The sequence below is a fragment of the Arthrobacter sp. Soil_N43 genome, assembly GCF_057655195.1.
In genome coordinates this window covers 1-88,408 of sequence record NZ_JBDGML010000109.1, presented here as the reverse complement: position 1 = coordinate 88,408, position 88,408 = coordinate 1, and the positions used below count along the sequence as shown (strand labels likewise).

Annotated in this window: 73 protein-coding genes, 5 tRNA genes and 1 riboswitch; of the genes, 55 read left to right on the top strand and 23 right to left on the bottom strand. The window is 65.2% G+C overall.

The genetic code is table 11. The annotated features are described in order from the left end of the window. A partial coding sequence (locus tag AC3A3W_RS16460) for a LacI family DNA-binding transcriptional regulator (protein ID WP_487444078.1) occupies positions 1-393 on the bottom strand: 393 nt, incomplete at its 3' end. A gap of 178 nt (positions 394-571) precedes the next feature. Between AC3A3W_RS16460 and AC3A3W_RS16455 the strand changes: the two genes are divergently transcribed. The 4 genes from AC3A3W_RS16455 to AC3A3W_RS16440 all read left to right on the top strand — a co-directional run bounded on the left by AC3A3W_RS16455 (position 572) and on the right by AC3A3W_RS16440 (position 4,371). Continuing rightward, positions 572-1,741 carry a Gfo/Idh/MocA family protein gene (locus AC3A3W_RS16455; RefSeq protein ID WP_487444077.1) on the top strand — a complete coding sequence of 390 codons (1,170 nt, stop codon included), beginning with the start codon at positions 572-574 and terminating at the stop codon, positions 1,739-1,741. Next, positions 1,741-2,955, top strand: a complete 1,215-nt coding sequence (locus tag AC3A3W_RS16450; protein WP_487444076.1) for a dihydrodipicolinate synthase family protein — start codon at positions 1,741-1,743, stop codon at positions 2,953-2,955. The genes AC3A3W_RS16455 and AC3A3W_RS16450 overlap by 1 nt, the downstream gene beginning before the upstream one ends. 14 nt (positions 2,956-2,969) lie before the next feature. After that, entirely contained in the window at positions 2,970-3,809 is an 840-nt protein-coding gene (locus AC3A3W_RS16445) for a sugar phosphate isomerase/epimerase family protein (protein WP_487444082.1), read from the top strand. 130 nt (positions 3,810-3,939) lie between these two features. Continuing rightward, positions 3,940-4,371: an SRPBCC family protein gene (locus AC3A3W_RS16440; RefSeq protein WP_487444075.1), complete on the top strand. Its 432-nt coding sequence runs from the start codon at positions 3,940-3,942 to the stop codon at positions 4,369-4,371. A gap of 56 nt (positions 4,372-4,427) precedes the next feature. Here the strand turns inward: AC3A3W_RS16440 and AC3A3W_RS16435 are convergent, their stop codons facing one another. Both AC3A3W_RS16435 and AC3A3W_RS16430 read right to left on the bottom strand, forming a co-directional pair. Continuing rightward, positions 4,428-4,913 (bottom strand): LapA family protein, encoded by a 486-nt coding sequence (locus AC3A3W_RS16435; RefSeq protein ID WP_487444074.1) that lies wholly within the window; start codon positions 4,911-4,913, stop codon positions 4,428-4,430. Between the two features lie 248 nt (positions 4,914-5,161). Beyond that, a tRNA-Arg gene (locus AC3A3W_RS16430) sits at positions 5,162-5,237 on the bottom strand. Positions 5,238-5,474: 237 nt separating this feature from the next. Between AC3A3W_RS16430 and AC3A3W_RS16425 the strand changes: the two genes are divergently transcribed. From AC3A3W_RS16425 to ettA, 3 genes are read left to right on the top strand one after another with little or no spacing between them, the layout of a single operon-like run. Further along, entirely contained in the window at positions 5,475-6,044 is a 570-nt protein-coding gene (locus AC3A3W_RS16425) for a single-stranded DNA-binding protein (RefSeq protein ID WP_487444073.1), read from the top strand. A gap of 55 nt (positions 6,045-6,099) precedes the next feature. Continuing rightward, on the top strand, positions 6,100-6,633 hold the full coding sequence (locus AC3A3W_RS16420; protein WP_487444072.1) for a DUF6993 domain-containing protein: 534 nt from the start codon (positions 6,100-6,102) through the stop codon (positions 6,631-6,633). 46 nt (positions 6,634-6,679) lie between these two features. Further along, the gene (ettA, locus tag AC3A3W_RS16415; RefSeq protein WP_205654057.1) at positions 6,680-8,362 is read left to right on the top strand and encodes an energy-dependent translational throttle protein EttA; all 1,683 of its coding nucleotides are present in this window, start codon (positions 6,680-6,682) and stop codon (positions 8,360-8,362) included. A 91-nt stretch (positions 8,363-8,453) separates the two neighbouring features. Here ettA and AC3A3W_RS16410 read toward each other — a convergent pair whose 3' ends face one another. Next, a complete protein-coding gene (locus AC3A3W_RS16410) occupies positions 8,454-9,434 on the bottom strand; it encodes an acyl-CoA thioesterase (protein ID WP_487444071.1) in 981 nt (326 codons plus the stop codon). A 63-nt stretch (positions 9,435-9,497) separates the two neighbouring features. Between AC3A3W_RS16410 and AC3A3W_RS16405 the strand changes: the two genes are divergently transcribed. Continuing rightward, entirely contained in the window at positions 9,498-10,160 is a 663-nt protein-coding gene (locus AC3A3W_RS16405; protein WP_487444070.1) for a DUF8185 domain-containing protein, read from the top strand. 29 nt (positions 10,161-10,189) lie between these two features. Here the strand turns inward: AC3A3W_RS16405 and AC3A3W_RS16400 are convergent, their stop codons facing one another. From AC3A3W_RS16400 to pepN, 4 genes are all read right to left on the bottom strand, one after another. Beyond that, on the bottom strand, positions 10,190-10,648 hold the full coding sequence (locus AC3A3W_RS16400) for a globin (RefSeq protein WP_276208588.1): 459 nt from the start codon (positions 10,646-10,648) through the stop codon (positions 10,190-10,192). A gap of 2 nt (positions 10,649-10,650) precedes the next feature. Continuing rightward, the gene (locus AC3A3W_RS16395) at positions 10,651-11,322 is read right to left on the bottom strand and encodes a mechanosensitive ion channel family protein (protein WP_487444069.1); all 672 of its coding nucleotides are present in this window, start codon (positions 11,320-11,322) and stop codon (positions 10,651-10,653) included. Between the two features lie 99 nt (positions 11,323-11,421). Beyond that, positions 11,422-11,913 (bottom strand): OsmC family protein, encoded by a 492-nt coding sequence (locus tag AC3A3W_RS16390; RefSeq protein ID WP_487444068.1) that lies wholly within the window; start codon positions 11,911-11,913, stop codon positions 11,422-11,424. A gap of 60 nt (positions 11,914-11,973) precedes the next feature. Then, positions 11,974-14,526 (bottom strand): aminopeptidase N, encoded by a 2,553-nt coding sequence (gene pepN / locus AC3A3W_RS16385; protein ID WP_487444067.1) that lies wholly within the window; start codon positions 14,524-14,526, stop codon positions 11,974-11,976. A 134-nt stretch (positions 14,527-14,660) separates the two neighbouring features. Between pepN and AC3A3W_RS16380 the strand changes: the two genes are divergently transcribed. The 3 genes from AC3A3W_RS16380 (at position 14,661) to AC3A3W_RS16370 (ending at position 17,187) form a co-directional block, all read left to right on the top strand. Beyond that, positions 14,661-15,677: a hypothetical protein gene (locus AC3A3W_RS16380; RefSeq protein ID WP_487444066.1), complete on the top strand. Its 1,017-nt coding sequence runs from the start codon at positions 14,661-14,663 to the stop codon at positions 15,675-15,677. Between the two features lie 104 nt (positions 15,678-15,781). Then, positions 15,782-16,276, top strand: a complete 495-nt coding sequence (locus AC3A3W_RS16375) for a ribose-5-phosphate isomerase (protein ID WP_205654049.1) — start codon at positions 15,782-15,784, stop codon at positions 16,274-16,276. Beyond that, on the top strand, positions 16,276-17,187 hold the full coding sequence (locus AC3A3W_RS16370; protein ID WP_487444065.1) for an Fpg/Nei family DNA glycosylase: 912 nt from the start codon (positions 16,276-16,278) through the stop codon (positions 17,185-17,187). The genes AC3A3W_RS16375 and AC3A3W_RS16370 overlap by 1 nt, the downstream gene beginning before the upstream one ends. A gap of 69 nt (positions 17,188-17,256) precedes the next feature. Here AC3A3W_RS16370 and AC3A3W_RS16365 read toward each other — a convergent pair. Continuing rightward, positions 17,257-17,327, bottom strand: a tRNA-Gly gene (locus AC3A3W_RS16365). A gap of 132 nt (positions 17,328-17,459) precedes the next feature. On the opposite strand from AC3A3W_RS16365, the gene AC3A3W_RS16360 reads away from it, so the two are divergent. From AC3A3W_RS16360 to AC3A3W_RS16335, 6 genes are all read left to right on the top strand, one after another. Continuing rightward, positions 17,460-17,534: transfer RNA gene (locus tag AC3A3W_RS16360), tRNA-Pro, on the top strand. A gap of 82 nt (positions 17,535-17,616) precedes the next feature. Continuing rightward, a complete protein-coding gene (tig, locus tag AC3A3W_RS16355) occupies positions 17,617-18,999 on the top strand; it encodes a trigger factor (RefSeq protein ID WP_205654047.1) in 1,383 nt (460 codons plus the stop codon). A gap of 254 nt (positions 19,000-19,253) precedes the next feature. Further along, positions 19,254-19,850: an ATP-dependent Clp protease proteolytic subunit gene (locus AC3A3W_RS16350; RefSeq protein WP_205654111.1), complete on the top strand. Its 597-nt coding sequence runs from the start codon at positions 19,254-19,256 to the stop codon at positions 19,848-19,850. Between the two features lie 39 nt (positions 19,851-19,889). Beyond that, a complete protein-coding gene (locus tag AC3A3W_RS16345; protein ID WP_205654046.1) occupies positions 19,890-20,549 on the top strand; it encodes an ATP-dependent Clp protease proteolytic subunit in 660 nt (219 codons plus the stop codon). A 183-nt stretch (positions 20,550-20,732) separates the two neighbouring features. After that, complete coding sequence (gene clpX / locus AC3A3W_RS16340) at positions 20,733-22,022, top strand: ATP-dependent Clp protease ATP-binding subunit ClpX (RefSeq protein WP_205654045.1); 1,290 nt, start codon at positions 20,733-20,735, stop codon at positions 22,020-22,022. Between the two features lie 132 nt (positions 22,023-22,154). Beyond that, complete coding sequence (locus AC3A3W_RS16335) at positions 22,155-22,769, top strand: mycothiol-dependent nitroreductase Rv2466c family protein (RefSeq protein ID WP_487444064.1); 615 nt, start codon at positions 22,155-22,157, stop codon at positions 22,767-22,769. Positions 22,770-23,148: 379 nt separating this feature from the next. On the opposite strand, the gene valS is transcribed toward AC3A3W_RS16335, so the two are convergent. After that, the gene (valS, locus tag AC3A3W_RS16330) at positions 23,149-25,770 is read right to left on the bottom strand and encodes a valine--tRNA ligase (protein ID WP_487444063.1); all 2,622 of its coding nucleotides are present in this window, start codon (positions 25,768-25,770) and stop codon (positions 23,149-23,151) included. A gap of 75 nt (positions 25,771-25,845) precedes the next feature. On the opposite strand from valS, the gene AC3A3W_RS16325 reads away from it, so the two are divergent. Further along, positions 25,846-26,214 (top strand): DUF488 domain-containing protein, encoded by a 369-nt coding sequence (locus tag AC3A3W_RS16325; RefSeq protein ID WP_487444062.1) that lies wholly within the window; start codon positions 25,846-25,848, stop codon positions 26,212-26,214. A 31-nt stretch (positions 26,215-26,245) separates the two neighbouring features. Next, complete coding sequence (locus AC3A3W_RS16320) at positions 26,246-27,007, top strand: SDR family oxidoreductase (protein WP_487444061.1); 762 nt, start codon at positions 26,246-26,248, stop codon at positions 27,005-27,007. A 16-nt stretch (positions 27,008-27,023) separates the two neighbouring features. Here the strand turns inward: AC3A3W_RS16320 and AC3A3W_RS16315 are convergent, their stop codons facing one another. Next, on the bottom strand, positions 27,024-28,070 hold the full coding sequence (locus tag AC3A3W_RS16315) for an endonuclease/exonuclease/phosphatase family protein (protein WP_487444081.1): 1,047 nt from the start codon (positions 28,068-28,070) through the stop codon (positions 27,024-27,026). Between the two features lie 473 nt (positions 28,071-28,543). Here AC3A3W_RS16315 and ileS point away from each other — a divergent pair, with 473 nt between their 5' ends. The 4 genes from ileS to ndk are packed head-to-tail and all read left to right on the top strand — an operon-like array spanning position 28,544 to position 34,156. Beyond that, positions 28,544-31,861 carry an isoleucine--tRNA ligase gene (gene ileS / locus AC3A3W_RS16310; protein ID WP_487444060.1) on the top strand — a complete coding sequence of 1,106 codons (3,318 nt, stop codon included), beginning with the start codon at positions 28,544-28,546 and terminating at the stop codon, positions 31,859-31,861. A 5-nt stretch (positions 31,862-31,866) separates the two neighbouring features. Then, positions 31,867-33,228, top strand: coding sequence for a bifunctional folylpolyglutamate synthase/dihydrofolate synthase (locus AC3A3W_RS16305; protein ID WP_487444059.1), 1,362 nt, complete (start codon positions 31,867-31,869; stop codon positions 33,226-33,228). 3 nt (positions 33,229-33,231) lie between these two features. After that, positions 33,232-33,696 (top strand): DUF4233 domain-containing protein, encoded by a 465-nt coding sequence (locus AC3A3W_RS16300; protein WP_487444058.1) that lies wholly within the window; start codon positions 33,232-33,234, stop codon positions 33,694-33,696. A gap of 40 nt (positions 33,697-33,736) precedes the next feature. Next, the gene (ndk, locus tag AC3A3W_RS16295) at positions 33,737-34,156 is read left to right on the top strand and encodes a nucleoside-diphosphate kinase (protein WP_487444057.1); all 420 of its coding nucleotides are present in this window, start codon (positions 33,737-33,739) and stop codon (positions 34,154-34,156) included. A gap of 110 nt (positions 34,157-34,266) precedes the next feature. On the opposite strand, the gene AC3A3W_RS16290 is transcribed toward ndk, so the two are convergent. Next, on the bottom strand, positions 34,267-34,950 hold the full coding sequence (locus AC3A3W_RS16290) for a vitamin K epoxide reductase family protein (RefSeq protein WP_487444056.1): 684 nt from the start codon (positions 34,948-34,950) through the stop codon (positions 34,267-34,269). A gap of 464 nt (positions 34,951-35,414) precedes the next feature. Here AC3A3W_RS16290 and AC3A3W_RS16285 point away from each other — a divergent pair, with 464 nt between their 5' ends. From AC3A3W_RS16285 to AC3A3W_RS16230, 12 genes are all read left to right on the top strand, one after another. After that, a complete protein-coding gene (locus AC3A3W_RS16285; RefSeq protein ID WP_487444055.1) occupies positions 35,415-38,801 on the top strand; it encodes an Rne/Rng family ribonuclease in 3,387 nt (1,128 codons plus the stop codon). A gap of 178 nt (positions 38,802-38,979) precedes the next feature. Next, positions 38,980-39,077: riboswitch (TPP riboswitch) on the top strand. Beyond that, positions 39,060-40,610, top strand: coding sequence for a bifunctional hydroxymethylpyrimidine kinase/phosphomethylpyrimidine kinase (locus AC3A3W_RS16280; protein ID WP_487444054.1), 1,551 nt, complete (start codon positions 39,060-39,062; stop codon positions 40,608-40,610). Its footprint overlaps the riboswitch before it by 18 nt. Positions 40,611-40,954: 344 nt before the next feature. Then, positions 40,955-41,263, top strand: a complete 309-nt coding sequence (rplU, locus tag AC3A3W_RS16275; RefSeq protein ID WP_003803420.1) for a 50S ribosomal protein L21 — start codon at positions 40,955-40,957, stop codon at positions 41,261-41,263. Between the two features lie 60 nt (positions 41,264-41,323). Then, the gene (gene rpmA / locus AC3A3W_RS16270) at positions 41,324-41,587 is read left to right on the top strand and encodes a 50S ribosomal protein L27 (protein WP_003803426.1); all 264 of its coding nucleotides are present in this window, start codon (positions 41,324-41,326) and stop codon (positions 41,585-41,587) included. Positions 41,588-41,705: 118 nt separating this feature from the next. Beyond that, complete coding sequence (obgE, locus tag AC3A3W_RS16265) at positions 41,706-43,295, top strand: GTPase ObgE (protein ID WP_487444053.1); 1,590 nt, start codon at positions 41,706-41,708, stop codon at positions 43,293-43,295. Positions 43,296-43,359: 64 nt separating this feature from the next. Beyond that, the gene (proB, locus tag AC3A3W_RS16260; protein ID WP_487444080.1) at positions 43,360-44,457 is read left to right on the top strand and encodes a glutamate 5-kinase; all 1,098 of its coding nucleotides are present in this window, start codon (positions 43,360-43,362) and stop codon (positions 44,455-44,457) included. A 26-nt stretch (positions 44,458-44,483) separates the two neighbouring features. Continuing rightward, positions 44,484-45,833, top strand: coding sequence for a glutamate-5-semialdehyde dehydrogenase (locus tag AC3A3W_RS16255; protein ID WP_487444052.1), 1,350 nt, complete (start codon positions 44,484-44,486; stop codon positions 45,831-45,833). 99 nt (positions 45,834-45,932) lie between these two features. Continuing rightward, complete coding sequence (locus AC3A3W_RS16250) at positions 45,933-46,157, top strand: hypothetical protein (RefSeq protein WP_487444051.1); 225 nt, start codon at positions 45,933-45,935, stop codon at positions 46,155-46,157. Continuing rightward, positions 46,102-46,830, top strand: coding sequence for a nicotinate-nucleotide adenylyltransferase (gene nadD / locus AC3A3W_RS16245; protein ID WP_372433869.1), 729 nt, complete (start codon positions 46,102-46,104; stop codon positions 46,828-46,830). Before AC3A3W_RS16250 ends, nadD begins: the two co-directional genes overlap by 56 nt. 7 nt (positions 46,831-46,837) lie before the next feature. After that, on the top strand, positions 46,838-48,211 hold the full coding sequence (locus tag AC3A3W_RS16240) for a hypothetical protein (RefSeq protein ID WP_487444050.1): 1,374 nt from the start codon (positions 46,838-46,840) through the stop codon (positions 48,209-48,211). A 44-nt stretch (positions 48,212-48,255) separates the two neighbouring features. Next, on the top strand, positions 48,256-48,657 hold the full coding sequence (rsfS, locus tag AC3A3W_RS16235; protein ID WP_205654029.1) for a ribosome silencing factor: 402 nt from the start codon (positions 48,256-48,258) through the stop codon (positions 48,655-48,657). 140 nt (positions 48,658-48,797) lie between these two features. Continuing rightward, positions 48,798-48,873 (top strand) — tRNA-Ala (locus tag AC3A3W_RS16230). 88 nt (positions 48,874-48,961) lie between these two features. Here the strand turns inward: AC3A3W_RS16230 and AC3A3W_RS16225 are convergent. Then, positions 48,962-49,348, bottom strand: a complete 387-nt coding sequence (locus AC3A3W_RS16225; RefSeq protein WP_487444049.1) for an Hpt domain-containing protein — start codon at positions 49,346-49,348, stop codon at positions 48,962-48,964. Between the two features lie 247 nt (positions 49,349-49,595). On the opposite strand from AC3A3W_RS16225, the gene AC3A3W_RS16220 reads away from it, so the two are divergent. From AC3A3W_RS16220 to AC3A3W_RS16210, 3 genes are all read left to right on the top strand, one after another. Continuing rightward, positions 49,596-49,671: transfer RNA gene (locus tag AC3A3W_RS16220), tRNA-Ala, on the top strand. Between the two features lie 93 nt (positions 49,672-49,764). Further along, positions 49,765-50,913 carry a class I SAM-dependent methyltransferase gene (locus tag AC3A3W_RS16215; protein WP_487444048.1) on the top strand — a complete coding sequence of 383 codons (1,149 nt, stop codon included), beginning with the start codon at positions 49,765-49,767 and terminating at the stop codon, positions 50,911-50,913. Positions 50,914-51,087: 174 nt separating this feature from the next. Next, positions 51,088-52,290, top strand: a complete 1,203-nt coding sequence (locus tag AC3A3W_RS16210; RefSeq protein ID WP_487444047.1) for an ROK family transcriptional regulator — start codon at positions 51,088-51,090, stop codon at positions 52,288-52,290. A gap of 46 nt (positions 52,291-52,336) precedes the next feature. Here the strand turns inward: AC3A3W_RS16210 and AC3A3W_RS16205 are convergent, their stop codons facing one another. Continuing rightward, complete coding sequence (locus AC3A3W_RS16205; RefSeq protein WP_487444046.1) at positions 52,337-52,540, bottom strand: hypothetical protein; 204 nt, start codon at positions 52,538-52,540, stop codon at positions 52,337-52,339. Between the two features lie 405 nt (positions 52,541-52,945). Here AC3A3W_RS16205 and AC3A3W_RS16200 point away from each other — a divergent pair, with 405 nt between their 5' ends. After that, positions 52,946-53,911 carry a methylenetetrahydrofolate reductase gene (locus AC3A3W_RS16200; RefSeq protein ID WP_487444045.1) on the top strand — a complete coding sequence of 322 codons (966 nt, stop codon included), beginning with the start codon at positions 52,946-52,948 and terminating at the stop codon, positions 53,909-53,911. A 122-nt stretch (positions 53,912-54,033) separates the two neighbouring features. Further along, a complete protein-coding gene (gene metE / locus AC3A3W_RS16195) occupies positions 54,034-56,364 on the top strand; it encodes a 5-methyltetrahydropteroyltriglutamate--homocysteine S-methyltransferase (protein WP_487444044.1) in 2,331 nt (776 codons plus the stop codon). Positions 56,365-56,485: 121 nt separating this feature from the next. Here metE and AC3A3W_RS16190 read toward each other — a convergent pair whose 3' ends face one another. Beyond that, a complete protein-coding gene (locus AC3A3W_RS16190) occupies positions 56,486-56,992 on the bottom strand; it encodes a DUF2004 domain-containing protein (RefSeq protein ID WP_205654023.1) in 507 nt (168 codons plus the stop codon). Positions 56,993-57,037: 45 nt separating this feature from the next. Then, on the bottom strand, positions 57,038-57,955 hold the full coding sequence (locus AC3A3W_RS16185; RefSeq protein ID WP_205654022.1) for a LysR family transcriptional regulator: 918 nt from the start codon (positions 57,953-57,955) through the stop codon (positions 57,038-57,040). A 115-nt stretch (positions 57,956-58,070) separates the two neighbouring features. Here AC3A3W_RS16185 and AC3A3W_RS16180 point away from each other — a divergent pair, with 115 nt between their 5' ends. The 7 genes from AC3A3W_RS16180 to nrdF all read left to right on the top strand — a co-directional run bounded on the left by AC3A3W_RS16180 (position 58,071) and on the right by nrdF (position 66,031). Further along, positions 58,071-59,423, top strand: a complete 1,353-nt coding sequence (locus AC3A3W_RS16180; protein WP_487444043.1) for an NAD(P)/FAD-dependent oxidoreductase — start codon at positions 58,071-58,073, stop codon at positions 59,421-59,423. Beyond that, complete coding sequence (locus AC3A3W_RS16175; protein WP_487444042.1) at positions 59,420-60,145, top strand: DUF1365 domain-containing protein; 726 nt, start codon at positions 59,420-59,422, stop codon at positions 60,143-60,145. Before AC3A3W_RS16180 ends, AC3A3W_RS16175 begins: the two co-directional genes overlap by 4 nt. Next, entirely contained in the window at positions 60,142-61,467 is a 1,326-nt protein-coding gene (locus AC3A3W_RS16170; RefSeq protein ID WP_487444041.1) for a class I SAM-dependent methyltransferase, read from the top strand. The genes AC3A3W_RS16175 and AC3A3W_RS16170 overlap by 4 nt, the downstream gene beginning before the upstream one ends. Before the next feature lie 463 nt (positions 61,468-61,930). After that, a complete protein-coding gene (gene nrdH, locus AC3A3W_RS16165) occupies positions 61,931-62,176 on the top strand; it encodes a glutaredoxin-like protein NrdH (RefSeq protein WP_056625338.1) in 246 nt (81 codons plus the stop codon). 141 nt (positions 62,177-62,317) lie between these two features. Further along, the gene (gene nrdI, locus AC3A3W_RS16160) at positions 62,318-62,776 is read left to right on the top strand and encodes a class Ib ribonucleoside-diphosphate reductase assembly flavoprotein NrdI (protein WP_205654106.1); all 459 of its coding nucleotides are present in this window, start codon (positions 62,318-62,320) and stop codon (positions 62,774-62,776) included. A 26-nt stretch (positions 62,777-62,802) separates the two neighbouring features. Beyond that, complete coding sequence (nrdE, locus tag AC3A3W_RS16155; protein ID WP_487444040.1) at positions 62,803-64,959, top strand: class 1b ribonucleoside-diphosphate reductase subunit alpha; 2,157 nt, start codon at positions 62,803-62,805, stop codon at positions 64,957-64,959. A 97-nt stretch (positions 64,960-65,056) separates the two neighbouring features. Then, positions 65,057-66,031 (top strand): class 1b ribonucleoside-diphosphate reductase subunit beta, encoded by a 975-nt coding sequence (gene nrdF, locus AC3A3W_RS16150; protein ID WP_487444039.1) that lies wholly within the window; start codon positions 65,057-65,059, stop codon positions 66,029-66,031. Positions 66,032-66,145: 114 nt separating this feature from the next. Here nrdF and AC3A3W_RS16145 read toward each other — a convergent pair whose 3' ends face one another. Next, on the bottom strand, positions 66,146-67,039 hold the full coding sequence (locus tag AC3A3W_RS16145; protein WP_487444038.1) for a helix-turn-helix transcriptional regulator: 894 nt from the start codon (positions 67,037-67,039) through the stop codon (positions 66,146-66,148). A 227-nt stretch (positions 67,040-67,266) separates the two neighbouring features. Between AC3A3W_RS16145 and AC3A3W_RS16140 the strand changes: the two genes are divergently transcribed. Continuing rightward, positions 67,267-68,733, top strand: coding sequence for an MFS transporter (locus tag AC3A3W_RS16140; protein ID WP_487444079.1), 1,467 nt, complete (start codon positions 67,267-67,269; stop codon positions 68,731-68,733). A 5-nt stretch (positions 68,734-68,738) separates the two neighbouring features. Here the strand turns inward: AC3A3W_RS16140 and AC3A3W_RS16135 are convergent, their stop codons facing one another. Further along, complete coding sequence (locus AC3A3W_RS16135; RefSeq protein WP_487444037.1) at positions 68,739-69,128, bottom strand: hypothetical protein; 390 nt, start codon at positions 69,126-69,128, stop codon at positions 68,739-68,741. A 15-nt stretch (positions 69,129-69,143) separates the two neighbouring features. Further along, positions 69,144-70,313 carry a patatin-like phospholipase family protein gene (locus AC3A3W_RS16130; RefSeq protein ID WP_487444036.1) on the bottom strand — a complete coding sequence of 390 codons (1,170 nt, stop codon included), beginning with the start codon at positions 70,311-70,313 and terminating at the stop codon, positions 69,144-69,146. Positions 70,314-70,658: 345 nt separating this feature from the next. On the opposite strand from AC3A3W_RS16130, the gene AC3A3W_RS16125 reads away from it, so the two are divergent. The 3 genes from AC3A3W_RS16125 to AC3A3W_RS16115 all read left to right on the top strand — a co-directional run bounded on the left by AC3A3W_RS16125 (position 70,659) and on the right by AC3A3W_RS16115 (position 77,577). After that, on the top strand, positions 70,659-74,894 hold the full coding sequence (locus AC3A3W_RS16125; RefSeq protein WP_487444035.1) for an nSTAND1 domain-containing NTPase: 4,236 nt from the start codon (positions 70,659-70,661) through the stop codon (positions 74,892-74,894). Between the two features lie 743 nt (positions 74,895-75,637). After that, positions 75,638-76,903, top strand: coding sequence for a sensor histidine kinase (locus AC3A3W_RS16120; RefSeq protein WP_487444034.1), 1,266 nt, complete (start codon positions 75,638-75,640; stop codon positions 76,901-76,903). After that, positions 76,900-77,577, top strand: a complete 678-nt coding sequence (locus tag AC3A3W_RS16115) for a response regulator transcription factor (protein WP_487444033.1) — start codon at positions 76,900-76,902, stop codon at positions 77,575-77,577. The genes AC3A3W_RS16120 and AC3A3W_RS16115 overlap by 4 nt, the downstream gene beginning before the upstream one ends. Before the next feature lie 37 nt (positions 77,578-77,614). Here AC3A3W_RS16115 and AC3A3W_RS16110 read toward each other — a convergent pair whose 3' ends face one another. Next, complete coding sequence (locus tag AC3A3W_RS16110; protein ID WP_487444032.1) at positions 77,615-78,007, bottom strand: hypothetical protein; 393 nt, start codon at positions 78,005-78,007, stop codon at positions 77,615-77,617. A 415-nt stretch (positions 78,008-78,422) separates the two neighbouring features. Here AC3A3W_RS16110 and AC3A3W_RS16105 point away from each other — a divergent pair, with 415 nt between their 5' ends. The 3 genes from AC3A3W_RS16105 (at position 78,423) to AC3A3W_RS16095 (ending at position 84,226) form a co-directional block, all read left to right on the top strand. Beyond that, a complete protein-coding gene (locus tag AC3A3W_RS16105; protein WP_487444031.1) occupies positions 78,423-78,929 on the top strand; it encodes a hypothetical protein in 507 nt (168 codons plus the stop codon). A gap of 290 nt (positions 78,930-79,219) precedes the next feature. Then, positions 79,220-83,287 (top strand): nSTAND1 domain-containing NTPase, encoded by a 4,068-nt coding sequence (locus AC3A3W_RS16100; RefSeq protein ID WP_487444030.1) that lies wholly within the window; start codon positions 79,220-79,222, stop codon positions 83,285-83,287. A 399-nt stretch (positions 83,288-83,686) separates the two neighbouring features. Then, a complete protein-coding gene (locus tag AC3A3W_RS16095; RefSeq protein WP_487444029.1) occupies positions 83,687-84,226 on the top strand; it encodes a hypothetical protein in 540 nt (179 codons plus the stop codon). Between the two features lie 136 nt (positions 84,227-84,362). Here AC3A3W_RS16095 and AC3A3W_RS16090 read toward each other — a convergent pair whose 3' ends face one another. Next, positions 84,363-86,165: a glycoside hydrolase family 15 protein gene (locus AC3A3W_RS16090; protein ID WP_487444028.1), complete on the bottom strand. Its 1,803-nt coding sequence runs from the start codon at positions 86,163-86,165 to the stop codon at positions 84,363-84,365. A 327-nt stretch (positions 86,166-86,492) separates the two neighbouring features. Continuing rightward, positions 86,493-86,795, bottom strand: a complete 303-nt coding sequence (locus AC3A3W_RS16085; RefSeq protein ID WP_487444027.1) for an SRPBCC family protein — start codon at positions 86,793-86,795, stop codon at positions 86,493-86,495. A gap of 178 nt (positions 86,796-86,973) precedes the next feature. On the opposite strand from AC3A3W_RS16085, the gene AC3A3W_RS16080 reads away from it, so the two are divergent. Beyond that, positions 86,974-87,714, top strand: a complete 741-nt coding sequence (locus AC3A3W_RS16080; protein WP_487444026.1) for an SDR family NAD(P)-dependent oxidoreductase — start codon at positions 86,974-86,976, stop codon at positions 87,712-87,714. Positions 87,715-88,099: 385 nt separating this feature from the next. Here the strand turns inward: AC3A3W_RS16080 and AC3A3W_RS16075 are convergent. Continuing rightward, positions 88,100-88,408: YidC/Oxa1 family membrane protein insertase (locus tag AC3A3W_RS16075; protein WP_487444025.1), on the bottom strand; the 309-nt coding region annotated here is incomplete at its 5' end.

Sequence of the window (88,408 nt, the reverse complement as noted above, 5' to 3'; positions counted from 1 at the left end):
CCGGGTGGAGCGGGATCCGGCTATCACGATCGAGTCCGCCCGGCGCGCGGCGAAGGCGGCGGCGGCCGCCTGCTCGTCCTCGGGCGTTCCGCCTGTGGTGGCGAGCAGGAGCATCTTCCGCTGCTCCCGCGCGGCGGCCTGCACGCCGCGCGCGATGGCCGAAAAGTAGGGATCGGCGATGTCGTGGACAATCAGCCCGATGAGGCCCGAGCTCGACTTGGCCAGGCCCTGCGCCTGGGCATTCGGAACATAGCCCAGTGACTCGGCGGCCTTCCGGACCCGCTCCGCGATCTCGGGACCCGGGGTCCTGGCGGACCCGTTGAGGACGCGGGACGCCGTGGCGGGGGAGACCCCGGCCAGCCGAGCCACTTCGGTCAGCGTGCTTGCAGCCACAAAGAACTCCTGTTCAACAGCCTCAGTTACGGGCAACTTCGGCGATGCTCACATTATTGCAGTTCGAAGTAACCGGGGAAAGCGCTTGCCAAGCGTGTGGTGCGTATGCATGATGAGACCAGCGGGAATGCGCTTTCCCGACTGATACACGCTTCGCCGACTACCTTGAAGAGGACACATGGGCTTCGAAACAAAGACGATCCGCATAGCCATGAACGGCATTACCGGCCGCATGGGCTACCGCCAGCACCTGCTGCGGTCCATCCTGCCCCTCCGCGACGCCGGGGGGCTGACCCTCGAGGACGGCACAAGAGTCCAGGTCGAGCCGATCCTGGTGGGCCGGAATGAGGCCAAGATCCGCGAACTCGCAGAGCTCCACAAGGTGTCCGAGTGGAGCACCGACCTGGACGCGGTCATCAACGACCCCACAATCGACGTCGTCTTCGATGCGTCCATGACCAGCCTGCGCGCTGCCACCTTGAAGAAGGCCATGTCTGCCGGCAAGCACATCTTCACCGAGAAGCCGACGGCCGAAACGCTGGAAGAGGCGATCGAGCTGGCCCGCATCGGCAAGGAAGCCGGGGTTACGGCCGGGGTGGTCCACGACAAGCTGTACCTGCCCGGCCTGGTCAAGCTGCGCCGCCTCGTGGACGAGGGCTTCTTTGGCCGCATCCTCTCCATCCGCGGCGAGTTCGGTTACTGGGTCTTCGAAGGCGACGTCCAGGCTGCCCAGCGGCCGTCCTGGAACTACCGCAAGGAAGACGGCGGCGGCATGACCACGGACATGTTCTGCCACTGGAACTACGTACTGGAAGGCATCATCGGCCAGGTCAAGAGCGTCAACGCCAAGACCGCCACCCACATCCCGGCCCGCTGGGACGAGGCCGGCAGGGAGTACGCGGCCACCGCCGACGACGCGTCCTACGGAATTTTCGAACTCGAAACCCCGGCGGGCGATCCCGTCATTGGCCAGATCAACTCCTCGTGGGCGGTCCGGGTCTACCGCGACGAACTGGTGGAGTTCCAGATTGACGGAACGCATGGATCCGCCGTCGCCGGCCTCAACAAGTGCGTCGCACAGCAGCGTGCCCACACTCCCAAGCCAGTCTGGAACCCCGACCTTCCCGTCACCGAGTCCTTCCGCAGCCAGTGGCAGGAAGTTCCGGCCAACGCGGAGCTCGACAACGGCTTCAAACTGCAGTGGGAGGAATTCCTGCGCGACGTCGTCGCCGGCCGGGAGCACCGCTTTGGCCTGCTGTCCGCAGCCCGCGGCGTCCAGCTCGCCGAACTCGGACTGCAGTCCAACGACGAGCGCCGCACCGTCGACATCCCGGAGATCACGCTCTGATGACATCGCTGATCCTCCCCACCTCTGACGGCGGCACGCGCCAGTACCGCCTCAAGGCCGCCCCCTCCTGGTCCAAGCCCGTACGCCCGCTGACGTCGCGGCGGGCGTACGCCGCGGCCCACGTCATCCCGGAAGTCGCCGCCGACAACACACCGGGCGCCCCGGCGCATCTGGACTGGCACGCAACCCTCGCCTACCGCCATGAGCTCTGGTCCTACGGGCTTGGCGTTGCCGACGCCATGGACACGGCGCAGCGCGGCATGGGCCTGGACTGGGATGCCACGCAGCAGCTCATCAAGCGCACGGGGGCCGAGGCCGCCTCCGTTGTCTCCGCCGGCGGGCCGGCCACGGCCGGCAAGAGCGTCCGGGACCTCGTCGCGTGCGGTGCCGGGACGGACCAGCTGGATCCCGCGGCGCTGCCGGCGGGCGCCGCAGGAATCGAGGCCGTCCTGAACGCCTACCGCGAGCAGGCCGCCGTCGTCAGTGAAGCGGGGCCGAAGGTCATCCTGATGGCGTCCCGCGCGCTGGCCAAGGTGGCCACCGGTCCGGATGATTACCTGCACGTCTACTCGACGCTCCTGCGCGAAGTGGACAAGCCCGTCATCCTGCACTGGCTCGGCACCATGTTCGATCCCGCGCTGGTGGGCTACTGGGGCTCCTCCGATGTTTCTGTTGCCACCGAAACCTTCCTGTCCCTGATCCGGGAGCACGCCGACAAGGTTGACGGCGTGAAGGTGTCCCTGCTGGACGCCGGCCACGAAGTGGCCCTGCGGGCGGCACTCCCTGAGGGCGTCCGGCTGTACACGGGCGACGACTTCAACTACCCGGAGCTGATCGACGGCGACGGCGCCCGCCACTCGGATGCCCTGCTGGGCATCTTCGCCGCCATCTATCCGGCAGCGTCGGCGGCACTGCAGAGGTATGACGCCGGCGACGGCGCCAGGGGCCGCGCGATCCTGGACTCCACCCGGGAGCTGGGCAAGCACCTTTTCAGCGCCCCCACCTTCTACTACAAGACCGGCATCGCGTTCCTGTCCTGGCTCAACGGCAAGCAGCCGGGCTTCCAGATGGTCGGCGGGCTGCACTCCGGCCGTTCCGTGGTGCACCTTGCCCGAACATTCGAACTGGCGGACAAGGCGGGGCTGCTGAAGGATCCCGCCCTCGCCGCGTTCCGGATGTCCGACTACCTGCGCATCAACGGAGTGGGAGTATGAGCGGCTTTGGTTCCCTGCCCGACTTTTCACGGTTGTCCCTGAACAGCGCCACCACGAAGAAATGGACCCTGGCCGAGGCGGTTGACGGCTGTGCCCGAGCCGGCGTCCCGGCGATCGGGCCATGGCGGGACATCGTTGCCGAGGCGGGCCTGGATAAAGCGGCCAAACTGATCAAGGATGCCGGACTCCGCGTGTCCTCGCTGTGCCGGGGCGGTTTCCTCACGGCCACTGACGCTGCCGGGCAGGCTGCTGCGCTCGCCGACAACAGGGCCGCAGTCCTGGAGGCTGTGGCGCTGGACACCCGGGACCTGTTCCTCGTCGTCGGCGGGCTGGCGCCGGGGGAGAAGGACGTGGTGGCCGCCCGTCGGCGCGTGGCCGACCGCCTCGAGGACCTGGTGCCGTTTGCGGTGGAGCAGGGGATCCGGTTGGTGCTCGAACCCCTGCACCCGATGTACGCCGCGGACCGTGCGCTGATCTCCACGCTCGGGCAGGCGCTAGATCTTGCGGCCCCGTACGACGCGGAGGCGGTGGGGGTCGCCGTCGACACGTTCCACGTGTGGTGGGATCCGGAGCTGGAGGCGCAGATTGAACGGGCGGGACGGGAAAACCGGATCGCCTCCTACCAGGTGTGCGATTTCAACCTTCCCATCGCCGCCGACGCGCTGCTGTCCCGGGGCATGATGGGCGACGGCGTCATCGACTTCGCCACGATCGGCACCTGGGTCAGGGACGCCGGCTACACCGGCGACATCGAGGTGGAAATCTTCAATCAGGGCATCTGGGACGCCGACGGCGACGACGTTCTCGCGACCATGAAGGAACGGTACGCGGAACTCGTGCTGCCCTTCGCCTAAAGGGAGGTCACCGGCACCGGCACCTGCACCGGCCCCGGATAGGCCGGTGCCGGTGCCATTCCCCGCGCTCTCCGCGGCGCGTAGGGTGATGCACACGCATGAATGGTCACTCAGGTCAGGAGGCAGGCTGATGAATCGCAGGGGCAAGGACGCCGTCGCGTCCGTTGTTGTGGCGGTGTCGCCGAAAAGGGTCTGGAAGGCACTCACCGACCCCGCCGAAGTCAAAGAGTATTTCCTCGGCACCAATGTCGCCTCGACGTGGCGTGAGGGCGATCCGGTGACGTTCACGGGGGAGTGGAAGGGGAGGGCCTACGAGGACAAGGGCATTGTTCTGGAGAGCAGGCCCAATGTACTCCTTCGCATCAGCCACTACAGCCCGCTCAGCGGTCTCCCGGACGTCCCCGAGAACTATCACACGGTGGAGTACCGCCTCTCCCCGAGGATTGAGGGAACCGGAGTCACCATCGTTCAGGGCAATAACCGGGACGACGCCGAGGCGGAGGAATCCTTCAAGCTGTGGGACATGGTGCTCGGCAACCTTAAGGAGTATCTGGAACGCTGAACGGGGAGCAGAGCCGGAACGCGGGCAGCCGCGTTTTGGGACGTCGGTTTGAGTTCTTACCGGCGGCGTGCGGCCGATACCCGTCGGCGGTGCTCAGCTGCCCGGAGCTGGATGATCCGCGCAGCGCCGGCCATGGCCACCAGGACGCCGCCGCCCACTGCGGCGATGAACAGCGCGATGCCAAGGGCCACAGCACCTTCAAGCCCGAAGAACTTCACCTGGACCAGCTCCTGGTTCTGCAGGATGAAGGCGATCAGCAGCACAAGGACCACCAGTGCCGATGCAACCGCGGCCCAGATCATGCCGGCCCGGGTGACCTGGCGCTTTGGTTCCCCGTTGCCCGCAGATCTGCCCGCAGGCGGGGTGGAGGTTCCGTCATAGCCAGGGAGGGCGTCCGTGCCGGGCCGGGGCTGCCGCACCTCGGCGGCAGGCGGCTGTCCTTCGGGCGGCGCTTCCGGCGGCGGAGTCGCGGCAGGTTCCGGCGCCGGAGGGCGTGATGCCTGCTCCTCGAACGGGTCGCGATCAGAACGGTTCTGCGGCATGCCAGTGAATCCTTCCGGTGTCCGCCCCAACAGGGCGGGGTGCGTGGGCGCCGGCGCCACAACACTGTCCCGGCGCCCACTTCGATCATAGGCACGTTTCGCGCCTATAGTAAGCATGCTTGGCATACTGTGCTGCCGCGTGTCGGCGCGGGGCGGCAGCGGGGCGGGGAGCGGCTTGCCGAGAGGAAAGTGGGCTGCAATGAATAAGAGGCTCTGATCTGCAGTGTGCAGGCCAGAGCCTCTTTGGCTGGTGCCCCAGGAGGGAATCGAACCCCCGACCGGCGGATTAGAAGGCCGCTGCTCTATCCCCTGAGCTACTGGGGCAGGTGGGTGCCCGGCAAGTTCCCGGGTGCCTCAAAAAGTCTACATTGCCTTCCGGCTCGACGGTGGCAGGGCCCGGGAACGTTTCGCCCGGGCGCTTTCCCTGGACGCCTTCGCCCGGGGCGGTGCTGGTCCGCCGGCTTTATCCACATACGGGACTTCGGCTCTCCCGGGGGCGCCGCGGACGGTTGATGCTGGGAATGCCTGCTAGGGCAAGACACATCGAGACAGGACACCAAGATGACCGACAACATTACGGTCCGGGGCTTCGTTGCCTCGGAGATCAGGACATCCACCACCCCGGGCGGCGTGGCAACGGCCTCCTTCCGCCTCGGGTCGACCGACCGCCGGTACGACCGTGCCAGCAGCACCTGGGTGGATGGCAACACGAACTGGTTCACAGTCCAGGGCTACCGGCAGCTGGCCGGAAACATGGGGTGCAGCATCAGGAAGGGCCAGCGGGTCATCATCGTCGGCCGGCTGAAGATGCGCAGCTGGGAAAAGGAAGGCCGGATCTACCACGTCGCGGAGATAGATGCGGAGTCCGTGGGTCACGACCTCATGTGGGGTTCGGCCAACTTCACCCGGACTGCCGCCAACAACCCCCAGTCTGCCGGGCCGGCCGCCGCTGGTGAGGGCGCCGGCGGGCGGGCTGCTGACTCCGACGACCGGGACGATCTTGCCGGCGACGCGGAGGAAGACGACGGGGACCACGACGCCGCCGCGACCGGCGTGTTCATCGACGACGATTCAGGAGAAACCCTTCAGCTCGACTCCGAAACGAGCGAGCTGACCGGAGCGGCGGCCTGACCGCCGGGGTCATGCGGCACCGTTCCCCCGCGGTGCCGCATGGCAGAATGGCACCGTGACAAGACCCAAGGCACCCCAATCGACTACGGCGTTACTGCAGTCCCTGACCAGGATGCCGGCCAGGATCGCGGTCGCCGGGCTGCTGCTCTCGTCGCTGGCTGCGTGCACCTCCGCAGCAGGCCCCCAATCTCCTGCAGTCAGCACTCCTGGACCGGGTTCCGCAGCGTCGGGTTCTGCAGGGTCCGCTTCGGCGCCGCCAGGGTCTGTGGCGGCCGCGGGTGCGGGCCCCGGAACGGCCACGGCCCAGCTGCAGAAAACCATGACAGACACGCTGGGAGCCGTGGCCGCGGCTGCCCCGAAGCCCGGCACTGAGCAGGTCAGGCATGCCCTTACCGCCGCGGGCGTTCCTGCCGCCACCTTGGAAGTTTCAGCCGGCCGGACGCCCACCGGGCTGGACGTGGATTCCATCGAGGCGGCGTCGGTGCAGGGCAGGGAATGCGTCATAGGCCAGATCCGTGACGGCAAAGTGACTGTGACCGTACTGCCTGTGCTGGCGAGCGGGAAGTGCTTCGTCGGAGCTGCCGCCTGACGCTCCGAATGTGAGTTATGCCCGTCAACCCACTAGATTTGGAACCATGGCGGAATTTATCTACACAATGACCAAGGCCCGTAAGGCTGTTGGCGAAAAACTTATCCTCGACGACGTCAGCATGTCGTTCTTCCCGGGCGCCAAGATCGGTGTTGTTGGTCCCAACGGTGCCGGTAAGTCCACCATCCTGAAGATCATGGCAGGCCTGGACACCCCCTCCAACGGCGAGGCGCGGCTGAGCCCGGGATATACCGTGGGCATCCTGCTCCAGGAGCCGCCGCTGAACGAGGAAAAGACCGTCCTGGGCAACGTCCAGGAAGGTGTCGGCGAGATCTACGGCAAGATCCAGCGCTTCAACGAAATCTCCGAGGAGATGGCCAGCCCCGACGCCGACTACGACGCGCTGCTGGAAGAAATGGGCCACCTGCAGGAAGCCATTGACGCCGCCGATGCCTGGGACCTCGATTCCCAGCTCGAGCAGGCCATGGACGCCCTCCGCTGCCCGCCCGCCGACGCCGACGTCACCCTGCTCTCCGGCGGTGAGCGCCGGCGAGTGGCGCTTTGCAAGCTGCTGCTGCAGAAGCCGGACCTCCTGCTCCTGGACGAGCCCACCAACCACCTCGACGCCGAGAGCGTGCTGTGGCTGGAACAGCACCTCTCCAGCTACGCCGGCGCCGTCCTGGCCGTCACTCACGACAGGTACTTCCTGGACCACGTTGCTGAGTGGATCGCCGAAGTGGACCGCGGCCACCTTTACCCGTATGAGGGCAACTACTCCACGTACCTGGAGAAGAAGCGTGCCCGCCTGGAAATCCAGGGCAAGAAGGACGCCAAGCAGGCCAAGCGCCTTACCGAAGAACTGGAATGGGTGCGCTCCAACGCCAAGGGCCGGCAGACCAAGTCCAAGGCCCGTCTTGCACGCTACGAGGAAATGGCGGCCGAGGCCGACAGGACCCGCAAGCTGGACTTCGAGGAAATCCAGATCCCGCCGGGCCCCCGCCTCGGCGGACTGGTTCTGGAGGCGAAGAACCTGCAGAAGGGCTTCGAGGACCGCACCCTGATCGATGGTCTCTCCTTCTCGCTGCCGCGCAACGGCATTGTCGGCGTCATCGGCCCTAACGGCGTCGGCAAGACCACGCTTTTCAAAACCATCGTCGGGCTCGAACCGCTTGACGGCGGCGACCTGAAGATCGGCGACTCCGTCAAGATCTCCTACGCGGACCAGAGCCGCGGCGGCATCGACCCCAACAAGACGCTGTGGGAGGTCGTGTCCGATGGACTGGACTTCATCCAGGTGGGCAATGTTGAGATGCCGTCCCGCGCCTACGTGGCCGCCTTCGGGTTTAAGGGCCCGGACCAGCAGAAAAAGGCCGGTGTGCTGTCCGGTGGTGAGCGCAACCGCCTGAACCTCGCGCTGACCCTCAAGCAGGGCGGCAACCTGCTGCTCCTCGACGAGCCCACCAACGACCTCGACGTCGAAACCCTGAGCAGCCTCGAAAACGCCCTGCTCGAATTCCCGGGCTGCGCCGTGGTGGTCTCGCACGACCGCTGGTTCCTGGACCGGGTGGCCACCCACATCCTGGCGTACGAAGGCGACGACGAGAACCCCTCGAAGTGGTACTGGTTTGAGGGCAACTTCGAATCCTACGAGGAAAACAAGGTGCAGCGGCTCGGCCCCGACGCCGCGAAGCCGCACCGCGTCACCCACCGCCGCCTCACCCGCGACTAGCCGCCCCACCGCGACTAGGTGCCACTGCGAAAGGCCGGTTCCCAGCGGGAACCGGCCTTTCGCATACATGCCCGCGCGCAGAAGGGCGGGACTAGTCCCGGTCGGCCTTGCGCATCTGGTGCTGCAGGACTTTGGACTGGAATGCGCCAGCAACCTTGCTCTTCAGGTCTGTCGGCACGCGGACCATGCCTTCCTGGGCCACGGACGCCACGTGCAGGCCGTCGCGGTTGAAGATCTTGCCCGTGGCCAGCCCGCGGGCACCCTGGGCGCTGGGCGATTCCTGGACGTAGAGCAGCCACTCGTCAACCCGCACCGGCCGGTGCCACCACATGGCATGGTCGAGGCTGGCCACGCTCATTCCCGGGGTGATCCAGCTCAGTCCGTGCTTGCGGAGAATCGATTCCAGCAGGGTGTAGTCGCTGGCGTAGGCCAAAGCCGCCCGGTGCGTATTGGCATTGTCCGGCATGCGGCTGAAGGTCTTCATCCAGACGGCATTGCGGGCTTCCTTCTTGCCGGTGGCCGCCACATAGAGGGCAGGGTCCACGTGGCGGATGTCGAACGGCCGCTCATAGGCCCAGTGCCGCGCCACGGGATGGTCGTACTTCCCCAGCAGGTCGGCGGTGCTGGGGAGGGACTCCGGATCCGGGATTCCGGCCGGCATCTCCGACTGGTGCTCGATGCCCTCGTCCCCGGCCTGGAAGGAGGCAATCATGGAGAGGATCGGCTTCCCCTCCTGGTACGCATGGACCCGGCGTGCCGAGAACGAGCGCCCGTCCCGCAGCCGCTGCACCCCGAACGTGATGGGTTTGTCTGCGTCGCCGGGCCGGAGGAAGTATCCATGCATGGAATGCACCGTCCGGTCGTCCTCCACGGTGCGCATTCCCGCGATGAGGGACTGGGCCAGCACCTGGCCGCCAAAGACCCGCTGGTGCGGCTGGCGCTGGGACGGGCCCATGAAGATATCCTCATCCGTGCGGGCACCTTCAAGTTCACCGAGGTCCAGCAGTTCGATCAGTGAAGTGGTGGGGTCATTGATGGGTAGTTCCTGCAATCCGGCGTCCGCTTCAGTCATGGTTTGACTCTAGACGTCGCCCCGGCAGCGCTCAACCGAGCCCAGCCCGGTAGTGTTTTAGATGTGTCTGATCTCCTCACCCAGTCCTTCCGCTTCGCGGACCCCCGCGATCTTGCCGATCTGCGCACCTACGCGACCCGCGCCAAGGCCGTCGACGACGGCGCCATCCGCCTCCAGGCCGCAGGTCCGGTACTGGCCGCGTACGTCTGCGTGCTCCGGCCCCGGATCCTAGGGGAGTCCACGCCCACCATCCTTGGGCTCCGCACCATGGGCCTGGCGGAACCGTCCACCGTGGACGTCACCGTGCCGCTGGCGGCCGTCCTTGACCGGCTGGCCAGGGCGGGGGAGAACGACGCCGAACTGCCGGTCCCGCCGTCGACCGTCACAGAATCCTGGGCCGGCGTCGGAGCGCCGCGGGGAGGCTGGGAGCTGGTCGGTTCCATTCCGGACTCCGAACTGCGGGAAGCCGCGGAGGCCGGTATCACAGAGGTCGCAGGGATCATGCCGGACAACCCGGGCGCCCACATCGTTAACAACGCCCGCGCCGCGGTCTGGGGACGCGAACTCGAGGGGCACTCCGGGCTTCCGGCCGGAGCGGCGTTCGCCGCCCTCGCGCTCGGCTTCCTGGGCACCGACGAACAGAGGCTCTACCGGGCCGGGCGCTGGTTCCGCCTCAGCGGCAGCCGCGGACACGTCCTGGCCCGGACAGGTGCAGGCCTGCTCTAGCACGGACCCGCCAGCGAACCCTGGCGTGCCTAGGCCCCGGACGGGCTGTTGACCATGGAGAGCGCCGCCCGCTCCATGTAGTCCCACAGGGTGCCCTCGTACAGCGGCGGCAGCTCCAGCGAGTCCACGGCCGCGCGCATGTGGTGCAGCCAGCGGTCCTTCGCCTCCGGCGTCACCTTGAACGGCATGTGGCGCATGCGCAGCCGGGGATGGCCGCGTTCCTCGCCATAGGTGGTGGGTCCGCCCCAATACTGTTCGAGGAACATCAGGAACCGCCGCTTGGCCGGTTCCAGGTCCTCTTCCGGATACATTGCCCGCAGCAGCGGGTCTGCAGCCACGCCGTCGTAGAACACGTCGATCAGCTTCACGAAGGTCTCGTGGCCGCCAACAGCGTCATAGAAGTTGTCTGTGTAGCCCGGCTGGCTGAACGGGTCGTTGCGCATCAGCTGCCGGGGCGCGTTGGGTTCCGAAGGAGTCGGGATGGTCATGGTTACTCTGCGGCTTTCTGCTGCGGTCCGTGCTGGGCTTCGGCCTCAAGCGGCCCGGCGTCTGGCTCCTCTGCGGGGGCCACATAATTGCCCTGCGAGCGGTTTCCCACGCGAAGGATTTCGCCGTTCCGCAGGTACCAGATGGCCCCGTTGTCGTCCCGGACCCGGGTGATCCTCAGCCCGATCGACTCCACCACGCCAACCACTTCGCTGGTCTCAATGATGTCCCCGATGCCGTACTGGTCCTCGATGGTGATGAAGATGCCGGCCAGGAAGTCGCGGATGAGTTGCTGGGCGCCGAAACCGATGGCGATACCGAGGATCCCGACGCTGGTCAGCAGCGGCGCGACGTCGACGTCGAGGTTCTTCAGCACGTAGATGCTGGTGATGACGGCGAGGACCACGCCGATCACGCTGTTCAGCAGCGACCCGATGGTCCGGGCACGCTGGACACGGCGTTCGTGATCCAGTGCGCGCAGAGCGGGAGCGACCCACCGGAAATGGGGCTTCTTGAATAGAGTTGTTCCGCTGGCGACCCGTTTGGTGATCCGGGAGATCACGTAGGTTGCCACCAGCCACAGGAGGATGCCCGCACCGAGGCTGATCGCTATTCCGGCGACGTTGAACCCTGCTGGCTCAAGCGAGGCCGAAGGCGTTGTAAACATGCTGTACATCTTGTAGGGATGCTCCTAGTTGCTGTCCGGCGCCAGCCGGAATTTCCTGCCCGCGTATGCGCGGCGGGTTGGTTCCGTTTCCTTTTAAGGGTAGCGGGGTTATTCCGGTGGCCGGCTTCCGGCCGCTGTGGTAATGGGAACATGCAACACAGGGAAATTTACGCTGCGGGCGATGAAACACACCGCGTTGGCCTCCTGGTGCATCTCCTCGGCAAACGCGACGTGCGCCGGGTCGGCCACCGTCACGTGGGGGCGGAGGGTCACCGTTTCGAACTGGCCGCTGCCGTCACGGTTGAGCCGCATCAGTCCGGTGGCGTGGTCCTCATAGGACAGAACGGCCACGCCGTGCCGCACCGCCACGTGCAGGAAGGACAGCATGTGGCACTGCGCCAGGGCCGTGAGCAGCAGCTGCTCCGGGTTGTACCGGGAACGGTCGCCGTGGAAGGTGGGGTCGGCCGAGCCTTTGAGGACCGGCAGCCCGGGAATCTCGACGTCGTGGTCCCGGGAGTAGTCCCGGTACGACGACGTTCCGCTCCCGCGGTTGCCGGTCCAGCGAACAGTCAGCGAATAATTGTGCTCGTCAAGGGCCATGCCGCCAGTTTAGACGCCGGCCGGCGCGCCGCCGGGGCCCGCCGGCGTCAGCCGCCGTTCCTAGACGTCGGCCGCGCGTGCCCGCAGGGCCCGGGCGACGCCGTCGCGGTTTTCCAGCATCATGCGGCGCAGCGCCGCGCTCTCCTCCGGGAGGGACGCCAGGAACTCGTCCGTGCGGTCCACGGTGGCCTGCGTGGTCAGCTGCGCCGGGTAAAGTCCGACGACGATCTGCTGCGCCAGCGCATTGGTCCGCTCCGCGACGATTCCGGGAACCGCCTCGAAGTACTTCTCCGAGTACGGCTCCAGCAGGCGGGTGTCCAGCACGCGCGTGAACCCGGCGGCGGCCGACGCCTGAATGGCGTTGGACAGCTCGCCCTTGACCACGATCGACTCCCAGGCTGCGGCCTTCGCCTCGGGCGTGGGGATGGCCGCCTTCGCCAGAGCGGCCGCGTTCTGCCCGCTGGAGGTGTTGTCCCGTGCCAGTTCGGCGTCGATCTGCTCCTGGCCCAGCCGTCCGCCCACCACGAGGGAGGCCACAAGCTCCCAGCGCAGGTCCTGGTCCACCGCCAGCCCGGGCAGTGTGAGGGAGCCGTCCAGCAGCCCGGCCACGTTATCCAGCTGCTGCCCGCTCCGGGCCAGCAGGGCGTAGGACTTGACGAACTGCAGCTGCGCATCCGAGCCGCCCGGCACTCCTGAGGCGAGGTCCCACAGCCGGTCGGCCGCAGCCACGATGGTGGCTTCGCGGCGTTCCTCGGCAACGTAGAACGTCAGCGTGGTGGCCAGCTGCCGCAGCTGCACCAGGATCACCGAGGAGTCGCTTTCGGCGGCGATGTTGGAAAGGATCAGGTCCACGTAGCCACGGGCCGGGGTCTCGCCGTCGCGCGCGGCGTCCCAGGCCGAGCCCCACACGAGCGTGCGGGGCAGGCTCTCCCTGAAGTCCTTCAAATGCGCCGTGGCCGTGGCCAGCGACTTCTCATCCAGCCGGACCTTGGCGTAGGCGAGATCGTCATCGTTGAGGAGGATGAGGTCCGGCTGACGCAGTCCGGCCAGCGCCGGCACGTCGGTGCGTTCCCCCTCGACGTCGAGCTCCTCGCGGTGGGTGCGCTCCAGCTTTCCCTCTGCGGTGACGTCGTAGAACCCCACGGCAAGGCGGTGCGGGCGGAGCGTCGGCTGGTCGGCGACCGCCGACTGCCGGATGGCGAAGCCGGTGATCACGCCGTCCGCATCCACGGTCAGCTCGGGCTGAAGCGTGTTCACCCCGGCGGTCTCCAGCCAGAGGCGCCCCCACCGGTCCAGGTCGCGTCCGCTGGCCTTTTCCAGCTCGATCATGAGATCGCCGAGCTCGGTGTTGCCCCACGCGTGCTTGGCGAAGTACTCACGGACGCCGGCCATGAACTGCTCCGGGCCCACCCAGGCCACGAGCTGGCGCAGCACGGAGGCGCCCTTGGCGTAGGTGATGCCGTCAAAGTTGACCTCCACATCCCGGAGATCGTTGATCTCCGCGAAGATGGGATGGGTAGTGGGGAGCTGGTCCTGGCGGTAGGCCCAGGACTTCTCCACGGAGGCGAAGGTGGTCCAGGCGCTCTGGAACTTCGTGTTCTCCACGGCGGCGAGGTGGGACATGTACTCGGCAAAGGACTCGTTGAGCCAGAGGTCGTTCCACCAGCGCATGGTCACGAGGTCCCCGAACCACATGTGGGCCAGTTCGTGCAGCACGGTGATGGCGCGCCGTTCCACCTGGGCCTCCGGAACCTTGCCGCGGAAGACGTAGCCTTCGAGGATGGTCACGGCGCCGGCGTTTTCCATGGCACCGGCATTGAATTCGGGGACGAACAGCTGGTCGTACTTTTCGAAGGGGTAGGGGCAGCCGAACTGTGCCTCGAAGAACTCGAACCCCTGGCGGGTGAGTTCAAAGATGTTGTCGGCGTCCAGGTACTGCATGAGCGACTTCCGGGCGAACACGCCGAGCGGAATGAGGCGGCCGTCCGATCCCGTGACCTCGCTGCGCACGGACTGGTAGGGGCCCGCGATCAAGGCGGTGACGTAGGAGGAAAGCCGCGGGGTCGGCGCAAACTCCCAGACGGAGCGGGCGCCGCCGTCAGCTCCGGAGGACGTTTCCGCGGGCAGAGGCGTGGGGGAGTTGGAGACGACGTCCCAGTGGGACGGGGCCGTCACGGTGAACTTGAACGTGGCCTTGAGGTCCGGCTGCTCGAAGACGGCGAACATGCGGCGGGAGTCCGGCACCTCGAACTGGGTGTACAGGTACACCTCGCCGTCCACCGGGTCAACGAAGCGGTGCAGTCCCTCGCCCGTGTTCATGTACGGCGTGTCCGCCACGACGGTGAGCTCGTTGTGCGCTGCCAGGTCCGGCAACTGGATGCGGATGCCGTCGGAGACCTCTGCAGGGTCCAACGGCCGCCCGTTGAGGGTCACGCTGTGCACCGACTCGGTCACGGCGTCGATGAAGCTGGAGGAGCCGGGCGCAGCACTGAACTTTACGGTGGTGGTGGCGCCGAACACTTTCTCGCCCCTGGTCAGGTCCAGGCTTATGTCGTAGGAATCGACGGAGATCAGTTCGGCGCGTTCGCGGGCTTCGGCGCGCGTCAGGTTCATACCTGGCAAGATTGTGCCTCCAGAGAGTGGTGGGTATTACTGTGACGCCATTCTTTCATTGGCCGGGTCTTTGGCAAGTTGCGCGGATCACGTTTCCGGTCCCGCCGGCCGCGCCGCGGGAGTAGCGTTAAGGCATGGGAAAGTTCCTCGATTCGGTGGACACCAAGGCGCTGCGTTTCGCAATCGGGTTTCCCGTACTGCTTGCTGCGGCCTTCGCCGTTAGCGCCATGCTGTTGCAGCCTGACCTTCCGGCTCCCCTGGCGGTTCGCTGGGACGACGCCGGCGGTGCCGGCTTTGCGCCGTTTGCAGCCTACGTGGGCGGCGGGGCTGCGCTGATCGTCGCCGCCGGCTGGCTGGTGCTGCTGCAGGCCGTGCCCCTTTCCCGGCCCACAGTGATGCGGCGCATCATGATGGGTGCCGGCCTCACCGTGAGCCTGTTCGTGACGGCCGTGCTGGCAGCAGGCCTTGTGGGGCAGGCCGGGGTGCCCGATGCCCGGGACTCCCATGTGGACCTGATTGTGCTGGCCACGGGGAGCGGCGCCGCCCTCTCGCTGGGGGTCATCATGGGATTCGTCTTCAAAGCGGACCAGCAGTGGACACCCGAGGACGACCAGGCGCTGCAGCGCGCCCTGGAGCTGGAGCTTGACCCCGAGCTGGCCAAAGATTCGATCAGGATGTGGGTCCACGCCCGCAGCTCGGTCTTCGTCATGATCGGCATCGCCAGCCTGTTTCCGGCCTCGCTCATTTCGATCGCAGTTCCCTGGCTGGGAATCCTGCTGGTCGCCGCGGCCATCGTCGGTGCGGCCTTTCTCTTCGCCCGCGTCACGGCAGACCGGAGCGGGCTGCGGGTTTTCGTCGCCGGGATACTGCGGGTGGTGGATGTGCCGGCCGAGGCCATCTCCGCTGCCGCTCCGGCGGACGTCCGCGCGGCCGACTATGGTGGCTGGGGTTACCGCAACCACGGCGAAACCGCAGCCGTGCTGGTGAGCAGCGGACCCGCCGTCGTCGTCCGGAAAACCGACGGCCACCGGCTTGCGGTGAGCGGCGGGAACCCCGACGCCGCAGCGCGCCTCGCCGACCTACTCACCCGCGTGGCCGCGCGTGCCCGGGGGGAAGGCCGTTCGCCGTTGCAGGGAGAGGCTGACGCGTAACTGGCGAGTCATGACCTGGGTGCCACCTAGTACTCTGGGAGCTGTTGATTTTGACCTGAACAGCCCGGCTGCGCCCCGGCGCCCATGACTGAACGGAACCCACCGTGACCACAACTCCTGCATTTCCGCGCGTCCACATCGCCACCGACCACGCCGGCATGGAACTGAGCGCCCACCTGGTCAGCCACCTGGCGGCCAAGGGCTACGACGTGGTGGACCACGGGCCCAAGGAATATGACGCACTGGATGACTACCCGTCCTTCTGCATCAACGCGGCACTTGCCGTGGTGGCGGACCAGCAGGCCGGCGTGCACGCCCTGGGCATCGTGCTCGGGGGCTCGGGGAACGGCGAGCAGATTGCCGCGAACAAGGTCAAGGGCGTCCGTGCAGCCCTCGCCTGGAACCACTCCACGGCAACCCTGGCCCGGCAGCACAACGACGCCAATGTGGTGGCTGTGGGCGGCCGGCAGCACAGCGTCGACGAGGCCACCGCCCTCATTGAGGCATTCCTGCAGGAGCCCTTCAGCAACGACGAACGCCACATCCGCCGGATCGGGAAAATCGCGACCTACGAAACCACCGGCGAGGTCGTCGAGTAGTGCCCGAGGGGCATTCCATCCACCGGCTGGCCCGGCAGTTCCGCGACGTCTTTGCCGGCCGGCGGCTTGCGGTCTCGAGTCCGCAGGGCCGCTTCGCCGCCGGTGCGGCCGTGCTGGACGGCCGCACACTGGTGCGCTCGGAGGCGCACGGCAAGCACCTGTTCCTGCATTTTGAACACGGGCTCGTGCTGCACGTCCATCTGGGCCTGTACGGCGCCTGGGACTTCGGTGGCGACCGCGCGTTCCGCGGCGCGTCAAGCATCGGAGCCCCGCGCAGGGTGGGGGAGCGTGAAGAGCCGGCTGGCGCCGCGGCCGACGGCGGCGCAGCGGACTACGCCGGTCCGCCGGAACCGGTCGGTGCCGTGCGGGTGCGGCTGGCCAGCGACCACGGCTGGGCCGACTTACGCGGTGCCACGACCTGCGCAGCCATCACCGACGCCGAAGCGGAAGCGGTCCTCCGGCGCCTCGGGCCCGACCCGCTGCATGACGTGAACGGCGGCCGTGACGCCTTTATTAAGCGGCTTACGGCACGCAGTACCCCGCTGGCGACGCTGCTGATGGACCAAAAGGTGATCGCCGGCGTCGGGAATGTCTACCGGGCTGAGGTGCTCTTCCGCCAGCGCATCGATCCGCTGCTTCCGGGCCGGTCGCTCACCGCCTCCGCTGCAGGGCGGGTCTGGGACGACACGGCGGCGGTCATGGCCGACGGTGTCCGCGACGGCCGGATCATCACCACGACGGCCGGCTACTGGAGCGACCCGGATTCGCTGCCGCCCAGCGAGGAGGCCCACTTTGTCTACCGGCGGCACGGCCAACCATGCCGGGTGTGCGGCACAGCGGTGGCGCTGGCCGAGCATGCTGCCCGGAAACTGTACTGGTGCCCCACCTGCCAGCGCACGGACCAGGCCTAGGAGGCCCGGGACGCCGGAAACAGACGCCGGAAACAGGAAAGGGCCCCTCGTGCGAGGGGCCCTTCGCGGAGGGGACGACGGGAATCGAACCCGCGTAATCAGTTTGGAAGACTGAGGCTTTACCATTAAGCTACGTCCCCGGAAGAAGACAGTGTTTTCACTGCTGCTCTTCGGGCTGGCTGTTCAAGCCGGATATAACTAAACCTAATTCATGCCCCCGGTGTCAAATGTGCAAAGCCGGCGGGTATGAACGTAGACTGTCCTGTGCATTACGGGGTGTAGCTCAGCTTGGCTAGAGCACCTGCTTTGGGAGCAGGAAGTCGCAGGTTCAAATCCTGTCACCCCGACTCTGCGGCCCGGGCCGATGGCCTGGGCCGAGAATCGCGTTTGCAAGAACCCCCATCCAACAAAACCAGGAGTACTTAGACCGTGAAGAGCGCTGTCGAGAACCTCACCCCCACGCGGGTCAAGCTCAATGTTGAGGTCCCCTTTGAGGAATTGAAGCCCAGCATCGACGAGGCATACAAGACTGTTGCTTCGCAGATCTCGGTCCCTGGCTTCCGTAAGGGCAAGGTCCCCTCCAAGCTGATCGATCAGCGCGTCGGCCGCGGCTACGTGCTGGAGACGGCCATCAACGAGGGCCTCAACGGCTGGTACCAGGCTGCCGTCCAGGAATCAGGCATCCACCCGCTGAGCCGTCCCGAGGTTGAGATCACCGAGGTTCCGGACCCCTCCGCAACCGACGGCGAGCTCAAGTTCCACGCCGAGGTCGACGTCCGTCCGGAGATCGAACTCCCGGACTACGCCGGAATCAAGGTTGAGGTCGCCGCTGCCGAGTCCTCCGAGGCCGACGTCGACAAGGCCCTCGATGAGCTGCGCGGACGCTTCGGCACGCTGAAGTCCGTGGACCGCCCGGCGGCCGACGGGGACTTCCTCACCATCGACATCACGGCGACCATCGACGGCGCCGAGGTGGACTCTGCTTCCGGCCTGTCCTACCAGGTTGGTGCCGGGACCATGCTCGAAGGCATGGACGAGGCAGTGACCGGCCTCAGCGCCGACGAAGACGCCATCTTCGACACCACCCTCGTCGGCGGCGACCACGCCGGTGAAGCCGCCCAGGTCAAGGTAGTGGTCAAGTCCGTCAAGGAACGTGAGCTTCCCGAAGCGAACGACGACTTCGCCCAGCTGGCATCCGAGTTCGACACCCTCGCCGAACTGCGCGAGGACCTCGCCAAGCAGGCCGCCGACTCCAAGATCGTGGAGCAGGGCGTTGAGGCCCGCGACAAGGTCCTGGACAAGCTCGTCGAGCTCGTCGAGGTTCCGGTTCCGGACTCCGTCGTCGAAGAGCAGATCGAACAGCACTTCAAGGCCGAGAACTCCCACGGTGAGGGTGAGCACGACACCGAGGAGCACCGCGCCGAGGTCAAGGCCAACACCGAGCGCGCCTTCCAGAACGAAATCATCCTTGACGCCATTGCCGAGAAGGAAGAAGTGGGCGTCAGCCAGAACGAGCTGATCGACTACATCGTCACCACCGCCAGCCAGTACGGCATGGACCCGAACCAGTTCGCCCAGATCATCGATCAGAGCGGCCAGGTCCCGATGATGGTTTCCGAGGTCCGCCGCCGCAAGGCGCTGGCAGTCGTTCTCGGCCAGGCCGAGGTCACGGACTCCGAGGGCAACAAGGTTGACCTGAGCGATTTCGTTCGCCCCGCAGGCCAGGACGAGGCCCAGGCCGCCGAAGGCGAAGCTTCCGAAGAGGCAGCCGAGGTCGCCCCCAGCGACGATCCCGCAGCCGCGAAGTTCTAACAGCTGCGAAGTTCTGACAGCATGACGGCAGCCCCCGGATCCGATGATCCGGGGGCTGCTTCGTTTAACCCTGCCGTGCCGTCGAAGGGGCCGCGGCGCCAGCTGCCGGGGATCGTGCGCCGTCAGCGAACAGCGCGATTTCGGCGAACAAAACCGCTGCGAAAGCGGTTAGTGTCCAAGTAGTGAAGTTCAGTGATGTCACCGTCACCAGCGAGAGGTAAGTAAATATGTCACAGCAAGCAGGGGCGCCCCGCATGGCAACTGTCGATCCGGCAGCCCAGGACAACTACATCTACAACCGACTGCTGAAAGAGCGCATCATCTGGCTTGGCTCCGAGGTCCGCGATGAAAACGCGAACGCCATCTGCTCTCAGCTGCTGCTCCTGTCCGCCGAGGACCCGAGCAAGGACATCTACCTCTACATCAACTCTCCCGGCGGCTCCGTGACGGCCGGCATGGCGATCTACGACACCATGCAGTTCATCCCCAACGACGTCGTCACCGTCGCCACCGGGCTTGCCGCTTCCATGGGCCAGTTCCTGCTGTCTTCCGGCACCAAGGGGAAGCGGTACGCCACCCCGAACGCCCGCATCCTGATGCACCAGCCCTCGGGCGGTATCGGCGGTACCGCCTCCGATATCAAGATCCAGGCTGAGCTCATCCTGCACATGAAGAAGGTCATGGCTGAGCTGACAGCCGAACAGACCGGCCAGACGGTGGACACGATTCTGAAAGACAACGACCGCGACAAGTGGTTCACCGCAACCGAAGCACTCGAATACGGCTTCTTCGATAAGATCTCCGCGCACGCCGGCTCGGTAGCCGGCGGCGGCGGAACGGCCCAGAACTAAACCGGCACGCAGAGCGAACTGAATCCAGGAGTAAAGAACATGAACTACAATTTCGGCTCGACTGCCGGCAACCTGCCGACCAGCCGCTATGTGCTGCCCCAGTTCGAAGAGCGCACGCCGTATGGCTTCAAGCGCCAGGATCCGTACACCAAGCTGTTCGAGGACCGCATCATCTTCCTCGGTGTCCAGGTTGATGACGCCTCGGCCGACGACGTGATGGCACAGCTTCTGGTGCTGGAGTCCACCGATCCGGACCGCGACATCACCCTCTACATCAACTCCCCGGGCGGTTCCTTCACCGCCATGACCGCGATCTACGACACCATGACGTACATCCGCCCGGAAATCCAGACCGTCTGCCTTGGCCAGGCGGCCAGCGCCGCGGCCGTGCTGCTGGCGGCGGGAACGCCCGGAAAGCGGCTGGCCCTGCCGAACGCCCGCGTGCTGATCCACCAGCCCTCGCTGTCCGGCGGCCAGGGCGGCCAGGCCTCCGACCTGGAGATCCAGGCGGCCGAGGTCATGCGGATGCGCTCCTGGCTGGAAGACACCCTGGCCAAGCATTCCGGCCGGACCCCGGAGCAGGTCAACAATGACATCGAGCGGGACAAGATCCTCACCGCCGCCGAGGCCCAGAGCTACGGCCTGATCGACCAGGTGCTGGATTCGCGCAAGATCAAGCCGCAGGCGATTGCCAGATAGCAGCGGCTGACCCAGACGCCGGTGCGGTTCAGATTTTTGGACCGCACCGGCGTCTGGTTTCCACCTCTCGGGCAGAATGTGACCTAGAGTGGATGTAATCATGGCCAGTCTGCGAGAAGATGGCCGGGATGCAAACAACCGGTGCAGGGCTGCACTCGCAGCAAGATACTAAGGGGTTCACATATGGCTCGGATTGGCGAGAGCACGGATCTGCTCAAGTGCTCTTTCTGCGGAAAGAGCCAGAAGCAGGTGCGGAAGCTCATTGCCGGGCCCGGCGTCTATATCTGCGACGAGTGCATTGAACTCTGCAACGAGATCATTGAAGAAGAGCTCGCCGAAGTGGCCGATCTGGGCAGTTTTGAACTTCCCAAGCCCCGCGAAATCTTCGACTTCCTGCAGGAATACGTCATCGGCCAGGAACCTGCCAAACGCTCCCTCGCCGTCGCGGTCTACAACCACTACAAACGGATCCAGGCCGGCCACGCCCCCAAGAGCGGCAGCCTGGCGGACGGTGTCCACCACGACGACGTCGAGATCGCCAAGTCCAACATCCTCCTGATCGGCCCCACCGGCTGCGGCAAGACCTACCTGGCACAGACCCTCGCCCGCCGGCTCAACGTCCCCTTCGCGGTCGCCGACGCGACGGCGCTGACCGAAGCCGGCTACGTCGGCGAGGACGTCGAAAACATCCTGCTGAAGCTCATCCAGGCAGCCGACTACGACGTCAAAAAGGCCGAGCAGGGCATCATCTACATCGACGAGATCGACAAGATCTCGCGCAAGAGCGAGAACCCGTCCATCACCCGCGACGTCTCGGGTGAAGGTGTGCAGCAGGCGCTGCTGAAGATCCTCGAGGGCACGGTGGCTTCGGTTCCGCCGCAGGGCGGCCGCAAGCACCCCCACCAGGAGTTCATCCAGATCGACACCACCAACGTGTTGTTCATCGTGGCCGGCGCGTTTGCCGGACTCGAGGAAATCATTGGGTCCAGGTCCGGGCGCAAAGGCATCGGGTTCGGTGCGCCGCTGAACGAGGTCAAGAACAACACCGACTCATACGGCGAGGTGATGCCGGAGGACCTGCTGAAATTCGGCCTCATCCCCGAATTCATCGGACGCCTCCCGGTGATCACCACGGTCTCGAACCTGGACCGGCCGGCGCTGATCCAGATTCTCTCCACCCCCAAGAACGCGCTGGTGAAGCAGTACCAGAAAATGTTCCAGCTGGACGGCGTCGAGCTCGTGTTCGACGACGCCGCGCTGGACCTGATCGCGGACCAGGCGCTCGAGCGCGGCACCGGCGCCCGCGGGCTTCGCGCCATCATGGAGGAAGTCCTCCTGCCGGTGATGTTCGATCTACCCAGCCGCGACGACATCGCCAGCGTGGTCATCACGGCGGACGTCGTGGCGAAGAAGGCACAGCCCACCATGATCGCGCACGACGTCGTGGCCAAGCGGCGGAATAAATCCGCATAGTTCCCGGCTGTGCTTAACGGCGTGCCTGTGGTGCGCCGTCCCCGCTGATCTTCCACGTGATGCACTCGCGCGCGCCGATGCGAGACCACTGCGAACAGCCATGCCCGCCACGAACAGTGAAGGAATTCACCCATGACTGAGACCCTCTCCAACAAGGCAGACTTCTGGTTCGATCCCCTGTGCCCGTTCGCCTGGATCACCTCGCGCTGGATCGGCGAGGTGGAAAGTGTCCGCGACATTACCACCGACTGGCGCGTGATGAGCCTGTCCGTGCTCAACGAAGGCCGCGAGCTGGACCCCACGTACCGCGAAGCCATGGACAAGGGGTGGGGCCCGGTCCGCGTGATAATCGCCGCCCAGGAACAGCACGGCGACCAGATGGTCAAGCCGCTCTACGACTCCATGGGCTCGCAGATCCACGACGGCGGACAGAAGGACTTTTCGATCGTCATCAGCAAGGCCCTCGCGGATTGCGGGCTTCCCGCCGAACTGGCGCAGGCTGCGGAGTCCGACGCCTTCGACCCCCAGCTCCGTGCCAGCCACGAACAGGGGATTTCGCTGGTGGGCCAGGACGTTGGGACCCCGGTGGTTGCCTTCAACGGCACGGCATTCTTTGGTCCCGTGCTCACGCGCATTCCGCGGGGCGAGGAGGCCGGCCGTCTGTGGGACGCCACTGTCACGCTGGCGTCCTACCCGCACTTCTTTGAGATCAAGCGCAGCCGGACGGAAAGCCCGGCGTTCAACTAGCCGTCCGCCCCGTTTGGGGACCGCCAAGGGCCCTGGGAGAACTACACGAGAGTAGTTCTCCCGGGGCTCTTGCGCATCCAAAAGCAGGGGACCAGAATAGTTCTTACCCACTTCGAAAGAAGAGGGACGCAAGAACCAAAGATTCAGTGACATGCATCTAACGCAGCCTTTGGCAAAGTTAGAAGCAGGCTACCAGTGACAAGGTAGGAAGACCTGAAATTTCTAAGGATCTTGCCAGACTGTCAAAGATGTCACCAGACAGCCGAAAAGTCGAAGCCCCACCAACCGCAAAAAGCTGATGGGGCTTCCCCTTTGCCCAAAAACAGAAGCCCCACCAGCGCCGGACGCTGATGGGGCTTTTCTGCTCTCCGGATGGTGATCAGGCCGGCGCGTTCTCCTCGGCAGGAACCAGCACCACGTCGCCGACGGTCAGTTCGCCGTCGCCGGTCTCCAGCACGATGTCCTGGGCGTTCGCCGCAGCCTTCAGGTCATTGAGGCCGGCCCGCAGCTGGGCCACGAGCGGGCCGCTGGCCGTAATCGTCGCCGTGAGCACCTCGGTGCGCTGCTTGACCTTGGCCTCGGACTTGGCCTTGCGGATGCCGCTGAGCGCAATGCCCACGGTGCCCAGCATGGCGGTGTCGCCGTCGGTGATCTCCAGCGGCGCCGGCCAGGCGGCACGGTGCACGGAGCCCGTCCGCCACCAGCTCCAGACCTCTTCGGTGGCGAAGGGCAGGAACGGGGCGAAGAGGCGGAGCAGGGAATCCAAGGCTGTGGCCAAGGCAGCGAGCACGGAGGCCTGCTCGGTTTCGCCGGCGGCCCCGTAGGCGCGGTCCTTGATGAGCTCCACATAATCGTCCGTGAACTGCCAGAAAAAGCTTTCGGTGATCTGCAACGCACGGGCGTAGTCGTAGTTCTCGAACGCCTTGGTGGACTGTGCCACCACGTCCGAGAGCTGAGCCAGAAGCGCACGGTCCAGTGGATTGGTCAGTACGGACAGGTCCGTCGAAACCACCGAGTTCTCAGTCGCCCCAAGGTTCAGCACGAACTTGGACGCGTTCAGGAGCTTGATGGCCAGGCGGCGGCCAATCTTCATCTGTGCGATCTCGTAGGCCGTATCGGCACCCAGCTTGGCGGAGGCCGCCCAGTACCGCACGGCGTCGGAGCCGTACTCGTTCAGGACATCGGTCGGCACTACAACGTTGCCCTTGGACTTGGACATCTTCTTGCGGTCAGGGTCCAGGATCCAGCCGGAAATGGCGGCGTGCTTCCACGGGGCGCAGTCCTGCAGGGCATCCGCCCGCACTGCGGAGGAGAACAGCCACGTCCGGATGATGTCGTGGCCCTGCGGGCGGAGATCGAACGGGTAGACCTTGGCGAACAGCTCCTCGTCCCGGCTCCAGCCGCCCACGATCTGCGGGGTCAGGGAGGACGTGGCCCACGTGTCCAGGACGTCGGCGTCGCCCGTGAAGCCGTTGGGCTGGTCGCGCTGGGCCTCGTCGAAGCCGGGCGCCGCGTCCGCGGCCGGGTCCACCGGCAACTGCTCGTCGGCGGGCAGGATGGGGGCGTCATAGTCAGGGTTGCCCTGGGCATCCAGCGGGTACCAGACCGGGATGGGAACGCCGAAGAACCGCTGGCGGGACACGAGCCAGTCACCGTTCAGGCCGGCGATCCAATTCTCGTACCGGGAGCGCATGAACGCCGGGTGGAACTCGATCTCGTGGCCGCGGGCAATCAGGCGCTCGCGGCGGTCCTCGTCGCGGCCTCCGTTGCGGATGTACCACTGGCGGGAGGTGACAACCTCAAGAGGCTTGTCGCCCTTTTCAAAAAAGTTCACCGGGTGGGTGATCTTCTTGGGCTCGCCATCCATCAGGCCGGCCTCGGTGAGCAGCTCCACCACGGCCTCCTTCGCGGAGAAGACCGTTTTTCCGGCGATGGCTGCATACGCCTCGCGGCCGGCGTCGGTGGTGATCCAGTCCGGCGTGTCGGCGAGGATGCGGCCGTCGCGGCCCACGATGGCACGCGTGGGGAGCTGGAGTTCCCGCCACCAGGTGACATCCGTCAGGTCGCCGAAGGTGCAGACCATGGCAATACCCGAGCCCTTGTCCGCCTTGGCGAGGGGGTGGGCCTTGACCTCCAGCTCGACGTCGAAGAGCGGGGACTTCACGGTCTTGCCGAACAGCGGCTGGTAGCGCTCGTCGTCGGGGTTTGCCACGAGCGCGGCGCACGCGGCGAGCAGTTCGGGACGCGTGGTCTCGATGAAGATCTTCTCGCCGTCGGCGGTGAAGAACGGGTACCGGTAGTACGCGCCCGGCACTTCGCGGTCCTCGAGCTCGGCCTGCGCGACGGCGGTGCGGAACGTGACGTCCCACAGGGTGGGGGCTTCGGCCATGTAGGCGTCGCCGGCCGCCAGGTTCGCGAGGAAGGCACGCTGGGACACCGCGCGGGAGGTGTCATCGATGGTGCGGTAGGTGAGGTTCCAGTCGACGGACAGGCCGAGGGTCTGGAACAGGTTCTCGAAGACCTTTTCGTCCTCGACGGCGAGCTCCTCGCACAGATCGATGAAGTTCTGCCGGGAAACGACGTCGAAATCCCGCTGGTTCTTCGCGGGCTGCGCCGGCGGCCGGTAGTCGGCGTTGTAGGGGATGGCCGGATCGCAGCGGACGCCGTAGTAGTTCTGGACGCGGCGCTCGGTGGGCAGGCCGTTGTCATCCCAGCCCATCGGGTAGAAGACGTTCTTGCCGGTCATGCGCATGAAACGGGCCTGGACGTCCGTCTGCGTGAAGGAGAACATGTGGCCCACGTGCAGTGAACCCGATGCAGTCGGTGGGGGAGTGTCAATCGAGTAGACCTGCTCCCGGGTGGTGTCCGGGTTGAACTTGTAAGTCCCTTCCTCGAGCCAGCGCTGCGTCAGGGCAGCTTCGAGCCCTTCGAGGGCGGGCTTGTCCGGAACGTTGATAGGGGCGGTGGTGGGCGTGTCTGTACCCTGATTTGCTTCAGCCATGGAGCAATTGTTTCATGGCCGCTGCCGGGTTCTTGCAGCGGCGGTGTCCGTGACACCTGCAGTAGCATGCCCGGTATGGAGAACGCGCACGGCCGTTTCGTGACCAAGCGGATCTATGATGAGCCCGCGGACGACGACGGCTGCCGGGTATTGGTGGACAGGCTGTGGCCGCGCGGGGTCAGCAAGGAGCGCGCCGGTTTGGAGCTGTGGCTCAAGGACATCGCGCCGTCGCCGCCCCTCAGGCAGGAATTCGCCCACATGAAGGAGCGGTTCGACGACTTCCGCGAGCAGTATGAATCGGAGCTTGAACAGAACCCGGCGGTGGGGCAGTTGCTGGAACTCGCGGCGCGGGAGGGCAAGGTGACCCTGCTGTACGGCGCCAAGGATCCGGAGGTGAACCATGCCCGGGTGCTGCTGGAGTTCCTGCAGTCGCGGCACGGCTGAGACGTTCGCCGGATGCCGTTAGGGTGGTGCCATGACTGAGGCATCGAGCAATAAAGCAGCTGTAGTTACCGGTGCGAGCACCGGCATTGGCGAAGCGACCGTCCGCGCGCTGAGGGCCGAGGGATGGACGGTCTACGCCGTTGCCCGGCGCCAAGAGCGGCTGGACGCCCTGGCGGCAGAAACGGGTGCCGTCGCCATTCCCGCCGACATCGCCGAGGACGCGGACGTCGCCAGGCTCCTGGCCGCTGTGACCGCCGGCGGCGGGATCGACACCCTGGTGAACATCGCCGGCGGCGCCCGCGGGGCAGATCCCGTGGGACGGGCGCAGACGGACGACTGGGAGTGGATGTTCCGGGTCAACGTCCTTGGCACCATGAAACTTACCCGCGCATTCCTGCCCATGCTGCGCGAGCACGGCGAGGGAACCGTCCTGAACCTGACCTCCACGGCCGGACTCGTGGCCTACGAGGGCGGCGCCGGCTACAACGCGGCCAAGTTCGCCCAGCACGCCGTGACCAATGCCCTGCGGCTGGAGGAGGCCGAAAACAACGTCCGCGTGATTGAAGTGGCGCCGGGGCTGGTGCGCACCGAGGAATTCGCGCTTATGCGGCTGGGCGATGAACAGGCGGCGCAGAAGGTCTACGAGGGCGTGGAAAAGCCGCTGACGGCGGAGGACGTGGCGGATGTGGTGCGCTACGCCGTCTGCGCACCGCACCACGTGAACCTGGACCAGATCGTGATCCGGCCCGTCGCGCAGGCAGCCAACCACAAGATCATCCGCAAAAAGGCCTGACGGCCGGCCCCTGGTCCTAATCTGCCGCCGGGACGGCCAGGGTGGCCAGGATCGCGGCATGGTCGGTTCCCGGGACCCGGTGCACCGCATAGCCGGAGCTCGCGATCTGTGGACTCGTGACGAGATGGTCGATGGCAATGCCTGGCAGCGGCACGCCTTCCATCGGCCAGGTGGGGGTCAGCCGCCGGCCGGCCGCTGTCCCCACGTCCACCAACTTCGGACCCGGGCCGCCGTCGAGCACCGCCCTGAACTCGGAGTGGTCGTAGGTGGCGTTGAAGTCGCCAATCAGCAGGCGGTTGGCAGGCTGTGCACCTGAATTGTCCTGGGCTGCGGATCCGCCCTGCGCGGCTGAACCGCCCTGGGCTACGGGACCGTCCTGCGCAGCCGACCCGCCGGGCGCGGCCAGGCGACCCAGCGCCGCGAGGTCGCTGCGCCACTGCGCGACGCGGACGTCCACCGGGGGCAGCGCATGCACGTTCGTGACCTCCAGGACAGCGGTGCGGCCCGCCTCCTTCACCGTGAGGCGGACGGTCGGCATCTGGAAGGGCGTATCCGGCAGCAGTCCGACGGGCTCCATCGGGTGGGCCGCATAGATTGCGCTGCCGGCGCCGTTGTCAGTGGGGCTGCTGATCCTGTGCGGCAGCAGGCGTCCCAAGCCCTCCGCGGCCAGCCGGTCCTCAAAGGCCTGCGTGTGTTCCTGGACCGCGAGCAGTTCCACGCCGTTTTCCCGGACCAGGCGGACGATCTCCGCGGCATCCGCTTCACCGAACTGTGAATTGATGTTCATGGCCGTGAGCCCCGTGCTGGAACGGGAGGCATCGGCAATGCTGCGGCCGGCGTCCAGCGGAAAGAGCCAGAACAGCTGGGCGGCCAGCAGAATCATGGCCACAGCGGTGATCCACGCGCGGCGGCCAGCCACCGCCAGCCCCAGCGCCAGGACTGCCGGGACCACCAGCCATGGGGTGAACGACAGCAGCTGTACCACCGGCGTCGGCCACTGGGCCGGAACAGCCCGAAAGATCGACAAGGAAACCACCGGCACAAGGACTGCCACCGCCAGCATTCGGCACGCGAAGGCGGCACCGTGAGGCGGTGCGGCCGGTTGTGGGAGAGCGGGGTCCCGTCGGGCGGGCCCGGGGGCGGAGGCGGTCATGCCCTCGAGTCTAGGCAGGATCGGGTCGCGGCAGGAATCGGCGCAGGAAGCCTGTTCTGCCGGCCCTGACCGGTTATGGAGTCCGCAAGCACAGCCGCTAGACTTGTGGCAACAGCTTTGACCCGGCCATCACCGGTGAGCTTCCGGAAGAACACCCGGCGCGCCTTCGGCGTGCAGGGCCAGTAGAACCGGACGGGTAAGCCCGTCACAGCAGTAATGAGCGGCCGGTGCCGGAGCAGCCCCCTGGGGCGGTCCCGGTCCCGGTAAGTGAGGTGGTACCGCGGTACCGGTGCGTTGGACGGCGAAAGCCGGCCAGCAGTGCACGGGCCGTCCTCGCATCCTGAATGATCCACTTGTTCACCAGCTCAACCCAGGATGTCGAGATGACCTATTACCCCAAGGCCTCTGCCGCAGCGCCAGGCGCCAACACCTCCGGCGTATCCACCTCCGTGAAGTTTCCGGAGATTGAGGAGCGGATCCTCAAGTACTGGGACGAGGACGGCACTTTCCAGGCGAGCATTGACCAGCGCAGCGCTGACCTGCCCGGCGGCGCCCCGGGCAGCAACGAGTTCGTCTTCTACGACGGCCCTCCCTTCGCCAACGGCCTGCCGCACTACGGACACCTGCTGACCGGCTACGCCAAGGATTTGGTGGGCCGCTACCAGACCCAGCGCGGCAAGCGCGTCGAGCGCCGCTTCGGCTGGGACACCCATGGGCTGCCTGCCGAGCTGGAGGCAATGAAGCAGCTGGGCATGACGGACAAGACCCAGATCGAGGCCATGGGCATCGACAAGTTCAACGACGCCTGCCGGGCATCGGTCATGAAGTACGCCAACGAATGGCGGGCCTACGTCACCCGCCAGGCCCGCTGGGTGGACTTCGACAACGACTACAAAACACTCAACGTCGAGTACATGGAGTCGGTGCTGTGGGCCTTCAAGCAGCTGCACGAGAAGGGCCTGACGTACAACGGCTACCGCGTGCTGCCCTACTGCTGGAAGGACGAGACGCCGCTGTCCAACCATGAGTTGCGTATGGACGACGACGTCTACAAGAACCGCCAGGACCAGACCGTTACGGTGACGTTCCCCATCACGCCGGGGAAGTCGGAACTCTCCCGGCAGCTGGCCGGCGTGCAGGCACTCGCCTGGACCACCACTCCCTGGACCCTGCCCACCAACCTGGCGCTCGCCGTCGGGCCTGACATCACTTACGCGGTGCTGCCCGCCGGGCCGAACGGCGTCAAGGCCGCCTCGGCGGACGCACCCGTCACCGGCAGCTTCCTGCTGGCCGAAGACCTGCTGGGCACCTACGCGAAGGACCTGGGGTACGACGACGGCGCTGCCGCGGCCGCCACCGTCACCTCCACCCACACCGGCGCCGAGCTCGCAGGGCTCCGCTACGAGCCGCTGTGGCACGACTTCAGCGACACCGAGAAGTTCGGCACCGAAAACGCGTGGCAGTTCCTCGTGGCCGACTATGTCACCACCACCGACGGAACAGGCATCGTCCACCAGGCACCCGCCTACGGTGAGGACGACCAGAAGGTCTGCGAGGAGGCCGGCATCCCGGTCATCCTGTCCGTGGACGAAGGCGCCAAGTTCCTGCACCTGTTCGCCCACGGCGACCTGCACGACATCGTCGGGCTGCAGGTGTTCGAGGCCAACAAGCCCATCACCCAGGTGCTGCGCGCCCAGGGGCGCCTGGTCCGCCAGGCCAGCTACGAGCACAGCTACCCGCACTGCTGGCGCTGCCGCAACCCGCTGATCTACCGCGCCGTCTCCTCCTGGTACGTTGAGGTCACCAAGTTCCGGGACCGCATGTCCGAGCTGAACCAGGAGATCAACTGGATCCCCGGGAACGTCAAGGACGGCCAGTTCGGCAAGTGGCTCGCCAACGCCCGCGACTGGTCCATCAGCCGCAACCGCTACTGGGGCAGCCCCATCCCTGTCTGGCAGTCCACGGACCCCGAGTACCCGCGGACCGACGTCTACGGCTCGCTCGCCGAGATCGAGGCGGACTTCGGCCGCCTGCCGCTGAACAACGACGGCCAGATCGACCTGCACCGGCCCTTCATCGACGAACTGACCCGCCCCAACCCGGACGACCCCCGCACTCCGGAAGAGGGCCAGTCCGTCATGCGCCGCGTGGAGGACGTCCTGGACGTCTGGTTCGACTCCGGCTCCATGCCCTACGGCCAGGTCCACTACCCGTTCCAGAACGAGGCGTGGTTCGACACCCACAACCCGGCGGACTTCATCGTGGAGTACATCGGGCAGACCCGCGGCTGGTTCTACATGCTGCACATCCTGTCCACGGCACTGTTCGACCGTCCGGCCTTCCGCAACGTGATCAGCCACGGCATCGTGCTGGGTTCGGACGGGCAGAAGATGTCCAAGAGCCTGCGCAACTACCCCGACGTCTCCGAGGTCCTGGACCGCGACGGTTCCGACGCCATGCGCTGGTTCCTCATGGCCAGCCCCATCCTGCGCGGCGGCAACCTTGTGGTCACCGAACAGGGCATCCGCGACGGCGTCCGCCAGGTCATCCTGCCGCTGTGGAATGTGTACAGCTTCTTCACGCTGTACACGAACGCCGCTGCCGGCGGCGCCGGCTACGACGCCAAGCTGCGCTACGACGGCTACTCCGACACCCTGGACCAGTACCTGCTGGCCAACACCGGGGACCTGGTCCGCAATGTGACCGCCCAGCTGGACAGCTACGACATCTCCGGCGCCTGCGATGAACTCCGCAGCTACCTGGACATGCTCACCAACTGGTACGTGCGCCGCAGCCGCCAGCGCTTCTTCGACGAGAGCGTGGACGCTTTCGACGCGCTCTACACCGCGCTCGAGGCCGTCTGCCGCGTGTCCGCCTCGCTGCTGCCGCTGGTGTCCGAGGAGATCTGGCGCGGCCTCACCGGCGGACGCTCCGTGCACCTGGCCGACTGGCCGGACGCCGAGCTGTTCCCGGCCAACCCTGCGCTGGTCGAGGCAATGGACCGCGTGCAGCAGATCTGCTCCACCGGGTCGTCCCTGCGCAAGGCCGCGAACCTGCGCGTGCGCCTGCCGCTGCAGGAACTCACCGTCGTGGCACCCGGCGCGGATGCCCTGGAAGGGTTCGCTGCCGTCGTCGCCGATGAACTGAACCTGCGCTCCGTCCGCCTCCTTGACGCCGCCAGTGCCTCCCCGGAGGAGTTCGGCATCGAGCAGAAGCTCGTGGTCAACGCCCGCGCCGCCGGCCCGCGGCTGGGCAAGAACGTCCAGCTCGCCATCAAGGGCTCCAAGTCAGGTGACTGGTCAGTTTCTGACGCCGGAGTGGTGACCGCCGGCGGGCTCGAGCTGGAGCCGCAGGAATACACACTCGAGACCGTGGTGGCAGAGTCCGAGGGCGGTTCAGCCTCTGTCGCAGTATTGCCGGGCGGCGGTTTTGTGGTCCTGAACACCGAGGTCACGCCCGAGCTCGAGGCCGAAGGGCTGGCGCGGGACATGGTCCGCTCCATCCAGCAGGCGCGCAAGGACGCCGGACTCAACGTGAGCGACCGGATTCGGACCACGATCTCGGCGCCTCTGAACCTTGTCGACGCCCTGAAGGCGCACGAACACCTCGTGGTGACCGAGACACTCACGGTGGAACTGGGCTTGCACTCCAACGGAGATGACACAGAGCTGCAGATCGCCGTCGAAAAAGTAGAGGCCTGAATCATATGACTGACGAATTTTCCGTCGAGAGCGTCTACGCCGAGCTGCTGGGCCGGGCGCCGGAAAACAAGATGGAGCCTCGGCTGGCGCCGCTGTTCCGCGCCATGGATGTGCTGGGGGAGCCGAACAAGGCCTTCCCGATCATCCACATCACCGGCACCAACGGAAAAACCTCCACGGCCCGGATGATCGAGGCCGGCCTGCGCGCCCACGGCCTCAGCACCGGCCGCTACACGAGCCCGCACCTGTCCAAGGTCACGGAACGGATCAGCCTGGACGGGGCCCCGGTGTCCGACGAGACGTTCGTGCGCATCTGGGACGAGATCCGGCCCTACCTGCAGATCGTGGACGACGAACTCACTGCCGAGGGCCAGCCCCGGCTCACGTACTTCGAATGCCTGACCATCCTTGCCTTCGCCGTCTTCGCCGACCAGCCGGTGAACGTGGCCATCATGGAGGTGGGGCTCGGCGGCATCACGGATGCCACCAATGTGGGTGACGGCCAGGTGTCAGTGGTGACCCCCATCTCGCTTGACCACACGGACCTGCTGGGCGACACCACAGAGGACATCGCCTACGAGAAGGCCGGCATCATCAAACCCGGCGGCTTCCTCATCAGTGCGGCCCAGCCGGTGGACGCCGCCCAGGTGTTGCTGGAGAAAGCCCGCGAAGTCCAGGTGCCCTTCAAGTTCGAAGGCGTGGAATTCGGCGTCGAATCCCGGCAGGTGGCCGTCGGCGGACAGGTGGTGACCGTCCAGGGCATCGCCGGGCGCTACCAGGACCTCATGGTTCCGCTGCACGGATCCCACCAGGCCGAGAACGCGGCCGTTGCCGTGGCCGCTCTTGAAGCATTCCTTGGGGGCGGCGAAAAGGAGCTGTCCGCGGAGGTGCTGCAGGAGGCCTTTGCCACGGTCACCTCACCGGGCCGCCTCGAGGTGCTCCGCACCGCGCCCACCATCATCGTGGACGCTGCGCACAACCCGGAGGGCATCCGCGTCTCGGCCGAAGCCATCGAGGAGGCCTTCAGCTTCAGCAAGATCGTCGTGGTGGTCGGTGTCCTCAGGGAAAAGGACGCCGAGGAGATTCTCCGCCAGCTCAAGGAGTCCCTCGGCGGCCTTGCCGAGGAATTCTGCTTCACCCAGTCGAACTCGCCGCGGGCGGTCCCCGCCGCGGAACTGGCGGAGCTCGCCGTCGACCTCGGTTTTGGCGAGGAGAACATCCACATCGCCGAGAAACTGGACGACGCCCTCGAGTGGGCCGTGGAACGGGCGGAGGCCAACGAGGACCTGGCCGGTGGCGTGCTGGTGACCGGTTCCATCACCCTGGTGGCGGATGCCCGCATCCTGCTTGGAAAAACGGAGGCCTGACCCGTGGCGAAGCTGACGAAAGCCCAGCGGGAATGGCGGCCGGGCATGCCGAAGAAGCGCCGGTCCACCAAGGTCATGTTCGCGTCCACCGTGCTGCTGCTGGAAGGCTTCGTGGCCTTCTTCGCCACGCTGGCCGTGTTCGGACTGCGCCGCAGCGAGCTGTCCCCGGTGCTGATTCTGTCCGTGGGCATCGGGCTGAGCGTGGTGTTGGTGCTGGCCTGCGCCGTCCTGTCCAAACCGTGGGGCGTTGGCCTCGGCTGGCTCCTGCAGCTGGTGCTCATCCTCGGCGGTTTCGTGGAACCGATGATGTTCCTCGTGGGCGCGCTGTTTGCCCTGGCCTGGTGGTACGGGATCCGGACCGGCATCCGGCTCGACAGGGAAGCCGCGCAAAGAGCCCGGGAACAGGCCGAATGGGAAGCCGCGCACTCGGACGGAGCCTCCGATGAAGGCGCCGGCCAAAACCCGTAGACTTACCCGGAAACCCACAACCAACCGCATTGGAGCAGCTGTGAGCATTGAGCGCACCCTCGTCCTGATCAAGCCCGACGGCGTCACCCGGAACCTGACCGGCGAAATCCTTGGCCGCATCGAGGCGAAGGGCTACACCCTGGCCGAGCTCAAGAAGGTCAACGCCACCCGGGAACTGCTCGAGCAGCACTACGAAGAGCACGTGGGCAAGCCGTTCTACGAGCCGCTGGTCGACTTCATGCTCAGCGGCCCTGTGGTCGCCGCGATCTTCGAAGGCCACCGCGTCGTCGAGGGTTTCCGCTCGCTGGCCGGCACCACGGACCCCACGACGGCGGCTCCGGGCACCATCCGCGGTGACTTTGGCCGCGACTGGGGCCTGAAGGTCCAGCAGAACCTGGTCCACGGCTCGGATTCCGTCGACTCGGCCGAGCGCGAGATCAAGATCTGGTTCCAGCCCTAGCCAGTCAAGCCCGAACGTACACTTGTGGCCCCTGTCTCTTCGGAAGCAGGGGCCACAAGTGTACGTTCGCGCTGGGTGTGGGGGCTTAAGTGTACGTTCGCGCTGGGCGATCAGAAGCCGGAGGTGCCGATGAACACCTGGATGAAGGCGAAGAAGATGGTGGCGATGACGGCCACGTAGAGCAGTGCGGTGATGATCCATCCGGAATCGCCGAGAACCCTGGCCACGGCGGCGGGCGCCGGGATGGCCCCGCGGACAATGTTGCGGACCGTGACCCAGACGAAAAGGGGAATCATGGCTGCCCACACCACCATGCAGAACGGGCACAGGATGCGGATCTCGTAGAGTGCCTGGAACCAGAGCCACACGACGAAAGCGAAGCCGAGCGTCACGCCGGTCTGCAGTCCCAGCCAGTACCACCGGCTGAACCGGGCGCCGGACAGCAGCGCCATTCCGACCGTGATGATCACGGCGAAGGCCACAATGCCGATGAACATGTTGGGAAAGCCGAAAACTGAACTTTGCGGAGTCTGCATCACCTGGCCGCAGGAGATCCACGGGTTCACATCGCACACGGTGGTGTGGTTGGGGTCCTTGAGAACCTCAAGCTTTTCCAGCACGAGGATGCCCGAAGCGAGCCATCCCACGATGCCGGTGATGACCAGCAGCCACCCGAAGGGGCGGTCGCGGGTCATGGCTGGCTGGGCAGCCTCGGCAGATGCCGAAGGTCTGAGGGCTTCGCCGGCGTACTCGTGCTCGGAATCCGTGCCGGTGGAAGACGAAATGCTGGGCATGGGGCTGGCGTCCTTTATCTGGTGTGCTCCTGCCCAGATTGTATCGCCGTACTCTGGGTAAAAGCTTGGCGCAGTGGGACGCCCCCGGCGCACTTGACTGCCTTTGTCACGCAATGACGGCGATTTTGAACTGCTGTGTGAGAGAATGAACGTGGCTGGATCGCGAACCACATTCGGGTTCCAGTCCGGTGGCTTGTTCCCAAGACCGCCAATGAGAAGCAGCGGAGGCCCGGATAACGGAAATCCTGCCTCCCGCATTCCATTGGACGGCACCTGGTTGTGGATTGCAGAAACAACGGGTTCCAGTAACATTTCCGCCGGCCTTTCAGGGCTGCCGCACCCCACTGCCGGTGCGAACCTGAGGGTATCCAATTGACTTCTGTCAACGCCTGCGGGTTTTGACAATATGTGCCCCAACGGGTGCCGGATGTGGCGGCATGTCAGGGGCAGGAGTGTCGCCACATATGGATAATGACCAGTTAAACGCCGTTAATGAAGATCCGGCAGCCAGCGGGGAAGCGGAAGCTCCCAAGAAGGCCACCCGCACGAGGCGCAAGGCAGCGCCCAAGGTAAAGGAAGCCGAGGCCCAGGCCTCGCTGCCGGAGCCGGCGCTGCAGGAGCCTGTCCTCGGTGAGCCCGCGTTGTCGGCCGAGTCCGTTGTGTCGGAACCGGTGGAGGCAGCGCATTCCGAAGTGACCGCAGTGGAAGCTTCCGTTGCCGAGGCCAAAGCCCCCGTGCGGCGCACGCGTTCCCGCAAGAAGGTTGCCGACGAGCCGCTCCCCGCATTCGCCGAAGCAGCCAGCGAACCGGCTGCCGCTGAACCGGCCCCCGTCGAAAGTGCCCCCGAGACCGCTCCCGAACCTGAAGCGAAGCCGGTGCGCCGGCGTCGCGTTGCCAAGCCGAAAACGGCAGAGCCCGCAGCCGAAGAGCCGGCACAGCCGGCGGCCCTGGAATCCGCGGCCCCGGAATCCGCAGCCGCGGAAGCCACCGAAGCCGCAGCACCAGTGACCACTGCTGAATCCTCTGCCGTGGAAACACGGGTCGAAGAGACGCCGGTTGAGAAGATCCAGGCGGAGACAGCCGCCGCGCAGGCCGCTGAAGCGGAAACCGCCGAGGATGTGGCCGAGACCGAGGAGGAGCCGTCCGCTCCGGCAGGTTCGCTCTTCCTTGAGCCGGCATCGGTCACGTCGATCATTTTCCAGGCGCCTGACCTCAATACGGTGATCCGTCCGGCTGCCGCTCCCGCCACGGAGGACAGCGACGCCGAAGGCGGCGAGGACGAGCAGGACGACGACGGCGGACGCCGCCGGCGCCGCAGCCGCGGCCGCCGCGGGCGGAACCGCGCCGACCGTGAGGTCACCGACCGCGACGACTCCGAGGCAGACGCCGAGGTCTCCGACGTGTCCGAGGACGCCGACGAGGAAACTGCCGGCCAGGCCGACGACGGCGTGACGTCCCGCCGCCGGCGCCGCCGCCGCCGCGGCGACCAGGACCTTGAGCTCACCGGCGGGGGAGACGACGATCCCCCCAACACCGTGACCCGCGTCCGTGCCCCCCGCGCCATCAGCGAGGCACCGGTCAACAACCGCGTCACGTCCGTCAAGGGCTCCACCCGGCTCGAAGCGAAGAAGCAGCGCCGCCGCGAATCCCGCGACACCGGCCGCCGCCGCACCGTCATCACCGAGGCCGAATTCCTGGCCCGCCGCGAATCCGTGGACCGGCAGATGATCGTGCGCCAGCGCGACGACAGAATCCAGATCGGTGTCCTCGAGGACGGCGTGCTGGCCGAGCACTTCGTGTCCAAGACGCAGCAGGACTCGCTGATCGGCAACGTCTACCTGGGCAAGGTCCAGAATGTCCTGCCGTCGATGGAAGCGGCTTTTGTTGACATCGGCCGCGGCCGCAACGCCGTGCTCTACGCCGGCGAAGTGAACTGGGAGGCCGTCAACCTCGAAGGCAAGCAGCGCCGCATCGAGAACGCCCTGAAGTCCGGCGATTCCGTTCTGGTCCAGGTCACCAAGGACCCTGTCGGCCACAAGGGCGCGCGTCTGACCAGCCAGATTTCCCTGCCCGGACGCTACCTGGTGTACGTGCCCGGCGGCTCCATGACGGGCATCTCCCGCAAGCTGCCCGACGTCGAACGCAACCGTCTGAAGCGGATCCTCAAGGACCGCCTGCCGGAGGACGCCGGCGTCATCGTGCGCACCGCGGCCGAAGGCGCGTCGGAGGAGGAACTCACCCACGACATCAACCGCCTCCGTGCGCAGTGGGAGGGCATCGACAGCCAGGCGAAGTCCACCAAGGTCCTTGCTCCGGAGCTGCTGTACGGCGAACCGGACCTGACCATCAAGGTGGTCCGCGACGTCTTCAACGAGGACTTCTCCAAGCTGATCGTTTCCGGAGATGAAGCCTGGGACACCATCGAGGCCTACGTCACCTACGTGGCCCCGGACCTCGTGGGCCGGCTCGAGAAGTGGACCAAGGACCAGGACATCTTCTCGGCCTGGCGCATCGACGAGCAGATCCACAAGGCCCTGGACCGCAAGGTGTTCCTGCCGTCCGGCGGTTCGCTCGTCATCGACCGCACCGAAGCCATGACCGTGGTGGACGTCAACACCGGAAAGTTCACCGGCAGCGGCGGCAACCTCGAGGAAACCGTCACCAAGAACAACCTGGAGGCGGCTGAGGAAGTTGTCCGCCAGCTGCGCCTGCGGGACATCGGCGGCATCATCGTGATCGACTTCATCGACATGGTGCTCGAGTCGAACCGCGACCTCGTGCTGCGCCGCATGGTGGAGTGCCTGGGCCGCGACCGGACCAAGCACCAGGTGGCCGAGGTCACCTCGCTGGGCCTCGTCCAGATGACCCGCAAGCGCATGGGCACCGGCCTGCTGGAAGTCTTCGGCGAACAGTGCGAGGCATGTGCCGGCCGCGGCGTGGTCACCCACGACGAGCCCGTGGAACACCGGCGGGCGAACGTTGTTGCCGCCGAGCACCACGTTCCGCGGACGGAGCACCAGCCCCCCGTTCGGACCGAACGCAAGAGCCGCCGGCGCGGCAAGGGCGGTCAGGTTCCGGAAACGGCACCCGCAGCACCTGCCGCCGTCCACCATGAGCCCACGGAGGCCGAGCGGCACGCCAAGGCAGAGGCGACGCGTGCCGCACTGGCCAACATCGCGGCCGCGGCGCACGCAGCGCACCTTCATGAGGACGCCGCCCACCAGGCAGCCTCAGCCGGCGCACAGCGTCCTGCCGCTGCCGCCGCCGCACCGGCGCAGTCCGGCCCGGAAAGTCCCGTGGTGCACCGCACCCCGGACACGGAGAGCGTCCCAGGCCGTCCCGGTGCCGTGCTGACCTTCGGCGGCGAGAAAGTGGTGCTTCCCTTCGTCGAGCACGCCGGCGCGCCGGCATCGGAAACTCCTGCCCTGACACTGGACCGGCTGGAGGAAGCCTTCGCGCACCTCGGCGCGCCGGCTGCTCCCGCTGAGCAGAAGCCGACGGCGGACCAGACACCTGCTGCCGGCGAGGCGCCTGCTGCCCAGCCGGCTCCGGAGCCTGCTGCCGCACGGGCCGGGACGCGCCCTGCCGCGGCCGCCGAAAGCGACGCCGAGCGCTTCGCTGACCACTCGGCAGTGCAGCCCCGCACCCGCCGGCCGCGCCGCAACCGCAGTGCCAGCCGGGCGCAGGGCGCAGCCAACGAGACGTCGGTGGAACACCACGAGACGGCGCCGGCACCGGCAGCCGGGCACTCGCACGAAGCCAAGGCTCCGGATGCAGGTAGGACCATTGCCCCGAAGCCGGCCAGCGAGCCGATCATTCTCGGCGTCGGCGTGCCGGCGTCCGAGCTCTGAGCTGACGGCTTTCCGTCTGGGCTGACCTGATTCACCGGGCCGGTGCCGCAATCGCGGCACCGGCCCGTTGTGCTTTAACGCCAGGACCGGCTGCGGGGCCAGGAACGGGCTGCGGGGTGCATCAGGCCGGTCGCAAACTGCAACGCAGTGCCTAAAGCGGAGCGAGCAACTAGGCTGGGGGACTGACACGGGGTGCCGCGCACGGAGCCGGCTGAGATCCAAACCCGTTGAACCTGACCGGTTAGCACCGGCGAAGGGATGTCTTCTTTGTCTTCACTACCTGCCCTGCACCATGTCCGGCCCGCGCCTGGCGAGGCTGTTCGCGCCACCCGCAGCATTCCCCGTGTCCTGGCCATAGCCGGCTCGGATCCGTCCGGCGGGGCCGGCATCCAGGCCGACCTGAAAAGCATCGCTGCCACCGGAGGCTACGGCATGGCAGCCATCACGGCGCTGACCGCGCAGAACACCCGGGGCGTCAGCGCCGTGCACGTTCCGCCGGCCGAGTTCCTGGCGGCACAGCTGGCCGCTGTCAGCGACGACATCGCCGTGGACGCCGTGAAGATTGGCATGCTGGGCGACGCACAGGTGATCGCCGCGGTTCGGACCTGGCTGGAGAAGGTGCGCCCCGGCGTCGTCGTCCTTGATCCGGTGATGGTGGCGACGAGCGGGGACCGGCTGCTGCAGGAGTCCGCCGAGGCCGCCCTGCGGGAGCTCCTGCCGCTGGCTGACCTGATCACTCCCAACCTCGCCGAGCTTGCGATGCTGCTGGGGGAGCCGGAGGCCCCCACCTGGCCGGACGCGCTGGAGCAGGGCAAACGGCTGGCCGCCGAGACGGGGGCCACCGTCCTCGTCAAAGGCGGGCACCTGGATGGTGAGGACTGCCCGGACGCCCTTGTGAATACGGGCGGCGCTCTTTCCGCGGACGTCGTGGTGGTGGACGGCGCGCGGGTACCCACGCGCAACAGCCACGGGACCGGGTGTTCCCTGTCCTCGGCGATGGCCACCGCACAGGCCCGGCTCGGGGACTGGGAACTGTCCCTGCGCACCGTGAAGCCGTGGCTGGAGGAGGCCCTCCGCACGTCCGGGCAGCTTGAGGTGGGACACGGCAACGGGCCCGTCCACCACTTCCACCACCTGGTGTCCGCAGGCGATGCCCCGGAGGGCAGTTTTGCGGACCTGCTCCATGCGGAGGCGGCCGCGGACCTCGACGCGATCTACGGGCTGGGATTCATCCGCGGGCTGGCTGAAGGCACGCTTCCCGAAAACGAGTTCGCCTACTACCTTGCACAGGACGCCATCTACCTCAACGGATATTCGCGCGTCCTGGCACGGGCCAGCGCGCTCGCTCCCACCGAGGCCGAGCAGCTGTTCTGGGCCCGTTCCGCGCAGCAGTGCCTCGAGGTCGAGTCCGAGCTGCACCGCAGCTGGCTCAGCACCCGCAGCGTGCTGCCGGATCTCGGACCGGTCACCAAAGCTTATGTGGACCACCTGCTGGCGGCGTCGGCCTCGGGGAGCTACGCCGTACTGGTGGCGGCGGTACTCCCGTGCTTCTGGCTTTACGCCGAAGTAGGGGAGACCCTGCATGGCGAATTCCTGGCCGCCGGAGCCCCTGATGGACACCCCTACGCCGAGTGGTTGCGCACGTACGCCGACGAGGGCTTCGCGGAGGCCACCAGGCAGGCCATTGGGATCGCGGACGCAGCGGGGCGCGCGGCCTCCGACGCGGAACGCAGCCGGATGCTGACGGCCTTCAGGCAGTCCTCCCGGTACGAGGTGGAATTCTTCGACGCGCCGCGACTCCACAGCTGAACGGGTTCCGGCGCAGGAGCCGGTAAGATAAACGCGCACGGTGACGGCAGGTCGGTGCAACAGCCCTGTGGTGCTTATCACGGACAACCCGCCGAAACCAGCCTCATTTGCGGCCGAAGGCAAAATTAGCGTATTCTAGATCTTCGGTGCTTACGCCAACACTTGGGTTATGACCCCGGGAACAGTCCTTTTGGAATTCCAATCGGCATTGTTCCGGGGATAGCTCACGGATTCCCCCGCGGATCCACGGCGTTGAGGCACAGCGAGAGCCGGACCAAACAACTTTGGACCCCAGGTTCCGCACGCAAATTTAGTAATAAACGTCGAGAGAAGTGAGTTCCCAAGTGGTGTACGCGATTGTCCGCGCAGGCGGCCGCCAAGAGAAGGTTTCCGTTGGAGACTTCGTTACCCTGAACCGCGTCGCCGGTGGAGCCGGCAGCACCATTGAGCTGCCCGCACTGCTCCTGGTAGACGGTGACAAGGTCACATCCGCAGCTGCGGACCTGGCCAAGGTAACTGTTACGGCTGAGATCCTTCAGGACCTTCGCGGTCCGAAGATCGTCATCCAGAAGTTCAAGAACAAGACCGGTTACAAGAAGCGCCAGGGTCACCGTCAGGAACTGACCAAGGTCAAGATCACCGGTATCAAGTAACCTCTGGTTACTGTTCAGGTTTTCAGCAGATTCCCCAGAATTTAAAGGCAGGCATTCCAAATGGCACATAAAAAAGGCGCGAGCTCCACTCGCAACGGTCGTGACTCCAACGCCCAGTACCTCGGCGTCAAGCGCTTCGGCGGCCAGGTAGTTTCCGCAGGCGAGATCATCGTCCGCCAGCGTGGCACCCACTTCCACCCCGGTGCAGGCGTTGGCCGCGGTGGCGACGACACGCTGTTCGCACTGCAGGCAGGCGCCGTTGAATTCGGCACCCGCCGCGGCCGTCGGGTCGTGAACATCGTTGCTGCTGCAGCTGCAGAGTAACAACAGGATCTGAACCGGTGGAGCGGGCCATGATGGCCCGCTCCACTGTTCTTTTAACCGCATTACAATCAATTTGGACGTCCAGCACGGCCGAGTTAAGCAATAGAGGAGATTCACCGTGGCGAGCTTTGTAGACCGGGTAGTACTGCACGTATCCGGCGGTACCGGCGGCCACGGCTGCGTCTCCGTGCACCGTGAGAAATTCAAGCCCCTTGGCGGGCCCGACGGCGGCAACGGCGGCAACGGCGGAGACGTCATCCTCCGCGTGGACTCACAGACCACCACGCTGCTGGACTACCACCATGCGCCTCACCGGCACGCCACCAACGGCGGCCCCGGCATGGGGGACTGGCGCGGCGGCAAGAACGGCGAAACGCTGATCCTTCCCGTCCCGGACGGCACGGTGGTCAAGACCAAGGGCGGCGACGTCCTCGCCGACCTCGTCGGTGAAGGCACGGAGTTCATTGCGGCGGCAGGCGGCCTGGGTGGACTGGGCAACGCTGCGCTGTCATCCCAGAAGCGCCGGGCACCGGGCTTCGCTTTGCTCGGCATCGAGGGCGAGTCCAGCGATATCGTGCTGGAACTGAAGTCCATCGCCGACATCGCCCTGGTCGGATTCCCATCCGCCGGCAAGTCAAGCCTGATCGCCGCGATGTCCGCCGCGAGGCCCAAGATCGCCGATTACCCGTTTACGACGCTCATCCCCAACCTCGGCGTCGTGCAGGCCGGCGACGTGCGGTTCACCATCGCCGACGTCCCCGGGCTCATCGAAGGCGCGAGCGAAGGCAAGGGCCTGGGACACAACTTCCTGCGGCACGTCGAGCGGTGCGCCGCTTTGGTTCACGTTTTGGACTGCGGTACGCTGGAATCTGACAGAGATCCACTCTCCGACCTCGCCATCATCGAAGCTGAACTCGAGAAGTACGCCGTTGATATGAGCTATGCCGGCAACGACGGCGAGGTTGTTCCGCTGAACCACCGGCCCCGGTTGGTGGCTTTGAACAAGGTTGACCTGCCTGACGGCAAGGACATGGCCGAGTTCGTCCGCCCGGAGCTGGAGTCGAGGGGCTACCGCGTGTTCGAGGTTTCGGCCACGAGCCACGAAGGCCTCCGGCAACTCGGATTTGCCATGGCGGAGATCGTCAAGGCCGCCCGTGAATCGGTGGCCGCCACACCGCCGAAGGTGCACGCGCCTGTGCTGCGCCCCCGTGCAGTCAACGAGGCCGGCTTCAAGATCCGCCGCGAGGAGAAGAACCTGGAGCCGCTGTTCCGTGTTCTGGGTGAGAAGCCCGTGCGCTGGGTCAAGCAGACCGACTTCACGAACGAAGAGGCCATCGGCTACCTCGCCGACCGGCTTGCCAAGCTGGGTGTGGAAACCGAGCTGTTCAAGCAGGGTGCCAAGCCCGGCGACACCGTAGTGATCGGTGAAGACGACGGCGTGGTGTTCGACTGGGAGCCGACGATGATGGCAGGCGCCGAACTGCTGGCGTCGCCGCGCGGCACCGATGTCCGCTTTGCAGACATCGGGGACCGGCCCACCCGTGGCCAGAAGCGCGACGAACAGATTGAACGCCGCGAGGCCAAGGCAGCGGCACGTGCCGAGCTGGAGGCCGAGCGCAAGGCGGGCATCTGGACCGAATCAGTCAGTGGGCGCCGTGCCGCACGGCCGCTCAAGGAGAGTGGACTGAACACCCAACATGAGGAGTGAACCCGCACACGTGACTGATAATTCCGCAATTGTCATCGAGGAACCAAGAACCGACGACCGCAGCATGCTCGCCAGGGCCCGCCGCATTGTCGTCAAGGTCGGATCGTCGTCGCTCACGAGCATCAAGGGCGGAATCTCCGAAGAGGCGCTGATCGAACTCTCGAACGCGCTGGCCGCCAAGAGCAACGAGGGCACCGAAATCATTCTGGTTTCCTCCGGCGCCATCTCTGCGGGGCTGGCACCCTTGGGCCTCGTCAAGCGCCCCCGCGACCTCGCCACGCAACAGGCCGCAGCCAGCGTTGGGCAGGGGCTGCTCATGGCCCGCTACACCCACGCCTTCGCGGCGCACGGCGTGACCGTGAGCCAGGTGCTGCTGACCGCGGATGACCTGATGCGGCGCAGCCACCACCAGAACGCGTTCCGGGCCTTGAACCGCCTGCTGAACCTGGGCGTGGTTCCGGTGGTCAACGAGAATGACACCGTCGCCACCCACAAGATCCGCTTCGGCGACAACGACCGGCTCTCAGCCCTCGTGGCCCACTTGGTCCGTGCCGATGCGCTGATCCTGCTGTCCGACGTCGACTCCCTGTATGACGGCCCGCCCTCCAAGGGAGCCAAGCGGATCCCGCAGGTGGACGGCCCCCAGGATTTGGAAGGCGTCACCATCGGCAGCCCCGGCAAGGCCGGCGTCGGCACCGGCGGCATGCAGACCAAGGTCGAGGCCGCCACGATGGCCGCCGATTCGGGTATTCCCGCCCTCGTCACCTCGACGGCCAACGCGGCCGCCGCGCTGGCCGGCGAAGACGTGGGAACCTGGTTCTCCGTCAACAGCGGCCGCAAGTCCGTGCGCATGATGTGGCTCGCCCACCTGGCGCACGTGCAGGGACGACTGCTTCTCGACGACGGCGCCGTGACCGCCGTGCGGGACAACGGCGCCTCGCTGCTGCCGGCGGGTATTACGTCAGTTGAAGGCCACTTTGAATCGGGCGACGCCGTCGAAATGGTTTCGCCGGACGGCACCGTCATTGCCCGCGGCCTGGTCAACTATTCGGCCGACGAGCTGCCGCAAATGCTGGGACGTTCCACCGTGGAGCTGGGGGAGTCCCTGGGCCGCGGCTTCGACCGTGAGGTTGTTCACGTTGACGACCTGGTTCTGGTCTAACGGCCGGACTCACCTAGACTTGAATGATGACTGAGGCACTGATGAACCAAGCAGCAGAGACATCCACCGACGCTACGCAGGTCCCTTCCAGGCCGGAAAACAGCCAGCCCTCACCCGCTGAGGTCGAGGCGGCCGTATACGAGATCGCCGACCGTTCCCGCGAGGCGGCCCGCAGCATGTCCCGCGCCAACCGCGCCCTGAAGGACAAGGGCCTCCGGGCCATCGGCAGCGCCCTCCTGGAGCGCAAGGACGACATTCTCACGGCGAACGCCAAGGACGTGGCGGCGGGCCGCGCCAATGGGACATCGGCCGCCCTGCTCGACCGGCTGACCCTCGACGACGCCCGGATCGAGGCGCTTGCCGGCGCGCTGGAAAACCTCGCCGGCCTTCCCGACCCCGTCGGCAACGTTGTCCGCGGCCAGACCCTGCCGAACGGCCTGCGCCTGCGCCAGGTCAACGTTCCCATGGGCGTGGTGGCCGCCATCTATGAAGCGCGTCCCAACGTCACCGTCGATATCGCAGGCCTGGCGCTTAAGAGCGGCAACGCCGTCATCCTGCGCGGCGGAACCGCGGCTGCGGCCACCAACGAGGCCCTCATCCGCGTACTTCGCGAGGCTCTCGCCGCCGTCGGCCTTCCCGCCGATGCGGTCCAGACCGTGGACCAGTACGGCCGTGAGGGGGCAAACGTGCTCATGCGCGCCCGCGGCCGCGTTGACGTGCTGATACCCCGCGGCGGGCGTGAACTGATCCAGACCGTGGTCAACAACTCCTCCGTGCCGGTGATCGAGACCGGTGAGGGCAACGTCCACATCTTCGTTGACGAGTCAGCCAGCGAGGACATGGCCGTGGAGATCCTCCTGAACGCCAAGACCCAACGGCCCAGCGTCTGCAACACGGTGGAAACGCTTCTGGTCCACTCCGGCTCCACGGTCCTCCCGGCGGTGGCCGCGGCGCTGAGCAAGGCGGGCGTCAGGCTGCATGCCGATGAGAGGATCCGGGCGGCGCTCCCCGCGACTGTCGAGACCGTGCCGGCCACCGATGAGGACTGGGCCACCGAATACATGGACCTGGACCTGGCCGTGGCCATGGTGGACAGCCTCGATGATGCTGTGAAGCACATCCGCACGTGGACGTCGGGGCACACCGAGGCCATTCTCACCAATGACCTGGCGAACGCCGAACGCTTCATCGCGGAGATCGACTCTGCCGCAGTGATCGTCAACGCGTCAACGCGCTTCACCGACGGCGGCGAGCTGGGTCTGGGGGCCGAAGTCGGCATCTCCACGCAGAAGCTTCACGCGCGCGGCCCGATGGGCCTCACCGAACTCACGACCACGAAGTGGATCGTGCAGGGCGAAGGCCAGGTCCGCGGCTAGCGCCGCCGTTACCGCGGCAAACAACGCGGTAACATAGTACAGAACTCCGGAACGGCGGGACATGCCGCCGTCGTCATCCTTTCAGCCCTAGGGGAAAAAATGCTGCTCCAGCAGGTCGCCTTGTCCGCCGCCCAACACGAAGAACGGGCCCCGCTGTGGGCGGAGCCGTGGGTCTTTGGCATTGCGATCTTTGCCATCCTTCTGGTCATGATGTTCGTTACCCTGTCCTACACGAACCTGGGCAACCGCCACGCTCCGGTGGACGAGCATGCAGATCCGCACCGCCAGCACCCCAACAAGCACGACCACGGCCAGGGCCACTAACATTTCTGCCGCATTGCACCACGGCGGCCGGCAAGGCCGGCTGAGGCTGGGCGTGATGGGTGGGACGTTTGACCCCATCCATCACGGCCACCTCGTAGCGGCAAGCGAAGTGGCCGCCAAGTTTGGACTGGACGAAGTCGTGTTCGTCCCGACCGGCCAGCCGTGGCAGAAGTCGAGCAAGAAAGTCAGTGAGCCGGAGCACCGCTATCTGATGACCGTGATTGCCACGGCATCGAATCCGCGGTTCACGGTCAGCAGGGTTGATGTGGACCGTCCCGGTCCTACCTACACCATCGACACCCTCCGCGATCTGCGGCGCCAGCGCCCCGACGCTGATCTGTTCTTCATTACCGGTGCGGACGCCCTGGCGCAGATTCTGTCGTGGAAAGACATTGACGAGCTCTGGTCGTTGGCCCACTTTGTGGGAGTCACGCGCCCCGGGCACGAACTGGACGGCATGGGCCGCAAGGATGTCAGCCTGCTGACCGTGCCGGCCATGGCGATTTCCTCGACGGACTGCCGTGCACGCGTGGCGGCCCACAATCCTGTCTGGTACCTCGTGCCGGACGGGGTGGTCCAGTACATCGCCAAATACGGACTTTATGCCGCACCGCCGGCTGAACAAACCAGCTCTGCGCTTACCGAGACAGACGATCCCGCCAGCACTGAATGAGTTTTAGATGAGTCAGGAACAGCCTCCCATCCGCAGCCGCCGTGAACTACGGAAGGCCCGAGATGAAGCCCAGGGTAAGATCCGGGACGCCAGCACCGCCGGTGCCGGTGAGGTAGCCCCTGCAACAAAACAGCCTGCGACGAAAAAACCAGCCGCGAACCAGCCTGCCACGAACAAGGCTGAGCCGGCCCGGCCTGCCGCGAAGCAGCCTGGCCCCCAGATGCCGGCGGACCGACGGAAGTCGGACACCGCCCGGGGCGCGGAGGCAACGCGTCCCGGCTCAGCAACCGGACGTGTCCGCCGGGTCGCGCCGGGTCCGGTGGATTCCGTTCCGGCCGTGTCGGCTGCCGAGCGTTCATCGCAGATCAGGGCGAGGGATCGGGCCGCGCTGCGCACCATCAAGGAACTCGCGGAAAAGGAAGGGCAGCTGTCAGCCGGCGGGCCTCCCACGCGGCGCCAGCTCAGGTTGATGCAGCTGGAACAGGCCGTCACCTCTGCCATTCCGGTGGTTCCGCCCGCCGCCGGCGAAGGCCCGGCCCAGCCGCAGACGACTGCCCAGCCGCAGACGCCGGCCGAGCCGCAGACGCCGGCCCAAACGCCCGCTCCGGCCCGGCCACAGGTGGCCCCAAAGTCAGCCACCCCGGAGTCGCCGTCCGACGCTTCCCAGGAACTGCCCGAGGGCATGACCGTTGAGCAGGCCCTTGAGGCGCGCGCCCTCCTCGCCGAACAGGCCAAGAACCAGATCGCCAAGATGGAGCACATTGCGGCGACGGATCCCGAAGCTGTGGATCCTGAAATCCTGGCCCAGCAGATCGCCTTGGCCGAGCGCGCCGCCGTGCTCAACAAGCGGGCCCTGGCCAAGCAGAAACTGGCTGAACAGGCCACTCCGGCGCAGCCCCAGAACGGTCCGTCGACCGCCAGCAACCTGGCCATGGTGACGCCGCTGGAGTTCGTCCAGGTGCCTGGCGTGGACCGTCCCGTCATGAAGCGCCCGGCCACATCGTATGTTCCGGTAGTGACCAATCCCGGACCACGCATACCCGCGAAGGGTTCCCGCCCTTCCAAGGGGCCAGGCGGCAATTCGCCGTCGACTGGACGTGCACGGGTGATCGCCCGTGCTGAAGCCGCCGCCAAGGCGGCCGCCGCGCCGGTCACCCCTCCCCACGTGAACGCCGGCCGGGATGCGGAAGCGGCCGAGGAGTTCGCAGGGCTGCCGCCGGTATCGGCGAAGTCCGCCTATGGCCTGGAGCCCTTGGATGCGGCCACGGCAGGCCTCGGCAGGGCCAACCGGCTCCGCATTCTCCAGCTGGGTGTGCTGGCCCTCGGAGTCCTGGCCCTCATTGCCGGCGTCATCATGATCATCAGCGGCCTCTCACGCTGACTTCCACAATCAACACCAGGTTTTACACCACTACAAGGAGTCCCGTGACTGCATCTGATTCATCCATCGCCACAGCCCGACACGCAGCGAGGGCTGCGGCGGACAAGATTGCCCAGGACATTGTGGCCCTCGACGTCAGCGAACGGCTTGCCTTGGCCGACGTCTTCCTGATCGCGTCAGCCCCCAGCGAACGCCAGGTCAACGCCATCGTTGACGGGATCGAAGAGGAACTCATCAAGCAGGACCTCCGCCCGGTCCGTCGCGAGGGACGCTCCGCCGGACGCTGGGTGCTGCTGGATTACTCGGACGTCGTGATCCACGTCCAGCATGAGGAAGACCGCGTCTTCTACGCCCTCGAGCGGCTCTGGAAGGACTGCCCTGTGGTGGATTTGCAGCTGGGTGATGACACCTCGGCCAAGGCTGCCGCAGGCTCGGATTCCGAGTAGCAGGTGCTGGACAGCGCCGAATATGCCCGATTTGGAATTTTCGGAAACGCTGTTCTAAGATATTTGAGTTGCTTCGGAGCGATCCGGACAGTAGGACGGGCCCGCAGGCGGAAGCCGAAGGCGCCGAAGTGGCGAAAATTGGGGCTGTGGCGCAGCTGGTAGCGCACCTGCATGGCATGCAGGGGGTCAGGGGTTCGAGTCCCCTCAGCTCCACCACCACCGCTGGAACCAAGGCAGATGCTTGGTTCCAGCGGTTTTTTGTTGTCTCCCACCTTGCAGCGTGCATGCCCGGCTGGAGTGCCGGCTACTCCGGAGTTTCGGGGCGCTGGCTCGGCAGGTAGCCCTGGCGGGTGGCCTCACGCACGAGCAGCCGGATGTTTGCGAACAGCACCGCCTTCACGGCAACCGGGTCCGGCCTGTGTCCGCGCTTCAGGGCATGCTCAAGTTTCTGGCAGTACTCTTCGAGCCGCAGGCCCCCGGCCATGGCCGACGTAACTTTCAGGCTCATCAGCGGCTCGACTGCTGATTTGGGGTCTTCGCTGGCCAGTCCGCGCAGGATGGACGCCGCGCGAACCGGCAGCAGCTGCAGGTATTCCTCGATAAACGCTTGGGCCACTGATGGTCCAGCCTCGTCTGCCAAGGACCGCAGCACGCCGCTGTCCAGCGGGGGTAGGTCCTGTTCATCAGCCACCGCAGTCCTCCTGGTTCTGTTGGTGCCGCAACGCTGCTGTGCGGCTCCTTGAATGCTCGCGCATGGACCTCAAGGCCGCGGAAGAGTTCCCGCATGTTCGGATCAAGACTGTATTTTCAGAGGCAGGTGAACCCCACCCGTGCGTCGTGCCGGCACCAGGGTTTCTCGATTTCGCTTCCGGGGGATTGTGCATTACGCTATTCAGGTTGCTTCCGGGAAACACGAAGACCGGCAGCAGCGACAGTTCGGGGCTGTGGCGCAGCTGGTAGCGCACCTGCATGGCATGCAGGGGGTCAGGGGTTCGAGTCCCCTCAGCTCCACCAAGAACAAGCGAAGGACCGTCCCGCGGGGCGGTCCTTTTGCGTTATGCATCTGGCGGGCAGAGGCAAGAGGCGACGAACAGGCGGCAGCGGTACGTGACTGAGAACGGTTTTGGGCAGGTCCTGGGCATGCTCCGGAGATACCCGGATGTCGAGGCGGCGAACCTGCAGGCATGGGATGCCACTGACACGCTGCTGCTGGACACGGCCGCGGAACTTCTGACACCGGAGAGCGACGTTGCCGTCATCGGCGACCGCTACGGGGCGATAACGCTCGCCCTGCTCGCGGGTGTACCGTCCCGGGTGCCCGCCCGGATCCGGGTGCACCAGGATCTCATCACGGGGGAGCGTGCCCTGCGGAACAACGCGAGAGCCCTCGGCGTTGCCGCCGGCTTCGAGCAGCTCCCCCTGGGCGAAGACCTTCTGGGCGGCGCGGACCTCGTGCTGCTGCAGCTTCCCAAGACCCTTGCCGAACTCGAGGAAATCAGCGCCGCCGTGGCGCGGTACGCGTCCGCCGGGACGGTGGTGCTGGCCGGTGGCCGCGTGAAGCATATGTCCCTGGGCATGAACGCCGTACTGGGCCGCTACTTTGAATCCGTCCAGCCGCAGCTGGCGCGGCAGAAATCCCGGGTCCTCGTTGCCTCGCGGGCCCGGCCCGTGCAGCCGCAGCCGCCCTATCCCGTGACGCAGCACAACACCGAACTTGATCTCGACATCTGCGCCCACGGCGCCGTCTTCTCCGGTACCAACCTGGACATCGGAACACGCTTCCTGCTGCGGTTCCTCCCTGAGATGCCCGAGGCCGCCACGGCCGTGGACCTGGGCTGCGGCACCGGGATCCTGGCCGCCATGTACGCCCGCGCCCATCCCGCGTCGGCAGTCATCGCCACGGACCAGTCAGCGGCCGCCGCGGCCTCCGCGGCGGCCACGGCCAAGGCCAACGGCCTGGACGGTCAGGTTTCGGTGCTGCAGGACGACGCCATGGCTTCCCTCCAGCCCGGCAGCGCCGACCTCATCCTGCTGAACCCGCCCTTCCACCTTGGAGCGAGCGTGCACGCAGGCGCCGGCATCAAAATGTTCGAGGCCGCAGCCCGCGTCTTGGCCCCGGGCGGTGAGCTCTGGACGGTCTTCAACAGCCATTTGCGCTATGTTCCGTCGCTCGAAAGGCACGTCGGCCCCACTCGCGTCAAGGGCCGTAACCCGAAATTCACGGTGGCTGTGAGCGTCAAGCGGCGGGCCGGTTAGGCCCCCGCCGGCGGCGCCTGCCGCCGCGCTCCCGCATTCGCGCGTGGGACATACCCGTATACCGGCAGGTAACGTACGATTCAGACATCGATAGTGGCCCACCGACGATGCTTAGGGGATTCATTGACCGAGATCCGCCAGCCCTCACCTAGGCGCGGAACAAACCTGCCCCGCATGGGTGACTTCAACCTGACCGTCATCCTGGACGCGATCCGGCGTTCGTCCGGAGGCCTGAGCCGCGTTGAGCTCGCGCAGATTGTTGGCCTGTCCCCGCAGACCATCTCAAACATCTCCCGCCGCCTGCTGGACCAGAACCTCATCGTCGAAGCGGGAAAGGAGGGGAGCGGGCCGGGAAAACCGCGAACCATTCTCCGCCTCAACCCGTCGGGCATGTACGCCGTGGGCGTGCACCTGGACCCCGCCGTCGCAACGTTTGTGCTGCTGGACCTCGTAGGTGCCGTGGTCCAGCACTCGCAAATCAAAACCCCGGCCGACGGCGACCCGGACGCCGTGATAGCCGCCATCGCCGGAGAGATTGAGCAGCTGATCCAGGCATCCGGCGTGGAACAGGGCAAGATAGCCGGGCTGGGCGTGGCCGCGCCGGGACCGATCGACCATGACCAGGGAACGGTGGTGGAGCCGCCGCTCCTGACCGGCTGGGACCGTGTTCCGCTCCGGGACGCCTTGGCCGACGCCACGGGCATGTCAGTCCTCATGGACAAGGACGTCACCAGTGCCGCCGTCGCGGAAACCTGGGCCGGCGGCCCCAGCGGCACCGGCAGCTTCGTCTTCATGTACATGGGCACCGGCATTGGCTGCGGCATCGTGCTCAACGACGAAGTGGTGCGCGGCGCGTCCGGCAATGCCGGTGAAATCGGCCATATCATCGTTGACCCCGACGGCCCGCCCTGTGACTGTGGCCTCCGGGGCTGCGTCAAGTCGTCGTGCATCCCGCAGGTCCTCGTGGCGGAAGCCCAGGCCGCCGGAGTCCTGGACGCTGCAGGTCCGCTGTCCAGCGGACCGGCCGTGCAGGACGGGTTTGCCCGGCTGTGCGAAGCTGCCGACGCCGGTAACAGCGCAGCGGCCGCGATCATCGACAAATCTGCGGTGCTGGTGGCGCGCGCGGCGGCCGTGGTGGCCAACACGCTCGACGTCGACCGTGTTGTATTCGGCGGACCGTTCTGGGCTCCGCTGTCTAAGCGCTACCTGGACCGGGTCCCCGAACTGATCAGGCAAAACAGCGACGCCGGAAACATTCACGCCATCGAAGTGGTGGGAACCGGCGTGGGCGAAGACGTGGGTGCCGTGGGTGCTGCCTGCCTCGTCCTGGAGCACACGCTGGCGCCCCGCGCGCAGCGCCTGTTGCTCGAGGGATGAGCCTTCTGGCGTGATCAGGCCCGACGGCTGTTGCCAGATGGATCAGTCAGTCGATGTCCTCGATGATCGTTCCGTACGGAATGGTGTCATCAAGGTGTGCCTGGTGGCCGGTAGAGCCGGCGTTGTAGACAACCCGGACGCCATGCAGCTGGTCAGCTGCTGACTGCATCAGCACGGGCCGCACGGTGTCAATAACGTGCTGGTCCTGCTTGGCAAGATATTCCTGGTAGCTGGCGGGTAGCTGGATCATGGCAAAAGAATAGACCCCTTCCTGCGCCAAAGGGAGGGCTGCGGAGGGGCGGTCGGCGAAGAAAATTCTGTGTCGGGCTGTCAAGGGGCCGTAAGAATGCGTCTTAATTCGATTCCCAACTTGAACGGGCTCCGCGCGACTCCTAGAGTTCTATACAAGTTACCGAGGTAACGTGTCAGCGATCCTCCGCTGCGGATGTGCCGCCATGCGGCCGCCAAGGAGGGTGTGGGTGCCCCCATGTGGGCCTGACATTTGCTCACGGACTGCTTCTATTCAGGCGTAACAGTCGCGGCTGCGCCCTGCCGAAGTCGGTTTCGTGTTCCCCAAACTCAATTCATTGACCGCAAACTGCACGGGCCACGCCACGGCAGTCCAGCCTTCAATGGCCCATAGCCAAGGACGCAAATGTCACCACCAAGCCTTATAGACACACATCCAAATCTCTCCGACACCGCACCGGTGGCGCTCTCCTATGAGCTGTTTCCGCCGCGTTCGCCTGCTGCGGCTGAAACCCTGTGGACCACCATCCGGGAATTGGAAGCCACCGATCCTGACTACGTGTCGGTCACCTACGGTGCCAGCGGCTCCAACCGGAACACCGCCGTCGAACTCATCAACCGCCTGGTGCTGGAGACCACCCTCCGCCCGCTGGCCCACCTGACGTGCGTTGGCAACACACCGACAGAGCTCGCGGAAATCATCGGCGAACTGCTCGACGCCGGCGTCCGCGGCATCCTCGCTCTCCGCGGCGACCTGCCCAAGGACAGCGGCGAACCGGTCAGCGGGTCTCTGCGCTACGCCCAGGACCTCATTGAGCTCATCCGCCGGGTGGAGCAGCGGCGCTCGGCCCTGCTGTGCGCCGGAAAGGTTGCCGTTGGTGTGGCGGCCTATCCGACGCGGCACCCGGAATCGCCCAGCGAAGCCCACGACGTCGAAGTGCTGCTCGCTAAGCAGCGGTCAGGCGCCGACTTCGCGATCACCCAGGTGTTCTTCCACACGGACCAGTATGCTGACCTCCTCACCAGGGCGCGCCGCGCCGGCGTGACCATCCCGATCATCCCCGGCGTCATGCCGCTCACCAGCCTGCGGAGGCTCAAGCGCCTCGGCGAGCTGACCGGCGTCGAACCCGCACCCGAGCTCATCGAGCGGCTGGCGGCGGCGGAGACCGACGTCGAACGGCTCCAAATCGGCGTCAGCGCAACGGTGGACCTGGCCAACTCGGCCCTGGACGCCGGAGCGCCTGGACTCCACATTTACACGTTCAACGAGCACCAGAGCGCGCTGGAGGTGCTGGACAAGCTGTCACTTGCCCGGCCGGCCCGTTCGTCCAGCCGCCTGAACGCGCTCGCCCGTCGCCAGCTGGCCAGCTGACAACAGCGTCAGCTGACAACAGCGCCAGCTGACAACAGCGCCAGCTGACAACACTGTCGGCTGGCCTGCGCGGGCATTTATCCAAGACTTTTCACACTTTCCCAACCTTCAAGGAAACTCACATGACTGAACAGAACACCGCGTTCCCGTCCGCCTCCATCCTGGGCTACCCCCGCATCGGCCGCCGCCGCGAACTGAAGAAGGCCATCGAAGCCTACTGGGCCGGCAAAATCGACGCCGCCGCCCTCGACGCGTCCGCCAAGGAAATCCAGCTGGGCACCGCGAAGCGCCTGCAGAGCCTGGGCCTGACCGAGGCCGCAGCCGTTCCGGGCACGTTCTCCTACTACGACCAGGTGCTCGACGCCGCCGCCCACCTCGGCGCCGTACCGCCCCGTTTCGGCAACCTCCTCAACGCCGAGGGACAGCTGGACATCGACGGCTACTTCACCCTGGCCCGCGGCAACAAGGAACAGCAGCCGCTGGAAATGACCAAGTGGTTCGACACCAACTACCACTACCTCGTGCCGGAGATCGGCCCGGAGACCAACTTCGCGCTGACCTCCAACCGCATCGTTGAAGAATTCGAATACGCACTCGCCAACGGTGTGGAGACCCGCCCGTACATCGTTGGCCCGGTCACCTTCCTGCTGCTGAGCAAGGCTTCCGACGACGCCCCCGCTGGCTTCAGCCCGCTGTCCCGCCTCGAGGACGTCCTCCCGGTCTACACCGCACTGCTTGAGAAGCTGGCCGCCGCCGGCGCCAGCTGGGTCCAGCTCGACGAGCCGGCCCTGGTGGTTGACCAGGACACCCCGGAACAGGAGATCCAGGCAGCCGTTGCCCGCTCCTACGAGGTGCTCTCGGCTGCTGCCCAGCGCCCGCAGCTGTTCGTCTCCACGCCTTATGGCGCGCTGAACGGCCAGCTCGGCACCCTCGCCGCCACCAACATCGACGCCCTGCACATCGACGTCTTCAAGGGCGCCGTTCCCTCCGCCGCCGCGCTGGCCGCGCTGGGCAACAAGACCCTCGTTGCCGGCGTCGTTGACGGCCACAACATCTGGCGCAACGATCTTGCCGCCTCGGCGGACAAGATCGCCGAACTGAAGAAGTCCGTCGCCAAGCTGGCCGTCAGCACCTCCACCTCGACCCAGCACGTCCCGCACGACGTCGAGGAAGAGACGCAGCTGTCCGAGCAGTTGCGCAGCTGGCTGGCATTCGCCGACCAGAAGGCCGTTGAGGTTGTCACGCTTGCCGGCCTGCTGACCGACGCCGCTGCAGTGCAGCCGGCCATCGATGAAGCCACCCGCATCATCGCCTCCCGCGCCGCCGCCGAGGGTGTCCAGCGCGCCGACGTCCGGGCCCGCACCGCGGCCCTGACCTCCGCCGACTTCAACCGCTCCGAGTACGGCGTGCGTGAAGCAGCACAGGAGAAGGCACTGGCCCTGCCGCCGCTGCCCACCACCACCATCGGCTCCTTCCCGCAGACCTCCGAAATCCGGTCGGCCCGTGCACGCAACAACAAGGGCGATCTCACCAACGAGCAGTACGAACAGCTCATGAAGGACGAGATCAAGCGCGTTGTGGAGCTGCAGGAAGAGCTCGGCTACGACGTCCTGGTGCACGGCGAGCCCGAGCGCAACGACATGGTCCAGTACTTCGCCGAGAACCTGGAAGGCTTCGACGTCACGGTCCACGGCTGGGTCCAGTCCTACGGCTCACGTTGCACCCGCCCGTCCATCCTGTGGGGCGACGTCACCCGCAGCGCCCCGATCACGGTGGCCTGGGCCGAGTACGCCCAGTCCCTCACCAGCAAGCCGATGAAGGGCATGCTCACCGGTCCGGTCACCATCCTGGCCTGGTCCTTCGTCCGCGATGACCAGCCGCTGGGCGAGACCGCCAACCAGGTCGGCCTGGCCCTGCGCGACGAAATCGCCGACCTCGAAGCCGCCGGCATCAAGGTCATCCAGGTGGATGAGCCCGCACTGCGCGAGCTCCTTCCGCTGCGGAAGGCTGACCAGGCCGCTTACCTGGAGTGGTCCGTGAACTCCTTCCGCCTGGCCACCGCCGGTGCAGCTGACGCCACCCAGATCCACACCCACCTGTGCTACTCCGAGTTCGGCGTGATTATCGACGCCATCGACGGACTGGACGCCGACGTGACCTCCATTGAGGCCGCCCGCTCCCGCATGGAGGTTGTCCACGACCTCGAGTCCCACGGCTTCGGCCGCGGCGTGGGCCCGGGCGTCTACGACATCCACTCGCCGCGCGTTCCGGGCGAGCAGGAAGTCACCGAGCTGCTCAGCACGGCCGTCAAGCACGTCCCGTCCCGCCAGCTCTGGGTCAACCCGGACTGCGGACTGAAGACCCGCGGCTACGCCGAGACCGAAGAGTCCCTGCGCAACCTCGTCGCGGCCACCAAGACGGTTCGCGCCGAGCTGCTCGAAGGCGCAAAATAAGAATGTAGCCGCAGATCGAGCTTGAGACGCCGACGGCGGGCGGTCACCTTGGGTGACCGCCCGCCGTCGGCGTTTAACTACTCCGCGTTTAACTGCTCGGCGTTTATTTGCTTAGGGGAGTTCAGGACTCCCAGAGGATCTCGTCGTCCACGACGCCGTCCTCATCCGCGGAGGCAACGAGCACTTCGTCGGTGAAATGCGAACCCAGGGTGAAATCGAGGACGAAGTAGCGCTCGGGCTGGCCGGGGAAAATGCCGACATGACCTAGCTTCAGGGCCTTGAGGAACACCGCATTGGTGAGCTGGCTCTTGTCCGTGACGCCGAAGACCTTCTGCAGGTGCTCGTCCTTGATGGCGTTGCAGTGGAAGCGGAGATACTCCTGCGGGCTGGTGCCTTCCTGCTCCAGCTCCTCAGCGATCATCTCGCGGACCTCGTCCACGAGCTCCGGAAGGTAGCGCAAGCGGTAGTCCACCTTGTGCATGGCCGCCTCATCGAAATGGTCATGCGCGCTGATGACCAGGTCCAGCTCAAGGCGCTGGCCAGCGAGCTCATGCTCGGTGGCGATGTTACGGTCCCGGCCGTGGTTGAGCTCGATTACTCCGAAGTGCTGGCTCGCTACCTTGGTCATATCTTCAACATAGACCCGAAAAGCGGCTCATTCCAGCATCGGCGATTATTTATCTGAAGACCCCAGGCTGCCGAGTGTGTCCGCCAGCAGGTCAACAAAGAGCTGTACGCGGGCGGTCTTCTTCTCGTTGATCAGCAGCGCAAAGACGTTCCGGGCCAGCCTGATCTCCGGAACGTCCAGCACCACGACGCCGGCCGGACGGTGCCGCAGAGCGAGCTCGGGCACCAATGCGGCGCCCAGCCCCGCAGCGGCCATCTCCAAACTGGCATGAAAGTCGTCGCTGTAGGCCACCACACGGGGATGCAGGTTGCAGCTGGCAAAGAGCCGCTCGATGACCGTGGCGTCGGACGTGCCGGGGTGGTGCATGATCCACGGCATGTCCGACAGGTGGTCCGCAGCCACCTTCGCCTCGGTACGGAAGCCCCAGCCGCTGGGCAGGACCACGCGGAAATTGTCGTCCCCGATCCACTGCCGGTTGATCGTGTGCGGCCAGGCGAGTCCTGACTGGCCCACCTGGTACACCAGGGCAACATCCACATCCCCGCCGGAGCGAAGACCCTGGATGGTCTGCGCCGGCTCGGCCACCGAAACCCGCAGGTCAATGCCCAGGCCCTTCCAGGCCGGGTTCTTCAGAATCCGCGGCAGGACATACGTGGCGAGGCTGGGGAAGATGCCGAGCCTCAGCTCCTGGCTCGTGGCGTCCTGGGTCTTCGACGCGGCGGCCATCAGTGCCTCAATGTCCGTCAGCACTTTGGCCGCATGGCGGGCCATCACCACCGCGGCGTCTGTGGGCACCACACTCCGCGCCGACCGCTGGAACAGGTGGACACCCGTGTCACGCTCCAGCGCCGACATCTGCTGGGACACGGCGGAGGCGGTGTAGCCGAGCCGGCTCGCCGCGGCAGCAAACGACCCCAGCCTGGTCACTTCCAGCAGGGTCCTGAGATGTACGGGATTGACCACCAGCCCACAGTACTCCGGCTGCTCACCGGCAGGAAAAACAACTGCACCCATCCGGGTATCCCCGCGGTTCCGAATAGCCCGTGAGTATTCAGCCAGTGGAGTAGAGGAGCCAAGAATGTCACCGAGCCCAGCGGGTACTGGAGACGGAAAGCGGCGCGTCGCCGTCGTCGGCAGCGGAGTGGCGGGCCTGACCGCCGCCCATATTCTCAGCCGGCGCGACCACGTGACCCTGTTCGAGGCGGACGCCAGGCCCGGAGGCCATGCCCACACGCACGACGTCCCGCAGGCGAACGGGTCGCTGGCCGTCGACACCGGGTTCATCGTGCACAACGACCGCACGTATCCCAACCTCATCAGGCTGTTCGGCGAACTGGGCGTCGAAACCCAGGACTCGGACATGACCATGAGCATCCGGTGCGACGGCTGCGGGCTGGAATACGCCGGGGCAAAGGGTGCCGCCGGCGTCTTTGCCCGCCCGGCCAACCTCCTGCGGCCGCGGTACCTGGGGATGCTGGCCGAAATCCTGCGGTTCTGGCGCAGGGCACGGGCGCTGCTGGCGGCCGGACCGGAGGCGGGCGGGGAAGAAACCCTGGGGGCATTCCTGGGGCGGGAAAAGTTCAGCGACTACTTCACGGCACATTTCATGGCTCCGGTAGTGAGCGCCGTATGGTCCTGCGACCCCACCACCGCACTGTCATATCCCGCGCGCTACCTCTTTGCCTTCCTGGACCACCACGGCATGCTCGGCATCAAAGGCTCCCCGCAGTGGAGGACGGTGAAAGGAGGATCCCGGAGCTACGTGGACCGCGTGGTCGGCGGCCTGCAGGAGGTCCGTCTCAGCAGTCCCGTGTTAGCCGTGCGGCGCACGGCCCTCGGCGTCAAAATCACGACGGCGGCCGGCACCGAGGAGTTCGACGCCGCCGTCATTGCCGCCCACCCGCGCGAGGCGCTGGCCATGATCGCCGATCCCACGCCGGACGAAACCCGGGTGCTGGGCGCGATGCCGTACACCGTGAACCACATCAAATTCCACCGCGATCCCGCCGTGCTGCCGCGGACCGCGGCGGCCGGGGCCTCCTGGAACTACCGGCTGCCGTCCTGCGCGGCCCGCCCGGACCACGTGCTGGTCAGCTACGACCTCACGCGTCTGCAGCGCCTCCGTCCCGAAGACGGCGGCAGTTACATTGTCAGCCTCGGCGAATCGGAGCTCATCGACGCCGGAACCGTGCTCCAGGACCTCGTCTACGAGCACCCCCGGTACACGCCGGAGTCCGTCGCAGCCCAGGCGCGGTTGGGGGAGCTCGGAGATTCCCGGCTCGCGTTCGCCGGCGCCTACCACGGCTGGGGTTTTCACGAGGACGGAGCAGCATCGGGTGTCCGGGCGGCGGCACGGTTGGGCCGTGAGTGGGAAGCTCCGGTCGGCACGCACCGGTCGGAAGCGGAGCAGCCGGCGGAGCTTGTGCCATGACGGCGGCGATCTACCGCACCAGCATCCGCCACGTGCGGCGGGATCCGCTGGCGAACGCCTTCACCTACCGCAGCTACAGCTGGTACGTGGACCTCGACGATCTGCCCCGGCTGCCGTGGTGGCTGAGGCCCCTCGCCGCCTTTCACGCGAAGGACCACCTGGGCGATCCCACAGCCAGCATCCGGGCAAACGTGGACCGCTTCCTCGCCGTCAACGGGCTGGAGCCCGACGGCGGGAAGGTCACCATGCTGGCGAACGCGAGGGTGCTTGGCCAGGTCTTCAACCCCATCAGCCTGTTTTGGTGCCGCGGCGCAGACGGCGGCCTGCGCGCGGTCATTGCCGAAGTGCACAACACGTACGGTGAACGGCACTGCTACCTGCTGCCCACCGATGACGCCGGACGGGCCCGCACCGACAAGGAATTCTATGTGTCCCCCTTCAACGAGGTGGACGGCAGCTACCGGATGACGCTGCCTGAACCCGGCGGCCGGCTGGCGCTCGCGGTGGTGCTCGAGCGGGCGGGGCGGAAACCCTTTACGGCCACCATGACCGGGGTCCGCAGCTCCGTGACGCCGCGCAGCATCCTTGCCGCAGCGCTCGCCGTTCCGCTGGCGCCGCTGCGCGTCGTGGTGCAGATCCACTGGCAGGGCATCAGGCTTTGGGCCCGCGGCCTTCCCGTCATCAAACGCCCTCACCACCCTTCACAGGAGGCAGTCTCATGACTCTCACAGACCCGACCTACCAGGGAAGCCCGGCCGGTCCGCTCCGGATCCCGGCGGCTCCCGCAGCCATTGACGCCGAGGTGTGGCCCGGCGTCGCACGTCCTCCTGCCGGAGCGAAGGCCGCACTGGCCGGCAGGGCCGCCGGCGCGCTGTTCAGGGGTGCCGCCCGGCGGCTGCCGCTGCGCGTTGAGTACCCTGACGGGTCCGTGCTGGGTGCCGGGGGCGCGGGTTCGCCGGTGATGACCATGGTCAGGCCGGAGGATTTCGAGGCGCGCATCGGCGACAACGGCCTGATCGGCCTGGGGGAGTCGTTCATGGCGGGGGACTGGGAGGCGTCCGACCTGGCCGGCCTGCTTGAGGTCTTCGCTTCCTCGGTGGACACGCTGATCCCCGTGCCGCTGCAGAAGCTGCGCGGCCTGTACCTGCCCCGGGCGCCGCGGCAGGAGCGCAACACGGAGCAGAACACGCGCGGCAACATCTCGCGGCACTACGACCTGTCCAACGAGCTTTTCGCCACCTTTCTGGACAGCACCATGAGCTACTCCTCGGGACTGTTCGCGCCGGACGCCGGACCGCTGGCGGACGTCGGCTGGGAGGCCCTGGCGGCGGCGCAGCAGGCAAAGATCGACAGGCTGCTGGACAAGGCCGGCGTGGGGGAGGGGACCCGGTTGCTGGAGATCGGCACAGGCTGGGGCGAGCTGGCTTTGCGTGCGGCTGCCCGCGGCGCCACCGTCTACACGGTCACGCTGTCCAGCGAGCAGCAGGCGCTGGCACGGCAGCGCATCGAGCAAGCCGGCTACTCGGGCCAGGTCACGGTGGCCCTGCAGGACTACCGTGCGGTGGAAGGCGAGTACGACGCCGTCGTGTCCGTCGAAATGATCGAGGCGGTGGGCTACGAATACTGGCCGGTCTACTTCCAGACGATCGACAGGGTGCTGGCGCCCGGCGGCAAGGTGGCCATCCAGGCCATCACCATGCCGCATGGGCGGATGCTCGCCACGCGGAATGCCTACACCTGGGTGCACAAGTACATCTTCCCCGGAGGTTTCCTCCCTTCAGTGCGGGCCATCGAAAATGTCACCGAGCAGCACACCACGCTCCGCGTCCGGGAACGGCGGGGCATGGGCGATCACTACGCGGCGACGCTGCGGCTTTGGGAGGAACGGTTCCTTCAGCGGGCCGGCGAGGTGCGGGCGCTCGGATTCGACGAGGTCTTCCAGCGGATGTGGCTGTTCTACCTCTGCTACTCCCGGGCCGGTTTCCAGTCCGGCTACCTCGATGTGCAGCAGATCGTGCTGGACCGCCGGGAGGCGCAGCTCTAGCCGCGTTTCCTTAATCACAAATGGGGTTCCGAGGCATGCTTCGGGACCCCATTTTCGTGTCCAGGGACACGTCGGCCGGGCCGCCGGAGGGGCTGCGACACGCCGTCTTCCGCACGACACGCTGGGGTTTAAATGTGGCTAACTACTCCACAGGGTGTGGATTTCGTCCGTGAAAAAGCCGGAAATCCGGACATTTTGGGGACCCTCGCCTGTGGATTAAAAGTGCATTAAATGACATACTTGTAATACATCATCTAGGGGTTCCACAGAGTCCCCTGCACTACATGTAGTATCGACATACAGATTGAGCGGGAGACCGGCGAAGCCAGTACCGGGCAGTAAGGTTCTGGGCGGACAGCAGTTCCAGGCCGGGTCTCCACCGCATCGGTGAAATTTTAGACGTAGAGACTTCAGAGTCTTCAGGAGTACAGAAGCAGTGACTTCAACAAAGGGGACAGGGACCATGACCGTTACGGTTTACACGAAGCCGGCCTGTGTTCAGTGCAACGCAACCTACCGCGCACTGGACAAGAAAGGCATCACCTACCAGAGCGTCGACATCTCCCAGGACGCTGACGCCCTTGAGCGCCTGAAGTCACTGGGGTACATGCAGGCTCCGGTTGTCGTCACGGACCAGGACCACTGGTCCGGTTTCCGTCCGGACAAGATCGAAGAGCTGGCGCTGAGCGCCGCTGCTTCAGTGGCCTAGGCTTCGTCAGCCCGGGGGCCCGCAACCAAGGCCCGAATGCCGTTTCCGGCAGATGAATCCCAACTAGGTGAGGTGACTCCCATGGCCGCGCCGGCTCTTGCCGATGCGCCGGTTGCAGCACAGGCTGACAACACGACGCCGATGGACCGGGCACCCGAGGACAGGGCGCCGGAGAACCGGACGCACAGTCACCTCATCTATTTTTCTTCGACCTCGGAGAACACCAGGCGCTTTATTGACAAGCTGGGCGCGGATGCCGCGCGGATACCGCTGTATCCGAAGGATCAGCCGCTCACTGCCTCCGAGCCGTACGTGCTGGTGGTGCCGACGTACGGCGGAACAGGCGGCGAGGGCTCCGTGCCCAAGCAGGTCATCCGGTTCCTGAACAACCCGCAGAACCGTCGGCTGCTGAGAGGCGTCATCGGGGCCGGGAACACGAACTTCGGGGACAACTACTGCATGGCGGGGGACATCATCGCCGCCAAGTGCGGGGTTCCCCATCTATACCGTTTCGAACTCATGGGGACGCCGGAAGACGTCGACCGTGTACAAAAAGGATTGGAAGAGTTTTGGACACGACTGTCGCAGACACAGAAGTAACCAGGCCCGAAGGAAGGGACAAGCCCATGGAAACGGCTGTTGAGAAGCAGGAGAAGCCGGTGCTGCCTGCCGCGTACAAGGGCCTGGGCTACCACGAGCTGAACGCCATGCTGAACCTGTACGGTCCCAACGGCGAGATCCAGTTCGAGGCCGACCGCGAGGCGGCGCACCAGTACTTCCTGCAGCACGTGAACAACAACACGGTCTTCTTCCATGACCTCGAGGAGAAGCTCGACTACCTGGTGAAGAACCAGTACTACGAGCGCGAGACCCTCGACCAGTACACGATGAACTTCATCCGTGAGCTCTTCAACCGCGCGTACAAGAAGAAGTTCCGCTTCGAGACCTTCCTGGGCGCCTTCAAGTTCTACACGTCCTACACGCTGAAGACGTTTGACGGCAAGCGCTTCCTGGAGCGCTACGAGGACCGCGTCTGCATGGTCGCCCTGCACCTGGCCCGCGGCAACGAGCAGCTGGCGCTGCAGATGGTGGACGAGATCATCGAGGGCCGCTTCCAGCCGGCCACCCCCACGTTCCTGAACGCCGGCAAGAAGCAGCGCGGCGAGCTGGTCTCCTGCTTCCTGCTCCGCATCGAAGACAACATGGAGTCGATCGGCCGTTCCATCAACTCCGCGCTGCAGCTGTCCAAACGCGGCGGCGGCGTGGCGTTCGCGCTGACCAACATCCGCGAGGTCGGCGCGCCGATCAAGCAGATCGAGAACCAGTCCTCCGGCGTCATCCCCGTGATGAAGCTCCTCGAGGACAGCTTCTCCTACGCCAACCAGCTCGGTGCCCGCCAGGGTGCCGGTGCCGTGTACCTCCACGCCCACCACCCGGACATCTACCGGTTCCTGGACACCAAGCGGGAGAACGCGGACGAGAAGGTCCGCATCAAGACCCTCTCCCTCGGCGTCGTGATCCCGGATATCACCTTCGAGCTGGCCAAGAAGGACGAGGACATGTACCTGTTCTCGCCGTACGACGTCGAACGCGTCTACGGGATGCCGTTCTCCGACGTCTCGGTCACCGAGAAGTACTACGAGATGGTGGACGATTCCCGGATCAAGAAGACCAAGATCAAGGCGCGCGAGTTCTTCCAGACCCTCGCCGAGATCCAGTTCGAATCCGGCTACCCGTACATCATGTTCGAGGACACCGTGAACCGGGCCAACCCGATTGACGGCAAGATCATCATGTCCAACCTGTGCTCCGAGATCCTCCAGGTTTCGCAGCCCACCACGTACCATGACGACCTGTCCTACGACGAGACCGGCAAGGACATTTCCTGCAACCTGGGTTCGCTGAACATCGCGAAGACCATGGACTCGCCGGACTTCGGCCTGACCATCGAGACGGCCATCCGCTCGCTCTCGGCTGTTTCGGATATGTCCAACATCACCTCGGTGCCGTCCATCGCCCGCGGCAACGACCAGTCGCACGCGATCGGCCTCGGCCAGATGAACCTGCACGGATACCTGGCCCGCGAGCGGGTCCACTACGGGTCCGAAGAGGGCTTGGACTTCACCAACATCTACTTCTACTCGGTGGTGTACCACGCGGTCCGTGCCTCCAACCTGCTGGCCATCGAGACGGGCCAGACGTTCGGCGGCTTCGAGAAGTCCAAGTATGCCTCGGGCGAGTTTTTCGACAAGTACACGGAGCAGGAGTGGGTGCCGGAGACCGAGAAGGTCAGGGAGCTGTTCAAGAACGTCCACATCCCCACGCAGGATGACTGGCGCGAGCTGAAGGCTTCCGTCATGGAGCACGGCATCTACAACCAGAACCTGCAGGCTGTTCCGCCGACCGGCTCGATCTCCTACATCAACAACTCCACCTCCTCGATCCACCCGGTGGCGTCCAAGATCGAGATCCGCAAGGAAGGCAAGATCGGCCGCGTCTACTACCCGGCGCCGTACCTGACCAACGACAACCTGGAGTACTACCAGGACGCGTACGAGATCGGCTACGAGAAGATCATCGACACCTACGCCGCTGCCACCCAGCACGTGGACCAGGGCCTGTCGCTGACGCTGTTCTTCAAGGACACCGCCACCACCCGCGACATCAACAAGGCGCAGATCTACGCCTGGCGCAAGGGCATCAAGACCATCTACTACATCCGTCTCCGCCAGCTCGCGCTGGAAGGGACGGAGGTGGAGGGCTGCGTCAGCTGCATGCTTTAGTTGCATCTTCAACTAAATTGAACCACTACGACGGCGGGCAACCGCCCGCCGTCGTACGCTTTAACCAAGAACCAACCCAAACTTTTTAGGGGAAGACATGACCGAGAGGGTCAAGCTGCTGACGCACGTCGAGGCAATCAACTGGAACCGCATCCAGGACGACAAAGACGTGGAGGTCTGGAACCGCCTGGTCAACAACTTCTGGTTGCCGGAGAAGGTGCCGCTGTCCAATGACGTCCAGTCGTGGGCGACGCTGACGCCGGCCGAGCAGCAGCTGACCATGCGCGTGTTCACCGGCCTGACGCTGCTGGACACCATCCAGGGCACCGTTGGCGCCGTCTCGCTGATTCCGGACGCGCTTACGCCGCACGAAGAAGCCGTGTACACGAACATCGCCTTCATGGAGGCTGTGCACGCCAAGAGCTACTCATCGATCTTCTCCACGCTGTGCTCCACCAAGGAGATCGACGACGCCTTCCGCTGGTCCACCGAGAACGAGAACCTTCAGAAGAAGGCCCAGATCGTCATGGACTACTACCAGGGCGATGACCCCCTGAAGCGCAAGGTGGCCTCCACGCTGCTGGAGAGCTTCCTGTTCTACTCGGGCTTCTACCTGCCGATGTACTGGTCCTCGCGGGCCAAGCTGACGAACACCGCCGACCTCATCCGCCTGATCATCCGCGACGAGGCCGTGCACGGTTACTACATTGGCTACAAGTTCCAGAAGGGTCTGGAAGGCCTGTCGGAGGAACGCAAGCAGGAGATCAAGGACTACACGTTCGAGTTGCTCTTCGAGCTGTACGAGAATGAAGTCCAGTACACGCACGACCTGTACGACGGCGTCGGCCTGGCCGAGGACGTCAAGAAGTTCCTGCACTACAACGCCAACAAGGCCCTGATGAACCTGGGCTACGAGGCGATGTTCCCGGCCTCTGTCACCGACGTGAACCCGGCGATCCTGTCGGCCCTGTCGCCGAACGCTGACGAGAACCACGACTTCTTCTCGGGGTCGGGCTCGTCGTATGTGATTGGCAAGGCTGTGAATACTGAGGATGAGGACTGGGACTTCTAGGTCTCGTTGTCTCCTTCTGTAATGCGTTGAAGGCCGCCACCCTGTGAACTTAGGGTGGCGGCCTTCGTTCGTCGTCGGGGGAAACCGTTCGATCAGTGCAGGACTGGTTGAAGGTCAGGCGCTGGAGGCTTCCGCGGGCTTCGTCGTGATGGCTGCTGTGGGCACATCGGTTTCGGCACGCAGCAGCTGCAGGGCTTCCGCTGCAGGGGTGCCGGGGTCAGCGGTATACATCAGGATCCGGTGGCCTGACTCATCAGGCTGGGTCAGGACTTCGAAATTCAGCTCCAGGTCACCGACTTCAGGGTGGTGCATGTACTTCATGCCGGACATGCAGTTCTCCACCGGGTGCTTGGCCCACAACGTCGCGAAGTCGGGGCTCTTCATAGTCAATTCGCCCACGAGGGCCGCCAGCTCAAGGTCATCGGAAGTCATGCCGGCCAGGCGTCGAAGCGACGCAACGGCACGGGTGGCTTCCTCCTGCCAACGCGAATAGAGCTCCCGTGTGTGCGGATCCAGGAACAGCATCCGGGTCATGTTCGGCCGAGTTGACGGCGTCTCAGGCGAAGCCAGATCCAGATGCCCGGCAACCAGCCGGTGTCCGAGAGGATTCCACGCGAGCACTTCGCTGCGGCGGCCTAAGACGACCGCCGGAGTGGTGAACATGGATCGGATCAGCCTTACCGTGCCGGGCCCTGCCTTGTCCGGTTTGGTCAGGGTACGCCGTTTTGTCTTGCCCGGCCGGGCCAGATTGAACAAGTGTGCGCGCTCATCGGTGTTCAGAGTCAACGCGCGGGCAATGGAATCGATGACCGATTCGGAAGCGTTGTTGCTCAGTCCCTGCTCGAGCCGGGTGTAGTACGTGTTGCTGACACCGGCCAGCATGGCCAGCTCTTCCCTCCTGAGCCCGGGCACTCTGCGGATGCCGTAGTTCAAAAGGCCAACGTCCTCGGGCTGCAGGGCTGCCCTCCGGACGCGAAGGAACTCCCCAAGTTCACTGAGATTACTCATGCGCCCCATTCTGCCTCTCGTTGGAGTGACTGTCCTGTCACTGGCGGTGGTACCCACAGAGGGGTGTGGCTGATGTTGCAGGCTTCCTTGAAGCTGAGGACGTGAAAGTGCCGCCGTGGCGGCCCGACAATCAGACAAGGATCACTCAGATGACCATTCAACCGGACACCGCCGAGCCCGACACATTACTGGCACCGCCACGGCCGAAGAGTTCATCGGCTCCGGGCATGACGGGGAAGCAGCGGCTTGCCCTGATTGTGCTGCTAACCGCGAGCTTCACCTTGGCCGTTGACTTCTCCATCCTCAACGTTGCCCTGCCAACCATCGGCACCGACGTCGGATTCAGCCTCGAGAACCTCCAGTGGATCGCCACGGCATTCTCTCTCTGCGCGGCGGGCCTGACCCTGCTGTTCGGCAGGGTCGCTGACCTTGTCGGCCGACGCAAGATGTTCCTTATCGGCATGGCGCTGCTCGGTGCCGCTTCCCTGATGGGGGGACTGGCCATCGACCCGGCAGTCCTGCTGGTCGCCCGCGTGGGGCAGGGCATCGCCACAGCGATTGTCGTTCCGGCTGCGCTGTCACTGCTGCTGGGCTCCTTCGCCGAAGGACCCCTCCGGGACAAGGCATTGGGTCTCAACGGTGCACTGATGGCGGCTGGCTTCACCACCGGCGCCATCCTGGGCGGGCTGCTGACTGATCTGATGAGTTGGCGCTGGGCGTTCTTCATCAACATCCCTGTCGCCGTGGCCGTCCTGGTCATCGCGCCAGTCGTTCTCGCCGAAAGCAAGCCCACAATCAAGGCGCCGCTCGACATCCCCGGCGCCATCACCGTCACCCTGGGCCTCGTCGCCCTCGTCTTCGGTATGACGCACGCAGCGAAGAACTCCTGGACCGACCCGCTGACGCTGGGATCGCTGGCCGCATCAGCAGTGCTCCTCGTTGTCTTCACCGCTGTGGAACGCCGGGCCGAATATCCCCTGGTGCCTCTGACAATCCTGAAGCGGTCAACAGTCGCCTGGGGCAACATCGCAGGCGTCCTGGCGTTCGCGACGGAAACCTCGCTGGTGTTCCTCCTGACCCTGTACCTCCAACAGGTCCTCGGCTACACACCGCTGGGTGCCGGCCTCGCTTTCGCTGTCCTGGGCCTTGGTACCGTCCTGGGCGGCCTCCTTGGGCCGAAGGTCATCGGTAGGGTCGGCAACAAGCGGGCCATCGTGTACGGCCTCATCGTCCAGGCCATCGCGACAGCTTCCCTGGTCCTGCTGAGCAATGATCCCGCGGCCATCGCACTGCTTCTGGCCGCCACGTTTGTCGGCGGAGTCGCCAACTTGGTAGTCATCGTCGGCTTCATGGTCACGGCCACGTCAGGGCTGCCCGACGGGGAGCAGGGGCTCGCCACCGGGCTGGCCACCATGAGCCAGCAGATCGGCATCACTATGGGCATCCCGATCATGAGCGCCGTCTTCACGGCCCAGCTCGTGTCCCTTGGGTCAACTCACGCTCCGGCAGTTCTTAGCGGCGTCACCGTGGCGATCTGGGTGAACGCGGGACTCTGCCTGGCGACCGCACTGGTGGTGGCCCTGTTCCTCAAGAAGCCGGCCGCTTTGGACGTCGATGTGGCACCAAGCTCGCCTTCACCTGCCGCTGCGGCGCGGTCCTACGCACAATCACCGTCTGGCTCGCCAGGCCAGTGAACTCGCTATTCGTCCGGTTCGTAGTGAGTTTGGAATCTTTCGGCGGTCATGGCGTAGCCATCGGTGCCATCTTCGTTGTTGAACACCACAAAGTCGCCCTTGTTGTAGTGAGTCCGGCCTTCCTTGGTGGTCACGCTGCCGGCTTCCGAGGCAACTTCAGCCCAGACAGGCGTGGATTTCACATAAGCACCTCGGTGGACCTGCCGATAAGTGGCGGCGAAGACGTCCGCGTCGACGGTGTGGATGTCGCCGTCGTCGTCCACCAGCCAATCACCTGCCTTGCACTTCTGTTCACCGCCCCACTTGCGATAGCTGAACCCCTCGGTGTCCAGGCGCAGCGGTACGGCGACCACGTAGTAATCCGGCCGGCTCCTGTAGCGGCGGAACTCACTCATCAGCGTCCCTTTCCTTCAGACGCGCGGCAGGTCAAATACGGTGCCAAAATCAGTGTCCCGCACATCCCGTGTCGCGGCCAGACTGCCCAGTCGGTGGAGTGCCTTCATATTTTCCGGTGCATCCATGGCGCTCAGCGAGGAGACCGCCTCAGGTGCGGCAAGAGTTTCGTCCAGGGCGCGGACACTCTCCGGACGCAGGTCCACGTTATAGCGCAGGTAACTCATGAGTGGGGCACCGGTGAGGAGATCGCCGGTTAGCGACCCCAATTCCCTGTCGATCATCCTCGCGGTGGGGCTGGCGGACATCCACTGCAGCATCGTCTCCTGAAGTACTGCGCAGTCCTGCAGCACGGATTTGAGTGCCCGCAGGGCGTGGCTTGCCGTGAACTTTGCCTGGCTGACGGCAGGATCGGCCGCGCCAGTGCCGACCGACACCAGCAGCAGCTTCTCCCCACCGGTTTCCCAGCCCACGCGGTAGCCCTCCATAGAGGCGTACATGAGCGCCTGCAGGGCAGGATTGTTGAAGGGACTGACACCACCGTCCACGAAACTACCGGTCACAGGGCTCAGGTTGCGGCCGCCCATTATGGTGATGGTTTCCGGTTCGAAAAATGACGGCGCAGCGGTGGAGGCCCGGACAACCTGCCAGAGTGGATAGTCACCGTTACCCATCCTGCCGTTGGCCCCGGAAACAAAATACCTGCCGCGGGGGTTGTTGCTCATCGGCCACGGACTGCCGCTGTCCAGGCGCTTGATGACCACCAGCAATCCCGTCAAGAGCTCGGGGCCGCCCAAAGTGGTGTCCGTGCCGAAGACATCCTTCAACTCCGCAACCAGGGCCTGTTCGTTGTACCTGGCGCGTAGAAGAACCTGGCGCAAAAGACTTTTCTCAAACACCCGCCACCCAAGGCTGAAATACTTGTCAGTGAGTTCGCCGACGCTCAAGCCTTGGGCGAGAGCCGCCGCGATGATGGCCCCTGTAGACGTCCCTGCAATCAGGTCAAAGTAGTGGCAAAGACGGAAGTCATCACCTCCGCCGTGGCGTTCCCGCAGTAGGTCCTCTATCTTTTCCAGAATTCCAAGGCTCAAGACGCCCCGCAGCCCGCCGCCGTCCAGAGCAAGAATGCGCTTGGGCCTGCCATCACAGCGGAAGTGCTCGTCCCGGGTAAGTATGCGATAAGGCATCTGGAACGCCTCTTCTCATTGTCGAGCTGCGTAAGACCATGCTAGCTGGACACAGTTTGGTAGTCAGGCCGCGCGCTTGGCCATCCGGCAAAGTCCGTCGGTGGGACCCGCGGCGATGGTCCACTGAGCGCATCCACCACCCTTGAAGTGCGTGACGCGCGGGGTGGAGTATTGATTTGGGGGGCCGGGTGATTCGCTTCCGCGGGCAGGAGACGTTGTGTACGCAGCACAGGTTGGCCGTCGCCAGCCTCGTCGGCGTGGGCTCCTACAGCGGTGCCGGCGGGATCACAGCGCGGTTCTGATGCGAGGCCGTCCGTCTTTACTGCGATGGATCGCGGTGCAGGCATGTCTCGTGTTTTCCTGAGTCATTCCAGCCGGGACACTTGGCAGGCGGTCGCCCTAAAGCGGTGGCTGGTGGAGCAAGACCCGGGTCTTGCCGAGGAGATTTTCCTGGACCTTGATCCCGTGACGGGTATTGCGCCGGGGGAGCGGTGGAAGGAGGCCCTGCTTCGGGCCAATGAGCGGTGCGAGGTGGTCATCTGCCTGCTCTCCGCCAGCTGGGAGGACTCCCGCGAATGCTTGGCCGAGTACCGGACCGCGGAGAATCTGGGAAAGCTGATCCTGTGTGCCCGGCTTGAGCCCCTGGAAGAGGAAGGCATCACCGGGGAATGGCAGCGTTGCGACCTCTTCGGCAACGGACCAACAACCGAAATTCCAATCGACGGCAAAGTCAGCCCTGTTGTGTTTCTCACCGAGGGCCTACGGCGGCTGCACCAAGGGCTGCGCCGTACAGGGATTGGGGCAGAGCACTTCGCCTGGCCGCCGCCGCAGGATGCCGGCCGTTCCCCCTATCGAGGGTGGGAACCGTTCGAGGAAGCGGACGCTGCGGTATTCTTCGGCCGGGACGGACAGATCGTGCGCGGCTTGGATGCGCTGCGTACGATGCGCACCTCCGGCATCGAGTCGCTGTTCGTGATACTGGGTCCCTCCGGTGCGGGCAAGTCCTCGTTCCTGCGGGCGGGGCTACTGCCGAGGCTGCGGCGGGAGGACCGACAGTTCCTAGTGCTGGACACCGTGCGGCCTGAGCGAAACCCGCTCACCGGTGACTGTGGCTTTGCCTGCGTGGTCCACGCCCAGCGCACCCGTCTGGGACTGGCTACTCCCACCCTCGGCGCCATCAAGGATGCCTGCACTCGGGCGGACACGGAGCAACTGCGCGAGTGGCTGGCCGAAGCCCGGCAAGCTGCCGCGGAACGGCTGCTGGAGGTACCCGCCGGGACACCGCCGCCGACCCTGATCCTGCCGCTGGACCAGGCCGAGGAACTCTTCAGTGCGGATGCGGGCCCCCAGGCCCCCCGGTTCCTGGAATTGCTTGCCGGCCTGTTGGACCACGAAGACGGGACGGTGCCAGCGTTAATTGTTGCCGCGACTGTCCGCTCGGATTTCTACGAACCACTGCAGACCGCACCTGAGCTGGCCGGACTGAAGAGCGTCGTCTTCGATGAGCTCAAACCGATGCCGGTCGCCAGGTTTAGGGAGGTCATCCTTGGCCCCGCAGCCCGTGCCACCGGGGCCGGGAGACCGCTGGAAATCGAACCTGTGCTGGTGGATCGCCTGCTGGAAGACAGCGTTCAGGGCGCGGACACCCTGCCGTTGCTCTCACTGACCCTGGCACGCCTGTACCAGGATTACGGCGGCGACGGGGACCTTCGTCTGGCCGAATACCATGCGATGGGTGGTATGCAGCAGGTCGTGCAACACGAGATCGACACGCTGCTGTCCCCGGGCCCGGCACTGCGGCAGAGGCAGCTGGATCTGCTCAAATCTGCCTTCATCCCCTGGCTGGCGACCATCAACCCAGACAATGACCAGCCTGTCCGCCGGATGGCCCGCCTGTCCGACCTCCCGGCCGACGCCCGGCCACTCATAGATGCCATGGTGGGCCGGCGTTTGTTGGTCGAGGACGAGCGCGGCGGGGAGACCGTGATCGAAGTAGCTCTGGAGAGCCTGTTGCGTCAATGGCAGGACCTGGCCGGGTGGCTGGCAACGGAGCAGGAGGACCTCAAGGAGGCCGACAACCTGGAACGCGCCGCGGCTGCTTGGAAACGCAGTGGCCGCAACGAGGCATGGCTCTTCGCAGGAGAAAGGCTCAGTGGTGCCGAGACACTCTTCGGAAAACCCGGATTCCGGGAACGGCTGGACCCTGCCCGTGAGTTCCTCCGCGCCTCCCGAAGCCGGGAAGAGGAACGGCTTGAAGCTGAGAAAAGACGTCGGGATGCTGAACTACGGGCTGTCCGCGACAAGCAGGAACTGGCCGAAACGCACGCGGCGGATTTACGGAAGCGCTCTCGTGTACTCAAGATCGTCCTAGCATCAGCGGTCGTTATCGCCCTGGTTGCCGTGGCTAGCTTCGTGTGGGCCTCCTTTGCTGAGCGCGAGGCCACTGCCCGCGACCGCGAAGCCACAGCTCTTCGTCTTGTATCGGAAGGGCTGTCCATGCTCGAAGGGACCCGGAACGGTGGCGATGCAAACGGTCTCAAGCGTATCCTCGCCGCGCAAGCGATTGCCTCGACCGCGGGGGGCGAGAGCGCTCTGTTAAGCGCTGTCAATATGAAGCGCGACCTGCAAAAGATCATGGAAACGACGACCAAAATCAGCAGTATGGCGTTCAGCCCGGACGGCAAGAGGATCCTGACCGGCGGACCCGACGGTATGTTGCGGCTGTGGAATGCTGAGACCGGCCAGGCTCTCGACGAACCGATGAGTGGACATAAAGATAAGGTCAACAGTGTTGCGTTCAGTCCCGACGGGCGACGAATCCTTTCCTGTGGTGACGACGGCACCGTTCGCCTGTGGGATGCGGCTTCAGGCGGGGCCTTGGGCGCGCCTTTGACCGGACACACCGGAGCAGTGACGAGCGTCGCGTTCGGTCCCGGGGGCCACCGGATCCTTTCCGGCGGCGACGACGGCACATTGCGACTGTGGGACCCGGAAACGGGCCGGGCACTGGGCAAGCCGATGACCGGACACCAGAAGGCGGTGACGAGCGTCGCGTTCGGCCCGGACGGACGCCGCATTGTTTCCGGCGGTGCCGACGCCACACTGCGGCTGTGGGACGCTGCGAGGGGCCGGGCCATCGGCGAGCCTTTGACCGGACACAAGAAGGCAGTGACGAGTGTGGCATTCGGCCCCGATGGGCGCCGGATCCTTTCCGGCAGCCGGGACGCCCTGGTGCGGCGATGGGACGCGGCGACGGGCCGGGCCCTCGGCATGCCGATGAGGGGACACAAGGGTGCGGTGACAAGCGTCGCGTTCAGCCCCGACGGGCGACGGACTGTTTCCGGGGGTGACGACGGCACGATTCGGGTCTGGGACACGGAATCGGGCCGGGCTTTCGGCGAGCCGATGACCGCCCACAAGAGCGGTGCGGTGACGAGTGTCGCGTTCAGCCCCGATGGACACCGGATCCTTTCCGCCAGCGCAGACGCCATATTGCGGCTGTGGGACCCGGAGACGGGCCGGGCCCTCGGCAAACCGATGACCGGACACAAGAATGCGGTGACGAGTGTGGCGTTCAGCCCGGATGGACACCGGATCCTTTCCGGCGGTGACGACGGCACGGTTCGCCTGTGGGACCCGGAGACGGGCCGGGCCCTCGGCAAACCGATGACCGGACACAAGGACGCGGTGATGAGTGTCGCGTTCAGCCCGGATGGTCACCGGATCGTTTCAGGCAGCGCAGACGCTACGGTGCGGCGGTGGGGCGCGGAGACGGGCAGGGCTCTCGGCGAGCCTTTGACCGGACACAGGGATGCGGTGACGAGTGTCGCGTTCAGCCCCGATGGTCACCGGATCCTTTCCGGCAGCCGAGACGGAACGGTGCGGCGGTGGGACGCGGAGACGGGCCGGGCTCTCGGCGAGCCTTTGACCGGACACAAGGATGCGGTGACGAGTGTGGCGTTCAGTCCCGACGGGCGCCGGATCGCCTCCGGCGGTATCGATGGCACGATCAGACGGTGGGACGCGGAGACGGGTCAGGCCCTCGGCGAGCCCCTGACCGGACACAAGGATGCGGTGACGAGTGTCGCATTCAGTCCCGACGGGCGCCGGATCGCCTCCGGCGGTACCGACGGCACAGTGGAGCGGTGGGACACCGAAACGGGTCAGCCCCAAGGCAAGCCGATGACTGGGCACCTGAATGGGGTGTACGGCCTGGCGTTGACCCGCGACGGGCTCCGGATCGGCACCGGGGGTAACGACGGAACCGTGCGGCTCTGGGACGCGGAGACGGGTCAGCCCCTCGTGGGACCGATGACCGGACACGAGGGCCCTGTCTACAGCGTGGCATTCAGCCCCGACGCCCGCCGAATTGCCTCCGGGAGCGACGACGGCACCGTGCGGCTTTGGCCCGTGCCCCTGACCCCGTCCGACACTTTATGTACGAAACTTTCCCAGAACATCAGCCACAAACAGTGGGGTGAATGGGTGTCTCCAGACATCGAATACGTCAAGGTCTGCCCCGGCCTTATCGTACCTCCGGACATACCCGGCAACCGGCGCAAGAATACTCCCGCAAGCTGACAACTGGGCAGATCCTAGCCAGAGGATTAAGGAGCAGGCCGAATGTTCGTCTGTATGGCTCAGGTCATTGGACCGTGCTACAGCGGAGTCACGGCTCCGCGCATGAGGGATGCCGCGGCTCCGATCGGCGGGCGCATCATGGCCGCGGAGACAGCCGGGGACGGAAGGAAATGACTCCGCGACAGCTCACGTCTGTAATCGGCGTGACGACGGGCTTCGTAATCCTGGTCATGCTCTGCGTCGATTGGTCCCCGACAGCCCTACAGGATCCTGCCCGAACTTTGAGTTTGAATGCCCAGGGCGTACTCCGGTGGGGGGAGAATCCGAACCGGATTCCGTTTACGGTTTTTGAGCTGACACTTTTCGTGGGCGTGGGCTTGGCATTCGTTCTCGCTGGAGTGGCGGCTTGGCGGAGCCGGCCGTCCCGGAACCCGGGGCTGCTGTTGGTTGTGGCGGGTTGGCTTTGGCTGGCGTCCGGGATTCGCCGTTCCAGCGACCCGGTGGCCTTTACGCTCGGCGTAACTCTTACGCTGATGTATCAGCCTCCTTTGCTGCAGTTGGCGCTCAGTTTTCCGTCAGGAACACTGCGCGGTCGGGCTGAGAGAGCTGCCGTTGCGTTCTTCTACGTTTCCTGGCTGTTGGCCCCCGCAGCTGGCTGGGCCTTCTTCGATCCACGCCTCCATGTTGCGGTAGGAGAGTCCACGTCCCGCAATCTGTTGCTTCTCTGGGACAGCCCGTCTCTCGTGGCCGCCCTCGGGAACGCAATCCGCATATTTCAGATCTCGGTGGGGGTCGCGATCGTGACGGTCCTGGTCGCCCGCTGGCGCTCAGGGACAAAGGCTTACCGGTCGGCATTCCTGCCACTCTGGCTCGCCGTAATCGTAAAAACAGCGGCCACCGTATGGGTGTCCCTCGCAGTGATCCAACTGTCTGGATCTCTGTCCTCGGAAGCGCTGCTCTGGCAATATCCGGCGACCGCAATAGTGCCGCTGGCAGTATTGTTTGGTCTGTGGCGCTACCGGTTCGCGCGTGGCAGGCTGGGTGATCTCATGGTGGAGGTCGGCACAGCCCCGGTCAGCGACCGACTAATCGGCGCCCTTCGGAGATCCGTCCACGACCCCACCCTCACTTTGCTGCGTTGGTTCCCCGATCAAGAGTCTTTTGTTGACAGCAGTGGAGTTCCCCAGGCGTTACCGGATGGTTCAACCGGGCGCGCGTCGATGGTCTTGGAACGCCACGGAACACCGGTAGGAGCCCTGGTTTTTGACGAAGCCCTCCAAGACCAGCCGCAGCTGCTAGCCGCGGTACGCAGCGCAACGTCCCTGGCGTTGGAAAACCAGCAGATGGAGCAACAGCTCCGGGAGCAACTCGTTGAGGTCCGTCGCTCCAGGGAGAGAATCGTCACGGCCGGGGACTCCCGGCGTCGTCAGCTTGAACGGGACCTTCACGACGGAGCTCAGCAACGCTTGGTGGCCGTGTCGATGGAGCTGGCGCGGGCCCAGCGGACGGCGGATTCGCAGGAGGTACAAATCCTAGTCGGGCAGGCCAGGGCCGAGCTTTTGGATGCACTTGACGAGTTGCGCGAATTGGCGAGGGGCGTGTATCCCCCCTCGCTCCGGGAGAGGGGTTTGGCGGGCTCCCTCACTGCGTTGGCGGAGCGATCAGCACTGCCCATGGAGCTGGATCTCAGAACGGGCAACGGGCTACCGGCTCACGTGGAGCTGGCTGCCTACTTCATCTGCGCAGAAGCCGTCACCAACGCGACGAAGTACGCCGAGGCGGCGTGGGTGCGCATCTGCATCGACGGAACCGAAAAGGAGTTGCGAATGGAGATCGTGGACAACGGAATTGGTGGTGCCCGGCCGGGACCCGACGGCGGGTTGCTGGGGATTGCGGACCGGGCAGCAGCACTGGGTGGCTCGTTGGTCATCGATAGTCCGGAGGGCAGAGGTACGACGATACGCGCCGTTCTTCCCTTCTCCGCCGACCAGGAACGCGACCTGCCATGACACTGCGTGTTGCCATCGCTGAAGACTCGGCACTACTGCGCCGGGGATTGTCCGCCCTGCTGAAGTCCGAAGGACTAGAAGTCGTGGGTGAGGCTGCTGACGGCCCGCAGCTGCTGGAAATGATTGACAAACAAGGGGCCGACGTCGCCGTGGTGGACATCCGGATGCCCCCCAGTTACACCATCGAAGGCATCCAGGCCGCCGAAACCCTAAGAAGCAGACACCCCGAGACAGGCGTACTCCTACTGTCCCAGTACGTGGAAACGGAAAACGCGATGTCCCTGTTGAAGAATGGGGCCAAAGGCTTGGGCTACCTGCTCAAAGAGCGGGTGTCCGATGTCGACGAATTCATCGATGCCCTGCATCGCGTTGCTGCGGGCGGCACCGCCATCGATCCGGAGCTTGTTACACGTTTGGTCGACCGTCCGCACAAAGGTCATGACCGAGGCGATGACCTCACGAGCCGGGAGAAGAACGTCCTTGAGCTCATGGCCGAAGGGCGCACCAACCAGGCCATAGGGAAGTCGCTCTTCTTAGGGGAGCGCACCGTAGAGGCCCATATTCGGAGCATTTTCCTTAAGCTCGACTTGAGGCCCGAGCCCGAGGACCACAGGCGGGTGCTCGCCGTCCTCACATACCTTCGTGGAGTCGGACCGGAGCGGAGTTCCGAGTGAAGGGCCGGCCAGTGGTTCCGGGCCGAAGGGATCAGAGTCAGGCAGCGATCTCCCCGTTTGTCGAACCGCTGTCGGCGGCCGCCCCGGCAGCCTCGGCTGCCTCCAGCGGGGCCAGGAGGAGTGCCCGCTGGGTTGCGGACAGGGCCTGCGGGAAGGCTAGCGCCAGGTAGGCCAGATGCAGGGCGGCGACGATGTAATGCGTGCCCGCGACACCGTCCAGTGACCGCGCCACGCTGGCCCTGATGCGTTCGAAGTTTACTGAATCCCCATGATTGGCCAGGGCCATCCGGGCGAGCATGTGCTGCGGATGCCTCTGGACGCTCCTGTCCTTCTCAGCCGCAGCCTGCAGCTGTGTTTTGGTCCAGCGGCGATCCAAGAGTTGGGTGGCGTCCTCGGTAGCGGCGAAGTGGGCAAGATGGATCGTGCTCATCGGTACAGGCGTGGACAACATCGAGATACTCCTTCGGACTGTTGAGGGATGGCCACGGACCCTGCCGTTTGATCCGTTAGATCCATGGTGCTTTCGGACGTCAGCGGAAGCATCCGTGCCAGCACGCATTTTGGGCCGACGACACAGACAGGCCAGTGCCGAGATCGCCGGATCCGGAACACTATCCTTGCAGCGCTATCCGTTCCCTGCTTCTCGGAAACCGTGCTGGCACGGTAGTGCCCAATTCCCACCCCAACGCAACATGGACTTACCCGGTTAAACGAATCCGGAACCGGAATTTAGGCCTCTCGAGGTTTATCCATTCCAACCAATCAGGACCGACACGGCTGCTGCCATCGCTATGTGACACATGAGCCAAGGACGTCCACCCGATCACCACCCAGGAGCGTTAATCATGTTTTCCAAAGCAACACCAACAAAAAAATCCCGCACTGCACGCCGCAAAATTGCTCTCATAGCCGCGGCTTCGCTCGCACTGACAACCGTTCCCTTCGCCTTGGCCGCCCCGGCCCAGGCAGCCACCACCCAATGCTCCGTCAAAGCAGAGAGGCCGGAATATGCAGGGAAGACCAAGTACGGGGTCACGCTGGTCAACTATAAGATAAAGGTGTACTGCGCGAAGGCCCGGGACGTGCTCATCAAGCAAGAACGTTGGGAAGATGACTACACGTATTGGCCTCCCTTCAACGGCAACGATTTCTTGGGTGCATCGTCGTGGAACAACTACCGTGTCGAGACTGGCAAGACGCTGATCATCAACAACGTGCGAACGCTCGTCAACGGGGAGGCCCTAGACGAGGAAGTCTTCCACAAGGCTGCCATCCGGGAAGGTTCGAGAGACCTTGACATCTGGACGGACTGGTCAAAGTGGAGTGTCAGCCCTAACCTCTCAATTTCATAACTGCCTTACAGCACGGCGGTCCGGTGGCTCGGAACAGGCGTCGGAGGCGGGCTGGCCGGTGGAAGCATCCGGCCAGCCCGCCTCCGCGTGGGTTCTGGGGTTTCTAGCCACGTGAACCGGTTATTGCAGTGCGGTGCCCTCAGGTGGACCATGGACAGCATGGGAAGGCTCTGGCTCCCGCTGCCAGTGGAGATTGCGGCTTTCGAGCCGCGATCGGGGGCGGATGCAGGTCGGTTTCCGGTTGCCGAGACAGTTCTTGAAGCTTTGCAGCGCAAGGAATGGGTGGTCTGTTGTCACGCATCTTCCTGAGTCATTCGAGCCGGGACACCCCTCAGGCCATCGCATTGAAGCGGTGGCTCATTGAGCAGGACCCGGGCCTGGCGGATGAGATTTTTTTGGACTTGGATCCCGTAACCGGGATCCAGCCCGGTGAGCGGTGGAAGGAAGCCCTACGGCGGTCCAATATCCGATGTGAGGCGGTAATCTGCCTGCTCTCGCGCCACTGGGAGGCATCAGCCGAATGCCGGACCGAGTTCCGTACGGCGGAGTCCTTGAACAAGCTCATTCTGTGCGCACGGCTGGAGCCTCTTGTAGCGGACGGTATTACCGGGGAATGGCAGCGCTGCGACCTGTTTGGCGCCGGTCCGACCACGCAGATCCCGGTTGATGGCATGAATGGCGTGGTGGCGTTTCAGACGGAGGGTCTGCAACGCGTACACCGTGGTCTGCGCCGGGCGGGAATCGGGGCAGAGCATTTCCCCTGGCCACCGCCGAATGATCCGAACCGTGCACCGTACCGAGGATGGGAACCGCTCGAGGAGTCGGACGCGGCGGTGTTCTTCGGCCGCGACGGGCAGATCCTCCGCGGCTTGGATGAGCTGCGGGGAATGCGAAATTCCGGAATCGAATCGCTGTTCATGATTCTGGGTCCTTCCGGGGCAGGGAAGTCATCCTTCTTGCGGGCCGGCCTGCTGCCCCGGCTCAAGCGGGACGACCGACACTTTGTGGTTTTGGAGATCATGCGCCCGGAGCGCAACGCCCTCACCGGGGAGCGGGGTTTCGCCCACTCGCTTCATGCACTGCGAACCGCCATGGGGTTGGCCCGGCCGGTGCTGGCAGAAATCAAGGATGCCTGCACCGCGGCCGACGCGGACCGGCTGCGGGCGTGGCTGACAGAAGCCAGAGAGGCGGCAGCATCCCGGCTGCCGACCGAGGCCGCGGGGACGGCGCCGCCAACCCTCGTGTTGCCACTGGACCAGGCGGAGGAACTCTTCAGCGTGGACGCCGGACCACAAGCCAAGCAGTTCCTGGAACTCCTGGGCCGGTTACTGCGCAATCATGATGGGCTTGCGCCGGAATTGATTGTGGCTGGCACCATCCGTGCAGACCGGTACGAAATGCTGCAGACCGCGCCGGACTTGGCCGGACTTGGAAGCCGCCTTTTCGACGATGTCAGACCGATGCCGGTTGCCCAATTCAAGGAGGTGATCCTCGGACCTGCCGAACGGGCCACCGCGGCCGGACGGACCTTGAGGGTGCAACCGGACCTGGTCGACCGGCTCCTGGCCGATTCCGCTGAGGGCGCGGACACCCTGCCACTGCTCTCATTGACCCTGGCCCGGGTGTATGCCGACTTCGAAGGGGCCGGGGAGCTGACCTTGGACGGATACGAGGCTGTCGGGGGCATGGCCAGCGTTGTGCAGACGGAAATCGACGCCGTGCTCGCCCGTGACCCGGTTGTGCGTCGGTCGCAGCTAAAGCGGCTGCACTCGGCGTTCATTCCATGGCTGGCGACCATCAACCCGGAAAATGATCGGCCCATGCGCCGCGTCGCGCGACTGACGGATCTTCCGGAACAAGCCCGACCGCTGATTGACATGTTGGTCGCCAGGCGCCTGCTGGTCAAAGACGAACGTGACGGCGAGATTGTTGTCGAAGTGGCCTTGGAGAGCCTCCTGCGCCAATGGAAGGAGTTGGCCGGCTGGCTGGCCAGCGAGCGGGAGGACCTTAAGGAGGCCGATAATCTTGAACGCGCTGTAGCGGCATGGGAGAGCAGCGGCCGCGGTAACGCGTGGCTCTTCGAAGGCGAACGGCTGACCGGGGCAGAGTCGCTGGCCGAAAAACCTGGCTTCCGGGACCGCCTAGGCAACGCCCGCAGCTTCCTGGACGCCTCCAGAAAACGGGAGGACGATCGGATTGCCGAAGCCCAACAGCGGCAGCAAGCCGAACTACTGGCCGCCAGGGAGAAGCAGGAAGCAGCCGAAACGCATGCAGCGGTGCTGCGGAAAAGCGCCCGCCTGCTGAAAGCTGTACTGATCGTTGTGGTTCTGGTCGCCGTAGTTGCAACTGCCGGCTTCGTGCGGGCCTTTATCGCAGAAGGTGAGGCTACTGCCCGTACCCGCGAGGCAACTGCCTTGCGGCTTGCGGCAGAAGGCCAGTCGATGCTCGCTGGTGCCCGCCCCGGCGGCGAAGTGCGCGGGATGCTCCAGATGCTTGCCGCGCAGGCTCTGATGCCGACCGGCGAAGGCGAGCGGGCCGTCGTCAACGCCGTGGTGAAGCAACGATTCGTCGAAAAGATTGCGGACGTCGGAGCCTTTGTCGGGGGAGTGGCGTTCGGCCCGGACGGCGCTCACGTCGTTTCCGGCGACGCCAGCGGCACGGTCCGATTATGGGACGCCCGCACGGCTGAGCCCGTGGGGGACCCGATGACCGGACACCGGGGGGCCGTGAAGAGCGTCGCCTTCAGCCCGGATGGACGGCGGGTCGCCTCGGCGGGTGTCGACAGGACCGTGCGGTTATGGGACTCAGCCACTGGGGCACCCGTGGGGGCACCTTTTGCAGGACATAAGGGTGAGGTGAACAGCGTGGCGTTCAGCCCGGACGGCCGGCAGATAGCCTCTGCTAGCGCCGATCGCACGGTGCGACTGACGGACGCGGCCACCGGACTGCCCGTGGGGGAGATGTCCGGGCACCAGGGGGCGGTAAAAAGTGTGGCGTTCAGCCCGGACGGTCGACGGATGGCCTCGGGAGGTTCTGACAGTACCGTGCGGTTATGGGATACGGATGCCCGATCACTTATTGGTGAGCCGCTGACCGGGCACCGGGGCGCGGTGAACAGTGTGGCGTTCAGTCCCGACGGCGAGCGGATCGTCTCCGGGGGCGCGGACCGCACCCTGCGGTTGTGGGACGCAGGCACCGGCGCGCCCGTCGGGCAGCCGATGACCGGACACAGGAATTGGGTATCGGGGGTAGCGTTCAGCCCGGACGGCCGGCGCATCGTCTCGAGCAGCGGAGATTACACTTTGCAGCTGTGGGACGCAGTCACCAGGCTAACCGTTGGGGAGCCGATGACTGGCCACGGGAAAGAAGTAGCCAGTGTGGCGTTCAGCCCCGACGGCCTGCGGATCGCCTCGGGGCTGGGCGATGGCACCCTACGCTTGTGGGATGCCAGCATTGCTCCACCTATAAAGCACGAAGGCCCGGTGAGCAGTGGGACGTTCAGCCCAGACGGCAGGCGCATTGCCTCTGGAGGCGGCGATGGCACGGTGCGGCTGCGGGACGCCGCCAGGGGTCTACCCATTGGGGCGCCCTTGGCCGGGCACCGCGGTGTAGTGAACAGTGTGGCGTTTAGCCCCGACGGAAAGCGGATCGCCTCAGTCGGTGCCGATGGCACGGTGCGGTTGTGGGTCGCCGCCAAGGCCACAGTCATCGGTGCGCCGATGGCCGCGCACCGGGGTGCCGTGAACGGCGTTGCGTTCAGCCCCGACGGAAAGCGGATCGCTTCGGCCGGTGCCGATGGCACGGTGCGGCTGTGGGACTCGACCACGCGCGGGCCAGCCGGGGCGCCAATGACCGGACAACGCGGCGGGGTGAAAAGCGTTGTGTTCAGCCCCGATGGCCGGCGGATCGCCTCCGGGGGCGCAGACCGCATGGTGCGATTGTGGGACGCGGTATCCGGAGCCCCTGTCGGGGAGCCCTTGGCAGGACATGAAAGTGATGTGAACAGTGTGGCATTCAGCCCCGATGGCCGGCGGATTGCCTCGGGAAGTGCTGACAGCATGGTGCGGTTGTGGGATGCGGCCACCGGAGACCCCGTCGGTGGACCCATGGCCGGTCACTGGGATGCGGTGAACAGTGTCGCTTTCAGCCCCGACAGTTTGCGGGTCATCTCAGGCAGCCGAGATGGCACCGTACGGTCATGGCCTGCCCCTTCGGAGTGGTCCGCGGCGCTGTGCGCCAAGCTGACGCAGAACCTCAGCCACGAACAATGGCGCGAATGGATCTCTGCCGATGCAGGGTATGTTCAGACCTGTCCTGGTCTTCCGGTTCCGCCCGATGTCACGGCCCGGACCGGTTGAGGCCCGAACCAGAGGACCACAGGCGGGTGCTGGCTGTCCTTACCTGTCGTCGCGGGGTTGGGCAGAGGCGGGGTTCCGAAGAATCGCCCCGCGTGGACAACATAGACGTACTCCTGTGATACCTGACGGTCGGCATGGGAGCTCGTCGGCTGATCCCTGCCTTCCGGCAAGGTCCATAGTGCCTTCAGGGGTGCAGACTCAGGATCCGTGCCAGCACGCATTCTGGCGGAACGGATAACACGCACGGCTCAGTCTCCGCCTGCCGACAGTGGTAGCACGGAAGCGAGGGGCATACGCGCAGTCGCAGACTGGAAGTGCCGGTTCCGAGAGAAGAAGGATTCCCGGGATCGAAGCCCATCAAGCAGGGCAAACCACTCACCACTGATTAGGAGCAACGCTGTGTCCATTACAACACCAACAAAGAAGCACCGAGTCCTGCGGTCGAAGATCGCGCTGGTCTCAGCCATATCATTGAGCCTTGCCGCGGGCTCCGCGGCGCTCGCAGCCCCAGCACAGGCTGCGGAGTCCGTAACGCATGCAACCTCAGCTCAGTCCTCACCCCTATTTGTTAGTGCGCAGATCACGGCGGGCACGCCTTACTTCGCGGGGTTTGGGGCCGGCTGGAAGCGTTTGGTGGCTTATCCGGGCAAAGTGTATTACTCGTCCAGCGGTTGGGTGCAGGTCAAGCAGGAACGATGGGAACGCGATCACTGGCCGGACCAGGACGACTACCTGGGCACATCGTATTTCAGCAAGTATTTCCATAGTGGCGGGACGTTCACCTTCAAAAGCACTTATCCCCTGCAACGGACGGACTTTGGTTATGGCGACAAGACTGAGGAGGTTTACCACAAGGTGTCATACCGTGTGTACAAGAACGGCTACTGGTCTCCTTGGTCCAAATGGGTATACAGCGGCACTGCAAGCATCTATCGGTGATGCCCGGTTAACTGCAGTTGGATCCCGGGACAACTGTCCTGCGATGCTTAGCACCTGGAACGGACCTGCGGGAGCAGGTCCGTTCCAGCCAAGATCGCCACGCGAATCTAGTGCTTTGCCCGTCGTGCCAGCGGCATCACTGGCCGCATCGGTTGAGGGCGTCGGCAGCCCTTATCAGCGCCAAATGTGAGAACGCCTGCGGATAATTTCCTGCCATGCGGTTGCCGGTTGTGTCGTATTCCTCGCTGAGCAGCCCCAGGTCGTTTCCGCAGCCGATGAGCCTGTCCATGAGTGTCCTCGCATCGGAAACGCGGCCCGTCCTGGCATATTGTTCTGCAAGCCAGAATGAGCACGCCAGAAAAGGGTGTTCCCCAGGTTCAAGACCGTCCAAACAGCTTTCGGTCCGATAACGCATCAGCAGGCCTGACCCGTCGAGAAGATCGCGCTCTAATCGAGACACTGTTCCGAGGATCCGCTCGTCGTCGTAGGCCAGAAAGCCCACTTGTGGCAGTACGAGCAGGGACGCGTCCACCTCATTGCTTCCATAGGTCTGGGTAAAGGAATTGATTTCACGGTTGAAGCCCTGCTCCAGAATTTCGGCCCGAAGCCCGTCCCTGAGCTCCGCCCACCGCTCCAGCGGACCGTCAAGCCCATGCTCTTGGACAGCCTGCACTCCGCGGTCCATGGCGGCCCACATCATCACCCGGGAATGAGTGAAGTCCCTTTTCTCGCCCCGCATTTCCCAGATGCCGTGGTCTTTCCGTTTGAGGTTGTTCTCTACGAATAGGAGCATGTTCCGCTGGAGGGTCCACGAGAAATGGTCCTCATGCACGCCGCGATTGCGAAGCTTTGCCAAGGCAACCATGACTTCGCCGACAACGTCGCCTTGGTACTGGCGGAAAGCGCCATTGCCGACGCGAACCGGGGCGGAGCCTTCGTAGCCCGGTAAGTGGGCCAGGACCCGCTCGGGCAGCTCACGCTCGCCAGAAACTCCGTACATTATTTGAATATCGTGCGGGTCGCCGGCGATAGCCCTAAGCAGCCAGTTCCGCCACTGGAGTGCCTCCTGGTGGAAGCCATGGGTCATCATGGCTTCCAGTGTGAGGGCAGCATCACGTAGCCAGCAGTATCGGTAATCCCAATTGCGTTCACCGCCGAAATGTTCTGGAAGTGAGGTTGTCAGGGCAGCCACAATTCCCCCGGTCCTCTCATGCGTCAGCGCACGCAAGACGAGCAGTGAGCGTTCTACTTCCCGGTCGTAGTTTCCTTGCCGGAGGTAGTTGCTCGACCAGCTTCTCCAGTACGTGGCAGTTGTTTGCAGCGCCCGGTCGATGTCGATCGCCGGCGGAGGCATATCGTGGGATGAAAATGCGTGCAATTGCAGGTCGAGTGTCTGACCGGCTTCGACGGTGAACTCGCCCACGTGCGAATAATCAGGGCCGGCTTCGGGCAATGCATCCGCCCTAAGCATCACGGCTTGCGGTCCGGCGATGGCAAGCAGTGCCTCCCCCTCGTCGTCGTGGATCCGATGCACCCAAGGCACGATCTTTCCGTAGCCGAACCGCAGCACCAGTTCATGGCGCATCACGACGTTTCCGTGTAAACCCTGCACCCTGCGGATCATCACAGTGCCGCTTCCCCCGATTGGCATGAATTCGGTGACCAGGACTTCGCCGGTCGCGGTCCGCCAACGCGTCTCCATGATGAACGTGGAGGGCAAGTACCGGCGTTCCCCTTGCGTGCGACGGGAGAACTTTTTGTTCTCATGAGCCGGGGCGAGTAGCCAGCGGCCGTGATCCGTGGTCCCAACCAAGGCTCCGAAAACAGATTCAGAGTCGAACCGTGGCAGGCAGAGCCAGTCGATACTGCCCTGTCGTGAGATTAGCGCGCCGGTGCGAAGGTCGGAAATAAAACCGTAATCCTCAATCCGTGCGGTCATGTTCCTAACTCAAACACAACCAAGGGTGCGCCGGGCAGATTCCCGGATCGGTTTCTTTGTTCCCGCGGGGTTCAAGGGACGTTCTTTGAACGCTTGCGCGGGTTGCCCCGCTGGCGAACTGGTCAGCCGGATTCCAGGTGCAGGGAAGGCACCATGCCTCTTTCTTACTCGGTGGCTAGCAGCGGTGCCCAGACCATCGGTGCTGTGCGCCAGTGATCTCACGAAACCGGTGAGTCTGAGGAGTTCTTATGGCCACTTGCCGGCGGCCGCGTCTCAGAGCGACGTTTGGACTCGATGCCGTTTCTATCATTTGCCCAATTTCTTTCTTCACTGTTCGCGCGCCCGAGTCAGGTGCCGGCTGCGCTGCTCGATGAGTTTTCTGAGGTAGCGGGTGAGGACAAGCTTCTCCACCAGGCGCCCGAGCGGTCCGAATGGAGCCGCGAACTCGATCCGGTCCACCATCACGGTTTGGCCCGCGTCTTCCCTGAACTCGTGGACGTGCCGGAAGCTCCGGAATGGCCCCCGGACCTGTTCATCCACGAAGTAGTCCGGTGCCGCCATTTCTGTGATCCGGCTCGTCATCCGCAGCGGAACCCCGAAGTGCCAGGCGTATGTCAGTCTTCGACCCATCGTTAGGGTGCTTCGGCTGAACACCCACGATGCAGGAATGACAGGCCAAGGTACGGCAGCGACACGACCGGGGCAGGCTGTCCAGGTGCCTGGCCCCGAAATTGTACTGGCGTCCCACGGTCGCTGACCGCACAGTGTGTCTATCGGTACCCACTCGAGCATTTAGGGAGGCCTCACGATGACAAACAACGGTACTGTGCTGGTAACCGGCGGCGCGCGAGGGATTGGCAGGGCGATAGCAGAACGGTTAGCGGAGAGTGGCTGGAATGTAGTCGTTACCTACAAAACTGGTCACAGTGAAGCTCAAGAGCTGGCGCGCACGCACGGAGTGGCCACACGACAGGTCGATCTGGCAGACAGATCTGAATCCCTGGACTTTGCCCGTCAGATCCGTGATGAATTCCGGTTCAATGCCTTGGTCAACAATGCAGGGGTTCTCGAGAAGCAATCTCTAGAGGAAATGACTCTCGATGCCTGGGATAGAACCCTTGAGGTGAATGTCACCGCACCCTTCATCCTTGGTCAGACAATCGGCACCCAGATGTCCCCCGGCGGGTGCATCGTCAACATCGCCAGCACAGATGCCTACATCGGATCATTCCGCGGCATCGCCTACTCGGCCAGCAAAGCAGCTCTTCTTTCCGTCACTCGAAGCCTCGCCAACGTGCTTGGCCCCCGTGGAATTCGCGTCAACGCCGTGACCCCAGGCTGGGTAGACTCCGGAATATTGAGTGAATCCTACGAAGCGGCGAGCCTCACCCCGTTGGCTCGCAATGGGAATCCCGGCGACATAGCAAAGATCGTCGCCTTTCTCCTCAGCGACAACGCATCCTTCATCACCGGGGCGTCTATCATTGCTGACGGCGGATACACCGGTGTGGATTACTTCATGAAGAAGGAAAGTGACTCCTTGGGCTAAGCCGTTGGAGCCACAGCGTCGGGTGCGGGCGCGTGGCGGGGCTCCAGAAGTCAGAACCGCAGGCTCCCCATGGTGCCGTGCGCTCCGGGCGCCTAGGGTGGCGGCACAGTCCGCTCTTGGATTCGGGGGAAAGGTTGTTTTGGCCTGGCACTGGATTGGGCATGACTTGCCATTCAGCAACGGCACTGAGGCACTGAGGCATTGACCTCGGTTCTATCGCAGGTTGTCGAGCTGCATGCGGGACAGGTTGGAGCCCACTTGATGCGGAATGACCCAACCGGTTCCTGGACAGGTGCCGTCTCCGGGACAAAGATCACTGTCAAATGAAACCAACGACGTCAGCTTCCGCCCTTTAGTGATTTCTTCGCCCGAAGTGACCCGAGTGTTACTTCTTCTTTTTCCTGTTCTTGCGTTGCGGCTGGACGCGCTGGCTATGGGCGTGCGCCACCGCAGCGGCAGCCGCCGCATCGGCGTCGGCCTTTTTGCTTCCTTGGGGGAGGGGCGGGAGACCCTTGGCGGCGCGGCGCTCGGCGAGGGCCTTGGCGGCGGGGGATCCCGGCGTCGGCATACGGCGGATGACGAAGAACTGCTGACCCATGGTCCACAGGTTGGTGGTGGTCCAGTAGATCAGGACACCGATGGGGAAGTTGATGCCGCCCACGCCGAAGACGATGGGCAGGATGTAGAGCATCAT

What these genes read in the sequence shown, in the direction of transcription:
- AC3A3W_RS16455 (WP_487444077.1), top strand. Translation starts at nt 572, where the DNA reads ATGGGCTTCGAAACAAAGACGATCCGCATAGCCATGAACGGCATTACC.
- AC3A3W_RS16450 (WP_487444076.1), top strand. Translation starts at nt 1,741, where the DNA reads ATGACATCGCTGATCCTCCCCACCTCTGACGGCGGCACGCGCCAGTAC.
- AC3A3W_RS16440 (WP_487444075.1), top strand. Translation starts at nt 3,940, where the DNA reads ATGAATCGCAGGGGCAAGGACGCCGTCGCGTCCGTTGTTGTGGCGGTG.
- AC3A3W_RS16435 (WP_487444074.1), bottom strand. Translation starts at nt 4,913, where the DNA reads ATGCCGCAGAACCGTTCTGATCGCGACCCGTTCGAGGAGCAGGCATCA.
- AC3A3W_RS16425 (WP_487444073.1), top strand. Translation starts at nt 5,475, where the DNA reads ATGACCGACAACATTACGGTCCGGGGCTTCGTTGCCTCGGAGATCAGG.
- ettA (WP_205654057.1), top strand. Translation starts at nt 6,680, where the DNA reads ATGGCGGAATTTATCTACACAATGACCAAGGCCCGTAAGGCTGTTGGC.
- AC3A3W_RS16410 (WP_487444071.1), bottom strand. Translation starts at nt 9,434, where the DNA reads ATGACTGAAGCGGACGCCGGATTGCAGGAACTACCCATCAATGACCCC.
- AC3A3W_RS16400 (WP_276208588.1), bottom strand. Translation starts at nt 10,648, where the DNA reads ATGACCATCCCGACTCCTTCGGAACCCAACGCGCCCCGGCAGCTGATG.
- AC3A3W_RS16395 (WP_487444069.1), bottom strand. Translation starts at nt 11,322, where the DNA reads ATGTACAGCATGTTTACAACGCCTTCGGCCTCGCTTGAGCCAGCAGGG.
- AC3A3W_RS16390 (WP_487444068.1), bottom strand. Translation starts at nt 11,913, where the DNA reads ATGGCCCTTGACGAGCACAATTATTCGCTGACTGTTCGCTGGACCGGC.
- pepN (WP_487444067.1), bottom strand. Translation starts at nt 14,526, where the DNA reads ATGAACCTGACGCGCGCCGAAGCCCGCGAACGCGCCGAACTGATCTCC.
- AC3A3W_RS16380 (WP_487444066.1), top strand. Translation starts at nt 14,661, where the DNA reads ATGGGAAAGTTCCTCGATTCGGTGGACACCAAGGCGCTGCGTTTCGCA.
- AC3A3W_RS16350 (WP_205654111.1), top strand. Translation starts at nt 19,254, where the DNA reads ATGGCAACTGTCGATCCGGCAGCCCAGGACAACTACATCTACAACCGA.
- AC3A3W_RS16345 (WP_205654046.1), top strand. Translation starts at nt 19,890, where the DNA reads ATGAACTACAATTTCGGCTCGACTGCCGGCAACCTGCCGACCAGCCGC.
- clpX (WP_205654045.1), top strand. Translation starts at nt 20,733, where the DNA reads ATGGCTCGGATTGGCGAGAGCACGGATCTGCTCAAGTGCTCTTTCTGC.
- AC3A3W_RS16335 (WP_487444064.1), top strand. Translation starts at nt 22,155, where the DNA reads ATGACTGAGACCCTCTCCAACAAGGCAGACTTCTGGTTCGATCCCCTG.
- valS (WP_487444063.1), bottom strand. Translation starts at nt 25,770, where the DNA reads ATGGCTGAAGCAAATCAGGGTACAGACACGCCCACCACCGCCCCTATC.
- AC3A3W_RS16325 (WP_487444062.1), top strand. Translation starts at nt 25,846, where the DNA reads ATGGAGAACGCGCACGGCCGTTTCGTGACCAAGCGGATCTATGATGAG.
- AC3A3W_RS16320 (WP_487444061.1), top strand. Translation starts at nt 26,246, where the DNA reads ATGACTGAGGCATCGAGCAATAAAGCAGCTGTAGTTACCGGTGCGAGC.
- AC3A3W_RS16315 (WP_487444081.1), bottom strand. Translation starts at nt 28,070, where the DNA reads ATGCTGGCGGTGGCAGTCCTTGTGCCGGTGGTTTCCTTGTCGATCTTT.
- ileS (WP_487444060.1), top strand. Translation starts at nt 28,544, where the DNA reads ATGACCTATTACCCCAAGGCCTCTGCCGCAGCGCCAGGCGCCAACACC.
- AC3A3W_RS16305 (WP_487444059.1), top strand. Translation starts at nt 31,867, where the DNA reads ATGACTGACGAATTTTCCGTCGAGAGCGTCTACGCCGAGCTGCTGGGC.
- AC3A3W_RS16290 (WP_487444056.1), bottom strand. Translation starts at nt 34,950, where the DNA reads ATGCCCAGCATTTCGTCTTCCACCGGCACGGATTCCGAGCACGAGTAC.
- AC3A3W_RS16285 (WP_487444055.1), top strand. Translation starts at nt 35,415, where the DNA reads ATGGATAATGACCAGTTAAACGCCGTTAATGAAGATCCGGCAGCCAGC.
- AC3A3W_RS16280 (WP_487444054.1), top strand. Translation starts at nt 39,060, where the DNA reads ATGTCTTCTTTGTCTTCACTACCTGCCCTGCACCATGTCCGGCCCGCG.
- rpmA (WP_003803426.1), top strand. Translation starts at nt 41,324, where the DNA reads ATGGCACATAAAAAAGGCGCGAGCTCCACTCGCAACGGTCGTGACTCC.
- proB (WP_487444080.1), top strand. Translation starts at nt 43,360, where the DNA reads ATGCTCGCCAGGGCCCGCCGCATTGTCGTCAAGGTCGGATCGTCGTCG.
- AC3A3W_RS16255 (WP_487444052.1), top strand. Translation starts at nt 44,484, where the DNA reads ATGACTGAGGCACTGATGAACCAAGCAGCAGAGACATCCACCGACGCT.
- AC3A3W_RS16250 (WP_487444051.1), top strand. Translation starts at nt 45,933, where the DNA reads ATGCTGCTCCAGCAGGTCGCCTTGTCCGCCGCCCAACACGAAGAACGG.
- nadD (WP_372433869.1), top strand. Translation starts at nt 46,102, where the DNA reads ATGCAGATCCGCACCGCCAGCACCCCAACAAGCACGACCACGGCCAGG.
- AC3A3W_RS16240 (WP_487444050.1), top strand. Translation starts at nt 46,838, where the DNA reads ATGAGTCAGGAACAGCCTCCCATCCGCAGCCGCCGTGAACTACGGAAG.
- AC3A3W_RS16210 (WP_487444047.1), top strand. Translation starts at nt 51,088, where the DNA reads ATGGGTGACTTCAACCTGACCGTCATCCTGGACGCGATCCGGCGTTCG.
- AC3A3W_RS16205 (WP_487444046.1), bottom strand. Translation starts at nt 52,540, where the DNA reads ATGATCCAGCTACCCGCCAGCTACCAGGAATATCTTGCCAAGCAGGAC.
- AC3A3W_RS16200 (WP_487444045.1), top strand. Translation starts at nt 52,946, where the DNA reads ATGTCACCACCAAGCCTTATAGACACACATCCAAATCTCTCCGACACC.
- metE (WP_487444044.1), top strand. Translation starts at nt 54,034, where the DNA reads ATGACTGAACAGAACACCGCGTTCCCGTCCGCCTCCATCCTGGGCTAC.
- AC3A3W_RS16190 (WP_205654023.1), bottom strand. Translation starts at nt 56,992, where the DNA reads ATGACCAAGGTAGCGAGCCAGCACTTCGGAGTAATCGAGCTCAACCAC.
- AC3A3W_RS16180 (WP_487444043.1), top strand. Translation starts at nt 58,071, where the DNA reads ATGTCACCGAGCCCAGCGGGTACTGGAGACGGAAAGCGGCGCGTCGCC.
- AC3A3W_RS16175 (WP_487444042.1), top strand. Translation starts at nt 59,420, where the DNA reads ATGACGGCGGCGATCTACCGCACCAGCATCCGCCACGTGCGGCGGGAT.
- AC3A3W_RS16170 (WP_487444041.1), top strand. Translation starts at nt 60,142, where the DNA reads ATGACTCTCACAGACCCGACCTACCAGGGAAGCCCGGCCGGTCCGCTC.
- nrdH (WP_056625338.1), top strand. Translation starts at nt 61,931, where the DNA reads ATGACCGTTACGGTTTACACGAAGCCGGCCTGTGTTCAGTGCAACGCA.
- nrdI (WP_205654106.1), top strand. Translation starts at nt 62,318, where the DNA reads ATGGACCGGGCACCCGAGGACAGGGCGCCGGAGAACCGGACGCACAGT.
- nrdE (WP_487444040.1), top strand. Translation starts at nt 62,803, where the DNA reads ATGGAAACGGCTGTTGAGAAGCAGGAGAAGCCGGTGCTGCCTGCCGCG.
- nrdF (WP_487444039.1), top strand. Translation starts at nt 65,057, where the DNA reads ATGACCGAGAGGGTCAAGCTGCTGACGCACGTCGAGGCAATCAACTGG.
- AC3A3W_RS16145 (WP_487444038.1), bottom strand. Translation starts at nt 67,039, where the DNA reads ATGAGTAATCTCAGTGAACTTGGGGAGTTCCTTCGCGTCCGGAGGGCA.
- AC3A3W_RS16140 (WP_487444079.1), top strand. Translation starts at nt 67,267, where the DNA reads ATGACGGGGAAGCAGCGGCTTGCCCTGATTGTGCTGCTAACCGCGAGC.
- AC3A3W_RS16135 (WP_487444037.1), bottom strand. Translation starts at nt 69,128, where the DNA reads ATGAGTGAGTTCCGCCGCTACAGGAGCCGGCCGGATTACTACGTGGTC.
- AC3A3W_RS16130 (WP_487444036.1), bottom strand. Translation starts at nt 70,313, where the DNA reads ATGCCTTATCGCATACTTACCCGGGACGAGCACTTCCGCTGTGATGGC.
- AC3A3W_RS16125 (WP_487444035.1), top strand. Translation starts at nt 70,659, where the DNA reads ATGTCTCGTGTTTTCCTGAGTCATTCCAGCCGGGACACTTGGCAGGCG.
- AC3A3W_RS16115 (WP_487444033.1), top strand. Translation starts at nt 76,900, where the DNA reads ATGACACTGCGTGTTGCCATCGCTGAAGACTCGGCACTACTGCGCCGG.
- AC3A3W_RS16110 (WP_487444032.1), bottom strand. Translation starts at nt 78,007, where the DNA reads ATGAGCACGATCCATCTTGCCCACTTCGCCGCTACCGAGGACGCCACC.
- AC3A3W_RS16105 (WP_487444031.1), top strand. Translation starts at nt 78,423, where the DNA reads ATGTTTTCCAAAGCAACACCAACAAAAAAATCCCGCACTGCACGCCGC.
- AC3A3W_RS16090 (WP_487444028.1), bottom strand. Translation starts at nt 86,165, where the DNA reads ATGACCGCACGGATTGAGGATTACGGTTTTATTTCCGACCTTCGCACC.
- AC3A3W_RS16085 (WP_487444027.1), bottom strand. Translation starts at nt 86,795, where the DNA reads ATGGGTCGAAGACTGACATACGCCTGGCACTTCGGGGTTCCGCTGCGG.
- AC3A3W_RS16080 (WP_487444026.1), top strand. Translation starts at nt 86,974, where the DNA reads ATGACAAACAACGGTACTGTGCTGGTAACCGGCGGCGCGCGAGGGATT.